Source organism: Coleofasciculus sp. D1-CHI-01 (assembly GCF_040218875.1).
Taxonomy (GTDB): domain Bacteria; phylum Cyanobacteriota; class Cyanobacteriia; order Cyanobacteriales; family Coleofasciculaceae; genus Coleofasciculus.
The window spans coordinates 1-102778 of record NZ_JAVJQP010000053.1; the positions used below are offsets into that span (position 1 = coordinate 1).

Here is a 102778-nt window from a genome sequence, read left to right on the forward strand (position 1 = left end):
GATCGCGTTAACTAACCAGAATGGCACTTTGATATTAACCCAAGACGACTATACCCTTTGTCTGCTCAAAGCCGACTGCTGCATTGCCATGGCAGGAACCGCAACCGAACAATTTGTCGGATTAGGAAAACCTGCGATCGCCCTCTCAGCTCAAGGTAATATTACCCTGGGCAATCTTGACGCTCGTGGGGTCTTCTTGCCGAATTAGATAACCACCAGCCAACTGAACATTTTTAACGGTTCACAAATTGGAACAGCAACAGTCAATCAAGGAGCCGGGGGCAATATAACCGTAAACGCCTCAGACACCATCAGAATCGCTGGCACTTCCGCCGACGGTCAGGTACCCAGTGGTCTATTTACCGCCGCCCTTCCCGACTCAACTGGAGTAGCTGGAAATTTAGCGATCGCGACTCAAACATTATCCCTGGAAAACGGATCACAAATCTCTGCCCGAAGTAAAGGAGAAGGTAACGCCGGTCAAATTACTCTGACGATTACCGACAGACTCATCGCCACTGACAGCAGTATCCTCACCGCCACAGAGCAATCTGCTGGCGGCGCCATTAATATCACCGCCGCTGATATCCGACTCTGGGGCGACAGCGACATCACCACCAGTGTCTCCAGTGGAGGTGACAACGGTGGGAAAATCATGATTACCGCTGACTCCATCCTGGCATTTGATGATAGCGATATCCTAGCCTTTGCCCGTGATGGCAGAGGTGGCGACATCACCTTAAATACTCCCATCTTCTTCGGCTTCCGCTATACCCCTGCCGCCAAAGGCACTGATCCAACTACCCTAGATCATAACCAGCGTGTCGATATCAATGCCGATGCCGCGATCGATGGCATAATTACCTTACCCAACCTCACCTTTATTGACAATAGCCTCATCGATTTACCCAACAATTTCATCGACACCGATAATCTAATTGCCAATAGCTGCATGGTTCAGGCTGATCAGCAAAATGGCACATTTACTATCACAGGTGCCGGAAACTTGCCCCCGCGTCCTGGTGATCCTACCATTTCCCCCTATCCCACCGGCACCGTGCGGATGATTCCCACAGAAAGTACAACTCGCCCCTGGCAAAAAGGCGATCCAATAGTGGAATCCACGGGGGTATATCGACTCCCTGATGGACGGTTGGTGATGAGTCGGGATTGTTCTTAAATGCTCCTATCAAAGCGCGATCGCATCAAACCTTTTCATTCAAATTAAGCCCACGCGATCGCAGGTTTGTAAATCACACAGACTAACACACAGAGGACAACACAAAGCGCGATCGCATCCCATTGATCAGGATAACAATATCACAAATACCGTAGGGGCGCAAGGCTTGCGCCCCTAGGCTTGCGCCCCCAGTCCGATCAAATCCGGTTAAACAACCGCACTAAAGATGACTGAAACCCTCATTCTGGCGCGATCACATTTGTGTGCAATCAACAGGTTAATTAACCAAGAAATATGCGCCTAACGCACGATGGCGGACTGACACAGCTAAAATTGTGGAATAGATTTGACGTTTAAACCGGGCGCACACCGTGCGCCCCTACAATTCTAATCTACCATTTTAGGTGTGCCACGACACGACAATTTTGCTTTAACATAAAATGACATAAGACATAAGACAAATGACGATCTCCACCTTTAACGTTACTTGTGCCTACCTACTTAAAGATGCTTTCCTCGCCTTTAGTTTTGACCCTGCCACCATCAATTCAACTCAGCGATGACCAATTTTTTGAACTGTGCCAAATCAACCATGATTTGCGATTAGAGCGCAACCTAAAAACCGGAGAAATTTGGATTATGACGCCAGCGGGTGGAGAAACAGGAAATCGCAATTTTTCCCTAATCGTTCAGCTTGGTTCATGGGTAAAACAGGATAAAACCGGGATTGGGTTTGACTCTAGCACCGGATTTCGGATTCTAGGAGCCACCAAAGATCCCATGTCACCGGATGCGGCTTGGGTGCGATTAGAACGCTGGAATGCGTTGACTCCGGAACAGCAGCAAAAATTTCCCCCAATTTGCCCGGATTTTGTGGTGGAATTACGCTCTCCCAGTGATACATTGAAATCCTTACAAAAAAAGATGGAGGAGTGGGTACGTTTGGGCGTGCAATTGGGTTGGCTGATTGACCGTACTGGTCGCCAAGTTTATATTTATCGTCAGGATGGTTCTCAGGACTGTTTAGAGAATCCGGAAACCCTATCCGGCGAGATGGTGCTTCCAGGTTTTGTATTAGACATGAGTGAAATTTGGTAGGAATTGATAAGGAGGGTTAGGGTGGGGTGACGCAAGGGGAGGGTTAAGATAAAAACCAAGACGATCGCATCAAACGTTTTCATTCAAATCAAGCCAACGCGATCGCATCCCATTGATGAGCATGACAATATCACAAATCCCGTAGGGGCGCACGGCGTGCGCCCCATTTAACCTACATCTAAGCAGATTACTTATCTTTCTTTTGCTTTTTGGAATGTTGTCGCTTGAGCAAACCTCCAAATCCTAAAGCGGTGGCTGAACCAAGGATAGTTAAGGGTTCAGGTACAGGTTCTGGGTTTACAATACTTTGTGTGGCATTAAAGTTATCAAAGGCAAAACCGCCACCTCCCCCACGGTTAACACCAGAAATCCGAATGTAACCGATATCACTGTCTAAATCGCTGAAGGAAAAGTTATAGGGCAAAGCATCGAAAGTATCAGGACCTTCATCACCAGGGACAGGAGGTGTGTTAATGGAACTAATGACTGTCCCTGTAGAATCAAGCGCTGCGATCGAGAATATTTCGCCCAGATCAAGATCCCAGAGTTGACCTGATGCGCTTGACGTTAAGTTGACACCAATGATAGGGAAGACGCGATCGCAGGATGGTGCAATGGTCTAGAATCGAAGCATGATCCGGATTGAGCGGCTCTAGTAGAGTAGAAATTTATTTCCAATCTCTTAAGGTCAGCGACATTTCTCTTAAGTCAGTGCCACTTAATTTTTCTGTCAAATCAGTAACTATAGAAATTCTTATAACCCTGGTGATACGACCTGGAAACGTTTTAAGATCCTTGGGGATGGACAATTGAGCCTTTCTCGTTTTCAATTAGAAAACGGAGAACAGCTAGAGAACTCCCAATTGCATCAATGGCGTATAAACTCATAAGGAGTTAAGTCTCACCGATGGCAGTCAACCTGTATCAGTGACAATGAGTGGTAGTTCAGTTTTGAATGTGAGGTAAGAGCGATGAGTGATGGTATGGCATTCCTAACAGGGGCTGCCTTTGCGGGAGTAGCAGTTCTGTTTATGATGAAAGGCGGAGACAGTCTTGGCATTACCAATGCCCCTCCCTCTCAAACGGCTCAACTTCCACAGAGCAATCCTTATAATCCCTATGATCCTGCTTATGGGCAGAACCCGCAAATGCCAGTTCAGACGACACCGGGTTTTGCAGGTAATGATTTTGAACAGCAACAGGTTACAGTAGAACGCTTGAAAGGCATGCTGGAACAGCAACGCGCCGAAACGGAACAGCTAAAAGCTCAAATGCAAAACCAGCAAGCGTTGATTGACAATCTTATGGGACAAAATAATCCCAATAATCCCAATAGTTTCATACCACCTCGGATTGAAGCAGCGCCCCCTGTAACTCCTGTTCAGCAGTCTGAGCAAGATACTTCGATTATTTCCGGCTTGGTTTGGGGATTGGGTGGTATGGCGGTAACGATTAGTGGTGGTGTTGTCGTTGTGGGATTATTAGCAGTGCTGTCGCGACAACAACAACCACGTCCACCTCGGACAACTTACGTTGTGCCCCATCCCTACAATGCGCTTCCTTATGCCCCCTCAGCTAGGCGGCGCACTGAAGTAATACCGCCTCCTGTTGATGATAGACAAGTGGATTATGTGGAATATGAGCGTTAGTACAAAAAGGCAGAAGGCTCCAGGGCAAAATACTGTAAGGTTTGTAGCAAATTCGTATTGCCTAAACTGAGCTTCTGGATGGGAAGGCTCACATCCCGGATGCTGTTAAACCATGTCCTCTTTCCGAAGTGAAGGCTCCGGCTCCTTGTCAAGGAAGAATCCCCACGTCTTTAGACTGGGGAGTGCTAACTTGTTACCCTAAAAATAGGAATTCTCCCATCCACCCAAGCCCACGGCATCAAGCGTGCAGATAACAAATGTTTCAACAACCCTAACCTAGCTATCGCTTGAGGTTAGGGATTGCCAGAGACAAGACTGGCAACGCAAGCGTTGAATAGACCACGCTCGCCGTTAACTGATACGCACTTCCGAATACTTCCCCAGTTCGGATCAACTGCAAGCCTACTTGTTTAGGCGCTTTAAGAGAGGACATTTTGTTAACGGTGGTCGAGGGGACGTACAACTTACACGAGAGGCTTATATCCATGATTCGTGTACCCGTTTTATCGCCAGACGGTAAACCATTAATGCCAGCTAAAGCTAGCCGCGTTCGGCGGTGGCTAAAAGCTGGTAAAGCTAAAGTCATCCATAACGACTTAGGCATCTTTCAAGTCCAGTTAGTTAACCCGCCGTCGGGGGAGGAAACCCAAGATATTGTGGCTGGAATTGATCCGGGAAAGCTATTCACGGGGATTGCGATTCAATCAGCCAAAGCTACTCTGTTTTTAGCCCACCTAAATTTGCCTTTTAAAAACGTGACCAAGCGGATGAAAGGGCGGGCAATGATGCGACGGGGGCGGCGGGGGCGGCGGATTAACCGGAAGATTCCCTATAACCAACGCAACCACCGCCAATGCCGGTTCGACAACCGCAAAGGTCACAAGATACCCCCTAGTATCCGGGCTAATAAACAATTAGCTTTGCGGGTAATCCAGGAGTTAAGACAAATCTACCCATTCACCGATGTGGTAGTGGAAGTGATTAAAGCCAGAGGCGACAAAGGGTTTAGTCCTGCAATGGTTGGTCAATACTGGCAGATTGAGCAGTTAGAACAAGCGGGATATACCGTCCATACCCAACAGGGATGGCACACCTCGACTTTGCGGCAATACCTTGGCTTACCTAAGTCCAAGAATAAAGCATCCGAATCCCCCGCCGCCCATGCTGTTGATGGTATCTGCCTCGCCGCCTCTCGGTTTATGCGATATCGCCAGATTAAGGGGAGAAGTGGCACCTTCTTAGGCGCAATAGAAGTAACACTGTGTCAGTTTGCGGTGATTCGTCGCCCTCCAACTTGTCGCCGTCAGTTACACCTAATGATCCCTAGCAAGGGAGGGAAACGGCGTGGCTACGGCGGCACAGTTACCCGCCACGGGTTGAGGAAGGGCGATTATGTCAAAGTAGAGACGCGCCATGGCGCGTCTGTACAAGCCGGTATCAGATGGTACGGTTATGTTTCCGGTGACACTAAAACCCAAGTCTCAGTTAGTAACGCTAACTGGAAACGGTTAGGACAGTTCACTGCATCCAAAGTCCAATTGTTGCAGCGAAATACCGGACTGGTATCAACAGTTGGATTGTCAAACCTCACCGCGTTGAACGGTTCGGTTTGACCTCTATCCCTCCCCGACCTGCTTTGCTGAGGTCGGGGTCTCACGAGGTTTACGATGAGTATTAAAGACAAACCGAACTCGCCACACGGTCGCCAGATTGGTCTTATTCTATTAATTCTGGCGAGTGTATCCTTACTGGGGTACTTGTTTGTACCCAAATCCTCTCGGTTTACCATAGTACCTTATAGCGAATTTCTCGACCAACTGGACGACGGCAAAGTCACACGGGTTTCGGTGGGGGAAGAACAAGTAATTTTTCAGCTTAAGCCCACTCAAGATCCCCTGAAGGCGACTCAAGACTTGCTGCAAGCCACTCAAGATCCTCTCCAAGCCACTCAAGACTTGCTGGAAACGCCAGAACCGCCCCTCGACACAGAAGTAGAACCGGATCTGGATACACCCGACAATCCGTTAAATTCAACATCTGACGATCCGCTCAACCCAACCGATGAACTGCTCAACGAGGATGAGCAACAAGGACAAATCTATGCCACACTCAGGGTTTATGATCCAGACTTGGTGAACACGCTTCAGGAACAGGACATTGAATTTTTTGCTGCGCCTCCTCCCAAAAATGGTTGGTTACTGAGTCTGTTAAGTTGGGTGGTTCCACCGCTAATCCTCGTCGCCGCCTTTCAGTTTTTCCTGCGCCGCAATGATAGAGACGCTGAAGGTGCGCTTTCGTTTAGTAAAAGTAAGGCAAAGGTTTATGTAGAAGGAGAATCGGCTAAAATTACCTTTGCTAATGTTGCGGGGGCGGAGGAAGCCAAGACAGAATTAGTGGAAATTGTCGAATTCCTGCAAAACCCTGATCGCTTTACCGAAATTGGCGCAAGAATTCCTAAAGGGGTACTGCTGGTGGGACCTCCGGGAACGGGAAAAACCCTCTTGGCAAAAGCCGTGGCGGGGGAAGCTGGGGTTCCTTTCTTTAGTATTTCCGCTTCGGAGTTTGTGGAACTATTTGTAGGTACGGGTGCTGCGCGGGTGCGGGATTTGTTTGATCAGGCAAAAAAGAAAGCGCCCTGTATTATTTTTATTGATGAATTGGATGCGATCGGCAAATCTCGGAGTAGTGGGAATTTCCATAGTGGCGGGAATGATGAACGGGAACAGACGCTGAACCAATTGCTCACCGAGATGGATGGATTTGCGGCTGGAGATGCGACGGTGATTGTCCTAGCGGCGACGAACCGCCCCGAAAGCTTAGATCGCGCCTTGTTACGTCCGGGACGCTTTGACCGTCAGGTATTGGTTGACCGTCCTGATTTAGCTGGACGTAAAGAAATTTTAAGCATTTATGCCCAGAAAGTCAAATTGGGCGAGGATGTGGATCTGCACGCGATCGCAACTCGGACTCCTGGGTTTGCTGGGGCGGATTTAGCTAATCTAGTCAATGAAGCCGCCTTATTAGCCGCCCGCAAGCGACAGGATACCATTGCTCAAGCCGACTTTGCCGAAGCCATTGAACGAGTCGTGGCGGGGTTGGAGAAGAAAAGCCGGGTTCTCAGCGATGTTGAGAAAAAGATTGTCGCTTATCACGAAGTTGGTCATGCTTTAGTGGGTGCGTTAATGCCAGGGAGTGGTAAAGTCGCGAAAATCTCCATTGTGCCACGGGGAATGTCTGCGTTGGGATACACGCTACAACTCCCCACAGAAGACCGTTTTTTGATGAATGAAGTGGAACTCCGGGGTGATATTTCCACACTTTTGGGGGGACGCGCCGCTGAAGAAATTGTCTTTGGCAATATCACCACAGGGGCGGCGAATGATTTGCAACGCGCCACCGAGTTAGCCGAACGCATGGTCACGACTTATGGCATGAGTAAAGTGTTGGGTCCTTTGGCGTATAATCAGGCTCAAGGTAATAGTTTCTTGGGCAATAGTGGCGGGAATATACGCCGGAGTGTGAGTGATGAAACGGCAAAAGAAATTGATGTGGAAGTGCGAGAAATTGTGGAAACCTCTCATCATAAAGCCTTAGCGATTCTCAATCAAAATCGCGATTTACTCGAAGAAATTGCACAACAGATATTAGCAACGGAGGTGATTGAAGGGGAAAATTTACAAAATCTGCTGCAACAAGTGCGCCCAGTGGATAATTTTGTCGCCTTGGAGGATAATCGTGTAGCTTCATAGAAGAGATGAGGGAGATGAGGGAGATGGGGGAGATGGGGGAGATGGGGAAGATGGGGAAGATGAGGGAGATGGGGAAGATGGGGAAGATGGGGGAGATGGGGAAGATGGGTAAGATGGGTAAGATGGGAGAGATGGGGAAGATTGAATGATTATATCGTTATTTTTCGTCCTAATGTCACTAAACCCACCCCTCTAAATTATGTATTGCCTATTACCGAATTCCCTGTTCCCTGTTCCCTATTCCCTGTTCCCTCTTGTTTGACAAATGACGAAATCCCTCCATATTCTCAATCGTCTCAGTTTTGGTTCTCGCCCTGGTGATATTGAACAAATCCAATCGATGGGGATTGAGGCTTATATTCAATCTCAACTTTCGCCAGACTCCATTCCCGAATCGCCGCAAATAACTCGCCAGCTTAATCAATGGCGTACTCTCAAACTGACTCCAATTCAGTTACTAAGACAGTATAAACCTCGCCGCCAAAAACATCGTTCAGAGGAGGAACGTCAGAAAGCTCGCCAAAAAGCTAAACAACCCTTACAGCAAGCAATACAGGCGCGATTACTGCGTGCGATCGCCAGTCCTCGGCAATTGCAAGAAGTAATGGTAAACTTTTGGTTTAATCACTTTAATGTTTTTGCCAGAAAAGGAGATGTTAAATTCTGGATCGGTGCCTATGAACAGCAAGCCATTCGACCTTATACCCTGGGTCGTTTTCGGGATTTGCTAGCCGCAACGGTTCATCATCCGGCAATGTTGGTTTATTTAGATAACTGGCGCAATACTGCTCCCAATAGTCCAGGTGCAAAGGGTAGATTTCGCGGTATTAATGAAAATTATGCCCGTGAATTGATGGAACTTCATACCTTGGGTGTTGATGGCGGTTATAGTCAGGATGATGTAATTGCTTTAGCTTATATGTTAACCGGATGGGGTTTGGATCTGGATGATAATAAGGGGGATAGCAATGGTTTTTATTTCGATAGAAACCGCCATGACTATAGTGATAAACTATTTCTAGGTCAACGGATTAAAGGCAGTGGCGTAGCGGAAGTGGAACAGGCGATCGATAGTTTAGCAAGCCATCCAGCAACTGCCCGTTATATTAGTTATAAACTTGCCCAATACTTTGTAACCGATGAGCCGCCTTCCGGTTTAGTGAAGCGACTGGCTAAGGAATTTTTGCAGACAGAGGGGGATATTCGGGCTGTCTTAGATACCCTTTTTCAACGTCCTGAGTTTTGGCAGGCAAATGAGTATGGTCGTAAATTTAAGACTCCCTATCATTATATTATTTCGGCTGTCCGGGCGACGGGTACAAAAGAGCCAAATTTAAAGCGAATTTCAGGTATGTTAAATCAACTGAGTATGCCACTTTATAACTGTTCCACTCCTGAGGGCTATAAAAATACTCAAGACGCTTGGTTGAGTCCCGATGCGATGCTGCGGCGGGTTAGTTTGGCAACGGCGATAGCCCAGAGACGTTTGGGTGATAATCAATCAGTGGATGCGAGTCAACTGTTTAATACATTAGGGGATAGTATTTCGGCTCAAACTAAACAGGAGATTGCGAATAGTCCCGAAAAATTGCGGGCAGCTTTAATTTTAGGAAGTCCCGATATGATGTATCGATAATGACTCAATTAAACGAAGTAACTCTCAAGGAAAAAATATGGGTAATAAGTCACGTCGAAAAAGAAAGTTCAAGGAAACTAGAGACGGTCTAGAGGACGTTAAATCTATTCCTGAGGATGTAGTAGGCGAGATCCTAGTAGAAGCGGCTCGTTTACAGGCTGAAGCGAATAAAAGTTACTCCTTAGCGGATCTAAAACAAATTGGTTCAGAGGCAGGAATTCCGCCACATCTTGTTGAGACAGCGGTTAGAAATATAGAAGAAAAACAGGGGCGTAGACAGCACAAAAAGCCAAAATTAAAAAAGTTTATAAAAAAACACATTAAAAAAGGGATATCTGCGGGCATTCCCCTCGTAATTCCGGCAATTGCTGTGTCTAGCCTTTTTATATTGCGAGCGCCGTTGCAGCAAGTTGTATCGGGGTTTATCTCTGGTTTGGAGTCTGACTCAAAGCCGTTACCAGCAGAAAATGAATTTGAGTACATCCCTTAAATCTATTTCTAGATTAGCTCAACCTATACTGCTAATTGACGGGTTATTTTATAAGTCATAATTTAATGAATGATCATTCTCTAAAATTACTGCTCATTTCTAGTCCCGTGGGTCCCTTGGGTCCGGGATTGACGGGCGGTGTTGAATTAACGTTGCGTAATGTGGCTAGCGATTTAGTCAGACGCGGACATCAGGTCACCATTGTAGCAACACAAGGGTCCACGGGTTGGGGTATGCCTCTGGTGGAAATTAGCGGAACGGTGCAAACTAGCGCTCAAACACAATCACGAGATACACCGATTATTATTCCCCCAGCTTCGGTTTTGGCAGGATTTTGGGATTATGCACGACAAGTACAATTCGACTATGATTTAATTGTCAATTTTGCCTATGATTGGCTGCCCTTTTATGTAACGCCGTTTTTTTCTCGTCCCATTGCCCATTGGGTGACGATGAGTTCTATCTCCGATGCGATGGATGAGATTATTGAGAAAGTGGTGATGGCGTTTCCGGGCACAGTGGGCGTCTATTCCCAATCCCAGGCGGCTACATTTAGATTTGGCGATCGCTGTCGGTGTTTGGGTAGTGGTATTGATTTATCATGCTATAATTTTTGTCCAGAACCAGAACCGTGGATCGGATGGATGGGGCGAATTGCCCCAGAAAAGGGGTTAGAGGATGCAGTGGCGGCGTCTCATAAGACGGGGATTCCCCTGAAAATTATGGGAGTGCTGCAAAATCAGGACTATTGGCAACAGATTTTGCGGGATTACCCGGAAGCGCCGATTGATTATTTAGGGTTTTTCTCGACGAGTGAGTTGCAGGAACAGTTACGGCGATGTCGGGGATTATTAATGACGCCGCGTTGGGTAGAAGCCTTTGGCAATGTGGCGATAGAAGCCCTCGCCTGTGGCGTGCCTGTGATTGCTTACCGTCGCGGTGGACCGGCGGAAATTGTCGAGGAGGGGAAAACGGGGTTTTTGGTAGAACCGGATTCCGTGGCGGGATTGGTTGAGGCGATTAACGGATTAGATAGGATTAACCGCTATACCTGTCGTCAACAAGCCGAAGCCAAATACTCGACCCAGGCGATGTGCGATCGCGTGGAGCAGTGGTTGTACACTATTTTGATGGAATGGGAAAAGAAAATTTGACCCGTAGGGGTTTGGTTACCAAACCCCAGGAATTTAATTACCAAACCCCTACTCACTTGCAGGATATCAATCTTCCACCTTCATCGCCTTCGCCAATTCCGCCGCGACTAAAGGTCGAGAAAACTGCGGCGGAGGTAACTCACCTTTACGCAACAGTTCCCTTACCTTGGTTCCCGATAAGTGAATGCGTTGATCTGGAGTGCTCGGACTTGTCTTGGCTGTTGCCATTGTCTCCGTCACTTCGCAGTAAAAGGCGTGTTCAAATTTCAGGGGTATAATCCCTAATTCATCCGGCTCAAACTCATCAAAGATATGCTGAGCATCGTAGGTGCCATAATAGTCACCCACACCTGCATGATCCCGTCCCACAATAAAGTGAGTACAACCGTAATTCTTACGCACGATCGCGTGGAAAATTGCTTCCCTTGGACCCGCATAGCGCATAGCGGCTGGGTTAATCGCTAAAATCACCTGGTTTTTGGGGAAATAGTTATCCATCATAATTTCATAGCAACTCATCCGCACATCGGCGGGGATATCATCGCTTTTGGTTGCACCAACTAAGGGATGCAGGAATAAACCATCAACAATTTCCAAGGCACACTTAATGATATATTCATGCGCCCGGTGGATGGGATTTCGGGTTTGGAAACCCACCACCGTTTTCCATCCCCGTTCTTTAAACAACGTCCGAGATTGAGCCGGATCAATTTGATACTTAGGAAACAGAGGATGGGGATACCGTTGCAATAACCAAACTGGACCGGCTAGATTCACGTCTCCTTGGTTATAAACCACCTTGACACCGGGGTGCTTCTCCTCATCGGTGCGGTAAACATTCATCGCTTCCCGCTTTTTGTCATAGTGATATTTTTGCGTGAGTTCTAAAACGCCAACAAAGCGCCCATTTTGGTCATCCAGACGCACTAAGTCGCCTTCCTTTAACGATTCAGCAACGTCCTCATCAACGGATAGAGTAACTGGGATAGACCAAGGTAAACCATTCGCCAGACGCATATTATCCACGACTGACTCATAATCCCCTTGCTCCATAAACCCGGTCAAGGGACTAAATCCACCGATCGCGATTAAGTCTAGATCAGATGCTGCCCAGGCATCAAGTTGCACCCTGGGTAGGGAATCCGCTTTCTCTAAAAATTCAGATCGCTGTTGTTCTGAGGCAATACGATTGATAAGTTGACCCCCATGAGGGGCGATTCCATCCGAATGCTTACTCAATGTCTTTTCCTTTATTGCTTGACATCCTCCCCCGGCTAAAAGCGCGGGGGATTCCTCACCACGCCACCCCTAAAAGAATGGTCGCTGAATGGGGGTGACAGCTCTACGCACACAGCCTGAAAACAGGTCTTACACGCGCTCCCTGTCCGTTTTAAGTCTCGGAATGCCCTCCCGCGACTACACGTATCGTTTAGAGCAAAAACACAAATACTGTTTTTGTTTGCCTCCAGGTCGGATCGTCCGTTGCCCTTCAGTCTTTCCCTATTGCTGGCTCAGTCCCGGTTTCAACTCCTATCCTGTGGAGTGTATATCGCTGCAAGCTTAGGCGGGGATTTCAACCGCTTACTATGATAGCACAAAAAGCCGTCCTAGAAGGTGTTCCTGAGCCTGTCGAAGGACGGGGAGCCTGGACCCAAGTTTCCGGTCAAAATCACCAAAGAGAGTTTAAATTCAGGGTAAATCCCGGCAAAACCCCTTCTCCGGAGAGAGTAGCCGGAGCCTCTAAAACTTCAACATCCTGCTGGGAACGATAAATTTCCACTCGTCTCATTCCCGGCGCAATTAACCAACCCAAACGAGCGCCATTCTCGATACAGCGCTTTGCGCTCTCCATAAAGTACAGTAGATCAAAGTCCCCTGATACACCTGATCAATCATCACATCAACATCCGTAGCGGCTTTAGGATTTTCTTGAGTAACCCAGTGAATCGTCGCTAGCATTTCTAATCCATAAGGCGTTTCAAAACCTTGAATTAAATTACCCACTCGCTGGAGACAATCATTCGCCTCCGGGTCTTGTGCTAAAAAAGTATGGGCAGCTTCTCTCCCCCTAGGCAATACCTGAAGTTGAGCATTATTACTGCGATCGCCATAACCCCGAATAAAATGCCCTTCAATCCGTTGCAAAACATGATTCAGATTATCTGCGTAGAAACCATAGTGATGTTTAACATACCGCAATTTCAAGGGTTCACCCGCTACTTGTAAGAAATAGGCAAGTTTCTGGATTTCCAGTTTCGTGAGTTGATAACCCGGAATGCCATAGAGTTCCAGTAAGCGAATCAATAAAGCCCGGGCGCGAGTCATTTTAGGTATCGATGTAGCTACTGGCATTGTATCGGCTATTGGTGTGCCTTGCGGCTCAAAGATAACCACCTGCACGTCTGGCAATTCAGCCAAGGCTGATTCAATCAGTGGCTTAACATTGTGCCAATCTAATCCGCCATTCCCACATCCAAGAGGCGGAATTGCAATAGAATGAATATTTAACCGTTTAATCTCAGCCACTAATGCTTTCAGCCCAGCTTGAATATCCTCTAGTTTTGATTGTCCTTTCCAATGACGTTTAGTGGGAAAATTAATAATATATCGGGGAAACAATTGATCGGTTGCTACAATAAACATTCGTCCCGGCTTTAATTGTTGGGAATTACAAGCCTTTTTGTAAGCATGGAAGTTTTCGGGAAATGCTTGTTTAAATTGCAAGGCAATTCCTTTACCCATGACACCGACACAGTTGACGGTGTTGACGAGGGCTTCGGTGTTCTCTTCGAGTAGGTTGCCTTGCTTCAACTCAATCACGTTTCTGAATGGATGACTTGAATCTGAGTTATACGATTATTTTAACGTTAATAGTACCAATCACGGTAAAGATTAACGGGAGGCTTATGGTTGAATTTTTGTAATTGTTGTCTTACCTGTACTTTGATTGTAGAATTGAACACGCCAATCTTTTCAATGAGCCGCCACGGACAGCATCGATGTATCAAAAACTCAGCTTGTCGTCTGCGTTTTCTGTCTCCATCGTCTGGCGTATCTGCCCAGTAGTTCTGTTTCATAATCTGCCAATCAATCCGATTTAAATAAGCCAGATTATCATAAAAGTTTGAGTACGCCATAATCCCATGACCATCGGTAAATACAAACCCTGGTATGTTTGTCGCGATCGCCTCGACAGAGGAAACCAAATAGAGTACACTACCTTGTCCTTGAGTATAACCCGGTACATTCCCTCTGTGAATCGTGTAGAGCATCGGCGGGGGGGCAAAGTAAAATGGCACATAATCATGCAAAACGCCACCAGCGCCACAGGGAACCGTAGTAGTTGCGCGGCGATCTTGGATAGTTTGATAAGCAATATTGATGTAATTTATGCTATCTTGGCGCAGCCGATTATAAGCGAATAATCCAGCCCGTTCCAATATAGACGTTAAATTTTTGATGTCTGTAATATGATAAATAGGGATTGGCACTGGTGTTTTTAAGCGATATCTAAATCAGGGCACGATGGTATCGTGCCCCTACCCTATCAATTGCCCTGTACGGGTGCGGCATTGCCCTGTCCTTTTCGGATATCGGGCTTTCGTTCAATAATTCCACCGCCTAACAGCATTTCCCCCTCATACAAGACAGCGGCTTGTCCGGGAGTAATGCTAAACTGCGGCTGATCAAAAATCAGTTTCATCCGATTCCCGTCTAGGGGAATAACCGTCACATCTACGGGATGACTGCGATAACGCACTTGCACAGACGCCTGAATTGGAGTCGTTGGCGGATGAATCGATATCCAATTGACTCGCCCCACGGTACAATCAGGTTGAGTTGCACTGGCGCGATCGCCTACAATGACACGATTCGCCCCTGCATCAATCGCCACAACGTATAACGGTTCAGGTGCAGCAATGCCGAGTCCTTTGCGTTGTCCAATCGTGTAATGGTGAATTCCTTGATGCTGACCTAAGACTTTACCATTAGTATCAACAATATCTCCCGTGGTTTGGGAAATATACTGATCCAGAAACGTCCGCATTGAACCATGGGACTCAACCAAACACAAGTCCTGACTTTCTGGCTTCTGTGCCGTCTTGAGTTGATAGTCAGCCGCAAGCTGTCGCGTTTGCGTTTTCTGGAGTTCGCCTAAAGGAAATATCGAGGCGGCGAGTAAGTCTTGGCTTAAGTCGTACAGGAAATAAGACTGGTCTTTATTCGAGTCTACCGCCCGTAGCAATTGATAGCGATCGCTCTTAGCATCATAGCGAATCCGCGCATAGTGACCTGTGGCAATTTTATCAATGCCTAACGTCTCCCGTGCATAAGCCAACATGGGACCAAATTTAACGGTTTTGTTGCACTGGGAACAAGGTAAGGGCGTGATACCCGATTCATACCCCGAAACCAGATAATCGACAATATTTGCCTGAAAAACCTCACGACTATCCACAATATGATGAGGAATGCCCAGTTGCTCACAAATAAACGCTGCATCGACCATTCCCTCAGAACAACATTGACCCTTGCCTTTCATTAACCACAGGGTCAGACCAACGACTTCATAGCCTTGATGATGTAGGGTAGCGGCGGCAACTGAACTATCAACTCCACCGGATAGACCGACGACGACTTTATTCATGACATGAATGGACAACTAATCCTTTTGAAACATCAATTGTTGATCTAGGCTAACATCCCCACCTGCTAAGTAGTCGGACTTTCATTCAAGTTGACGGTTGAGATGAGGGAACAGTAAGGATTGAGCGGCTAGTTAACATTTCTTAGTACAGCGGACAGAATTTATGTCCAGGTACTTATTTGGTTTGGGGGGGAAACCTCATTCAGCTTTCACTGTTGTCGGTTGGGTTGACCTAGGAAAGCCAACAAAATTAAACCGGGTTGTGTTGTTTGTCTGTCATACCTGTAGTTCACGGCAATACGAATATTCCCCTTTTACCATGGTTATCCTTGTTGCGTTGGATCTCGTACCTCGACCCAACCTACTTGCTACCCGTTTAGCCTTCTACTGATTACTTTTTAATAACCCAATCTTAACCTTGTTTTATTTGCTTAACTTAATGTAAATCTATTGAGTAAAAATGTATAATTTAAATCCGAACTATTTGCAAATCGGTGTTAAAATTTTAATTTTAACAGTTGCTAGAGAGAAGAGAGAACCCTTATGGATTCATCTATGTATTCTATACAACAGTCATCTACGCAACTTGAGGCATCTTACCCAGAGATAAAACAATTGAGTGTAAATGCGACGCTGCAAGAATTACCTCTCTATAATTTTCAATTTGAAGCGTCTCAACCTGGAGAGGAAGTGGCTCATATCTTCCAACAAAACCCTGTATTACCAGGAGTTATTTTAATTGAACAGGGGAGATTTATGGGTATACTTTCGCGGCGACGGTTTCTGGAACAGATGAGCAGTCCCTATGGACTGGAACTCTTTTTGCGGCGACCACTCAAATCGTTATATCGTTTTGCCCAGACCGAGGTGTTAGTTTTAACCGGAGATACCCAAATTGTTACAGCAGCACGCCATTGTTTAGAACGTCCCCCCGCCTTACTCTATGAGCCAATCGCTGTGGAGTTAACCACCCAAACCTACCGCCTATTGGACGCCTATCAATTATTAGTGGCTCAGTTGTATATTCACGAACTAGCCACCCGGTTACTCAAGCAGCTTTATCAGGAATTAGAAGTCGCTAACCTGCAATTAGAGGAACTCGCCAAGTCTGATGGTTTAACTGGGGTTGCCAATCGTCGGCGATTTGATGACTATTTACAAACATGCTGGAAACAACATTGTGTGGGAAACTCTTGGCTGTCGCTAATTATGTGTGATGTTGATTGTTTTAAATACTACAATGACACTTACGGTCATCAGGCGGGTGATGACTGTTTACGAGAAGTTGCATCGGCTATCCAACGTCAAGTTAAGCGTCCCGCAGATTTAGTGGCGCGTTATGGTGGTGAAGAATTTGTGGTCATTTTACCCCTGACTCCTCTCGATGGTGCAATTCAGGTGGCTCAAGCGATTGCAGAAGCGGTGCGGACTTTAAACATTCCCCATGCAACCTCTTTTGTGAGTCACTGCGTTACCTTGAGTCTTGGTGTCGCCAGTACCATTCCTAATCCACGACAATCACCAACAACCTTGACCGCAGCCGCCGATGCTGCATTATATCAAGCTAAAGCCGCCGGACGCGATCGCGTGATTGTTTATACCCGTTAGCATTAATGTTGATGGATAACTTCAACCGTCTCTCTTTTATATTTATATCAGGGATTCTCTACTTAAATTGGATTAATTCCCCGTGTTCACTTGATCTTTATTAAAGTTTAATCGTTTCTTAAAACGATATTAACGTTTCAGGGCATCTTCATTTTCTAGAATATTTTGTACAAACCAACTATTAAATCATTTTACAAACCATAAGACAAATAGTTGATTGTGGGTTTATATAAAAAATAGAGGTTTAATTTTATAGGTTTATGGTTTCTCTCCAAGACTTTTACCCCGAATTATGCGTCTTGCCTCAATTCGAGACCGCGAATCTGACGTTGGATTCTACCATCCGAGAACTCAATCTCTATCACTTTCAGGTGGAATCGGTTCAACCCGGTAGAGACGTGGCTCAATCGTTCCAATTAAATCCTCTATTACCCGGAGTTATTCTAACTCAACATAGAAAACTTGTCGGGATGATTTCCCGAAGGCAGTTTTTAGAACAAATGAGCAGTCCTTATGGATTAGAACTGTTCTTAAAACGTCCCCTGCACTCCTTATACCGCTTCGTCAGTGGAGATATTTTAATCCTGAGAGGAGATACAAAAATAGTTGATGCGGCTCGTCGTTCACTTCAGCGTCTCCCCAAATTTGTTTACGAACCTATTATTGTAGAACTAGAGTCAGGAACCTACCGCTTGCTAGACGTGCATCAATTACTCGTGGCTCAGTCGCAAATTCAGGAACTCACTACCCAGCTTTTGCATGATCAAACTCAAGCTCAAATGATTCAAACAGAAAAAATGGCAAGTTTGGGACAAATGGTAGCGGGGATTGCTCATGAAATTAAGAATCCAGTCGCGTGTATTACCGGTAATTTTGAATTCTTAGATGATTATTGTGACAAGTTAATTGAATTATTGACAGCCTACGCCGCAGAAGTTCCACAGCCATCAGAAGATTTAAGTCAACTCAAAGAAAATTATGAACTCGATTTTATCTTAGAGGATTTACCGAAAATCCTGAAAAGTATGCAATTAGGCTCAGAACGATTAACCAAAATTGTTGGTAGTCTGCAAAACTTCTCACACATGGATGAGTCGAGACATCAGCCTGCGGATATTCATGAGTGCATTGAGAGTACATTAATTATTTTGAATAATCGCCTCAAAAAAGGAATTAAATTAATGAGGAATTATGCGGAATTGCCATTAATCAACTGTTCATCCGGTCAGCTTAGTCAGGTTTTCATGAATCTAATCAGCAATGCCATTGACGCCCTGAATGAAAAGATAGAACAAGCCGGAAATGGGTCTGGCTCATGGCAGCCTCAGATTGAGATTAGCACTCGCCTAGTAGCAAAAGAGGAAAGAGATTGGGTTTTGGTACAGATTCGGGATAATGGTACAGGAATAGCACCCAATATTCAACAGCGAATATTTGAGACATTCTTTACGACTAAGCCAGTCGGAAAAGGGACAGGATTAGGGTTAGCGATTACTCATCAAATTGTCACTGAGAAACATGATGGGAAGTTGTTAATGCATTCACAGTTAGGAAAAGGGACAACCTTTGAAATTTTATTGCCATTAGAGTAATCAGTCTCTAGTAAGAAGACATACATCCTGTAGGGGCGACCCGCTTGCATAAATGAACAACGGTGTCCATTCAATTTCATCGGGTCGCCCTTTACTCAACCCTGGTACGTGAGAAGTTAAGGCTGGTGGGCAATGCCCACCCTACGGTATATCAAAGAATCAACAGCTTACTGGGTATCCTCAGACTGTTCTAACTCTTGTTTTAACTGTTGATATTGACGAGTCAGATTTTCCAGTTGTTGCTCAAGTTGCTGTAGTTTCTGCCAATAATCGAGAGAACGTATATTTAAACGACCCAAAGAATCCGTTGTATCTCTACGATTAATTTCATCGGCTAAAACGGCATCATTCCAGGTGACTCGTTTCACTTCATCGAATGTGGTGACTCCTTGTTTGACGAGATTTAAGCTATAGTTATATAAGGTCTTCATCCCTTGTTTGATGGCAACATCTTTGATGGAATGTTCTGGAACTCCTTCCCGAATTAAACGTTGTATCTGTTCACTATTTCGCAAGACCTCATAAACACCCACTCTCCCTTTGTAGCCAAATCCATGACATTTGGGACAGAGTGTCCCATTCCATCTCGCCTCACGAATCTCTTCAGGTTGCAAAGTATTTGCCTTATAGAAAGTACATTGCTCCTGACTTAATGCAGATAGACCAAATCGCTCTAATTCAGATGAGTTTGGTTGATAGGGGATACGACAATCAGAACAGACTCGCCGCAGCAATCGCTGGGCAATGACTCCTAGGAGTGCCTCAGAGAGTATCCAAGAATTTACCCCAAGCTCCTTTAAGTTCATTATTGCACTAACCGTATCTTTTGTATATAATTCAGTGATAATTAAATGTCCTTGCATCACTGCATTGGTCGCCATAATTGCCGTTTTTTTATCTTGAATTTTACCAATAAGAATGACATCAGCATCTTGACTGATTATAGACTCCAAGTTACTCACAACATCAAGATGAAAGTTGTGCTGAACTTGAACCTGAGTAATGCCAGGTAACGAATACTGAATTGGATCTTCAATTGTCAAAATATTCATGTCCGGCTGATTCTGTTCTGCTAAGAGCGAAAATGAAGTCGTTGTTTTCCCTGAATTTGTAGGTCCAGTGACCAGAATCAGTCCAAAGGGACAACTTTTCATATCTCTAACAATCTTTAGGGTATCTGTATCGGTAATGAGAATATCTAAGCCAATCTTGGTACTGGAATCATCTACTATGTTTAGAACTATTCTTTCTCCATAACGGCTGGGTAGAATGCTAACTCTAAAATCAACGTTGCAACCGTGAAACATACGCCGAATTATACCCTGTTGAGGTATTCGCCGTTCAGTAATGTCAAGATATGCCATAATTTTGAAGCGAGCAGAAATTGCATTTTTGATTGTCTTGGGGAGAGGTTCAAACGCTTGGTGTAGGACTCCATCTTTCCGGAAGCGTACCCTTAAGTACTCTTGTTGAGGTTCGATATGGATATGAGAGACTCCATCTTGCAAGGCTTTAGCCAAAATTCTATTGACGAGATTAATAACGGGATCGCCACCGCTTTCATTCAATGGTTCAGATAAATCTGTCTCAGTTTCTTCGGGTGCATCAGAGACTGTATCTAGATCATCAAGATCTCGGCTTATATCAGTCTGTTTTGCTGCTTCTTCTTTCTTCTCTTGTGCCAACTTTTGATCGCGATATTGATTCAGTAGATGCTGATAGTCTTCCTGGGTAATCACCATCCGTCGTAATTTAATTCCTTGAGGGCGCAGAATCCGGTTCAAATCATCTTGAGCGTCTAAATTATCAGGATCAACCATAGCGACAAGTAGGGATGATGGTTGAGTCTCCGTTTGCGATAGAGGAAGTACGCGATAGCGACTACAGATGTCGATAGAAATTACAGTCTTAATGAGCTGACTGATTTCATGATGAGGAATAGTCATCCGTTCAATATCAAAAGCCGGAACGCCATATAAAATTTTTAATTCAAATAACTGGTAATTTTTGTACTGGCGGTATAATTCAGGGGGTAACAGATACCCTAACGTGGATTCAAGGATATCGAATAGGGATCTTCCTGACTTTCGACTTTCCCTCAAGGCGGTTCGCATTTGCTCCAGATTCACATAACCCGCTTGAATCAATTTTTTAGCAAAGGGAGGCAAGGGTAAAAAGAAGTGGGTAACTTGATTCCGTAAATGGGGGGGGATTTGAGACTCGGTGAGGGATTCGAGAATCTCAATCAGGATAACGGCGCGTTGGTGGGGCGATTGAGTTGTGCGTCGTGAGCCTTTAACGGTAGACTGTTGTTGGACAGATTCGCTCCATTGCAAAAAGAGCGCGATCGCCTCCTCCATCTGTTGAGGGTTAACATACCTCGCCTTAATCAAAATTTTCGCTAGCGCCGAGAAATAAATCGGTACAGACATGACAGTTGTTGCGATTGATGGTCATTTCAGTCGATGCACCAGATTTGCTGCAACTATAGCAAATATTGTCATTGGTCATTGGTCATTGGTCATTCGTCAATTTGCGAGAATTGAACGGTTAGGTCAGGGCGGGTTTAGTTATATCAGGATGACAACGAAATGTTAGTAGTAAAACCCGCCCCTACACAATTTTCCCATCTTCCCCATCTCCCCCATCTTCCCCATCTCCCAGACGTTCCACCGGAAAGTCTCTACAATCTCCCCCATCTTCCCTATCTCCCCCATCTCCCCCATCTTCCTTATCTCCCCCATCTCCCTGTCAGCCTCAACGATCAAATTAAATGCGTGACAGCTTACGCTTGTGTGGGATCATAGACTATGATGTCCCCTTATCTTGTGGAAAAGTTGATCGATGAAACAGTTAATCCAGGGTCTGCATGAGTTCCAGACCAATTACTTTACAGCGCACCGGGAGTTATTTGAGTTACTCTCTCAAGGACAACATCCGCGAGTTCTGTTTATTACTTGCTCCGATTCTCGGATTGATCCCAATCTGATTACCCAAACTGAGCCGGGTGAAATGTTTATCATCCGTAATGCGGGGAATATTATTCCTCCCTATGGAGCGACGAATGGCGGAGAAGGTGCAGCCGTTGAGTATGCTATTCATGCATTAGGTATTGAAGATGTGATTGTTTGTGGTCATTCCCACTGCGGCGCGATGAAAGGATTGCTGAAACTCAGCAAATTGGAAGAGGATATGCCAATGGTTTACGAATGGCTCAAACACGCGGAAGCAACGCGGCGGATTATTAAGGAACATTATCAAAGCTACGAAGGGGCAGACCTGCTAAATGTTTCTATTCAAGAGAATGTTCTTAACCAATTGGAAAATTTACGCACGTATCCGGTGATTCAATCTCGACTCAAAGCTGGGAAATTACAACTCCATGCTTGGGTGTATGAAATTGAATCGGGAGAAGTTATGGAATATAACCCGGTTCAAGGTCAGTTCATACCACCAAGAACCCAATTTGCTAGAGCCACTTGGATTACGCCAGAACAGCAAGAGCGTATCTTTAAAGGCTCTTATAATGCTCATTAGGTGTAATTCGTCCTTTATCAGTGGAATAGATTTTACCATTGAATCGGGCGCAAAGCTTTGCGCCCCTACAGTTGCTGGGTATGAGCCTAATTGATTGATCAAATTAGGTGTGCCATACTACTACAAATGCGTGATTTTAGTCCGATGAATCAATCAACGCTTTAATGACGCCGATTTTAGCTTGGGAGACTTTTGACCCTAAGGTGGGATTAGTCGAACCAATAAAATATTCTCCAGTTGGCAGATAATGTAATGCCAATTCGGGATAGGTAATAATTTCCCAATCTTTATAGATTTCGGTCTTTTCATGATTATGGCTGGGTCGATTGCTTTCGTAACACCAGCCTGCTGCAAGTAATTTTTCGATTAGGGTTGACATGGAAAATCAGCTAATTAATTCTCGGATAGAAATTTCGGGAAACTGTCATGCATTTACATTAGGTATCGATGAATGGTAATGACTTAGGGTTGGTGGGCAATGCCCACCCTACGGTAGGGTTTAAATGCTTAACAGTTCCGACTCGCTTTTGGTAGATTTCCCTGTATCAGTCTCTACCCTAGCATTCGTCATTTGTCTTATGTCATTCGTCATACTCGCTTTCATCGAGAAGCAAGCTACGTCATTCGTCATTTTTTTGCACCTGATACCAAGTCGCAGTCATACGCCATGTCTGATCCTTTGAATCCAAGGATCAAGTCGGGGCGGGTTTAGTTGCATCTGGGTGCAATCGACAAGATAGTAGTGAAACCCGCCCCTACACAATCAAAACTATATGCCGTGAAAAGTCAGCATCACCCCCTTGCACCTCCTAGACAACGGGCAGAAACTTTAAGAAACTTTACAATTGGGAGAGATGACACTATAGTCGGACTGCCATGCACCTAACCTACTTCGGCGCCAATAGCTGGCTACTCAAACTTGGGCAAAAACACATCCTGATTGATCCCTGGCTTGTGGATTCCCTAATCTTTGGCAATATGCCCTGGTTGTTCAAAGGCGACAAACCTCCAGCCTTGGATGCGCTTCCTGATCAGATAGACTTGATTCTGCTATCTCAGGGACTCGATGATCACGCCCACAAACCTACCTTGGAAAAGCTGGACAAGACGATTCCCGTCGTGGGTTCAGAGAATGCAGCCACGGTGGTGAAAGAGTTGGGCTATACTCAGGTGACGCCGTTAGCCTTTGGTCAAACCTTCACCCTCGCTGACCAAATTGAAATCCGCGCCTTACCAGGGGCACCGATTGGTCCTTTTTTGCAGGAAAACGCCTATCTGGTCAAACAGTTAGAGAGTGGCACAAGTCTCTATTATGAACCTCATGGGTATCCACCCGATCAGTTAAAAGAGTATGCTCCCATCGATGTGGTGATTAGTCCCGTGGTGACGTTGGAATTACCTGTGCTGGGACCGATTATCCAAGGTCATCGTACCGCACTGCAACTGGCACAATGGGTGCAACCCCAAGTGTTTCTACCCACAGCCGCCGGAGGTGGAGTTGAATATGAGGGAGTACTAGATTCCCTGTTGAATCAGGTTGGTAGTCTGGAGGAGTTGCGATCGCAACTGGCACAGCACAACCTATCCACTCAGGTGATTGACCCTCAGCCAAAAGAAGCGCTGGAACTTAACCTGACACCTCAAATGGCTTAGTATTCTGCACATTACTGTCCTGGGTTATTGGTTCAATTTAAGCAACTCCCAAGGACAAAGGACAAACGATCAAACCTATTCCCTAAGGAGATAAATCATGTTGGAACTGTATCAATTTGAAATGTCGCAGTTTTCGGAAAAAGTGCGGCTGATTCTAGATTACAAAGGGCTAGCCTATCGCAAAATTGAAGTCACTCCCGGAATCGGACAGCTAGACTTGTATCGCCTATCGGGTCAACGGCAAGTCCCGGTTCTCAAAGATGGGGATACCGTCATTGCTGATTCTACTGCGATCGCGATGTACTTAGATCGCAAGTATCCCGACAAGCCCCTAATTCCCACCGATCCCCACCAACGCGCCCAATGCTTGCTGATGGAAGAATGGGCAGATGAATCCATTGGTGTCAAAAGTCGTAAAGTCTTTTATGGGGCATTAAGTCACAATCCCAGCTATCGCACATCAGTCTTACCCAAAGATACGCCAGATTTCTTCAAAACCGTTCTGGGCGGTGTTCCCGCAGAAGTGTTTGAGGTTTTGGGGATTGGTTTCGGTTGCAGTGCAGACGCTCTCAAAGACGCCAGAGATAGCCTGAAGCAAGACTTAGAAGCCCTCAGCTTAATTTTGTCCGATCGCCCGTATCTGGTCACAGACAGTCCCTGCTTAGCAGATTTTGCCGTGGCTGGGGTTAGTTTACTGCTGAAATTTCCCGAAGGTTCCTATCTGGATTTGTCTGACTCCCTGAAAGGGAAAGGGATTCCTGGTTTAGCCGATAGTAGCGTGTATCAAACCTTCTTCGACTGGCGCGATCGCCTCTATGGTGAGTATCGCACGCCATTGACCACAACGGGAACCAGCGATTCGCCACCAACCTCTATTGAGATTGAATAAACATCAGTGATTTAAGGGCATGGCACTACCATGCCCTTACTCAATCGATACTAACCGAACCAAAATCAAACAGCTACCGGAGTAGCTTTCAACTCAAAAATCTTCTCAATCGCATCTTCAACCACCTTATCGGGTGTAGATGCTCCAGACGTTACACCGACAACAATTTCACCCTCTGGGAGCCAATTTTCTGTCACCGTCATATCTTGATGCAGTACCTTGTGATCAATCCGATTCCCCGGACCAATTCGCTCAGCGCTGTCGATATGATAAGAGGGAATTTTCCGTTCAATGGCAATTTGTTGCAGTTGCGTGGTATTGGATGAATTAAAACCACCAATCACAACCATTAAATCTAACGTTTCTTCAACCAACTCTAACATCGCATCCTGCCGCTCTTGAGTGGCATCGCAGATGGTGTTAAAACTCTGGAAATGCTGATTTAGCTGAACTGGACCATACTTTTTCATCATCGTGCGCTCAAACAGCTTACCAATTTGCTCAGTTTCGCTTTTGAGCATGGTGGTTTGGTTGGCTATGCCAACATGCTCCAAATCCCGCTCTGGGTCAAATCCTGCGGACGTGGCGCGGCTGAATTTTGCCAAAAACTCGTCCCGATTCCCACCGTTGAGGATATAGTTGGCGACGTACTCGGCTTCTTGTAGATTCAGCACTACCAGGTATTTCCCAGCAAAAGAACTGGTGGCGATGGTTTCTTCGTGCTTATACTTGCCGTGAATGATGGAGGTGTATTCTTTCTTCTTATGCTTCTCCACCGTATGCCACACTTTAGACACCCAAGGACAGGTGGTATCGACAATCTTACAGTTTTTATCATTGAGCAGTTGCATTTCCTGAACGCTGGCACCAAAGGCGGGTAAAATTACCACATCACCCGCACCAACGATGGAAAAGTCTTTTGTCCCATCCTCAACGGGAACAAAGTTGACGTTCATATTCTGTAGGCGTTGGTTGACGGAGGGATTGTGAATAATTTCATTTGTCATCCAGATGCGCTCGGTGGGAAAATGTTGGCGAGTTTCATACGCCATAGCCACAGCACGTTCCACACCCCAGCAAAAGCCAAATGCCTCTGCCAGGTGAATGGTCACATTTCCCCGTTTGAGTCGATAGTTATTATCGCGGATTTCTTGAATCAAGCTGCTTTGATATTCAGATTGAAGCTGAGTCGCCACCTCCGCATCGTGACCAAATCCCTTACGGTGATAGTTTTCTGAACTATGGAGTGAACGTTTGAAGGCTTGTGTATCCATGAAACTTGTCTAGCAGATGAGTGTATACAATTGTTAATTCATTATGATCTTAAGACGAATCCGGTTGGGTCGGGAAATAGGGAATAGAGAATAGGGAATAGGGAATAGGGAATAGGTTACAATCCGCCATCAATAACCAGTTGATCCGTGACTTGTAGGGCATAGTGCCAAATTACATAGCCTTGAGGATTCAGGTGCAAGCCGTCGGTACTCAATTCCATTTTCAGATTGCCTTCGGTATCGGCGAATAGGGGATAGAGATCCAGGTAAATGGCATCTTCCGACTCCGCGATCGCTTTCAATCGCTGATTAATCTCTAAAATACGACTGTTGGGGATTTCCAGGAGGCGATCGCGCCCTTCCCAGGTGGCGTTTTCCCCGCTATGGGGCAAAATCGATTGGACGATAATTTTGGCTTCAGGATGCGTGCGCCGCAGGTAACGAATAATTAGCCGTTGGTTAGCTAAAATCGTCTCATCTGTGATCCCTCGAATGATGTCATTGATGCCAATCATCAAAAAGATGATATCCGGCTGGGTTTGATCCAACACATCCAAGCGATTTAGCAATCCGGCTGTCGTTTCGCCAGAAATTCCCTGATTCAGCCAGGTTCGTTGCGTCGGTAGCATTTCATTGGGAAACCAGAGACTGATGGAATCTCCCAGGAGGATGGCTAAATCCTCTGGCTTCTGATCCACCATCACCTCAGCTTCTTGTTCCAGCAGCGCCACCCATTGCTGGTAATTGAACTGGTGGCGGGGTCCGAGTTCGGGGACAAGGGTAGGGGTTGCTTCTGCTTCTGGAGCCGCATCAGTCGCTAGAGACTGGCTAACCGCAGAAGGGATAGCTCCTTGGTATTGGCGCAGCAATACCCCCGCGATCGCTAGCACCAGTAAGCCATTGACAGCGAGGGAGAAAACCGCCCAAATTGGAAAGCTTTTCGAGGTTGTGGACACTTGTCTAGATTCAGCATCGGCTCTCTCATCAGATTGTAGTCCTATTCCACTTTTGCCGATCATAAAAACCATGACAAAGGGGCAATTCATGAATTGCCCCTACAGGATGTTATTGGCAATTAACTAGCTTCCGTCTAACCAGAAGCGCTCCCGTTAAACTTCTGAGCCGCGAGGAATGTCAGCTGTACTCCCACTGACGCTACCAAACGAGCTACTGGTCAACACGTCTGATTCCTTAACAAATCCACTGTAGGCTTCCATACCATGTTCACTAATATCCAAGCCATGGATTTCTTCTTCGGCTTTTACTCGTAGTCCCAAAGTCGCTTTCAGGGCTAGCCAAACAATGGAGCTAAATGCAACGGTGAAACCGCCTACACAGAGGATACCCAGGAGTTGAACACCCAGTTGACCGAGTCCTCCCCCATAAATCAAGCCGAGTCGTTGACCCGCATCATTTTCAGCGAAGGTGAAGATACCAACAGCAATGGTGCCCCAGATCCCGTTAACTAAGTGGACAGAGATCGCACCCACGGGGTCATCAATATGGATATTGTCAAAGAAGGAAACCGCAAAAACCACGATAATGCCCCCAATCAGACCAATTATGACGGCTGACAGATAGGAAACGGCATTACAGGGAGCTGTAATCGCAACTAAACCTGCTAAGATGCCATTGATAATCATCGAAAGGTCAGGTTTTCCATCTTTTAACCAAGAGGTAATGGTGGCGGCAATACCGCCAGCAGCAGCGGCGAGGTTTGTGGTTACTGCAATATACGGCACACTTGCATTAGCCGCGAGTTCTGATCCGGGGTTAAAACCAAACCAGCCGATCCACAGAATTAAGCATCCCAGTGTGGCAATACTCATATTATGACCGGGAATCGCATTGATTTGACCGTCTCTATACTTTCCTTCACGGGGTCCGAGAAAGGCAGCTCCCATCAATGCTGCCCAACCACCAACCGAGTGAACCACGGTTGAGCCAGCAAAGTCGGAAAAGCCCATTCCTCCTAGCCAACCACCACCCCAGACCCAGTGTCCGGTAATGGGATAGGAGATTCCCGTCAACAAAAGACTGAAAACGAGAAAGTCAATAAACCTAATCCGTTCAGCAACCGCACCCGAAACAATGGTGGCAGCAGTTCCGGCGAAGGCAGCTTGGAACAGGAAAAACACGGAGATCGGTAAGCCGGTAGGAAATGGATCGAGTCCATAAGTACCCGGATCGGTGCTAGTTAAGAAAAATCCACCTAAACCAATAAATCCAGTTCCTGCACCGAACATGAAGGAAAACCCAATTGCCCAAAATGCAATGGTTGCTAGGGCAAAGACAATCAGGTTTTTGGAGAGAATGTTAACCGCATTTTTCTGACGACAGAATCCGGTTTCTAGCATACCGAATCCGGCATTCATGAAGATCACCAGAATCGCAGCAATCAAAACCCAGATCGCGTTTAACGTTCCCTGAAGTTGGGCAACAGCATCGGCGTCAACCGCCTCAGTTTGAGCAACGGCTGCCGTATTCCAAACCACGACAATAATCGCCGTTAGCGGAATACAGGCTAGCCAATAAGGAGAAAAAGATTTGGCTATGGTTTTTAAGGGGTCAAAATAGGGAGAATCCCAGAAGGATTGGGAATATCCTGGTAAATCAACTTGTCTAGTTTTTGGGGGAGACTTTTTTCGGTCGGAAGTTTTCTCAAACGTTCGTCTAGACATCATTTCGCTCTCTTTCCTGTATTTCTGGTGGAACACATCCTAACATTGAGCTAAGAAGCGGTAAATAAAGTCATTGGAAGTATGACGTAGAAGAGGGGGTAAGTATCTGAGTATGACAGAACTCCTCGCCTATTTTCTTTGGTTTACTGCCAGCTTTTAAATAGTGCTGCCTGATTAAGGAATCGGGAGTTTTGGAAGTTGGCGTGTCTACGTTAGACAAAACCCTACAAATAAGTTGCCAGATAGTCAAGAGCCTCAATTCTTCTCAATAACTGGGTTCATTATCTTTAGGAAATTCTCAAATCTTCAATTTTCTGGCTGGATATTTCTGTAACAAAATATACGGTTTTGGGCGTGATTCCTTAAAATATATTGCGGTAGTTCCCTAGCTAAGAGCTTTTGTCATCAAGACTTGGGTCAACCCGTCACCGGTTTGGCAGCCTGAGTTGACGGTTTTTTACGCGAGAGCGAACCGCCGTTTTGATTTTGCCTAAGCCTATTGATTTGGCAATGATTAAGATTTAAATAAGCCTAAGAATTTAGGTCTCTCAAATAACGTCTTAATTACTTAATAAAAATTTATTTGGTGTTAAGTTAGGGCGGGTTTTGCACAAACGTTACCATCCATAGCCAAAAGCAAATTCCTAAACCCGCCCCTACAAACCAGATTCCTTTGAGCCTAACGTTGCGTCAAAACCAGGTTCCTCGAAGGTTGTGAAGGGTCAAAACTTAATCTATGACATTTGTGATAAATATTGCTGATATCCCAACTTTTCTAGCGCCGCTTGCTTATCCATGACGGATTGGGTTAAAGTCTGGCGGTACTGCTGCACTCGTTCGAGTAACTCAGGTTGTTGGGATGCCAAAATCTGTATGGCTAACAACCCGGCATTTTTAGCATTGCCAATGGCTACGGTAGCGACAGGGATTCCACCTGGCATCTGTACAATCGAGTAGAGGGAATCTACCCCTTGTAAATGGCGAGTGGAAACAGGAACGCCGATGACGGGTAATGGTGTCAGAGACGCCACCATACCGGGTAAATGAGCCGCCCCTCCCGCCCCAGCGATAATCACCTTGAGTCCACGCTGATGAGCAGTTTGGGCGTAGTCTACCATACGTTGGGGAGTTCGGTGCGCGGAAACGATCGCGACTTCACAGGAAACATCGAACTCTTCACAAATTGCGATCGCACCCTGCATCGTGGGCAAGTCGGAATCGCTGCCCATGATAATACCAATTTGTCTTATGTCATTTGTCATTTGTCATTTGTCCTTTTTGCCTGTTCCCTGTTCCCTATTCCCTGAATTAAAATGACGCAGGATTAAGTAAAGAACATGATTATTATTAATTCACGAGTGCCAGGTTATCAAGGGTTGCAACAGATCAGAGTTGATCCTGAGGGAAAAATTTCCGCGATCGCACCGATGACTGATCAGATTCCAAAGGCTGATACACTCGATGTTACAGGCGATTGGATGTCCTTACCTGGGGTCGATTTACAAATTAATGGGGCGTTGGGTTTGGCGTTTCCAGATTTGACTCTGGGGGATAGCCAGAAATTACAGGATATTTGCCAATTTTTGGGGAATCAGGGAGTTGATGGCTTTTTACCCACGTTGGTGACAACCTCGATTGAGAAAATTCAACAATCCCTGGCGGTAATTGCTGATTTTGTTGAGATGTTTTCCCCGGAGGCGGGAATGGCGCAAATCTTGGGGGTGCATTTGGAGGGACCTTTTTTACATCCTCAGAAGCGAGGAGCGCATCCACAGGAGTATCTGACACCACTGACCCTAGAAAATGTCAAGCAAGTTTTAGGGGATTATGGCAAACTGGTTAAAGTAATGACGCTAGCGCCGGAGTTAGATAAGACAGGTGAGGCGATTAGTTATTTGCGTTCTTTAGGAATTACCGTAAGTTTAGGTCATTCTCAAGCAACGGCGGCTGAGGCGGAGGAAGCCTTTGCCTTAGGTGCATCGATGGTGACTCATGCCTTTAATGCGATGCCGGGATTACACCATCGGCAACCCGGATTATTGGGTGCAGCTATCACTCATCCTCAAGTACGCTGTGGAGTGATTGCCGATGGACAACATGTTTGTCCGACAATGTTACAGATTCTGCTGCAAGCGAGTCGGTATGAAGCGGGATTATTTCTGGTAAGTGATGCGTTAGCGCCGTTAGGATTAGGGGATGGGATTTATCCCTGGGATCAGCGTCAGATTGAAGTGAAACAGGGTACGGCACGATTAGCGGATGGCACATTGGCGGGAACTACGTTACCGCTATTGGTGGGAGTACAGAATTTGGTAGAGTGGGGACTGTGTGAAATCGAGAGTGCGATCGCCCTAGCAACGGAGTCCCCTCGAAACGCGATCGGTTTACCTGGGATTGCAGTGGGACAACCTGCCAATTTGTTGCGATGGCATTGGCATGAGGAGACATCAAAATTGAATTGGCAGCGTTTACAATTCAATGAGTGATTTGTCATTAGTCCTTGGTCATTCGTCCTTTGTTAAGTAAGGGATAACTCATAATTTATCCTTCATAATTCATAGTTGAGATGTCTCACCTTATTAACTGGTTGATCAGGATGGGCAGGATTGGGGATCAATCGCTGATTTTGACAATCTACCAATAAATCTAACTTCTCCAATACAGTTTGACCAATTAGCACCTCATCACCTAAAACTAACGCATCCTCCAACGTATCACGTCCTTGCCAATCAATGAGAACTCCAACTACGCCTACAGCTTCTGTTCGTCCATCAGCATAACCTGCTACTCGTTGAGCGCGAATGGTTAAACCAAGACACTGCACAACATGAATAGGAAGCACTGAACAGACTGCACCTGTATCAATCACGGCTTCTGTTTCGTATACACGAACCTGATCAGCCGTTAGTTGTCCTCGCCGTACTAATTCGTCATCCGTTGGATTGGTTAGTTTGACTTTTGCTTTAACTTCTCCCATGACTTTACCTGGCACGTTCTCTCACAATACATGAACTATCCAAACATTCTATTTCCATTTTATGAGAACATTACGTTAATCAAACATCTCATCATTTTCTGTAAGTTCTCTGCCTTTTGCCCTCTGGCTGATGTTTCTTGAGAAAGACATGATGGCAGTAACACCCCTAGCTCATGGTAAAGTATTTAATCGTCCGAACTCCTCCATCCAACCTGACTCTATGAACACCGTTGATGATAAAACCGTAGTTAAAGACTATTTCAACGCCACTGGATTTGACCGTTGGCGGCGGATTTACGGCGAGGGCGAGGTCAACAAAGTCCAACTGGATATCCGTAATGGACACCAGCAAACCGTCGATACTGTCCTAGGCTGGCTCAAGGCTGATGGCAATTTAGCCGAGTTATCCATCTGTGACGCTGGCTGCGGTGTGGGAAGTCTCAGCATTCCCCTAGCTGAAGCAGGTGCGAAAGTCTTTGCCAGTGATATATCAGAAAAAATGGTCGGTGAAGCCAAAGAAAAAGCAGGCGCTAGCTTGGCGAATTCTGACAATCTTAGCTTTGCCGTACAGGATTTGGAAGACTTGAGCGGGAGCTATCACACGGTTATTTGTCTGGATGTGCTGATTCATTATCCCCAAGATAAAGCTGATCAGATGATCTCCCATCTTGCTTCTCTAGCCGAGTCACGCTTAATTCTTAGCTTTGCTCCCAAAAACATTGTATACAGTCTGCTCAAAAAAATTGGCGAATTGTTTCCCGGTCCTTCTAAAACCACTCGTGCGTACCTACACCGCAAAGCCGATATTATCAAAATATTAGAGCGTAACGGCTTTTCCATTCAACGCACGGGAATGACCAGTACCCAGTTTTATTTTTCTTACCTGTTAGAAGCAACCAGAAATTCCGATTAAGTTTAAGTTATTGTGCCTTTTCCAGGTATGTATAGCAATCGCTGACATCGGTGAGGACACATCAGAATTTAGTAGAGACGTAGCCTGCTACTTCTCTACCCCTCCGGCTCCCCTCTCCCAAGCTTGGGAGAGGGGCTGGGGGTGAGGGCTGATTTTCAAGTAAACAAATCAGGATATTGCTCCTTAGCCCACATCGGTAAACCGGCGGCTGGATTTTCAAGCTGACGGTTCAGTAGCTCGATAATATTGGGCATTTTACTTAACAAATCAAACACCACAATATTGCAATCTAATCCCTTAGAATCGGTGAATCCTCTGACATTTTTATCCAGTTCCAGATAGAACTTGGGATTCAATTCACTACCAAACCCGATAATCACAATTTTTAGTTCATCCTGACTCTTTAGTTTAGCACTGGTTGTCTGAATCAAGTTCAAAAACTTATCTCGGTCATCAAACTGACCATCTGTATAAATGATAATAAATGCTTCCCGATTCGCCTCACGATTCGCAAACCATTGATTAATCACTTGCTCAAGTGTTGGCGTTATAAACGTACTACTATCGGGTTGATTTTCATCAAAGACACTAGGAACCTGAGCCGTATCTTCAATGTAGATTATTTTGTCACAAGGGCGATTAGGACTAAAAAAGGTTAAGGCAATTTCCTCACAAACTTTGTCCTCATCCAGACTGGTTTCATTGAGAATACGATAGACGTGTCCTTCAATAACTTCCGGTAGAACTTTCCAGCGAATATTATTATTAAATTCTGGATCTCGTCTCACCATTGACCCACTTTGGTCGATGAGCATGAAAACATCTCGGTTAAAAAGTTTTTTACTTGGCATAGAGTCCCCTTTTTGAATAACACCCTGAGTTTGGGTTTCAATAATCGTTGCTTGATGCAAAATGGGTGGAGCGCTCGGCGTCGTAGCCCTTGTTTTTTTGGGGCATATTACCGAGAGACCCGATACCAATAGTTTAATGGTTTTTGCCACCCAGTTATAAATAGACATCTGAAGTCTCTACAGTTCGCAGGTTGATCACTATTGATTTAATTAAGAATTCTTAAGTGTATTATAACTATCACATATAGTTTATCTGTACTATTAAGCAGATAGTACTGTAGGTTGGGTTTCGACTTCGCTCAACCCAACAAAACTTAGGACTCGCATCCCTGACTACAAACCCAATCTAATGCATAAAATCAGGTATACCACACCCTAATGATGTGGTATACGCAACTAAATAGGGATTGGAGATCAGCATCTCGAATCCCTAGAAGTTTCTTAGCTCTATTCTAATCGTGGAGTTAACGAATAATTTGTTCCGGTGCTAAAGGCTTAGGTTAGCACCTGTTTAGCCAATTTAGGCATCGGATTTTTTGTTGCGCTTGCGTAATCCGAAAGCACTTGCCATCGCTAGAGTACCTAAGCCCAAGACAGTTCCAGGTTCAGGTACATCTTTAATCAACTGGAAGTCAACGCCGTCACCTGTGCCTGCCTGGTCTTGACCCAACTTTAAGGTAATTTCGCTAACATCTTTCCAGCTTTGGAAATAAAGGTTTCCATCCTCTCCGAGGGGAACGGGATTTTCGCCGGAGATCAACATTCCATCCGTTAAAGCTGTAGCGAAGAAATTAGGAACGCCAGTTGTGGCAGAAGTCTCAGTATCGAAATACTTAATGGTTAGTTTTGGGATGATCTTGGTGAACGTAAATTTGTAAGTACCAACTTCTAGTTGCCCTTCTTCTTCTCCAACAGAACCATCAGCTTTGGTTTCGGAGGGACGGAACCACCCTCCTGATGGGGTTGTACCAAGATCTTTTGCCAATAGGTCTGCTATACCCAGATCACCACCATCATAAACTGTTTCCTCTCCTAGGATATCAATAAATAAGCGGCTTTTTGTCCCACTAGTATCATCTACTAAGCTCTCTATACTTTCTATCCAAGGAAGAAAACTAGGATCTATACATTTGCTAGCATCAAGGCAACCGCTTTCACTGCCTGTAACACCTACATTAATTTCCGTTTCCAGATCTTGTGGAGGCAGCAACTCAATGGCAGAAGCTGAAGGAGCCATAAGCCCTACCGTGACTGTAGAGGCGGCAAGTAGCGAGGCGACTGTAGCGGAATGGCGGAAAAGAGTTGAGAGAGATTTCATGATGTTGTTTCCTGATATAAGTAGATTGACCTAGTTCCTAGCGATATCTTAAACAGACCTAGTTGGTTGTTCGTTGCTTATTCACTAATAGAATAATAACCCTATCTGAGCCGTTGTCTATAAAGTTTCGATAAATTTAGTGTGAAGCTAGAGTAAAGATTTGGTGGAGAATGCCTTAAACACACTCAACTCATACTAAGTTGCAGTCTACAGTCTAATGTAGAATCCGTTATGCAGCGCTGAGCGCTGAATTATACAACGCAACTTGATATCAGTCAGTATTCAGTATAGAGATATACTATCGCGATTATCTTGCAAAACTTTACAGTTTTTTACAAAATGAAGTTTATCTGACACAAAACTTGGCATTAATTAATAATAATAGGATTTTGATGTTTCACTACTATCGTTTTTTACCTTACCCAGATGCAATTAAATCTACCCCGACTAGGTATCTTTTTGGCTAGAGAGTAATTTCACTAGAGAGGCTAACCAATAGGAGAGAACCGATATCAATACCATAAGCCAGATTAGGGGATTCTTGGAGCGGATTCCTTCCTGGAATTTAGGGGGTAAAAACCCGGATTGAGGAGATAAATCTTGCCAATTCTCGCCCTCTATCAGTAGCGATAGACTGCGCCACACACCAGCCTCTTGCAGCGCTTCTGGCTTTTTAATCCCAGTGACGACTAGGAGAATACCGGAAGTTGGCGGTAAATGACAGGTGCGTAGTTCTTTAGCTAACTCATGTCTCAGCTTAGCGATATTTCGTCCAATTTTTGGGGTGAGAGTCGGCGGTTGATTGGACAGTTGCTGGGGATTTCGGATCACGGTAACCAATCGCTGCATCTCCGGTAATGATACCTGAAAGCCATAGTTACCGCCTAAGCATACTGCTTGATTCAGTTGTTCCACAAGGGGGTGATAGTCTTCGTCAATTAATGCAGCTGCGGCTAAACTTCGCAGCAGGGGTTCGTCCGCCGTTGCACCCACCCAAGCCATGGCGATGCGGATTTGGCGGTCTAGAAAATCGACTCGTCCTTTGGGTTCAAGCCCTGTCAGTAGCAGCAGCAACTGGTTATCCATTAATCGTTCTAACACAACCGTTGGTGTTTCGCGATCGATTAAACTGGGTACCGTTAATCCGATGGGTGGTAATTTGGGTTGAATTGACCCATCGTTACCAACCTGTAACCAACGGTAATCATAATCTTGTTCAAAGCCGCGACTCTGGATATAGATATCCATCAGTTAATTCCTATTTGTAAAATAGTTTTGATTTATATAGTCAAATGACGAATGTTACAGTGTTAATAACGATTTACCTTGTAGGACAGCAAATCCTCCGTTTGTTTTGCATCCTTGAGCAAATTGCTCTACCGCTTGCTTGAGTTGAGCATCGGGGTTGAACAATTCCCGCACGACGTTAAACATTGACCAATTCCGATTTTGAATATAGACTTTTAACAAAAATCGCAATAAATACCGCAGCAACTGTTCGCTATCTTGGGGACTATATTTGGCATCAAAACTCGTCTTGCGAAAATAAAAACGGGGTTGATTCATATTTTCTACCTCAATTTTCAAGAACACCACACAGCCAACAGTTTGCACCGGAGTCGTGACTACGGCAATTTTATCAGCTCGTCTTGGCTCTTGAAAAAATTCTAGTAATGGGGCATATTTTTCTTGAATTTGTTTGATCAGATTGTTGGCAGATACTTCATCTTGCATATAGGTTTCACACTTTACAGGAGCTAAAATTACTAACTTGGGTTCGTCCAACTTTTGGTAGGCTGTTTTAAACAATGTCATAATTTCATCAGGCTTATTTCTCACCTCATGCCATCTACCATTTAGTTCCATCAGCGCTGGCGTATCAATTGCCACGATAACTGCGGCACATTCCCGCAACATCTTCTGCACAAATCGCCGTCCCGCCACATCACTGGGTAAAATATAGCCGCCGGGATAATCTCTAAACTGAAGCCGCAGGTCATCTTTTTTGTCATTTAAGCCTAAATCAAAACGGTAAGAGGGTAAGGATTCGGGTCCAGCGACGGCTAGGGTGCCGCGAATTCCTTTGGTGCGTTCATCGGCTTTAAATTCGTAGGTTAAACTTTTGAGTTGGGCGAGATACCGTTCTAGAATTGCTGCTGTTTCGATATCGGGTTTTAAGTGTAGATTGGCTTGACGACTGGTTGCTTCAAATTGTTCATACATTGAGGTTAATAATGTGGTTTTACCGACACCACTGGCACCTAGCATGGTTATATTGAGTTCTTTAGGCATCTTTCTCCATCCTTTGGGTAGAGACGCGCCATAACACGTCTGTAGGGGCGGGTTTAGGGATTACTATTGATTCTTGTCTTAATTTTTATACAAAACCCGCCCTTAATTTTAATATAATTCTCGAACAACTCTGTGTATCTCATGTAGGATGTAGGGGCAGTCGCCAGACTCCAGTTCTTCTGAAAGCGGATTGCTTTTTTTTAATCGTCACCTGGAAGCGCTAAAGCGCTGACTACGAACGGCGCTAAAGCGCTGACTACGAACGGCGCTAAAGCGCTGACTACGAGCGAAATCAATTCAAAAACTGAAGTTGTTTGAGGGAGTTAGCGGCTATTACCTGATCAACTAACGATAGCCACTGCTGACGATCATCGCCTTCTTGATTATCGCCAAATTCCTTCGACCAAACCTGAGCTTTTTCTTGGAATAGAAAGATTTGCCATTCATTCTTGACATCTTTGGCTCGCAAAACCTGATCGACAAACTCTTCAACTTCGGCAAATGCCGCTTGACCCGGTTCACCGTAGAAATCTTCTAAGGCGTGTTGACATTTAAACACGGCTTCTTCTTGTAAGGTTTCCAAATAGGTTAAGATTTCCTTTGCCCTAATATCTCGCGACTCTATGGCATTTGATGCCGACAAACGGAGATTGCTTTTATCGGGATTGAGATTATCTAAATGAGGACGAATCCGATAATGAAAGTTGGCTTTATAGGACATTTCAAAATTCGATAGGGTTTGGAAAGCGTGCTTGAGCCGGACTAAATTATCAGGAATAAGTTCTGCCATGGCTTTAAGAAACTCTGAGCCTCTGGCTGGGGTGAGTTCTCCGAAATTTCCTTGATTTACCAGTACCTCTGTAACTTGGGATTTTGCCTGTTCCACATACTCTTTTAGTCCCATGTCCATGGCGTGAAAATGTCGAGTGAGATGATTGCGGATTTCATGGAGATATTTGGCATAAGTGGTTTGCCAATCCCCTTCTTCAAACCGTCGGGCAATGATTTCGTTTATGGGTTCCTCGGTGGGGATACCTGTATCGCTTTTGCAGGTTTGGATAATGGATTCAACCTGTTGTTTAAAGATATCTTTTTCATCGCGATCCTTGGCTATATCGAGCTGATCTAATAATTCTTCTAGTCCCCGCGTTAGATTTGTCCAGAGTTTATTGAATAATCGCAAGAATTTGCCTTGTTCATTGATATCATCAACAATTAAGCCACCTGACCAAACAAGACGGGCTTTCTCTAGTTCCGCATTCATCAAGATTTGCAGTTCTTTAAGTTTTTTCTGGTAAACGCGGGCATGTTGCTCATCTAAGTAGGTGATGTTATTTGCCAGATAGTTGAGAACTAAGTCAAGAATGGCATTGGTTTCATCTGGATTAGAACAATCGGCAATTTTGCAGCGGATGACATCAATATGTTTATCATGAATACTGGTTTGATGTTTCTGACAGGCTTCTAGGTTGTCATCGGTTCCGGTGACGTGGTTAAGAATCATAAATGAACGATTCTCTAGATTGTTTAAGGCTTCGGCTGCGGTGTTGTATAAGTCTGTATCCCGTTTTTCCCAGCCGTAACGGAGTCTATCGGGACGGCGAATAAAAATTACTAAATCCACCTCTTGTCCGATGGTTTCTAGGATGAGTTTTTCATCGCCTAAGCGAGTATCTCCTAAACCCGGTACATCGACTAAAGCGATTTTACCGACATCGGAATTTTTGAAGGGACAGAAGATTTTAACTTCGCGAACGGCTAAATGGTCAAATGTAATTAATTCACCTTGGGGAAAGCGGCGTTGGGCGACATATTCATGAATCCGTTCTTTGGGAATGGGAGGGAGTTTTCGGGGTGCGCCAGACAGGAGTAAGTGTCTGTACATGGGTAAGTGTTTATGATAATCTTCTTTGAGATGCTCATACATAGATTTTTTGGTCGCATCTGTTCCCGAAAATTCTGGTAAGGTTCCGGCAAATTCATCTATGGTTTTGGGAGAATTGCCTAAGTCTAATTCCTGGTAGTAGGGCTGAATGACTTCTTGTAAAAATGTCTGTTCAGAATGAACTTTTACTTCAGCGTACGGTTCTCCTGGTTGATGATAAATGGTGCTGCGAACAGCAGTACAAGCACCGCCTCGGAGGGCGGGAATTTCATCATCAGTGAGTCCACTGATACTCTGGAGGAAGGTACTTTTCCCTTGACCCATGAGTCCAACGACGCCAATATTTAAGGTAGGGCGGGAGAAGCGATCGCGAAGTTGATGCAGTTGCTCCAGTTGCGTGCTAATCTGTAAGCGCAATGGGGAAAAGTCGATTTGGCTGAGGCGATCGCACACTTCGGGTTGGTCTAGTTTATCCTTTAAGATATGACGCCGTTGATCTAAGGAGCGGAGCAAGTCAGTCAGATTTCTCAGATGTTCCTCGACATCAGCGATGCTCTGAACCAAGGGTTGGCGTTGTTCTATAATTTTGGCTAGGGTTTCGGCGCGATTGGACATGATAGGTTAGCGGGAATAGGGAATCAGGAATAGAAAACTGGGTTTATTAATTATTAGTTGACGTTCTGAATGCCAATAGTTTGGGATAAGCTGTCATGCATTTAAATTGGGTATTAGTAGCGAGCAAGATGCTTGCACTACAAGGCTTTCGCCGTTATTGATATTAAGGTTTAAATGCCGAACAGCTTAAAACTGCGTGAACAGGTTAAATGCTCAAACCTGTAAAAATGGCATTGCCCAAGGGTATGGTTTTAATTGTATCGAATTTGGAGAGTTTGCCCAAAAGATGATGAGGTAAATGTATGGTTTTTTGGGGCGTAAGCCTTGGGCGCAGGAGATAGTGGGGTAACGTTACGGTTTTTTGGGCGTCAGCTTTGGGTGTACGAGATAGTGGGGTAACGTTACAGTTGTTTGGGCGTCAGCTTTGGGCGCACGTCGGTGCGCCCCTACGTTCCTACCACGCCAGGGATTGACTGTATCATGAAGTGTTATAGTTTACAATACCAATAGAGACAACATACTAATCCCTATAATTCCTCCATAAACAGCTACCCCATTTGAGTCTCTCGAATGGTTTTATGAGCAATTGCTGAGCATCAGCAAAATTATATGAAGTAGACATAGACTATCAAACTAACTGCACCGTTGGACTTGTAGGATACTGATTGAATCTGTTCAGAGTCTACAGGAGTTGCTACTCCTATTAAGATTTTCCAATAGGACTGTTAATGATACTTTGGTTCCTGCCACGCCAGGGACTGACTGATCATGAGGCGTTATACCACTATAGAGGATTGTGCGATCGCGTGGCTGAACAAGTTGCTACTATGGCTAGTAGTAAGCTGTCATGCATTTCAATTGAGTATTAGTAGCGAGCAAGATGCTCGCACTACATACAAGGAAATGAGGTTCCTCTATTTTAAGTAGACCAACAAGCTTTACAAGACAGCTTAGAAGTCCTCATTGCCCATTTAAACTCCGCTAAACTTGCTCGTATAATCTACCTTTTAGTTGATTTTGTCACCCCCTTAGATTTATCTTAATAAAGATACCGTTGATACAGGCGGCATTTATGCTATCTCAAAATGAATTTGAGGAAATAATAAGCGATTTAACTAAACGAATAGAAGGAGATATCTCATGGAATGATGATGAGGATCATTATCCTGCTGTAGAGTTTCGTGCAGAGGTAGTTTCGGATGCTGGTTATCCGATTTCTATCAAAGGAAGCTATAACGCATTGGCTCAGAAGCTTAGCTATGTTATCATACATCGAGCTGCTGGTAGAATTTATGGCTTAGATTTGGGGCAAGACCACAAAAATCCCAATGGCGAACAAGTAGGAGACAAACACAAGCATCGCTGGGACGAACGTTGTCGAGATAAAAAAGCCTATGTTCCACCCGACATAACGGCTCTTATCACTGAGCCAGTCACAGTATGGCAGCAGTTTTGTTTAGAGTCAAGTATCACCCATAATGGAATTATGCAAGAACCATTACCGTTACAGTTGGATCTGTTCCTCTGATGTCTACCGTTTGCCAAGAAATAGCTAAAACCATCGGAAAAACCATCGGAGAGCTGTTTACCTGCTCTACCGTCAACGGCTTTATCCGTATCCGCACCCCCTATCTCTACCCAGACGGTGACGTAATTGATCTATTTTTAAAAGAGAAAGACGGACAGTATGTACTAACAGATTTGGGTGAAACTCTACGCTGGTTGCACATGCAAACCAGATCTCCTAAGCGTTCCGAGAAGCAAGAAACCCTTATTCAAGATACCCTCTTAACTCATGGAATCGAGCGATCCCGGGGAATGCTTATACTTCGGATACAAAAAGAAGAAAATTTAGCTTCGGCAATCACACGTTTATCTCAAGCAGCGTTTAGAATTTCTGATATTTGGTTTACCTTTAAAACAAGAGCATTTAAGCCAATTATTGAGGATATTGTAGAATTATTAAAAGAAACACAAATACCTTTTGAACAAGACAAAAAAATTACGGGCAGCTCTGGTCGTTCTCGAAAATTAGATTTTTACACCCAACATCCTCGACATAATTCGTTAATAAATGTTCTTAGTATAGGAAGTAAGACAGTCGCGAATAACAGAGTTGATAATGTTTTTAGTGCTTGGTCTGACCTCAGCTACTTAAAACAATCAGAAAGCAATTCACGCTTTATCTCATTATTTGATGATAGATTGGATGTATGGAATTCAGGAAATATTCGCCTTTTAGAAAAAGTATCTGATATTGCATATTGGTCGAGGCGAGAAGAATTTAAAGAAATGCTAGTCAGCTAACAGTACATTATTAATTATGCCTAGCCATTTTAAGCTGTCATGCATTTAAATTGGGTATTAGTAGCGAGCAAGATGCAAAGCCTGCGGCATGGCTTCGCTAAACGCACTACAAGGCTTTCGCCGTTATTGATATTAAGGTTTAAATGCCGAACAGCTTATTCAAAAAAGACTCTAAATTGTTGATCAATTCTTCAGGAAACATGGCAAGTAATCTATAAGGGCACGGCAATGCCTTGCCCCTACACCAATGGTACTGGACTAACACAGCTAAAATTGTGGAATAGATGTGACGTTTAAACTGGGCGCAAGCCTTGCGCCCCTACAATGCTAATCCACCAATTAAGGTGTGCCACGCCAGTACGCCGTGGGCTGCTGCGAATGGGTGATGTGGGACAGATAGCGGTGGGTTCCCCTAGCTGTTGAGCCGTAAACGGTGAGGGGGTTTAACCCAATTCATTTATAAAATAGGGAGATTGTCGCTATTCTATCGCCACCTATGCCCCTTTGCATTAACCCCACTTGCCCAAAACCTGACACCTCCGAGAATGAGAATCAGCGCTTCTGTCAAAGCTGCGGCTCCGAGTTGCTGCTGAATGGGCGTTATCGGGTGATGCGCCTGATTAGTGATAAAAGCGGTTTTGGTAATATCTATGACGTCTACGAAGGAAGTACGCCGAAAATCCTGAAAGTTCTCAAGGATCATCTGAACCAAGACGCCAAGGCGGTGGAACTGTTTGAACAAGAGGCGGTGGTGTTAGGGCGACTGAGCCATCCCGGTATTCCCCAAGTTGATAGCTCATTCCTCTATCAAACTCGCAATGGGTTAGGCTTGCACTGCTTGGTGATGGAAAAGATAGAGGGACCCACCTTAGAGCAGTGGTTAGAACAACAGCACAATCGACCCATTTCGGAAGCGCAAGCGATCGCGTGGTTAAAACAGCTTGCGATTATTCTACAGCTTATTCATGATCAGCAGTACCTGCATCGGGATATTAAACCCTCTAATATTATGCTCCGCCCTGATGGGCAGTTGGTGTTAATTGATTTTGGTACAGCCAGGGAAGTCACCCGCACCTATCTAGCTAAAGTTGGCGCGGGCGGCGGGATTACAGCGATTATTTCATCCGGGTATACCGCCCCCGAACAAATGAATGGAGAAGCGGTAAGACAATCGGATTTCTTTGCCTTGGGACGTACTTTCGTCTTTTTGTTAACCGGACATCATCCCAGCCAGTTGTATGATGCTCAAACGGATACACTAAACTGGCGGAATCACACCACTGGAATTTCCCCAAACCTATTGCAATTTATCGATGAGTTGATGGCGCGACAGGTTCGCGATCGCCCGCCAACTGCCCAAGCTATTTTACAACGCCTGGACGCCTTGGAGCATCAACCCGCCACATTGACCGAAACCCTGAAAGTGGGAGTTGCTCCCCTCCCTCAATCCGAACCTGCCCCAGAACGCCACTCTGGGCGCTGGCAAGTGGTGATTTTAGTGTTAGCGATACTGGTTATTTTAGGGATTGGAATTATCGGTTCAGGCGGGTTAAATTCTCAATGGGTTTGGATATTTACCCCAGCGCAAGCGCCGCAACGAAAGGGAGATGTGGATTATTTTCCTTATGTTGAGGGAGCCGATAGTGAAGGGAGAACCGCTGAATTTAGTGTGGCTGTACTGTCGCGGGAATATAAATGGAAACTGGGGAGTACGTTTCAAGTTAACTATAATCAGCAGATTATCCCTATTGATGCGTTACGGTCTAATTTAGAGGACGAAGGGATACAGAGCCTGATGGAAAATCCCAGTGAAATTATTTCCGTGGGAACCGCTTCCTGTGAGGGAACTCCCGTGGGAGAAGAACAGCGAGCCTTTCAACGAGCGGAGCAAATCCAACTGTTAGCCAAAAAGTTATTTCGGGATGTAGCCTCAGTCGAAAATTATCGCCTATTAAATCTGGGTCAATTTAACGGAGACAATTGTCAGCCGGATCAAGATGCCACGTCTTACCAACGGAGTATGATTATTATTGGCGTGAAGAATAAAACCCCTGGTGTAATTGTCGATGAAGCTTTGCGATCGCGCTTGGAAAAGACACCCTTTGGGGATTTTCGCCTAGAGGATTACTCTCTGGGTTCGCCTGAGCGGTTTCAAACCATATCCAGTCAGCTAGAGAACCCGGAAACGCCGGAAACGCCAGAGACGCCAGAAATACCAGAAACGCCAGAGATACCAGAAACGCCAGAGATACCAGAGGGGTGAGGGAGCAGGGGGAGCTGGGGGAGCTGGGGGAGCTGGGGGAGCTACAGTACATTTTCACGCTATCGCGGTGCAAGGGTTTGGATGGGTTAAACCTTATGTGCTTGAAGATAAACCAAGGTCAATGCAACTCAAGACATTGATAGCTAAGGGTTTTGGAGTTGTGCAGCAAGCCCTAGTTAGTGCCCAATGCCCAAAATAGTACACAAAAAAATAGTAGAGACGTTACATGTAACGCCTCTACCTTTAATATTTTAATACCCCCAAGGGAATTCGAATCCCTGTCGCCTCCGTGAAAGGGAGGTGTCCTAGGCCTCTAGACGATGGGGGCTTGTTTCTCAGACCTTAATAAATATAACGAACATTTTTGAGCTTGTCAACTCCTGAGCCAAAAAATTAATTGGGAAAATTTATCTACAGCAGATTTCAGGTTGATGAGGTACAGTCTCTAGGCAAGATCCCCGACTTCTTGGAGAAGTCGGGGATCTGTATGTGTACCTCACTTACTTGAAAAGCGCTGTAACTGTGGGGGTTTGGGGGAGCAACGCACCATAATTTTTAATTTGTTGTGGGAGGATGTCACTTCTCCAACTGAGTGACCAGATGAATCAACTCTGGTAAAATGAGCTTCTCCATGGCGAGGGTGACCGCTCCCGTAGAACCAGGAAGAGAGAAAACTAGCTTACGGCGATACACTCCAGCGACAGCCCGTGACGCGATCGCGCGTGAGTCAATCTCTTGGTAACTGAGCCAACGAAAGACCTCACCAAATCCGGGTAAAGTCTTCTCTAATAAACTCGCTAAGGCATCATAGGTGGTATCTCGCGCCGCAATCCCTGTACCCCCGTTAACCACGACAGCCTGAATATCCGAACGCTGGGCGAGGGCTTGCAGATACGTCTGAATCTGGTTCGGTTCATCCTTGAGAATTTCGTAAGCAACAACCGCATGACCTGCATCACGCAGCAATTGCTGGATGCACGAACCACTGCGATCAGAGTTCTGCGATCGCGTATCACTGACTGTCACCACAGCAGTCGCGATCGATCTTGAGCCTGTATTAGGATGAGGCTGATGAGTCATATCATGTCCTCTATTTCCTCTATTTCCTCTATTTCCTCTCCCTTGCCCTCTCCTACAAGGAGAGGGAAGCGGAATATATTTCTTCTTAGAGGGGCTTTCAGACTTCCCCTTCCGTGCCATTTACCTTAAGCTGTAGGAGAATCAAGATTTACTGAATCCTAAACCATTCTCCTCAGCATAGCGCTCCATGAAACGCATAAAGCGCTCCCATTCTTCTGTCGATTTCATGATCACAATTGCTTCTAATGCCGTCGGTTGTCCATTGACAAATTTGCCTTTAACGTCTCGGCTGACCAGTTCTCCTTCTTTATCCATCAGGTATATACCTGTTATTTCTTCACCATAGTTGCCATTGAGCGCCTTGGGATTATCAAAATAAAATGTTGCCGTACCATTGCTGCCATCACGAGAGCGAGTCAGGCGCACATCAGGTACAACTTCTTCGTCAATGCCTTTAATAAATTGAATTTTAGCCATGAGCCGTTCAATCAAAATTTAAGAAGGTTATCACCAATTGAATGATCAGCCGTGCTTGCCATTTGCACAACGACTGGAGTTGGAAATTTCCTCAAGGTGTGAATCCAGTTCTACGTCCAACCCCGAGGAACTGCTGCGTCTTGAGCTTCCAGACACTGATCACCGATTGTTTAATCTCCGCCCATCTAGTCCTACCTGAGAACAGCAAGCGATTTTGGCGTTTAGATTTCATAGTGATTTTAGCAAAAACTTTACAATTAACAAAAAAATACCGTTTTCCTGCCATAACGACCGAGGTAATGGCAAAATTGATAGAGCAGATCATCAAAAAATTATCAATCGTTCCCTCATCGGCGTTAGCGTAGCTCGGTAAATCCTGGCTCACCTTACCCCCCTTAGAGGAGAAGGTTTTTCAGGTTCCTGCCAAAAATCTGCACCGTTTCACGGCGAATCCTCCAGCGCTTGACCCGAAAGCAGGTACAAGCCTGGGACTATCGCCACCTTTGCTCTTCCAAATCCTTAACCAATATCAATGGGCAAAAAGCGCGTTCTCTCTGGAGTTCAACCAACTGGAAATCTTCACCTGGGTAACTATCTCGGAGCAATCCGTAATTGGGTAGAAGCCCAGAGTCAGTATGAAAATTTCTTTTGCGTCGTCGATTTACACGCGATTACGGTTCCCCATAATCCAGCAACTCTAGCCGCCGATACCTACACGATCGCGGCGCTATATCTAGCCTGTGGCGTGGATTTGAACGATTCAACGATCTTTGTTCAATCTCACATCCCCGCTCACTGTGAACTCACCTGGCTGTTTAACTGCGTCACGCCTATAAATTGGCTGGAACGGATGATTCAGTTTAAAGAAAAGGCGGTGAAGCAGGGCGAAAATGTTAGTACGGGTTTACTGGATTACCCGGTGCTGATGGCAGCCGATATTTTGCTGTATGATGCGGACTTAGTCCCCGTGGGAGAAGATCAAAAGCAACATATCGAACTGACTCGTGATATAGTGATTCGGATTAATGACCAGTATGGCAGCAAGAAAAAGCCTGTGCTGAAACTGCCCGAACCCTTAATCCGCAAAGAAGGAGCGCGGGTGATGAGTCTCACCGATGGCACGAAGAAAATGTCCAAATCTGACCCCTCGGAAATGAGTCGGATTAATCTGCTGGATTCTCCAGAGGAGATTCAAAAGAAAATTAAGCGCTGTAAAACTGATCCGATTAAGGGGCTAGAATTTGATAATCCAGAACGTCCAGAGTGTCATAACTTACTCACCCTTTATACCCTACTGTCGGGGAAAACCCAGGAAGCTGTCGCCGCCGAATGTCAGGATATGGGGTGGGGACAGTTCAAAACGGTGTTGAGTGAATCCACGATTGAAGCCCTCAAACCAATTCAGCAAAATTATCAAGCGGTTATGGACGATAAAGGCTATCTAGAGTCAGTCTTACGTCAAGGGCGTGAGAAAGCAGAAGCGATCGCTCTCTCAACCCTCTCCCGAGTCAAGGCAGCTATGGGGTATTCTACACCTCTGTAGAGACGTGCCATGGCGCGTCTGGGAGATGGGGAGCAGGGGGAGCAGGGGGAGCAGGGGGAGCAGGGGAAGATGGGGGAACGGATTACCAATGACATAAGACAAATGACGAATGACGAATGACGAATGACGAATGACATAAGACGAATGACAAATGACAAACCTTACTCAACCCTCATTCCGAGACGCCGTTAAATCAGGGGAATTCTTAATTACGGCAGAGGTTAGCCCCCCCAAAGGAGGTGACGCTAGCCAGATGATTAACTTGGCAAAACCACTGAAGAATCGTGTCCATGCGGTTAATCTTACCGATGGATCTAGGGCAGTGTTGCGGATGTCTTCTTTAGCCGCCGCCGCTATTTTAGTCCAACATGGGATAGAACCGATCTGTCAGATCGCTTGCCGCGATCGCAATCGATTGGGGTTACAGGCGGATCTGATGGGGGCGCAGGCTTTGGGCATTCGTAACATTCTTGCCCTCACGGGTGATCCGGTAAAAGTCGGGGATCATCCTGACGCCAAGCCCGTTTTTGATCTAGAATCAGTACGTTTGCTCCAGCTAATCAGTAAACTCAATAACGGTTTCGATGCTAATGATAAGCCCTTGTCCGATGGAAAAACAGAGTTATTTGCTGGAGCCGCCGTTGACCCTCAGTTAAAAAGTTGGTCTGGATTACAACGTCGGTTTGAGCGTAAACTAGAAGCGGGTGCCCAGTTTTTCCAGAGTCAACTGATTGCTGATTTCCAGCGGCTGGAAAAGTTTATGGATAAGATTGCGGCGAATACCGATAAGCCGATTTTAGCGGGGATATTTTTGATTAAATCGGCGAAAAATGCACAATTTCTGAATAAATACGTTCCTGGTGTCAACATTCCCCAATCTATTATTGATCGACTGGCAGAAGCCGCCGATCCACTGCAAGAAGGGATGAAAATTGCCGCTGAACAAATCCAACTCGCGAGACAATTGTGTCAGGGTGTGCATATTATGGTGATTAAGCGAGAAGATTTGATTCCCCAGATTCTGGATTTAGCGGAAATCCCACCCCTGAATCGGTAAAATGAATTTCATAGACCGACATGTTTTCGGTTGCGATCGCAATGTTCCAGATGTGCCATGGCACGTCTGGGAGTAGGGAAAGAGACAGTGGTTAAGAGTAGGTCTTTCAGCATTTGTCAGGAGATAGTGGCTGATAGAGTGAGCAATGGCTCACCTTCCCGGCAATGTCCTGATTGACCGACTGGGAATGAGGATAAATCAGGTGTACTAAAACGTCAAAAATCATGTTTTGAACATTAAGTATTTTGACGTTGAATTTTTGGGTTTATATTCAGGCTCCGATATGAATGTAGGGAGCTTGATTTGAGGACAAAGAAGAACGGATGAATAAGACGGTAGAAACGGAAATTTGTAATGTTACAGTGTATGATAACCAGGCGTTAGTTACGCGCCGAGGCGTTGTGCAGCTAACAGGTGAGGAACGGGAACTGGTGATTGCTAATTTGCCCGTAACCCTGCTGAGTGAGTCCGTTCAGGTGTCGAGTACGGGTCATGCAAGGGGGCGATTATTGGAGGTACGGACGGAAAAAACCAGCACTCGTGAAGCGACTCATCCCAAAGTTAGCCAACTGTCTGAAGAAATTGGTCAGTTAGAAGATCAAAGACGTCAGGGACAAGATATGCTGACGTTGCTGAATTTACAGCGGAATTTTATCAAAAATTTAGGCAATCAGTATCTGGAACGCTTGACAAAATCCCAAAATCCTGAACCGTTGAACTTGACTCAAATCGGGGAATTGCTGGATTTTGTCGGAGAACGGTGGCAGAATTTATCGGGTGCGATCGCGCAACAGGATCAGGATCAGAAACAGGTCAACTCTCAGTTACAAGCGGTGCGAGGGCAGTTTCAGCAGCTCTCTACTCCCCAGATTCATGACAGCTTTAGTATCATTATCACCCTTGAACCAGCAGGGGCGGGTGAATTGGCGCTAGAAGTTTCTTATAGAGTTAAGGGGGCAAGTTGGCAACCCGTCTATGATGTCCATTGGCAAGATAGCCAGCAAACCGCCCGACTCAGTTACCTGGCTCAAATTACCCAAACCACGGGTGAGGATTGGTTAGGTGTAGCGCTTACCCTTTCCACCGCTCAACCGGGGGTAGGGCGACAAATTCCGCCAATTACACCCTGGTATATTGATCTGCAACAGCCTAGCGCTTTGGCAAATCGGACAACAACCAACCCAAAGGAGCATAACGCACCCCGCCCCCCAATGGTGAATATGCCATTTGCAGGAATAGCGCCAGAACCTGAACCGACGATAGATGAAGAGTTAGAGCGGTTGAGAGCCCAAAAGGAACTGGAGGAAAGTCCGGGACAAAAGGGTATTGTTACCTTTACCCTGGACAGTAAAGCAACGATTCCCAGTGATGGGGTGAGCCATAAGGTTGCCATTTTCCACAGAGATGATTATCCCTGTCGGGCTGAGTATGTGGCGATGTCGCGCCAACTTAATTTTGCTTACCTGAAAGCAACGGTGATGAATCCCTTGAATGGCGTTACTTTATTACCGGGACAGATAACTATCTTTCGCGATAATACGTTTATTGGTACTAGCGAAATTCAGAATATTGCCCCGGGTCAAGAGTTTCAAATCGATTTAGGTGTGGACGATGGGCTGAAAATTGAGCGGTATCTGGTGGAACGACAGATAGATAAGAAGCTGATTGGGAATCAGCAGCGGGAAGTGGCGACGTATGGGTATCGGTTAACGGTGGCAAATTTACGGGAGCAAGAGGCACAGGTTAAGGTGATGGAACAACTCCCGGTAAGTTGTCATTCCCAACTCAAAGTTCGGCTGACTGATGCTAATCCTTCAGTGGAAATCGGTGAATTGGGTGTGTTGGAATGGTGGCTGACTTTGCCTTCCCTTTCTTGTCAGGAGTTGTCCTATCAGTTTACGGTGGAGTATTTGCCGGAATTTAGGGTGATCGGATTGGATGTTTAGCAATGTTTGTCAGTCACTTAATCACTACATGGCCCTCTAAGGATTAATTAGACGTGTGAATTTTGGGATAGTTTGGGAATATCAAGAAAGTTAACCAGACAGTGGTTTAAACCACTGGCTAAAAGTTCAAGTCGTCTAACGACGACTGGATAAGCTGTCATGCATATAAATTAGGTATAGGTAGTGAGCAAGATGCAAAGCCTGCGGCATGGCTTCGCTAAACACACTACCAGGATGAGAGCCATTCTAGACATTCAGGTTTGAATGCCGAACAGCTTAAGACTTCTAGTCCATTTTAATGGACTTAAGCTATTAGCCCGGAGTTTGAACTCCGGGCTTTTGCTGACGCCAGACTTCATCGACAACATCCCCGGATGAACTCATTAATTGGATATGCAAGGGCATTTGACCAGTTGTTCAACCCGTTCTTTCCCTCGCGGTTTATCTCCTTGAATCAAACTGTAAAGATAAGTGCCAATGGCTTGTGCCAATCCAACAGGTACAGCATTGCCAATTTGTTTATACTTAGACGTTATTGACCCACAAAAAATCCAGTCGTCAGGAAAGGTTTGAATTCTAGCACACTCCCGCACAGTCAAGGGACGCAGTTCTACGTGGATAATCCGCTTCCCTTTGGTTAATTGGTCGGTGACGAATAGCAGCAGAAAGTAACCCTTTTACATTCTCCATTACGAAAAATCGGGGTTGAATGTCTCGAACAACACGGACAAACTCCATAAATAAACTGCCACAAGGGTCTAAGACTGAAGCCCTTTTTCCGGCTGTACTAAAAGGCTGACAAGGTGCGCCACCCACCACCAAGTCTACCTCATTCGGGCGTAACGCTCTCCCCTTTCCTAAAACTCTACCCCCTTCTAAAAGTAAATCTTGGGTACTGATTATTAGTAGGGGTTTTAACCGATTTTTTGTCTATTGGCAACAATAGCGTGATACGTTCCTTCTTCAGCAGGCTTCCCCCGCGTTTATTGGTGTGGTATCGTAATCTACATCAATCCGATACTCCGGTAAGAAAAGGGCTTGATACTTCGGCGAGTCTCGCCTGAAGGTTTCTGAGAAGTTTTGCCAAAAGCTCATTAATCACTTCCTTGCCAATCTCAAGATAATGAAGTTTGAATGTCTTTCCAGAAAGCGCGAAGAGGAACACCAGATGTAGTTCCTGCCTCAAGCGAACGACCCACACGTCCTATACCCAGGTTTCCCCGATGAATAGCCACTAATTGCCAATCCCGATTAAAAATTGGCGCACCAGATGAACCCTCATCGGTACTGATGTTGTGGTCGATGTAATCGTCTCCCACTTGCACAATCTGACCCAAGCCAGAAATTACAACATGCTGTCTCCGTGGATAGTGAATCAGACGAATTTCCTGACTACTATCTAGTATGGCATTGATGCAGTTAGTTATCCGTTGTCTCGGCTCACCTTTGACTTTGAGCAAAGCGTAATCGAGTTGATTAGAGCGTATCGCCGTATCCAGATTGAGTTCAAAGACATCTGAGTCTAAGGAGTAGCTCCCGAATGTGTAGTTAAAACGTACCCAGGCTTCTTGCACCTGACTTTTGCTAAAAATGTGGTTACAGGTGAGCAGCAGATTCTTGCCGATTAGAACACCAGTACCAATGCCTTGTCCTTTGGGGGACTCAATTCTGCCAACTGCATTACGAGCTGCTAAAGCCTTAAAATTTTCCTGCCCCTGCTTAACTAATCGGGTGAATAAAGCAACATCTTGATCAGCTAGTCCATAGAGCGGAGCGAGTTCGCATAGGTACTTGAGTAGACTCACCATCGGGTGATAATCCAAGCGCCGATTAGAGATGGGATAAATTTTAAACGCTGCGACTAACGCTGGAGCAAATTTAGTGGGTGTTGCACCCAGTTTTAGATTGCTTAGAAGAGCAATATCGACACCAGCGCTCTCCAAAACCTCTTGGCGTTCACTGGCATCGTTAACCTTAAGAGCAAATTGGTTTAGCGCCAACATTAAAGGTGTAACATCTTTCTGCTCCAAAAATAATTCAGGATTCATAATACTTTCATCTGTCCAGCTTTAAGTTGAGTCGGAAAATTGAGATAAGTCTTCAACAGAAGGATATCAACAAACTGAAGTGGGGGTGATTCCGGAAAATTGGAAAGTTGGTTCAATGGCTAATGAGCGTTACTCAGAAATAGGAGCAACCCCATGACTAATACTCAGCAGGAAGTTATTAAAAAAGGATATAAAGCCTTAATCGATTCCTTGGGAGTCGTTGATGCTATCCGATTTATTCAATACTTTAGCCCAGGTCAAAGCGATTATACCCAAGAACGCCATCAGTGGCAAGACAACACGCCATTAGACGAGATTTTGCTCTCCATGAAACAGCATCAAGACAGCGGTATCAATCAATACGATGAAATTATTGAGTAGTGTCCTTATCCAGTTATAAAACATTCCCAGGTTCTGCCTGGAAACGAGGGAGGCAAAGCCTGGGAACGAGGGAGACGAGGGAGGGTGTCTCTAGGCGTGACCAAAAATCGCGACTGAACTGGTAATTCCTGTTCCCCGATATTCTGTCTCCCGGCTATCGATGAGGGGTGGAATGCTCGGATAAGGGACGTTTTCGCTTTGAGTTTGAAAATCTCTAGTCTCCATGGTTTTCTCCTACTGGTTATAGGGCACAGTCGATCTTCAAAATGCCATCATTACTATTGACAATCCGACGCTTGATCCGCTCGTTTAACTGAGGCGCGATCGCTTGGGCATCGGCTGGGTCAATAAGCTGAAGAAATAAACGCTGGGCATCAATGCTGGAGATAATCCCTTTTCTGGCTCGATACTCCTGACCCCCTGCAACCCGAACAGCTTCGGCTCGTCCATTGTTGCCCATGAGAATCTGCTCAACATGCTGATCGCATAAGATAGTGCCTCCATGATGGTTCACCACCTTAATTAAGGCTTGGACTAAGGCACCCGTACCCCCACGCGGTCTGGCGGTACCAGGGTCATGGCGGAGTGCCATCATGATCGCCCCAATCGCGATCGTTTTCTCAGCCGGAGAAGCCCCCAGTTCCCTAAAATATCAATGATCGATTTAGGAGGTGCATTGAATATAGGAGTAATGGCTTGAATCAGGCGATGCCAAAAGTCCATATACTCTCGATACTTCTGGGCATCACGCTGGCTATAGCGAGCGATTTCGGCACAAGTCTTTTCAACAGAACGATGAGCTAAGAAATACTTGCCATCAGGATGAGGACAGAAAATAGTGGGATCGCAGTATAGATACTCAAGTCCAAACTTGGTTAACTCGAGTTCTTCAACAACTGGTCCTAGGTGAATAAATTCGTGATCGATCGCACATAGGTTAAAGTAGAAGCCCGGAACTTCTTCTGGCATGGCTTCCTCCGTTGTAGCAGCGCCACCTACGACAGATCGCTTTTCTAGTAGCAAAACGCTGTAACCAGACTTGAGCAAATAACCTGCACAGACTAAACCATTATGACCCGCACCGATGATGATGACATCATAAGTTTCCATAAGGTAGAGATATTTATATTTTCCAGATCGTAAGGAACTTGCATGGTTTGTTGAATCTACCCTAAGGAGTAAGTTACTTAAACAAAGGGTACTGACGCAAGGGTGAGATATAGGTTAAATGTAGGTTCGACTTGATTGTGCTGATCTACGTTGATTAGTTTTTTGAAGCTAAGACTGGCTTCCCAGTAGATACAACCTGTTCAATGATATCAGCCGCTCGATTCACTCCAAGAGGGTACTCAGATTCACCAATTGCCCAAAAATCCAGTCCTGCTGCCACAGTTTTGGGCTGAGCATCGAGTATTCCAAATAGGGTAACACGATGACCACGCTTGTTTAGCTCGTATCCTAACGTGGTCATCGGGTTGAGGTGACCTGCTGAAGCAGGACAGATGATGCCAAAGTGGGTCATATCAGTTTGAGATTGTAAATGGGATGATCTCCAGAGCGATCGCGCCAATGTGTTAGCCTCCACAGTACTCTATTAATAGCGATCGCAATAATTATAGGGGTTATGAATGAAACTGTTTGTGCCAGGTCGCCTTTGTCTGTTTGGTGAACACAGCGATTGGGCGGGAGGCTACCGCCGCCTGAATCCTCAGCTTGAAAAAGGCTACACCCTTATCACAGGAACCAACCAGGGACTCTATGCCAACGTCAAGCCCCACCCTACTCATTTTATTCTTCATGCTTCCCTGAGTGATGGCACTCGTCCAGAACCCATTCAGTTACCCATGGAACGCCCAGTGCTCCTGGCTGAAGCCCAAAAGGGAGGGTTTTGCAGTTATGCGGCTGGCGTCGCTTATCATTTTCTTACCTATTTCCAAGTAGGTGGCGTAGAAATCGATAACTATTGCACTGATTTACCCATACAAAAAGGGTTATCATCCAGTGCCGCTATTTGCGTTTTAGTCGCACGCGCCTTTAATCATTTATATGACCTGAAAATGAATCGGCGAGGCGAAATGGAATATGCTTATCTAGGTGAGACAACTACACCTTCTCGCTGCGGACGTATGGATCAAGCCTGCGCTTATGGGAATCAACCAATTGCCATTATTTTTGATGGCGCATCGGCGGATATTATCGAGCTAAATGTTCCAAAAGATTTGTTTTTTGTCATTGTTGATCTGGGCGCGAGTAAAAATACCCAAGAAATCCTCAGTCGGCTGAATCAGTGTTATCCCTTTGGTACTGATAACGTACAGAAGAATGTACAGCACTATCTCGGCACTATTAGTTATCAAATTACTCAAGAAGCCGTTGAAGTACTGCAAACAGGAGATGCTCTCAAGCTGGGTCAGTTGATGACAAAGGCTCAAGCTGAATTTGATCGCTATCTCATCCCCGCTTGTTCCCAACAATTGACGGCTCCCGTTTTGCACCAACTGCTCAATTATGAGCCGATTCAACCTTATATTTTAGGGGGGAAGGGTGTAGGTTCTCAAGGCGATGGTACTGCCCAATTTATTGTAAAAAATAAGACTAATCAACAAAAAGTTATCCGAATTATTCAGCAAGACTTTCCCCAAATGCATCCCTTGACGCTAACTATTCATGCTAATTCCGAGTAGTCTTGACCCAACACTAGGCTAGTTGGGCATGGCGCGTGAGTTTTGAGTGTATAGGGGTAAGTTTATGTTCTTTCGGGCAGCTATTGATGATAACGTTACCTCAAACCAATTCTTTCCGAATGTAGGGGCGGGTTTCACTACTATCGTTTACTTTGCACCCAGATGTCACTAAACCCGCCCCGACTAAGTTTTGAATTTTGACCTTTTTAAAATCAAGGCTTTGAGGACGATTTAAGGTTCATTTAGTGCAAGCAATAAGCCTTGATAGGTAAAAAACTGACACAATAGCGAGCAAGATGCAAAGCCTGCGGCATGGCTTCGCTTAACGCACTACAACAACCTCTCGCTGTTCCCTGTTTCCTGTTCTCTCCCCTCACCCCAATACTGATTCAGCAACCCTTAACTAAAGTTCACCCTCGTCGTTATTAGATTCCAGAAATCCTTGTTCAATGAGAAACTCTTTCGCTACCTCACCCGGTTCCCTTTGTTTCCCAGTTACCTGGTAATTGAGACGTTGCATTGTCTCATCTGTAATTGTTGCCGAAAGCTTGTTGAGTATCGTTTCAATTTCTGGGTTTTCTTCTAGGACTTCCTGACGCACGACGGGCGCAACTTGATAAGGAGGAAAGAAATTTTTGTCATCTTCAAGTCTGACTAAATTGAGAGCGCTGACTTCTCCATCTGTAGCAAATCCTACAGCAATATCAGCTTGATCTTGAGCCAAGGCTTGATACCTCAATGCGGCATTCACCGGTTTATACTCTGCTAGTTTAAAATCACCGTACACTTCCTTGAGCCCTGATAATCCATCAGGACGTCCTTGGAACTCATAGGTGCCAACCATCTTCAGTTCATTAGCTTGAGGCACTATATCGGAAATCGTTTCAATTCCATACTGTTGGGCATCCTCTGGCGTCATAAACAGCGCATACGTATTATTCAGGGGTGCGGGTTCGAGCCATTCTAAATTAAACTGTTCCGCATACTCCTGGGAAACGATTTTATAGACTTGTTGGGAATCGCTATTCCGGGGACGCTTTAAAATTGTGATCAATCCAGTCCCGGTATATTCTGGATATAAATCAATTTCTCCCGATTTGAGACTCTCATGAGTCACCTGACTCCCTCCTAAGTTAAGTTTGCGTTCTACGGGAAAACCATTCTCTTCTAATACCAGCGCATACATTTCTCCTAATATAAATTGTTCAGCAAAATCTTTTGAGCCAACTCGAATCGCTCCTGATTCTGCACTATCACCACCGCAACTGCTGAGGGTTGCGATCGCGAAAAGAGTTAGTAATGGTAGAATTACCAATTGACGGATTTTTTGCATTATGCAGCTTTTCTGGGTTTCCTTCCAAGGGTTTAGCCAACACAATTCTAGCTGTAGAGACGCGCCATGGCGCGTCTCTACAATACAATGAGGAACAATGAGGATTCAATTACTGAATCTCTCAGGACGTCTGCCCAGACAGTAATGCTTTCGTCGAAGACTCACCTGCTTTTTTCAACTGTCGGGTGAGTTGAAGATTCAGCAAGACTAACGCGAGAGATTGACCCACCAGAGCCAGTAATACGGATGTTCCCGCCGCATATTGGATGCTAGCCCAAGGAAACGCCGAAAATAGCCATACCAGGGGTTGTACGGATGGGGACATGGACAACACTTCCAGCATAATCGGCGGTAAGATAATCAGTCCACCAACCATGGTTGCTGCCCAAACCGCCCGCTTGGGTGTTTTCAGCAACAGCATAAGCTGTCCGATGGAAGCATAAAACACGATGAGACCGACGGTTACCAATAACCCCAAAATCGCGGGTGTCTTGTATTCACTGGGCGACCACAGCAGAATCCATGGCAGTAAAATAGCAGACGCGATCGCTAAATTCAAGAAAATCGCCACAGGCGCTGGACTGGTTCTGCCCCAGATTAAGTCTGCCATAATTCCAGCCTTGCGGGACGAGCGTTTGGCATGGCGGTAACGCGCCCAATCTTGCATCGTTTGACGATGGGGACTCAACGCTGCAATTAACCCTAAAAATAGGATCAAGTTAAACACCAGCAGGATTTCTAGATTCTCAAACAATCCTTCAGCATAACTTTTCCATTCATGTACCTGAGGATTTAGGGCAAATCCGAGAATCATCACTTCAAAGCAAGCCGTTAACCGATAACTTTGTCGCTTACTCAGTAAGGTAGCCGTGGGATTGTGAAAATTCCGATTTAATCCCTGCCAAATCCAGTAACTCCATAAACCCGCATTGAGAATAGCAAATCCCGCCATCATCCAGATTGTCTTTCCGAGGGGGAGATAAAACCAACCCAAGTCCCAAAAATCACCGTTGGGATGCGTATTAACGACATCTAGAGAACTCGAATCAATCAGGTACGGTAACAAAATTGCCGGATTAAATAAGGTCAGCCAATCCGTGGGGTAATGGTTCATACCCCCGTCAATAACGCTGGTGCTAATCGATAGAAATAGGAGAATTGCGCCACCCCCCAACCACGCTTGAAAACCGCCCAACCAATTACCGACTAAGCCAAAAAGTAACGCCCCACTGAAAAAGAATAGGCAACTAGCACCTAGAACCGTGTAGAAGGCTAAAATCTGACTCAAACCCATGTCACCTGCCCAACCCGCCACTAGATGCAAGGGCAAGGCTAGGGCGGCGACTAGGTAAAGTAACAGGGGAACTCCCAATAATTTGCCGCCTAAAATACTCAGCGTTGAACCCGGAGTCAGCCGTAAAAAATTCAGAGTACGCCGACGTTCTTCCTGAGACAAATCACTAATCAGCATATAGATGCCCACGACTAACAGGGCAAAAATACCGATTAGGCTGAGTCCCAAAAAGACATCCTGCCACCAGAGTGACCAATTGATCACAAACCCACCTACACCATCGAATAGACAGGCGGGAATCGTGGAGTATTCCTCAGTTGACCCTGTACAATAACGGTTGTAAAGCCTCATGCTATCCTTAACCACGGGTAATTTACCCGCGAAAGCCATCAGCAGCAGTAACTGTCCCAGGAAAGACATGGCGACGGCAATTAAAATATTGCGTGATTTAAGCCGTCCTTTGATTTCCCGAAACAACTGGGGATTCCATTCGCCGAGTTGGTTAACTAAATTCAGTGCCATCGTAATCTCAGTCTCCGTAGGTAAAAGCTTATAGTGTTCTAACTCGATAAGTTTTGTGCGTCCTCCAGTTCGTTCCCGATGAGCGAATACTCAAAAACTCATCACTACAATTCGTTCTTCTCCTCCTCACCAATCACCTCTTCCCCAATCCCCATTTTCCCGACAAAATTCAAAAATTGAAACATTGATTCCGGTCAGGGGGGTCAATTAGCCGTTATCATAAGAGACTGCCTGGTCAGTCATAAGGTTCAGGTGTCCACGTTTTGAAATTGTCCCCAAGATTACACGATAAGTTATGGCACAGCAGCACTACCGCATTACCCTTTTGCCCGGTGATGGCATTGGTCCAGAAATTATGGCAGTCGCGGTAGATGTGTTAAAGGTGATTGGCGCACAGTTCGACCTTAGCTTTGAGTTCACTGAAGCCTTAATCGGAGGGGCGGCAATTGATGCTACTGGGGAACCCCTACCGACTGACACCCTGGAAAAATGTCGCCATAGCGACGCTGTTTTACTGGCTGCCATCGGCGGTTATCAATGGGATAACCTGCCGCGCCATCAACGCCCGGAAACGGGTTTGTTGGGATTACGAGCAGGATTAGGGTTATTTGCCAATTTGCGACCTGCCACCATATTACCCCAACTCATTGATGCCTCAACCTTGAAACGGGAGGTGGTTGACGGGGTGGATATTATGGTGGTGCGAGAATTGACAGGCGGGGTTTATTTCGGTCAGCCCAAGGGTATCTTTACCACTGAAACGGGGGAAAAGCGCGGTGTAAATACGATGGCGTATACCGAAGCCGAAATTGACCGCATTGGACGAGTGGCATTTGAAACCGCTCGCAAACGCCAAGGTAAACTCTGTTCGGTTGATAAAGCCAATGTTCTCGAGGTATCTCAATTATGGCGCGATCGCATCACCCAATTAGCGACTGAGTATCCGGATGTGGAGTTATCTCATTTGTATGTTGACAATGCTGCCATGCAGTTAGTCAGGGCACCTAAGCAGTTCGATACGATTGTCACGGGCAATTTATTCGGAGACGTGCTTTCTGATGCGGCGGCGATGCTCACCGGGAGTATTGGCATGTTACCTTCAGCCAGTTTAGGGGAAAAAGGACCCGGCGTTTTTGAACCCGTTCACGGTTCCGCCCCGGATATTGCTGGGCAAAATAAGGCAAATCCCTTGGCTCAAGTGTTGAGTGCGGCGATGATGCTACGCTATGGGTTAAATCAGGCAACGGCGGCTGACCAAATTGAGCAAGCCGTTTTTCAAGTTTTAGAGAAAGGGAACCGTACAGGGGATATTATGTCAGCAGGAATGACGCTTGTCGGTTGCCAGGAAATGGGAAATGCTTTGATTGAGATTCTCAAAGAGCCATAAGTTAAGTCAAACAGGAGGATGACCTAGTACAGCTACTCTGATGCAAAGAAACGTCCGGCAAGAATCATGTTGGTGAATTAAACAGTAGGGTTAGGCGGGTGGTATATACATCACAACAATGGCAAGGAGAGTATCAAGAAACTCAGACGGGGCTACCGATGTTGTTAGACCCGGGTCTCCTTAGAGCCGCTCGGCAGATATACCATAATTATTATGAAGTCCATCCCCACCTAACCCAACGTCCCATGGGTGTGGCGATTGACCGATTTACTTATCGTGGCAAGTTGATTTTTCGGGCGAAACCGATTCTTTTACCTCAAGAGTCTTTTGTACCACTGAGTCAGCTTGAGGCGGAGATTTATTAGGGATTGGTCATTTGTCCTTTGAGCAGAAAAGACGTTTAGCAACTTTTGGAACTCAATACAGAACAGCAACCCTTAAGGTTAAAGTAAGTTGGAATATGGATCAATAGAAACGGTAATCAAGCCTGATGAGTTGGGAACAGGTAAAACGGGCGACAGTTGCGATCGCGGCGGCTGAGGATGGTATTAATGGTGCTTGACACTGCCGAAACGGTATGACCTGTTTTCCAACCTAAAACGATCATACCGTGAGAAATGTGAAGCCTCGCGTCTTAAGACCGAGGCGTAACATCAGCTCAGAATCCACTCTCTTTTAAGGAGTGGAGATGTCAACCGACAATGGCAGTTGCTAGGAACATGACTCCCACCGAGCAAATTGCCAAGCCGACAACCCGCAGGATAGCCAATGCATTCTCACTCCATCGCTTGAGGATAAGTTGACTTGCCATCATCGCGCCGAAAGCAATAATCCCCTGAATGAGCGTAAATCCGAGCAGATATGCCGCTATCGGATTCATCTCGGCACCAATAATGGCTTCTCCATAAGCATAACCATGAAACAATCCCGCGATCGCAGCCAGTCCAGTTAACACTTTATAATCTAGACGGTATTGCCCTATCAGCATTGCCCCAAACAGAACCACCGAAGCGGCAATTGCCAGTTCAGTCATCGGCAAGTTAATCGCTAACAGGTGAATCCCTGTACCTACCATTGCTGTTAACAAAAAGGCAACGGGAATAAAACCACCCCGAACAAGATTCGCGGCTAATAAACCCACAGCCACAACAAACGCCAAATGGTCAAATCCGATAACTGGGTGCGCGAATCCAGAGAGCAACCCTTCCCAGACATTGGCAGGGGTTCTACCCCCAACCGGGTGGTGAGCGGCGGCACGTTCAGCCGCCCCTAAGACACCAATCCAGACCAACAGAGCAATCTGAACCCAGTCAAATCCTGGTTTTTTTAGAGTAGAGCGTTTTAACGGATAGTGCCGCATAGTAGACTGTTTAAACTTCAATCGTTCACACCTCATCAATGACATATTTGGGAAAGGCGGATTTATTATAGCGGTTCTCAGTGTCGGGGCGGGTTTAGTTTCATCTGGGGTGTCGCAACACTCAACACTCAAAACTAAGTCAGGGCGGGTTTTGCACAAACGTTATAGCAATCGCCATAGCGGTTAGGACGCATCTTATGGTAGAGACGTTGCATGCAACGTCTCTACTTCCTCATTCCTGATTTGCCATCACAAAATTAGAAAAACTGAGTTGATTCACCTGATGCCATTGGTAAATCTGTTCGCGAAAGCCCTTCCACTGCTCATAAACCTCTTTAAACGTGCTATCTTGGGCAGCATTTTCTTCATATATTTCAAAGGATGCCTTCTGAGCGGCCTGCATAATCTCTTGAGAATAGGGCACCAGCTTCACCCCAGCCTCCAGCAGTTTTCCTAGGGCTTGTTGATTTAAGGCATCATACCGTGCCAGCATATTTAAGTTGGAGTCCATGGCTGCCGTTTTGAAGACTTCCTGATACTCTTTGGGCAATTTATCCCACTCTGTCTTATTCACTTGCACTTCTAAAGTTGCTCCTGGCTCCCACCAACCGGGATAGTAGTAGAGTTGAGCCGCTTGATGCAAGCCGAGTTTCTCGTCATCATAAGGACCCACCCATTCAGCCGCGTCAATTGCCCCCCGTTCTAGTGCTAGGTAAATCTCGCCACCGGGTAACACTTGGGCATTAACCCCTAACCGGGACATCACGTCACCCCCTAACCCAGGAATTCGCATGGTCAAACCCTGGAGTTCCGCCACCGAGTTAACTTCTCGCTTAAACCAGCCGCCCATCTGAGTCCCCGTATTCCCAGCCGGAAAGTTAATCACGCCGAAGTCACTATAAAGCTTGTGCATCGCCTCTAAACCACCGCCATGGTATAACCAGGCATTCTGTTGTTGGGCGTCTAAACCAAAGGGAACAGTTGTGCCAAATGCCAAGGCGGGATTTTTGCCGATGTAATAATAGCTAGCGGTGTGACCACATTGCACCGTGCCAGTTTGTACCGCATCTAGCACCTGCAATCCGGGTACAATTTCACCAGCAGCAAAGGGTTTAATCGTGAAACGTCCATTGGTCATTTCACTCACCCGCTGGCTCATGGTTTCTACGCCGCCAAAAATAGTATCCAACGATTGGGGCCAACTCGTTGCCATGCGCCATCGAATTCTGGGTTGGCTAACGCTTTGCGCCCCTGAATTAGTGGCGGTTGGGCGACACCCCACTAAGGCGGCGGTGCCTGTTGCACCAATGACAGCATTCCCGACAAATTTTCTACGTTTCATGAGTTTGCCCGTTGCACCAAATTGATTACGGATTCCCAAAGCCTCTGCCTGGGATTTTGGTAATCTGGAATACTTTCTCTCTGTAAGCCCTGATTCTATCAGAGTGAGTCTCGTTTGAATAAATAAAAAATAACCGGCACCATGTAGAGACAGACGCGCCACGGCACATCTCCAGTCAACTGTAGGAGTGAGTTTAGCTACTGTAGGGGCGGGTTTAGCCACTAAAGCTTGCTTATCACTGATAACTGAAAAACAAAACCCGCCCTGGCTTGTGACTTTAAGCCATACTCGACCCAGTTTCGTAACCCATACAAATTTCTATAATTTATGCTGTTATATTTTATACAACTGAGCAATCATTTCTTCCGAAACATTTGTAGCTGAACTATCAAATAAAATTTTTCCCATTTTTAATCCAATAATTCGCTGATAATACTTTAGGGCAAAATCAACCGAATGTAGGCTAGTAACCAAAGTCTTACCACCCTGTTCACTCATTTGACATAGCAACTCTATTACCTCTCGACTCAACTCCGGATCAAGACTAGAAATCGGTTCATCGGCTAAAATAACTAAGGGATTTTGCACCAGAACTCGCGCTAATGCCACTCGCTGCTGTTGTCCACCAGAGAGTTGATCAGTGCGGGTATAAAGTTTATCCGGAATTCCCACTTGAGTTAACGCCTGATGCGCTGTTTCTACCTCTAACGGAAATAGCAGTGATAAAGCGGCTTTAAACAATGACCACCGTCCTAAATGTCCAGCATTAACATTGTGAATCACTCGCAAATTATCCACTAAATGAAACTGTTGATAGATTGTACCAATTTGCCGTTGCACTTTGCGTAATCTCCGAGTTGAAATTTGGGAAAGATTGTACCCTAATGCCCAAATTTCTCCTTGGGTGGGTTGCAGTGTCCCATTCAACAAACGCAATAGGGTGCTTTTTCCCGCCCCACTTGACCCAACTAACGCCACCCGTTCGCCAGGGTAAAGCGTGAGATTAATCTCGGTTAGGGCGGTCAATCGACCAAATTGCTGAGTTACACCTTTTAGCTGAAAAATTGGCGACGAATCGCTCATTTTATTTTGCCAATTTGACGACCGACTTTTTCAATTTGAGCGTAATTGGAATTTTCTGTGGAAATAAATTTATCAGCACCAAATAAGTCTAAAATTTCTTGGTGTTCGGGATTATTCGGGTCAAGCTTGAGTAAAGCAGCTTGCACTTTCTGGGAAAAATCTTCACCATAGCGTAACTTGGCATCGGGATGAATCACCCAATGATAATCATAATAGGTTGGCGTTTCCCAAATCACATCCACTTTATTTAAATCTACGTCTCCGGCTTCCACGCGGCTTTTCCAAACTTGAGAATTTAATGCCCCCGCCTGATAACTCCCGGCTTCAACCAGTTGAATTGTGGTATCATGGGAACCTGAAAAACCGACCTCTCCCTGGAAATCCTCTGGTGTCACCCCGGCTTGTTCCAAAAAATACTGAGGCATTAACCGCCCTGAAGTGGAGGATTCACTGCCAAAGGTAAAGGTTGATCCTTTTAATTTGGATAATTCTTGGATATCCTGAATCGGTTGTAGTCCACTATTTTTATTAGCAATAAATACACTGGTAAATTCAGCATCAATATCCCGTTGGGCGATCGCCTCTGCACCTTCAACCTGCGATCGCGCCTGTACCCCGGTTAAGCCGCCAAACCAAACCAGATCCAGATCCCCCACTCGAAACGCTGTCACCGCCGCCGCATAGTCGGTTACAGGTTTATATTCGACGGGTACACCTAACTCCGTTTCCAGGTAATTCGCTAACTTGTCATACAGCCGTTGCAATTTTTCCGGATCTTGATCAGGAATCGCCCCAGCGATTAAGGGTTCAACCGTTGTCTCATTCCCCGTTTCAGAAGCTGGGGAACAAGCAACTAAGGGAGATAGCAGGAACAGCAGTATCCCCGATACTAAAACGTTTTTTAGCGATGCCATTTGCTGAATCTATAAAATTTTTACCCAAAAAAATTGTAACAGCAGGAGTGTCGGGGTAGGGTGTACGGTGTGCGATCGCGCTTTCAATGCTGGTAGATTGGGTTTGTAGTAAGGGAACCTTAGCCCTTAATTGTATGGGTTTCTTTTGCATAATGCTAATCCATCTTGCTTCGGTGGGGCGTAACCCAGCTAAAATGGTGGAATAGATTTTACCGTTAAATCGGGCGCACCCCCCTTTTAGATCCCCCTTCCGTCCCCCTTTTAGATCCCCCTTCCGTCCCCCTTTTAGATCCCCCTTCCGTCCCCCTTTTAGATCCCCCTTCCGTCCCCCTTTTGATCCCCCTTCCGTCCCCCTTTTAGATCCCCCTTCCGTCCCCCTTCAAAAGGGGGAGACCCAAGGATGCTTCGCTTTTTGTTCCATGGGGGAGACCCAAGGATGCTTCGCTTTTTGTTCCATGGGGGAGACCCAAGGATGCTTCGCTTTTTGTTCCATGGGGGGAACCATAAATTAATCAAAGTCCCCCTTTTGAAGGGGGATTTAGGGGGATCTAAACTTTGGGCGCTAGTCATACAAAGTCTTAAGTTGACACCAATGCACGTCAGTGCGCCCCTACCAACTTGACATGCACCCCCGCAATTAAATGATGCTTTCTTGTCATCAGATACCTGGTTAACTGCGCTGCTGACAATCCTTTTCATATAAGGTTTTCAAGAAAAACGGAATATGATATTGAACATCACTACTTTTTTCAGCATAAAATCGCCCTATTTCCAAAGAAAGTTGATCTCGATACATTTGACCTCGATTCTCTTCACTTGAGCGATTCCAATCATCAGGCGGATGGATTTGATTCCAGTATTCCTTTACTTGTTTAATCGTCAATAGGGCAAAAGTCAACTCCTGCTTCCGTTGCTCATCTGGGGCATTTTTCAATTCATTTATCCAGGAATCTCGCAACTCATTCACTCCCTGGTAATCTAATCCAGAACAGTAGCGAAGACGCTGCGATACTCGTTGTAAGTTATCTCGCAACCCAGCATCATTACTGATTCCATCTGCCATATCAATATAAATCGTTTTCAGCAAAGCCGGATTATCTTTATAAATTGGAGTAGCGGAAAAGTTATCAAATACAGGTTGGAGTTCCGGGAACAGAAAGTAGGACTCTTTATAGATAAACCCTGTCACCCAGATCCGATGATTGATTGCATTTTTAGGATTAACCTTGGCTTGTTCATACAAGTCCTGAAAAATCGCCTCTGTATCTGAAAAGGGATAATTATCAATGGTTTTAAGTTGCAAATCTAAATCAACAATCGCAAACAGCTTTTCTGGACTTAAATAGGAGTTAGCGCTATCTTTAGCGTGTAACTTTAATAACGTGAAGTAAGTATTAAGTACATCTGTGCGATCGCCACAATTAAAAAATTCAGGTCGATAGTTCCGCCACCACTTAGGAACACAGGCATTATAAAAGTTAGCGTCTGGCATTTGTGCCATTCTTCGATAAGATTGAGGTGATGGTCTACCCTTCAGATCCCAGACACCCCCTTTACCTTCACAGAGAACAACTATTTTATTCTTAATTCTGCGAGAACTAAGAATTATTTCACAGTGGCGTTGTAACTGTTCTGGACTAAAACTCATGTCTAGTTTTCAGGGTCTTGCTTGATAAGTTTAGGTTCTAATTCTTTCACATGGGCAGGAGTTAAGGCTTGGCAGAGTTCGTAGGAGTGGGTTGCCAGAATATATTGATTGTTCGGTGCCCATTCTTGTAAGTCTCGAATGATTTGATATTGCCAATCGGGATGGAAAGCGATTTCTATTTCATCCATCAATACAATGGCATCTTCTATCTTATGATGTTTGAGCCACATATAAATGCTTAACCGTTTCAACTCTCCATGGCTAAGGTCTTCGGGGGAGAGTTCGATAGTCTCCCCATTCCTATCTAGTGTGAAGTTCACTCCATTAAGGTCTTTATCTATGTTTATTTTTTTATTGAACAACATCTGATTTAACTTATTTTTTAGGTTATGATAATGATTGCCATAATCCCCCGTTTCTATAGCTTCTGTGATATCTCGCTCAAAAGCATTTTTAAAAGCTTGTATCAGAATGTCTACAGCTAGAAAATCATAAGTAAATAAATTCATGAGTTGAGATTTAGCAGCTTGAATTTGCAAATAATAATTCTTAGATTCAATCGCTTTGCTTTTAAATAATAAACTTCGCTTTTCTTGTTCCATAAAAAGAAACACTTGAGTTGAAGGGGCGGCAAGAAATATTTTCTGTGACAAATGGCGTAAAATTGATTCAATCTCATTAATTTTATCGTCCATATCATCAACATTTAATCCCTTATAATTCATATTGCAAAGCAAAACATTTTCATGGACTATATCGTTTTTATTAGATTTATAGTTAACTATAAGTAGCAACCGCTCCTTCTTTATGTATTCTTGTATTTGTGATGAAGCAGACTCAAGCTTTTGAATCAAACCACCATATTGGTTTAGTTTTATTCTACATGCATTTATGATGTAGGTTATTGGTATTCTTGGAATCTTTTCAATGCTGCTTACCATTTTTTGAGGGAAAACTTTACTGTTTTTTAAACTATTTAATATTACTTGAATCTCTCTAGGTAATTTAACTTCTTGATTGTCCAGAACATCGTTATCGTCGTTTGGATAAATTGTCATTTTAATATTTTCAAGTTTTGCAATTTCTGTTTCAACAACGGAAATTTTAGAATTTAAATCTTCTAAATCTTCTGGAACAGAAAAACTTAACCATGAATTGTAAATAGATTCTGGCTTATCATTTAATGACAAGCAACTTTTAATGTCAGAGTCTTGGCACACAAAAAACTCGATGGTTACAACTTTGTCCTTATCCCAAATATCAATGATAGCCAAAGTCCTCTTAGGAGAACCTTCACGAATATTGAATCCATCTAGCAAATTTTGCAAAAAAGGTTTCTTTTCTGGATCAGTCGAACAGTGAAGGAGAGTAAAAATTAATTGCAGTAGTGTACTCTTGCCGCCACCATTTAGACTGCCTAATGGAAAAATTCGGGGTACAAAATCATTTTCAAAGGTAATGTCAACATCCTTTAAAACCCGAAAATCAGGAACTCGAATTCGTTGCAGGTGCATAAAACACTCCTAATATTGACTTGATATCCCCGTTGGCTTCACAAGTGTTATTTTACTTTACCTACGCAAGATGAATGGAAACCGTAGGGGCGCACCGACGTGCGCCCGATTCAACCGATTTCAGTAGTGGCGTGGCACATCTTAGCAAGATGGATTAGCCTGATGCCCATGAAAGAAATTAGGGGCTGAAGCCCCTACTACGAACCCAACTAATCCTAAATTTTAGCTGGTGGGCAATGCCCACCCTACGGTGTATCACGGGTTTTAGAATAATGTGTTGGATTTCGCGATCGCTCCTGACCTACTTGAGCGTTTTGGGCTATCCTAGACTGGCTCCCCAGTAGTCTGCCGCGAGTTCAGGAGACGGCGCTAGTCCGCAGGTTGACGCGGACATGATAGAAGTCCAGAAAAATCCAGAGGCTACAATGACTACCATGTAATGATCTTAGTGGTCATTCCTCTATTGCCCACCGTCCGCCTTCTTCACTCACGTCGCCCACTTCTGGATTCATGAAGCCCTTAAATTGCTCTCACGGTCACGAAAATCCCCCGAATAGTCGCTTTTGTCTCCACTGTGGTGAGAAACTGGAGCAAGCAGAAAATGGCAACAGGGAGTCAGGAGTAGCTTTGGCGGGACGCTATCGGATTGTGCGGGAATTGGGACATGGGGGATTTGGACGCACCTATTTATCCCAAGACTTGAATCGCTTTGGTGAAGCTTGTGTATTAAAGGAATTCGCCCCGCAAGTGCAAGGGACGTTTGCCCTCCAGAAAGCCTCAGAACTGTTTGAACGGGAAGCTGGGGTTCTCTATAAGCTGAAACATCCCCAAATCCCTGAATTTAGAGAACTGCTGCGGGTGAAGAAGCAGGGAGAAGGACGCCTATTTTTAATTCAGGACTATATTGCTGGACAAACCTGTCGGGCTATCTTGGAGGCACGCCGGAATCAGGGATTAGGGTTTAACGAAACCGAAATTCTCAAATTATTACGCCAAATCTTACCAGTTTTGGACTATATCCACTCCCTCGGCGTAATTCATCGAGATATTTCTCCGGAGAATATGATCATTCGTCAACAGGATGGATTGCCTGTACTGATTGACTTTGGTGGAGTTAAGCAAATCGCGGCTACGGTAGCCTCTCAGGTGATGGCATCATCCCCCGCTACAGCCACGCGCTTGGGTAAAGTGGGTTATGCCCCCCACGAACAAATGCAAGGGGGGATTGTTTCTGCCAGTAGCGATTTGTACGCTTTAGGGGCAACTGTCTTAGTGTTACTCACCGGGAAAGAACCCTCTGAATTCATCGATCCCCACACCTTAACCTGGGATCGTAGTCGGCACTTTAGTGCCACTCCCCTTAGCCCCACCCTTAGCCATGTCCTCGAACAACTACTGCAACCCCACCCCCGTAATCGCCCCCAAAGCGCGAACCAAGTCTTACAGATGCTGAATTCTCAGTCCCCCCCAAAGGCATACTCTCCACCGCCGCCACCATCACCGCAGACTCAAGCAACTGTAGCGGTTGCACCAGCTCAGGTTGCACCGCCGCCACCCTCCCCCCCTACCCCTGTGGCTCCCAGGTCTGCGCCCAGTGGCAATAATAACGCCGCTTTAGGCTGGTTGGGGAAATTGCTCCTAGTATTAGGGTTAATTCTGGCAGCCGGTGGCTTTGGCTGGTGGGCGGGTAATCTCTGGATTGACAGCCAACTGCAATCTAATCAACCCGATGCTACGCCGACAGTAGAGGACTTTGAGAACCCAGTGATTTCACCAGAGGATGATGACGAACCTGAACCCTCCTCCGACTTTTCGCTAGAAGAACGACAACGCAAGCAAGCCTTGCGACAGCGACGGATGAATCTGGGTATCGATTATGACTTTTATGTCGGTTTAGTCGATGAAGCATTTTGGAATGAGTATCCCAGACAACGGGGAATTCCATTAAGTACCGATCCAGAAGATGCTAGGCTCCGAGAAGCCTGGGATAGAATCGCAGCAAATGTACTTACCCAGATTGAACAGCTTGATCTGAGTCGTCAAGCCAAGCGAGACTTAGGCAGTTATGATGAGAGCGATCGCGATCGCTGGAAAAGTCAAGTCAATCGTCTACGTGTGAGTAGTCGGGCGTTATATGACATCGCCGATGCCAAATTTTTCCGCGTCTTCCCCAAACAAGAAGGCGAAACGGGATCGGAATTTCTGGATCAACCTATAGGTCAAATCTGGCAAGCCACGGTTGCGGATAGCGTCAAAGTGTTGCAATCCAGAGAGGCGTTAGAACGGATTGTGTTTAAACGGGGTGATACTGGCACACAAATGAGTGGAACCCTGCAACCTGGAGAAGGCAAAGCCTTTACCGCAGAGTTAGCAGCCGATCAGTTTATGGATGTGGATCTCTCCAGTGACGCCGACGCCTTATTATCAATCTATAGTCCTACAGGCAATACAATCTTCCTGGAAGATTCACGCCAGCACAGCTTTTCTGGGGAATTACCAGAATCGGGGTTCTATGAGTTTGTTGTGGTATCTGATGCGGATGAACCGATTGATTATCAGCTTTATCTCACGGTAGAAAATCCCCCCGAATCGGACATCTCAGTTGATAAAGGTATAGCGGAATAAAAGGATTGACTTAAACTGGGCGGGTAGCGTTACCCTACCCGATTAACAGGAGAAAGAGCCAGCGAGAGAACCATTCTCTTGCTCCCCCTGCTTCAAGCGCTTTTGGCACTTAATACTGGAGTTTAGACTACGACCAATTAACCCAGCCTTCACCTGAAGCTGAGAAAGAAGAAAAAGCACTGAAAAATAACCAATAGTTATTTGTGGGTAAGTTCTGCCCTCTTAGCTTGCGCCTCTCTGAGGTAACACAAGTGTGGCAAGTCAAGCGACCACTCTACTACTATCGCAACCACCCTAACAGCCTCTCTCACGACAAACAAATTGAACAAATGCTTCTGTCACACAAGGCAATTTCTCAGGCACTAGAACGCCGTGGATTATCTGATCGTTTTCAAGTTAATCTACAAATCGTTGGCAAGTTTTCTTTGCAAGAGAAGATGTAAAATTTTTATACACTCTAAAATTGTCAATAGCCATGAATATGAAACATTACCACCACTTTCAGACCACAATTGCAGCCAGCACTAGCTTAGCTTTAGGCTTCTTATTAACTGAAGCTAATCCAGTTCAGGCTAGCATAATTACTTATGAATTTACCGTTGATATTACATCGGGAGATCTAATTAGGCAGAGTTTTACTGGCTCTTTTAGTTATGACAATGAATCGACACCAGTCGGTTTTGGTTATGGTTCTGAGGAATTCTTTCTAACAGAATTTGAGTTTTATTTTGATGGATTGGAATATACTTTAGACGATGTAGCCTGTCAGTATACTGATTTATGTATTCAAGGAACAACACCTCCTTTTTGGGTGGGTGGTATTTTTCCTCAATGGGGAAAAGACAGTTTGGCATTGAGAACAAAAGATGCATTTGGTTTTGAATTTGGACCATCAATTTTCTTAGCAAGTCAATCCGAATTTGAATATCGAAACATTGGTAGTGGTGTAGGGGTTTTTGAAGGCGATGTAACCTACAGTTTAGTTTCTGAGTCTACTTCGGTTCCCGATCCTACTTCCACTCTCGGACTCTTAGCTCTAGGTACTCTAGGCACTGGTTCATCTCTCCTTCGCAGGAGAAAGCAGAAGACTTTCCACGAGGGAAAGTGAGCAACAGTGGGTGTGCCAATCATCTGAATCAAATAGCACAATCCAACCTGTACGGATTTGGCAAACTATAATTGCAAAATCATTGTAGTGCGAGCATCTTGCTCGCTACTAATACCCAATTTATAGCGCTACGCTAGGCGTGTATTTACACATTAGACATGGAGGCTTTATCAGGAGTGCCTTGGAACATTTGTACTGTAACTACGCGAGAGCGTACTGCTATAAATGCATGACAGCTTATAGAACCCCGACTTCTTGAAGAAGTCGGGGTTCTGCTAGAGTCTACACCTTAAACTTCTGGGTAATCCGCTTCATCGCCTCTTCCACATTCACCCGACTATTAAACGCCGAAATTCGGAAATAGCCTTCACCCGCAGCGCCAAATCCAGAACCTGGTGTTCCGACAACATAACAGGTTTGCAGTAACTTATCGAAGAAATCCCAACTGGATAAACCATTGGGTGTCTTCACCCAAATATAAGGTGCATGAACTCCGCCATACACACTTAATCCCGCTTCCGTTAACTTCTGACGAATGATTTTTGCGTTTTCCAAATAAAAGCTAACTAACGCCTTCACCTGGGCTTTTCCTGCTTCTGAGTAAACCGCTTCCGCCCCCCGTTGGACAACATAGGAGACACCATTAAACTTGGTAGACTGGCGGCGGTTCCACAGCTTCCAAAGTTCCACATCTGAACCATCCGATGCTTTTGCGGTTAAGGTTTTGGGAACCACCGTCAACGCACAACGAGTTCCGGTAAATCCCGCATTCTTAGAAAAGGAACGAAACTCGATCGCACAATCTCGCGCTCCCTCAATTTCATAGATAGAATGGGGTAAACTCTCGTCGGTGATAAACGCTTCGTAAGCCGCATCAAAGAAAATAATTGACCCATTCGCTTTGGCATAATCTACCCACGCTTTCAAGTTTTCCTTAGTCGTGGTAGCGCCTGTGGGATTATTCGGGAAACACAGATAAATCAAATCCAGCTTCTGAGAGGGAATCTCTGCGGTAAAATTATTCTCGGCGCTAATCGGCAAATAGACTAATCCCTCAAATTCACCCTTCTCATTCACCTCTCCAGTATGTCCCGCCATCACATTCGTGTCCACGTAGACGGGATAAACGGGGTCAGTTACAGCAATTTTGTTATTTTTGCCAAAAATATCCAGAATATTGCCCGTATCGCACTTAGAACCGTCGGAGATAAAGATTTCCGATGCATCCACCTGACATCCCCGCGCCTGGAAATCCTGGGCGGCTATTTTCTCCCGCAGCCAGGGATACCCCTGTTCGGGTCCATAGCCTCGGAAAGACTCCCGATTCCCCATATCCTCTACCGCCTGAATCATCGCTGTGCGACAGGCTTCGGGTAAGGGTTCGGTAACATCGCCAATTCCCAGTTTAATGATATCGGCATCCGGGTTCGCTTCAGCAAAGGTATTCACCCGGCGGGCAATTTCGGGAAACAGGTAGCCTGCTTTGAGTTTCAGGTAGTTATCGTTGATGGTTGCCATAATCAATTGTGACGAACGCCGTAAACCAGCTTACTGCTAACTGTAGCGGAAAAGGCAACAGGCAACAGGCAACGGGGAATACAGAGTTAACAACGATAACTTGGTGGGTGACGGCGGATATCTAATTTAAGGATTTGTTTTCTCTATTAAGTACCGCCTAACCCACCCTACAGGTTTGGGATTATTAGGGTCTATAGGACGGCACATTTTCCCATGATGAAATAATACCTAAAACGACAGGAAAAGTCAAGCCTAAATGGACACCTATAAAATCTCAAATCTATCGATAAGCTATCTGAGCCCCTGGCTTCCTTCCCGGCTTGATTCCGTCTTTGAATTATCGTTAGTTCATCTGTTAACAACGATAACTTGGTGGGTGACGGCGGATATCTAATTTAAGGATTTGTTTTCTCTATTAAGTACCGCCTAACCCACCCGACAGGTTTGGGATTATTAGGGTCTATAGGACGGCACATTTTCCCATGATGAAATAATACCTGAAACGACAGGAAAAGTCAAGTGCTAACGAACATCTATAACATCTAAAATTTATCGATAAGCTATCTGAATATTTGGCTGCCTGCTTGATTCCGTCTGATTCTGTCCAGATGTGAAAACCTGACGATTTTGAACTAAAATAAACGCGGCTACGGCAATTAAAAAATAACCAAAGGCTTTCTGTAATTGTTGAGCTTTGACATACTGTGCCAAATATGACCCAACTATAATTCCCACACTCGCCGCCACAATAAATGAACCCATTAACCCCCAATCTAGGGGAACCTGTCCAAAATATCCCAGAAATCCAGCCACCGAGTTACAGGCAATAATTAATAATGACGTTCCCACCGCTTCCTTCATCGGCGTATTTCCTAATAATACCAACGCTGGAACGATCGCGAATCCACCGCCAACCCCGACTAAACCCGTCAATACGCCCACACCTAACCCTTCCGTTAGCATCCATACCCAACAATATTTACACAGGGGTTGAGGATAATACTGCAAGTTGTTATCGGGTTTCGTCGGTTTACTACTTTTGCGGATCATAAATCCCGCCGCAATGATCATCATTACCGCAAAGAGAAGAATCTGGAATGTTCCGCTGACAAAAAAAGCTAACTTTGCCCCCAAAAACGCGCCTACCATCGTCGCCGCGCCGAACATAAACGCCTTTTTGAAATTCAGATTCCCTCGTCGCCAGTGAGGAATAACTCCAATCAAGCTAACGGTTCCCACGATAACCAATGTCATCGCGATCGCGCTTTTCGCTTCCACCCCCATCACATACACTAAAATGGGCAAAGCTAGCACCGAACCGCCACCCCCCATTAACCCTAAACTAATACCAATTCCGGCGGCAAGAATTAGCCCAATTATCCAAGTAGTCATTTGTCTTATGTCCTTGGTCATTTTTAATTATTCAACACCCTGTAGGGTGGGCATTGCCCACCCACCTTAAATCAGTGACCTATCATATTTAAACCCGTTGGTTGTAAGGAAGTTTTGCCAATAACATACCCATGGCACAGGTTCCACTCACCCCTGCAAAGACTAATCCTGCACCAACAAAACCACTTAAAATCAAAAACCAAGGCGAGACAAACGCACCTAATACGGTTCCCGTAAACACTAATGTACCTGCTACAATTTGCACTTGTCGGAATAAACTAATTGGCGCATTTTTATTGACTTGAGTCTGATATCCGGCGGATGTCCAGGTTGGTAATCCGCCTTGAAGATGATTCACCGATTCAAATCCAGAGTCAAAGAGTTTTTGGGCGGCTTGTTTCGAGCGATTCCCGCTTTGGCAGTACAATACAACCTGTTGATTGGTTTCTGGTTTAACATCGGCGGGATTCAGGTTAGACAGTGGCATTAATTTTGCCCCAGGAATATGTTCACTGGCATATTCGCCCGGTTCCCGCACGTCAATCAACATTACTTGTTGACGATCCAGCCATTGTTTTAAGGTTTGGGCGTCTATTTCTTGGAGGTTATTGGCATTAGCTAAAACCATGAGTTTTTCTCCTTATCTATGTGCAGAACTTGTCTAACTGAATGTATTGGTGTAGATGGTTACAGGAATCCCTGTTCCTTTATGATTTAACCGCTACTTTGCCACAGCGTTCATTCGCGGGAACCGCTTCCATAATCTTCTTCGGATCAGGAAGGTTTAAGTTATTCATCAATTCAATAAAGCTGGCGCGATCGCGATTCGCTAATCGGGGATTCCATTGCTGTTCTTCGCCAATGGTGGATACGGTATGTCCGTGATAATCATGTCCGGGATACACCCGCGTCTCATCGGGCAGGTTAAATAACTTTTGAGTTATGGAATGAAATAGTGTGCTGGCATCACCGCCTTGGAAATCAGTTCTACCGCATCCCCGAATTAACAGTGAATCCCCGGTGAGGACGCGATCGCGATTCACTAAATAGGCGTTATGGCTATCGGTATGACCCGGTGTGGCGATCGCCTGAATCTCAACTGACCCCACCATTAACACCTCACCATCCGCCAGAAAGCGGTCAGCACAAGTCGCCGAGGCATTTTCAGGAACCACACCCTGACAGTGCGTCAATTCCCGCAATCGCGCTGTTCCGGTAACGTGATCGGCGTGAATATGCGTTTCTAGACAATACTGCAAGGTTAATCCCAACTCATCGAGGAGTTTGCGATCGCGATCCACCTGTTCTTTGACCGGATCGACCAAAATGGCTGCTTTTGCGGTTAAATCAGCGATGAGATAGGTATAGGTGCTGGTTTCACTGTCAAATAGTTGACGAAATAACATCAGCTCATCTCCCTTGGGCTGTTTTGCATTGTTTATTCACTAAATTACTATTTAGTTATATTTAAGCTATCTCACACTAGACACACCTGTCAAGAGGGGAGATGGGGGTAGTAGAGACGTTCCGGTGGAACGTCTGGGAGATGGGGGACAATTTGTAGGGGCGGGTTTAGGGACTAAAATCGGCTACTCAGAACTAACTGAAAAACAAAACCCGCCCTCTTCTTGTGCAAGAATGCCACCAGCCTACTACAAAAAAATGGGTTCGTAGTAGGCACGAAGTTATCGGTTAGGTTCAAAATTTTGGCAGGGCGGGTTTTGTATTCAATGTAGTGATTTTCCCGTTACTTGAGTTCCTAAACCCGCCCCTACATTTGGATTGGCTGCTAGGTAATACTAACCTATTGCACCTAATGAATAACGAAACCCGCCCCTACATTTAGATTTGCCTGTCAATTGTGATTAACTGACAGGAGCAATCTGACGCTCAAACTCCTCTCGATTGGCAAAACTTTTAAACACGCGATTCATTTTTGTTAGTTCAAAAATCATCTTAACTTGGTCACAAAGCGAGCAGATAAACAGTTGACCGCCAGCCGCCTGAACTGTTTTTAGCGTGGCAACTAAAGCCCCTAACCCTGTACTGTTCATAAATGTAACATCCTGAAAGTCAACTAAGACAATATCTGCTCCACTTTCGACAACATCATTGACTTCACGTCGGAGTTGATTGACGCTTACGCCATCTAAGATACCAGCAGGTTGAACAATTTTAATGGTTGTACTCATTTGCATGACTCCTTGGTTGTGAATAAATTTACTTTGACCTTTGTCATTTGTCATTTAGACAGGGCGGGTTTAGTGACATTAGGGTGCGTAAAAAACGATAGTAGTGAAACCCGCCCCTACAATTCGCCCATCTGCCAATAACTGATCACTGATAACTGATCACTGATAACTGATCACTGATAACTGATAACCTAGTTACGGCTAGCTTTGGGTTGCCAGACAGCGGCTCGAATAATTACCCATAACAGGGACAAACTGTAAACTGCCCAAAGCCCGTTAATTAGATAAAGTCCAGGATTCTCTAATTCTCCAATGGCTAATCGATACAGACACCATAGTATTCCCATAATTGTGAGTATAACTATCGTTAACTGTGGCAAAACTAACCGAAGATACATTCCAGATTGACGCTGCTTAGGCGTGACTTGGAATTTAATCGGGCGTCCCGTGAAGACACTCCAAACCGCTTGGATAAACAGAGGAAATAACGCGATCGCGTATTGCTCAGAACGCCACAGTTCCCGGGCGGGAATCCCCCAGCTTGCGGCGATAAAGGTTAAACGGTTGAGAATAAAGGCGGGAATAAAGTGGATGGCAAACTCATCTCCATAAGCTTGCACAGGAATAATTCCGGTGAAGAAATAAATAATGGGACAGATGAGAAAGACAACCGTAGCAAAGCCAGAAAAATAGCTGTACATGGTTTGAAAATAGTGTAACTGTTGCCAAAAGGTTAACCCCGGTTTACTGAAGGGATTTTCTCGCACCAGAACCTGTAGAGTTCCCTGCGCCCAACGTAGCTTTTGTTTGAGGGTAGAACTTAAGTCATCGGGGGCTAATCCTGTCGCTAATTCTTCATGGTGATAGGCAGATTTCCACCCTGCTGCATGGAGGCGCATGGCGGTATTCATGTCTTCGGTAATGCTGTTACTGGAAACACCACCCACTAAGTCAAATTCGGCTAACCGTTTTTGATCCACGGCGAATTCATCGGCAAAGTTTTGCAAGCCGACACTAATTAATGCCTCGCGCCTTAATACGGCATTGGTTCCAGTATAAAACGCCGAATTCATGCCATCTTTCGCCTGTTGAATTAGTCCGTAGAATAAGTGGGCTTGATGTCCAAAGGGATCACCGGGAGGGATATTATAGAAGGCTTGGGGGGTTTGGACAAAGGCGATTTGATTGCTTTCGTATTTTCCGGTATTGAAATTGTAGGTGTAAAAGTAGGGCAGAACTCGTTGTAATAATTGCGGTTTGGGAATGTGATCCGCATCGAGGGTAAGAATAAAGTCGCCTGAGGTTTCGCCGGAAAAAATCGCGTAGTTGATATTACCCGCTTTGGCATGGTGAGGTTTGCCTTTGGGTTTGGGACGCGCGATGTAGCGACAGCGAACTAAGTTGCTGAGTTCTAATTCTTTGTGGTAAATCGCTTTTTCTACGGTTCTAATTTCAGCAGCTAAATTACTGCTCAAGTTGTGGGATGTGGGATGTAAGACGCGCAGCCAATTCCGCAGGCTTTTGAGATGACTGGTGACGGGATAGGAAGGACAATCATTTTCAACCTCGGACAGGGGAGAATAGGATTTAATCATGAGCAAGCAGTTGCGATTATCTAAGGTGCGCGTATAACTCAAATAATCGGCAACTTGATGCATAATGTTGACGCCACGCCCCCGTTCTGCGGTTTCATCGACTGGATTAGAATTATTGAGTACATGTCCCTCTAAATCAAAGGCGGTTCCCTGATCCCAAATCCGTATTTCTATCGATTGTGTGAAAATAGATAGTTCCAGTTTAATTGGCGTTTCTGGCGGCAGATTTTTATGGGCATGGGAAATGGCGTTATCAAATCCTTCAGCGAGTACGGTTTGACATTCTAACCAGACGGAGTTAGGAATTCTGGGTTGGCGTAATTGCTCGAACCAGGATAAAACTTGAGATAACGCATTAAAGTCGGTATTGACGGTAAGTTGGAAGGAGTCTAAAAATTGCTCGGTATTAGAAATTTCTCGGGCTAAATTTTTCAGTTGCTGGCGGCGATTGTCTAACTGCGATCGCTCGCCATTAATCCGCTCGGCTTCTTGTTGCAACATTGGCGATTGTAAGTCCTCTAACCCGAGTTTTTCGGTCATGGTTCGCAAGTCTGGGGAATTGCCATCATCGAGAACGTAAACCGATAGTTTGGTCAGGGGATAATTGAGGGCTAAAGCAGCGCGTGTCGTGTTTTCGACTAATTCCGGGGGTTCATTATAGCAGGTAATAAATATATCCACGGTGGGAAATTCAGCCGGGGGTAAGGGTGGGCTGAGTTGCCACAATGAGCGGACGTTGTGAACGATGGGTCGCCATAATCCTAGCAGAAACATGACACCGCCCACGTAACAGTAAATTTCGGCGAGAAGTAGGGGAATGGATAGCCACAGCGCATTGTAATTAATCGAATGAGTAATTCGCCAGTGGAGATACCAAGCACCAAAAATTAAGTTGATTTCGGCTAAATAGCGAAATAGTAATGTTCGTTCTTTGAGGCGGGAGCGAATGTTGCCAAAAAAAACAGAGGAGTTTTCTAGAAGTGAAATAGAGGTGGTCATTGTGAGTAGAATTTAAACAGGGCTGGGACAGCTTGTCGAGACGTAGCATGGCACGTCTGGGGAGAGTGAAGATTAGGTATTTAAAACGCTAATGGGCGTTCTCCCCGTGCTTTGTAAAGCAAACTTTCTAGAATAATGGCATTGGTATTAACATTAAAGACAGCATTGTCTCCAAGCTGAGAATTTTCATAACGCCCAGCCAGGAAACCGCGATCGCGATCCGCTAAATTCTCAACGGTTGCTCTTAATGTCTGGGTATAGGGGTGATTCGGCAGTAAAGCATTCCAAGCGAAGGCGGCTTTGGTACTCAAAAATCGTAAGTGAGGATAGGGCTTTTCCTGACTATCGACGATGTTCCAGGGTTCACCATTGGCGTAAACACTGTAGTATAAAAAGTGGGGTTTGCGGTCGAGGGAATCTTCATTCACCGCCGTTAAAATGCCTGTGCGTGCAAACCGTTGTGCCTGAACGTGGAGTAAATTTTGGACTTGCTGTTTGGCGGAGTCGGGTAATCCTAATTCTAGTCCCCAGAGAAGATAGGGATCACTGGTAAGATAGTTACTGGCGTTGGAATTGGCGAAATTGCGCTGGTCAATCTCTAGGGAAATCCCATCGATTTCAAGGGTTTGAATGGGGGGATGTTGCAGGGCATTTTTAGCTTCAATTCCCCATAATTGTAAGCTGTGGGCAGCATATTGCTCATACCCCAATCGTCCTTCTTGGAACAAACGGATCGGTTGATTGGCTGTGGGACTATTGCCGTAAAGCCACCCCTCTTTTTCTAATTGGGAAATCTGCCACGGTTCAATTATTTGGTTGATGCGATCGCGGTATTCTGGGTAGTGCGATCGCCAGATATGTAATGAGAGTAAAAATCGGCAAATATCTAAGGCTGACCAACCATTTTTCCCTTGCATTTGGGCAGTCTGGGTGTTATAAATTTTATCCGGTAATCCGGTGGTGGGCATGGGCAGGGTTTCTAGGGTTTGCAACATCCGATCAATCATGGTATTAAATCGGTGTTGAGGAATTAGTCCTAATTGATAAGCAGCATGGATACCCAGGATTGAACTCCCCATATCCCAAAACGTTGCCCAGGGATAGTTCTCTACCGGATTAATGAAACCCGTTTGCGGATTCCAGTTTTGCTCAAAATACTGCCACGCTTGCTGGGCGGCGATTTGATCGGCTGGAGTTAAACGGGGTGCAGCCAGGTTAGCCAAGATGTCAGTCGCGGCTTGTGGGGGTATGGGTTTTACGGGAGTGGAACGCCAGTAGGTTCCCACCGTTCCCTTGATGAATTGGGCGGTTTGCTGGACAGTCGTCGGCAATCCTTGACCGGAATCCCCCGCTTCTATGGCTTGCCACCAGGGAGAATTCAGGGCGGTTTCGGGGCGAATCAGGGGTTGCTGATCGGTGGCGGTGTAGAGTAGGGATTGCAGGATCAGACTGTTGGTACTGCCACTCAATCCCTTGGCAGTTTCCCCAGTTTTTTCATAAAATCCCTCATAATAGCCAGATTGGGAATTATAGCGATCGCGGATTGCTTCCCATAGCTGATGAGTATAGTCATTGTCCGGGAATAGGGCATGAAAGCCAAAGCCAACGGCTGTACTCACGGTGCGATTGTCGGGAACCGAGTTTCCCTGATCATCCAGAGTTGCCCAGGGTTTGCCCTTGCCAATAATCGTGCTATTGACAATATAGGGTGGTTGATCCAGTAGGGTAGTCGCCGCCCCTGTGACTGTACCGGTGCGACGATAGCGTTGGGCTTGGGCTTGCAGGAGGGGTTGTACTAACGCCCGCATGGAGGGATCAAAGCCAAATTCTAAGCCGTAGAGGAGGAAAGGATTGCTAACAGTGGAGGATTCTGGGCTGGCTAAGGGTACGGGAACACCCTCAACCCGGGTTGTGGGATAGTTCTTGCGACTCTGAGACGGGGTAACGTTGAACCCCCAGAGTTGAAATGCCCGCGTAGCATAGTCTACATAACCGAGGCGGGTTTCGGGCGTGACATGGGTTCGCAGTCGTCCATTGTTGTCCTGTGTCACCCTGGCACTATAGAGTATCCCATCCCGGATGACTGGAGAATAAGACCAATCTAAGACCAGATGATCCACAACATCAGTGTATTCTGGATGACAGGTTTTCAATGTATACAACGCCGCCAATAGTCGCCCCAAATCCAGCGCCGACCAACCCGTACCTTCAGCCGTGGGATTGCTGCTACCCTTGACACTGGGGTTACCGCCGTAGTCGATGGGTTGTAACGACTGAGTATCATAGCCTCGATGGGGTAATTGTCCGGCAAATAGGGGTAACTGCTGCAATGCGGCTAACAGATGACGAGTGCGATCGCTAAATTCTTCCGGTGAGATAATATCTAGGGTACGGGCGGCGTGGAGGGCTGCCAGATAATCCCCTAATCCCCATACCGTAGCCCCATTGAGATCCCCGCGATCGTTCACCAAGCCTGTATTCTGTTGATAGGTTGCCTGGAAATACTGCCACGCCTTCTCCCCGTAACCTCGTTGGGCATCGGTTAGGGGAATTGCCAGGGGGGGACAAGTTGAGGACTGCGGTTTTCCGACTGGGGGGAGGGGTTGAATCGCCACCGTAGGCGGGGTGGAGGTGGAATTAGTTCTAGGGGAAACAACGGCTTCCCTTCCCGGTTGTCCGGTGGAAACGCTGACACCATTGCTGCCAATTAAGGGTTGATTACCCCTGGCTTTATAGTAGAGAATCTCTAAAATTAAGCCGTTAGTATTCCCGGTTAAGGCGGTATTCGGTGCTTGAGTTTCCTCATACAATCCCGCATAAAACCCGCCACCATCGGGACTGCGTAAGTCTTTCACCGCCTCAAACAGCGTTTTGGCGTAATCATTATCGGGATAGAGATAGTGCCAACCGAAGGCGGCTTTAGTGCTGATGCTGCGTAACGCTGAGTGAGACTCGTTGCGATCGGTAATTGTTGCCCAGGGAACGCCATTGGCATAAACGGTATTGTAGAGAAAATAGGGCGCTTGATCAATATTATCCTCTGTCACCGCCGTGAGTTGTCCGGTTTGTTCATAGCGACGTTTCTGAACCTCTAACACCCTAGCCGCATAATCGGCAATATCTCCCTGGAAGCCAAATTCAATCCCATCTAAAATATAGGACTCACTCACCACATAGTTATTGGCATTGGTGGTTTGGTAATCGCGAGTATCCACAGGAATTTGCACCCCATTAATCTCGACCAACTTAAACGGTTCAAAGGAGACAGCCTTCGCCACGTTAAAGCCCCAAAGTTCATACCCTCTCGCCGCATATTCTTCATAACCCAGACGCCCTTCTTGCACCAATAGAGTTTGATTATCCGGTAAAACGGTAGCCCCATAAAGCTGTCCATCTTTGAGCGATCGCTTAATATCCCATGTCTGAAGAATTTTAGACAACCAATCTTCATACTGAGGATGACAGGTGCGAATTACATCAAATGCGGCTAATACGCGACCAATATCCAACGCCGACCACCCAATTCCTCGTTCGATGGGAGTATTGGCATAATCAACAAGTTCTCCGGTTGCGGTGTTATAAACCTTGTTGGGTAAGCTATCTTCAAATAACCTTAACGTTTCCAAACCCGTTAAAAACTGATTCAGGCGATAGTCAAACTCTTCCTGGTCAATTAAATTTAACCAGCGGGCTGAATTCAGTGCCATTAAATAATTTCCCATATCCCAGAGTGTTCCGGAGGGATAATCATTGCTAGAGTTGGTGAATCCTGTTTTGGGCTGATAATTGTTGAGAAAATACTGCCAAGCTGTCTGGGCATAGAGTTGTTCTTCTGCTGTTAGCGGGACGGTAATTTCCGCACAGGTAGTAGGTGCGGGGGTTGGCATTTGAGCGAATGCTGTTTGGGGAAATTGAATAAACAGTGAGGGAGAAATTACTCCGATGAGAAATAAAGCAATTAGTTTTAAGGCAATTGGGCGAGAAAGTTTTGGCAGCATAAGGATCAATGTTTACGCTAGAACACGTTCAAGTAACGTCATTCGTTATTTGTCATTTGTCATTGGTCAAGTCGGGGCGGGTGTAGGGTGCGTTAGCGTAGCGTAACGCACCATTGCCGCTAGTTCCTTCACATTCAAAACTCGGTCAGGGCGGGTTTGGTTACATTAATAGTTTGAACCGTCACGTTATCGGTAAAACCCGCCCCTACAAACCTATTCTTTCACCCCTGCCCATTGGATGAGTGGTTCGCCAACTTTTTTGTAGAGAAACAGTTCCAGAATCACACCATTATTATTTGCCGTCAGGGATTTATTCGGTTCATCTAACGACTCATAAAACCCGTTGTACCATCCCTTATCCGCCTTGAGATTATATTGGACAAACTCAAACAACTTATTGGTGTAATCCGTATTATAAAGAACGTGCCAACCCAGCGCCGCTTTCGTGCTGATAAAGCGCAAATTATCATGATTCTCGCGAGTATCAGTAATCGTTGCCCAGGCTTCCCCATTCGCAAACAAAGTGCCATAGACAAAATAAGGCGGACGATCCAAATTATCTTCAGTTATCGCTGTTAATTGATTCGTGGCGTTGTACCGGGCTGCTTGTGCCGCGAGAAGTCGATCCGCGTAAGCTTTCGGCAGCGCTTTAAACCCGGTTTCAATTCCATCTAAAATATAGGGTTCGCTGAGGACATAGTTATTCGCTTCCGAGGTTTCATAATCCCGTTTGTCATAAGGAACCCCTTGACCATAAAGATCGACAAATGCCACATTTTCAGTAAAATATAATGCCTTTTTAACATTCAACTCCCACAACTTTAAACCGTAAGCTGCATAATTTTCATAGCCCAAGCGCCCTTCCTGATTATATTGCTCTTTACCCTTAACAACGCTAGTGCCATACATCTGATTATTGTCCGTCAACCGCTCAACCTGCCAATGATCCCAAACCGCTTCCGTTTCTGATTTAAACTCTGGATATTTCGCGCCGACAATCTTTAGCCATAACGCCAATCGTCCCAAATCAATGGCTGACCAACCGATTTCCTCTTTCTTATCCAGTTGACCATAGTCAACAGGCATTAATGTCTTAGCATTATAAACTTTATTCGGCAATTCATCCTTATAAAGCGGCATCGTTGCCAGTGTTTTCAACAGACGACTCATCTTAGTTTTAAATTCAGACTCTGGGATAATCTCCAGTTCATTAGCACTGACTAATGCGGCAATTGCTGCCCCTTGATCCCACATCGTTACTGAGGCAAATCCATCAACAGAATTGACTAATCCGGTTTGATCATTCCAGTTGTATTCAAAATACTCCCAGGCTTGTTCAGCCATTGCCATTTCTTCTGGGGTCAATGTACCTGCACCAGGGGGAATAATTGAACGTTCTGCCGCTTTGAGTTCGGCAGATGTAACAGGAGTACCGGGCAATTTTACCGATTCAGCATCAAGTTTCGCCAACTTAGGATTTTCCTTCGTCTTAGGGGTAATGACTTGAGAAATCGAGACTTCTGGTGATGGAATAGACGCCATATCCGGCTGATTCGACAGGGTTTCCAAACTCGCGATCGCGGCGATGGCTGTAGCAATTCCTCCAGCACAAACCAAAAGCGATAATTTTTTGGGCGGTGGTTCAAAATTAATACTCATAATGCTCCTTGATAACCCGTTTTTATTTATTGATAGAAAATTCAGCAATAACTAGGTCGGCAAAAATACACAAAACCAAATCAAATCTTGTCAATACTCCTTAAGCTTTTACAAATGACCAATGACAAATGACCAATGACTTAAAAAGAAATCCGCACCTGTCCGCTAAAGGCATCATTGTTATAGTCACTATCCCCAGTCGCTCGATTCTGAACATTGGTATAGCGATAACCGAAATCTGCCTCTACATTGGGCGAAATCTTAGCTGTACAACGGGCTTCATACCCATTAGCATTATCAAATTCTCCATCTAATCGCTGGCGTCCTAATGTTGCCGCTAACCGACAACTCAGAAAATCAAAAACATCCCCTTCCCAACCAATCTCGGCATTATAAACTAAGAAATCAGGCGGCGAAAAATAGCCACTTTGCCTCTCTAAATCCTCTTGATAACTCCAGGTAAACAGATTAGCCGCCAGATAAAACTGACCCATTTTCTGCTCTAGCCGACTAAAGGATTGCCACTCTTGATTCCCATCGTTATAAAGCCCCAATCGTAGAAAGGTAAAAAAGCTCGTATCTGGGGCAATCTGCCAGTATACATTGGGACCAAATCGCCAAGCCGTGATTTGATTATCCAGAGTTTCAGCATTAAACTTATAGGGCGCTTGTTCGACAATAAAGGCAGGAAAAATTCCCGATTCTAACTCTCCCGTCGGACTCACCTTAACCGCAATAGGCGCTTCCACCCTAGCGCTCAAATTCAGCGCCGTTGGCAAACGGTCAAACAGATCAACTCCTCCAGCCACCTCCACTGTAACTTGATCTATTTTCCCCTCCCAACCCACTTGAATGGGGATATTGGTCACAGAATCAACATCAGGATGCTCAAAGGAATTAAATCCTGTTTTTAATCGGATAATATTGCCATTGCGTAAACGGAATTGAGCCGTTTCTTCAATAAATAAATTACGTTGATCAAAGTTATCTTGATCATAGCGAAAATCAGTCGTTAAACCTTCTAAAATAATCGACTCACTAGAAGATGAAGCTGAACTCGGTTGGGGTGGCAACTCTGGAGATTCAGGCGGCAATCTTAACCCCGGATTAAAGTTTTCTGGTGCAGCTATCAACAGAGGGAATTGATCAGAATAATCATCTAGTTCAGCCCAAGACGCTTCAGTCAAAGGACGATCTGTTTGAGCGGATGTTACTGTCGATGACGCTACAGAACTATTCAAAGTTCTCCCTGGCAAAGACGGCGACAGGGTTGGTTGTAACGGCACGTTCTCTTTTTTCCCCGACTTAGACATAACCGACGTTTCCGTTATCGTCTTATCCAATTCAGCCAAATTATCCGAAAATGGCATAGAATCTACCTGATTAAAAGTAGCTTGACTGATTGCCTGTAACCTACCAACACTCAATATCCACAACCCGACAGTCCAGATAAAAATCCTTCGGTAATGCCAGCGTATCCTACTTACAGTTGGCAGGAATTGCACAAAGTCTAAACCATAATTGAAACCGTTTACGCTCATGACTAACTCCTGAACAATAAACATCTTAGTCAGTCATGACTGTCCCTTACATCCGGGAAAACTATGAATATTTGATCAAGGAAAGGCAGTCTAATCCGTAAATTTACTGAGTAGAAACCTGAGTCGGGGCGGGTTTAGTCACATCTGGGTGCAACCAAAAAGATAGTCGTGAAACCCGCCCCTACAGACTCACATGGCGCTACATACCGTGAAAAGTACCCACCTAAAAACATTTTTTGAATTTTGTCAATACGTGAATTCTAGGAGAAAGTTTTTGTGACTTAAAACAAATTACCGTAATTCTTCGCTGGTGTCTGCGGCAGTGTCAAGTCCACAATTAACGGAATGATACTGACGTAGAGTGGGAAACCACTGGTACATCAGCATTACTGATAATTAAGTTGATTAATATATAAACCGATCGCATGAGTCACTCAATTCACTCAAATTCTGCCTTGATTCTTATCGTTGATGATGACCGATTTACGCGGATCATGCTGCGTCACATCATCGAAAAAGAGGGTTACAGAGTCGAAGAAGTAGAGAATGGAGAACAATGCCTTGCGACTTACGCCCAGCTACAACCGGATATGGTACTGCTTGATGCAATGATGCCACAGATGGATGGTTTTACCTGTTGCCGCAAACTGCAAGCCTTGATGGGTAGCGATCGCACTCCTATTCTAATGATTACGGGATTGAATGACCAAACCTCCGTGGATCGGGCGTTTGAAGCGGGTGCGGTGGATTATGTGACTAAACCGATTCACGCCCCCGTGTTACGGCGACGAGTGCGTCGTCTGCTGGAAGCGAGTTGGGCGGAGAAGGCGTTACGCAAAAGCGAGAAGCAATATCGTTCCGTGGTGGAAAATCTCAAAGAAGTGATCTTCCAAATGAATGCTGAACGACAATTAACCTTTCTTAATCCTGCTTGGACAGAAATTACAGGATTTTCTATACCCGAAAGTCTTGGTAAGCGCTTTGTAGACTTCATTCACCCTGATGATCGTCACGATCATGACGCACAATTCCACTATCTACTCCAATCCTATTCAGTTAACGCCTTACAGGTGGGTAAAGATAAAGCCGCAGAACAAGATCTCACCCCTCAAACGCCAGATTGCTGTTACCAAGTTCGCTATTTATCAAAAAATGGGACGGTCGCCTATATTGAAGTGTATGCCCGCCTACTCTTAAATGAAAATGGGACTCTCAGAGGAATTTCCGGCACACTCAATGATATCACTGAACGCAAGCAAGCCGAGGAAGAATTGCAGCGTCAAAATCAGATTTTGCAACAGGAATTAAATCAAGCCGCCGACTACGTGCGATCGCTCTTACCCCGCCCCATTACGGAATCGGTTGTCACGATTGAACAGCAGTTTGTTCCCTCGTTGCAGTTAGGGGGTGATGCCTTTGATTATTATTGGCTAGATTCGGAACATTTAGTCATGTACCTGTTAGATGTCGCCGGACATGGGGTGAAGTCCGCCCTGCTATCGGTATCAGTGTTGAATATTCTGCGATCGCAGTCTCTAGCCAACACCAACTTTTACCAACCCAGCGCGGTTCTCACGGCACTGAATACCATCTTTCAGATGGGTGACACCGGAGATGACTATTTCACCATTTGGTATGGCGTTTACAACCGGACTAATCGCACCTTAGTTTATGCTTGTGCTGGACATCCTCCCGCTCTTTTACTGGCTGATACTTCAACTCCCATACAACGGTTGGAAGCGATGAGTATTCCCATTGGTATGCTTCCAGAAGCCGATTTTGATGAAGATTTATGCGAAATTCAACCCGACAGCACACTCTATTTATTTAGTGACGGAGTTTATGAAATTCATCAAGCCAATGGCGAAATTTGGGGGCTTAATGCATTCTCTGAAGTTCTAGAAATTAGCAGTTTATCCGCCAATAACACTCTAACACAAGTTTTTAAACATATCCAATCCCTTGGCTGTAATGGTGTCCTTTCTGATGACTTTTCCTTGTTGAAAATTAGATTGTCTTAATTTTTTAGGGAGCTAGACGTACCTGGATATAAATCATGAGTGTTTTATTCAGAAATATTTAGACGTTTTAAACCCTGACTGTTGCCTCTCCCCACCACAAGATTATGACCAATGAAAACAAACACCAAGCAGACATCCTAAATCTTAGCGCCTTCCGTCCTCAGCCCGCCGTCTTTTGCTTGCTCATCCTCAGTCTGCTCCTACCTTTAATAAGTTGTGCCAGAACGGAAACAGAAATCGCTGAATCTCCGCCAACGTCCTCCGTCGAAACCACCGCCGTGCAACAGGTCACCGGAGAACCTGTCAGAGTGGGAATTCTTGCTATTGATAGTGCTGTATCTGTTAACGAACGGTATAGTCCTTTATTGAACTATCTCTCTAAAGTTACGAATCGTCCTTTTGAATTAATACCCTTAACTCAGGAAAGTCAATTTACGGAAGTAGCAGAGGGAAATCTGGATTTTACCCTGAATAATCCCCTCGCTGCTGTCCAACTTCGTCGGCTCTACAATACCGAATTTATCACCACCCATGTTCGCCCCCAAACGGGTGCAGAATTTAGTGGCTTAATTATCGTCAAACGAGATAGTGACATTCAAACCCTGGAAGACTTACGAGGAAAGACAGCCGCCTGTGTGGATTTTGAGACTGCGGCAGCGGGTTGTGTTTTTCAAATCTATCACCTGCAGCAAAACGGGATTGATTCATTTACAGATTTTAGGAGCTTTGTCGAAAATAAATCCCAGGATAACATTGTATTAGCGGTTTTCAACGGCACAATTGATGTAGGCTTTATTCGGACTGGGCAATTGGAAAGAATGGTCAACAAAGGATTAATAAACAGTACCGATGTGGTCAGAATTATTAACCCAACCAACGACAATTTCTACTACAAACATACCACAGCACTCTACCCAGAGTGGTCTTGGGCTGCGCTCCAGGATACTGACCCGCAACTCGTGGATAAGGTTAAGAATGCACTGCTGAACATTCCCGCCAATCATCCTGCCCTAACAGCTGCCCGATTAGAGAAATTTACGCCAGCCGCTGACTATTCTGAACTTGATCGCCTAATTGAAACCTTAAAGCTCAAAAGCTGGAACGCCAAGCCTTAGTTCAACTGGAACTCTAATAGAAACGCTGACGATGACTCTCAAACAAAAAACATTAGGCAAGTGGAATCAAAGCATTACTCTCCGCTATCTGGGAATTGCCAGTAGTGTCTTAGTTGTCAGCCAATTACTCTTTGGCGTTTTGCAGATCAATAAACGATTGACTATTCAGTTAACCAATCTTGAGCAACGAGCCGAAGATCAGGCTGAATTTTTAAGCGCTGTCAGTCCAGAAGCGGTTCTCGATTGGGACTTTTTGACTCTAGAACAGTTGATGAAACCAAAGGGGATTTTCTGGCAACGATGAGTCACGAAATCCGCACGCCGATGAATGGGGTGATTGGCATGACTGGCTTACTTTTAGATACCCAACTTACTCCCCAGCAGCAGGAATTCACCGAAACTATTCGCAATTGCGGTGATGCATTGCTGGTCATTATTAATGATATCCTAGACTTTTCTAAGATTGAATCGGGCAAGCTGGATTTAGAAGAACAACCCTTTGATTTGCGAACTTGTATTGAAGAAGCCCTCGACTTACTCGCTCCCAAAGCTGCCCAGAAAAAATTGGAATTGGCTTATCTGATTGAACCCGGAACGCCAGACCGAATTGTCGGGGATGTTACCCGCTTACGGCAAATCTTGGTCAACTTGTTGGGAAATGCGATTAAATTTACCCAGGAAGGGGAAGTAACGGTTGAAGTCCATGCCAAAGAATTTGGGACTGAAGCGTTCCCGATGTCTGCTGCGACTTGCCCAAACTATGAGATTCAGTTTGCGATTAAGGATACAGGAATTGGCATTCCTCGCGATCGCCTTCCCCTGCTATTTCAGCATGTTTGGCTCAATTAATTACGGTTTTCTTAACCGAAACTCCAGCATTAATCCAAGGGATGGAGACAGCCATTGTTCAGGGAAATGCAACCGGGCTAGAAGAATCAGCCCATACTCTCAAGTCCAGCAGTGCGTCTCTAGGGGCAATAACGTTTTCGGAATACTGCGAAAAGTTAGAAAGAATGGGAGAAAATGAGCAATTAACCACCGCTTCCGAGGTTGTGTCGCGGCTGAAGCGGTTGTATGAAGGGGTAAAAGTAGCATTAAGGGATATCATGTTTGGTTAAAGGCAGGGTGTGGGGTGTAGCGTCGGGGCGGGTTTAGGGACAATTGTCGGGGCGGGTTTAGGGACAATTGTAGGGGCGGGTTTAGGGACTAAATTTAGATATCCACCGATAACGGAACAACAAAACCCGCCCTCTCCACCGATAACGGAACAACAAAACCCGCCCTCTCCACCGATAACGGAACAACAAAACCCGCCCTTTCTCACCGATAAATGAAAAACAAAACCCGCCCTTTCTCACCAATAAATGAAAAACAAAACCCGCCCTAATCTCAACCGCTAAATTTGACCTTATCCCGGCAACCATTCGTCTCAGGGCGGTGATAAAAATTGGACAGCCGAGTTCGATAAAACCAAGTCAACTAACTGGTCAATTAAACGGTCTTGTTCGATTGACAAAATTGACTTTCCTTGCATAACCTCTTGAAAAAGTACCAAGGAAGACATAGAACTCAAAAAAATATAAGCAGTCAACTCCGGATCACGAATGTGCCAGTCTGGATGGGACTCAAAATACTGCTTCAGACTATGACGTTCTTCCCCAATAATCCGGCGGATAAACAATTGTGCTAAGTGCGGAAAATGACCCGATTCGGCAATCAACAAACGTAGAAACGCCGCGTACTCTGGATTACTCAGTTTCGAGAGAAATGCCTCTCCTAGTCTCCGTAACCCTGTTCCTGGCTCATCCGACAGGTCAGAATTAAACTCAGGCTGAAACTGCTTACAGATAAACTGTTCCATCAATTCGATAAACAATCCTTCTTTGGATTGAAAATGATTGTAAATGGTATGCTTCGATACGTCTGCTTCAGCGGCGATCTGATCCATACTTGTTTCCCTATAGCCATGCTGGATAAAAAGTTGCATAGCGGCTTGGGCAATTTGCTCGCGTTTAGATGATTTCATACATAATTTTGGAATGGTTTATTTGCTCCTCAGTTGTATTTCGCAGTCCAAACGTCTCTCTCCTGCTTAAAGGAAGGAGAGAGTACGTTAGTCATTCAGGACGGAGTAATGTTGCAACTGATAATCGAGGATGTAACCTGTCTTCATCCCCGATTTCCAATCCTCTTTAAGCGCAGTAACAGATGGACAGGGTAAAGGAGCAGGACGGAAAGGAAGCAAGTTTTCCATTTACCCTGTGCAAAAAAAAATTAACGGTTACTACTAAACGGGCAACCTGGTATGAGAGACTGGAATCATGACACCCTTTACTAATATAGTATGCGAAAATTCGATGTTGTCGTAGTCGGTGCAGGTCCAGCCGGGGGACATTGTGCAAGGTGGTTAGCGAAATCCGGTTATCAGGTTTTGTTGGTCGAGCAGCATGAAACCTTTGAGAAAAATAATTTTTCCAGTGCGGCTACGCCATTAGAAACCTTAGAAAAATTTGACTTACCGGAGGATGTTGTCGGTAGTTTTTGGCATAATTTGGTGATTGTCACCACCAATTTAACCCGAAATTGGGATGCTCCGCAAACCTTAGGCGCTGTCTTAAATTTCGCCAAGTTGAAACAATTTCTGGCTGATGAAGTTAAATCTTGTGGCGGCGACGTTTGGCTGGGATGTCGATATATCAGATATGCCCAAAAACAGGGCGAGACGTTGGTTGAACTGAAGCCGCGAGGGAGTGAAGCCATTACTGTCACTACCCAGGTGCTAGTGGATGCTACAGGACCCGCTAGAGCGGTAATGTATCCTAAGGAAAGTGAGAAACCTGCGTTTTTTAAGCCCTCTGGGATTGAATATTTAATTGAAGTCTCAGATAATGATTATGATAAGTATGCCCAGTCTCTCTGGTTTTTCTTAGGACATAAATGGATGCCAAAAGGCTATTCTTGGATATTTCCCATGGAGAAGCCTCGGTTAAAGGTAGGCGCAGCATCGTATCGATTGGATCATAAAATTATTAAGCAGACGGAATCGATTCGATATTATATTGATTTACTGATTCACGAGCATATACGAGCCAAAGACTATAGGATAATCGATACTCATGGGTCAACGCTACACTATTCCAGTGGACTGAGGGATATTTATTATCGCGATAATATTATTGCCATTGGGGATGCCGTATCCATGGTAAACCTTTTGGGCGGTGAAGGGATTCGCCATGCCATGCATTGCGCCGAAATCGCGGGCAAGCATATTCAGCAGTATTTAAAGGGTCAATCAGCCAGTTTTCTGGAGTATCAACAAGAAATTTATCAGAAATTCTACCGAACTTGGAATTTATCTGAAAAAATTTGCAAGAAACGTTATTTAATCGAAAGCGACGAAAAAATTGATGAAGGGGTATCTTATCTGACGCCTCTAGACACTCAAGAGATGATGGATATTGTGTTTTACTATAAATTTAATAAACTGTCCAAGAGTTTAATCGTTTACCTGATCCGAAAAATTCGCTCCTGGTGGAAAGCAAAATATGTAATGAATTATAAACATGACTTATGAGGCAGAGTTACTGAAGGGATGTATCTAAATTTATAGCACTACGAGGTACGGAAAGGACATCAGTTAGTCCAAAAGGGAACAGGGAACAGGGAACAGTAAAGAATGTCCTAACCTGTCTTAGTACCGCTATACAAAAGACGAATGATGAATGACAAAGGACAAAGGACAAAGGACAAATAACCAAAGCAAGTTAAACTATATGCAGTCTTTCACATTAGCCCTTAAGTAACCATGCCCAGCAATCCGGTGTATCCCATCGTTTGGCGCGACGATCGCGTACTCCTAATTGACCAAACCCGTTTACCCCACAACTATACAGTTGTTGAAATTAAGTGCTGTGAGGATATGGCACGGGCAATTAGAACTATGATTGTCCGAGGTGCGCCAGCGATTGGTGTGGCGGCGGCTTACGGGATGTACTTAGGGGCGCGAGACATTAAAACCCACGATCGCGAAACGTTTGTTACTGAACTTGAAGAGGTAGCCAAACTCCTGCGCCAGACTCGCCCGACAGCAGTGAATCTATTTTGGGCGATCGCCCGGATGTTGAAAACTGCCCATGAAACCATTGGTTCGGTAGATCAGTTAAAAACGGCACTGTTAGTAACCGCCCAAGCGATTCAGGTTGAAGATTTAGAGATCTGTAAAGCGATCGGGGATAATGGGTTGGCGGCTATGCCTGGGACTCCAGAAAAATTATGTATTCTTACCTATTGTAATGCGGGTTCCCTCGCCACAGCCGGCTATGGTACAGCCTTGGGCGTGGTGCGTTCAACCTGGCGCGAGAAGCGTTTAGCCAGAATTTATGCGTGTGAAACTCGTCCCCGGTTACAAGGGGCAAAACTGACGGCGTGGGAATGTGTGCAAGAGGGAATCCCGGTAACGTTAATTACCGATAATATGGCAGCCCATTGTATGCATCAGGGATTAATTGATGCGGTGATGGTGGGTGCAGATAGAATTGCTGCCAATGGAGATACGGCGAATAAAATTGGCACCTATAGTGTGGCATTACTCGCCAAAGCCCATAATATTCCTTTCTTTGTCGCCGCCCCCCTATCTACAGTTGACTTTGACTTACCCACAGGCGATTTAATTCCGATTGAAGAACGCCATCCCTCAGAAATTTATCAAATTGGTGAGACGGTGACATGTCCTACAGGGGTGGAATTTTATAATCCAGGGTTTGATGTCACGCCAGCCGAGTTAATTTCAGCCATTATTACCGAAAAAGGGGCGATGCGCCCAGAAGAGTTGCAGCAATTTCGCGTGAAGCAGTTGGCTTGATCGTTGGGTTAACCGGGACTGAATGAAAATGGTGCAAGGTTATCAAGCGTACTGATAACCTTGCACCATTGGTTATAAATCATAAATCCCAAATAACCTTGAGGTGGGCAAGATCAACAAACGATAACACGACTCGTTTTAAGCATTATAAATCTTGCCTACCTTCCCTAAAATTACCTTGTTTGCCAGAAAAAGCCATGAACGTCTCCCTTTTAGACAAGCAACCTCAACCACCATTAACCGAAAAATTGGTGACTTTGCATGATATTACCTGGGAACAGTTCAAAGCGATCGAAACCCAATTACAGAATAATCAAGGTGTCAGGCTGACTTACTTATCCGGGGTAATGGAAATTATGTCTCCGATTGGGGCATTTCATGAAAATATTAAAAGCACTCTTAGCTTGCTGTTAGAAGCTTACATGAGAGAAAAGGGCATCCGATTTTACAGGCGTGGCGGATTTACGCTGGAATCGCCTGGATATGCCTCCGGTACACCTGATGAATCTTATTGCGTTGGTAGTAATAAGGAAACGCCTGATATTGTGATCGAAATTATCGTGACCAGTGGAACTATCGATAGACGGGATTTGTATAAAGCCAGACGAGTGTCTGAAGTCTGGTTCTGGAAATCCGATCAGATGAGGATATTCTCTCTGGGCGCATCTCTAGAGTACGAAGAGGTGAATCGTAGTTCCTTTTTCCCCGATTTGGATAAGGCGCTGTTGTTACGCTACATTGCGTATCCCGATCAGTACGATGCCGTAAACGAATTTATTCAAGCCATCCGCATCCGTTAAAGTGGCAACATACGAAAAACCTCAGCGCTTTCTGTGAAAGGCTGAGGACAAGTATCAGGGTGTATGCTTTTCTCCTTCAGGCAGAGTTGTTTGGTTGATGACTGCATCTGGAGTCTTGCTACTTATTATATTGACTCATAAGCTAGACGATCTTCTAGATCAGTTCTGACGCACTTTGCTCTTGATCTAAAACTGATCTTGACAAAATAGCTATTTGTTATTCGTCATACTCGCTTCGCGAGAAGCAAGCTACGTCATTCGTCCTACTTGATCCCTTGAGAACCACGCTACGTCCTTTGTCTCAAATCTAAACGACCAGAGGGCGGGTTTTGTTGATAAGTTATCGGTATACCCGTCAATTAAACGGCTAAACCCGCCCCTACACCCCTCCTACTGGCGTGGCACAGCTAAAATTGTGGGATAGATTGATGGTTAAATCGGGCGCACGGGGCGTGCGCCCCTACAATTCTAATCAACCAAATAAGGTGTGCCACGCCACTACCCTCAATTACACTGAAAAACGTTAGTAAAGTCTTCCAGGGTGGGAGCAAAATTAACGGTTCCTGTATTATTCTGAGTGAGAGTATCTAGATTCACGACCTCGAATGTGCCATTATTGCGCTGAAGCTGAAACGCTGTCGTGCTGGTAGTCTCAGTTAGGGCGAGGCAGAATGTGCGATCGCTATTGAGTACAGCATTAAATCCTGGAATAGCATTTTTATCCAAAATTGTCAACTCTACATCGGCAAGAGTTTCAGCATTGCCATTCGTTTGCAAAAAGATACCCTGACTAGCATTATCCGTAACCATGGTATTGTTAATCCGATAATCTTGTACCGAGACAGCATTTCCCTGGACAAAAATGCCTTGACCTCCATCCGTTCCACTGGTGGGAGTTGTACCGCTAATTGTACTGGTTTCAACCTCAAACTCCTGGCGGCTATTATTATTCGCCGATACAAAAATTCCCTGACCTGTGCTATTACTAATCTGCACATTACTAATCTGAAACCGTTGCTGAGATTGGAGTTCGGGATTCTTCTCATCCCCATTCGCCCCAACAAAAATACCTTGACCCTGACTATCACTGATTTGGAGATTATCAATCGTGAAGTCTTGTTGGGCAATGCTATTGGCTTGGACAAAAACCCCTTGACCGCCACTGTTTAAAGTATTCAAAGTTGTGCCATTAATCGTACTATCTTTAATCTCAAAATTTTGAGTGCTATTGTTATTAGCGCTCATGAAAATTCCCTGACCTATACTCTGGCTAATCTGGGCGTCTGTGATGGCAAACTCTTGCTGTGATTGTACACTGAGGTCATTTTCATCTCCATTCGTTGCCACAAAAATACCCTGTCCAGCATTGTTGGTTATCGTGGTACTATCAATCTGAAACTCTTGGACTGCCATACGATTACCTTGCACAAAAATCCCTTGTCCACCTTCGCCTTGAGCGTCGAGTTCAATATTACGAATCGTGCTGCTGTCGATATTAAAGACTTGTTCGCTGTTATTGTTGGCGGCAATAAAAATTCCCTGACCTACAGTATCACTCACGTCCGTGCTATTCACTTGGAACTCCTGTCTCGATTGGGCAGTTAAGTCCTTTTCATCACCATTGGTAGCAATTAAAATGCCTTGTCCAGCGCTATTTGTGACTGTGGTATCGTTGAGGGTGAAATCTTGAACAGCGACGCGATTCCCCTGAATAAAGACACCTTGACCGCCATCCCCATTACTGCCGAGGCGAGTCTGGTTAATGCTACTGGCATCAATATCAAAGGTTTGCTCACTGTTATTATTAGCGGCGATAAAAATTCCTTGTCCTGTACTCTCGCTAACGGTGGCGTTACTGAGGTTAAAATCTTGGATAGATTGCTGCGTCAGGTCATTTTCGTTACCATTGGCGGCGATAAAGATGCCTTGACCTGCACTTTCAGTAACCGTTAAGGTCTCCAGAGTCAAAGTTTGCTGGGCGCTGGCATTGGCTTGCAGGAAAAGACCTTGACCACCATCCCCATTTTCATCCAAGACGGTGTTACTAATACTTGTATTTAAAACGTCAAAGACTTGACGACTATTATTATTCCCAGCCAGATAAAATCCTTGACCGACACTATTAGTAATTTGATTATTGGTTGCGGTTAATTGCTGTTGCACCTCACCAGAGGCTTGAATAAAAACACCTTGACCACCACTGTCACTGATTTGATTACTATCTAGGGTGAGTTCTTGTTGAGTGGTTCCCGATGCTTGAATAAAAACGCCCTGCTGACCACTATTTGTGATAACATTACGAGCGATCGCACTGGTTCCAGTTACATCGATGAGACTAATCCCTTGTCCTGTGGCGTTGGTGATGCGGTTATCTTGAATCGTCACATTCTCAATAGCCGCGCCTTGGATACCATTTCCCGTGGCATTCGCGATCGCAAAGCCGGTCAGGGTCGTATTATTGGCTAGGGTTACTGTTCCTGTAATCGTGGGAAACTCACCGCTTCCCGATAAGGGTAACTGAAGCGTACCTAGTTGCTGAGTATCAATGTATTGGGGTAATGCTGCTGAGAGTACCGTTACTCCATCAGCAAACTGAAACCCTTCTGTCTCAGATGTCGTACCCACTTGCACATAAACAATATCATCAGCTTGTGCCACACTCAATGCATCTTGCACTGTCCCAAACGGTGTTTCAAACGTACCATTTCCGGTACTCCTCCCCAACGTGACCTGTTGAAACTGCCAAGGTTGACCCGTTTGGGGATTTATCGCCGCAACTTGCTCATTTTCGGTTTGTTCATCAACAACAATGGTGGCGATACGTCCCACCGATTCCCCCATACGCGCAAAAGCGCTACCTGATTCAACCCCACGGGGACGAGTTCCAGGAAAGGTTGCGCCTAAACTGAGGAGAATCCGAGTATCAAAAATTTGGTCAGTTTGCACCGATAAACCCAGATTCAGATAATCAGTGGGACGCGCCTCCAATCGCCCTCGAATCCCAATCGCACCATCAGTTCCCTCCCCACCATAGTAATAAAACCCTGCATATCCCCGTAAATCTCCCGCCCCTAATCGCAATAACCTTCCCCCCGCTTCAATATCAAATCCAGCCATTGCTGCTTCAAAGCGCTGGCGATGATTGAGAAGTAAATTATTCTCCTGAAATCCGCCCAGGGAGAACGACTCATCCACCTCTGGGCGGCGTTCACCAACTGGCAAATACGCATTCACCCGCAAATCCCAATCGTCTCCTAGTCGTTCAAACCCTGCACCAATTTGGTGAAACAAGCTGTTTCCGGTATCGCGGGTATCGTAGGAAAGATAGCCTCCGAGAATCCGGTTTTGCGTGGAATTGTAAAATCGTTGTCCCAGAAGAATCGTTCCGCCCATCGTGGAGTCGGTGAACAGGTGTAATTGCCCTTCCAGAAATGTCACGGTACTTCCGGGATTCTGAGTAATCGGAACAAAGCCTTCCAGACTAAAAAATGGGTCTTGATAGCCGGCTCCTTCGCTGGTAAACTGACCGCCTATACGGGGTAAGACTCTCAAATCTGTGGCAGTTCCTTCAGTCAGTGAACGGGGCGTATCGGTTTCCGACTCAAGGGTTTGGGCAATGACAGGCGAAGTTAACCCTCCAGAAACAAGTAATCCAACACAGAGGGCTTGAGCTGAGATTTTCATTAATCAGAGGGTGAGTACAATCGTCACCCCCTCTTACAGTTATCGCTTTCGGGAATCCGGCAAAGGGGATTATGGGTTGAAGTTTTGTTAAGTTATGTCGCCAAAAAAAAAATCCCCTTTCGGGGACTTTTCCAAGGGTGGGAAAAAGATTTCATCTATATTTTTATTATCTACCCAAGTGGCAGGAGTTGTGTGTAGCCACGATAAAGTTTATATGAAAAATCGATGAAGTTTCTGTAAAGTTGGGTCTGGTCGTTGGTCATGGCTTCTTTGTCCGTTGTTATTGATCCCGATACTCTATCCCTTTTTACTTATCAAAATGGTACCACCCAATAATGAAAAATCCCGTTCTCGACCCACTGAGAACGGGATAAGGAGTGAGATACACTAATTGCAACTTGGGAGTAAGCGATGTATATCGTCTTACCTAGTAGCTTAACCGTTCTACAGAGGCTTTTGGGATAAGCGTTGATGAAGAATGGCTCGATTTATGTGAAAATTCCGTGAATATGACCAGTAAGTGGGTGGACACAATTAAAGTTAACAGTTGAGATTAGGGAACAGGGAACGGGGAACACGGAACAGTAAGGGTTTGAGGGTGATTTACTTGCACTTGCTAAGTTATCTTCCTTGAACCAGCGGTTGATCAGACTGAAAAGCTATCCTTTGGCAAACGGGGATGTTTTCTACATCCGTTCGAGTACCGAAATACCGAGTAACGACAATCCCAGTTTCAATGTTTGAGCTGTTAAGTCACACAATATTAATCGTGATAGTCTCACGGATTCCTCCGCTTTAAGCACAGGACATTGGTCATAAAATTGACTGAATTTCTCGCTCAGTTCATACAAATACTGACAAAGACGATTAGGCAATAACTCTTGCTCAACTTCTTTAATTACCTCGTTTACTTGTAGTAGATGTTTAGCTAGTGTTGCTTCTTGGTCTTCTTTTAATGAGACTTGAGTAGATGTTCTTAACTGCTCAAAATCAATGCCACCTTTGCGACCAATACTTTGAATCCGGGCATAAGCATACAGCAGATACGGTGCTGTATTTCCTTTGAGCGATAGCATCTTATCGAAGCTAAACACATAGTTGCTGGTGCGATTTTGACTGAGGTCAGCATATTTGACCGCCGCCATACCAACCACTTGAGCCACATGTTCAATGAACTCCTCGGTTTCCTGGCGTTCCTCCTCTTGGATGCGAGTTTCCAGATCAGCACGCGCCCGCGCGATCGCTTCATCTAATAAATCCCGCAATCGTACTGTCTCTCCCGACCGAGTTTTTAGCTTTTTCCCGTCTTCCCCTAGTACCAATCCAAAGGGAACATGCACGATTTCAACAGTCTCCGGTAACCAACCTGCTCGTTGTGCAACCTGAAATACTTGGGCAAAATGATTCGCTTGTCCAGCATCAGTAACATAAATAATCCGATTTGCCCCATCTTGCTCAATCCGGTAGCGTAGTGCCGCTAAGTCAGTTGTAGCATAGTTATAACCCCCATCCGACTTTTGCACAATTAAGGGTAAAGGTTCACCTTTTTTATTCGTAAATCCTTCTAAAAAAACGCATTTAGCGCCTTGGTTTTCCACTAATAAGCCTGATTGTTCTAAATCTTTGACGACATCGGGAAGTAAGGGGTTATAGAATGATTCACCCCGTTCGGTGATATGCACATCCAGTAAATCATAAATGACCTGAAATTCCCGCCGGGATTGCTCACACAGCAACTGCCAAGCTCGTTTGGTATCTTCAGCCCCAGCTTGCAGTTTCACAACTTCCTGTCGTGCGGCTTCTTGGAAGGCTTCATCGGTATCGAACCGTTTTTTAGCTTGTCGATAAAAGCTAACTAAATCTCCTAAATCAACCGCCTCAGCCGTGGTTAATGCCTCTGGGCAAACTTCCCGAAGATAGGTAATTAACATGCCAAATTGAGTTCCCCAATCTCCGACATGATTGAAGCGCAGGACATGATGATCTCGAAATTCCAAAACACGGGCAATGCAGTCACCAATAATAGTGGAGCGCAGATGACCGACATGCATTTCTTTAGCAATGTTTGGACTGGAAAAATCCACAACAACGCGCTGGGGCTGTTTGGCGGGTTCTACACCTAAGCGAGGGTGGGTGAGATTCCTATTCAGCTTGGCTTCTAAATAGGCGGATTTGAGGGTGAAATTAATAAAACCGGGTCCTGCGACTGTGGGAGGATGGCAGATATCAGCAACATCGAGATGGTTAATCAGCATCTGTGCGATCGCTCGTGGAGGTTGACCTAGCGGTTTTGCCAGAGAGAGTGCCGCATTCGATTGATAATCACCAAATTTTGGGTTACTGGCAGGAACTAACATTGGATCTGTACCCGCCATCGTTTCACCAAAGGCAGCAATCAATGCTTGCTCACATTTGGCTTTTAGTTGTTCCAAGGTTGAAGTCATTGCGCTAGGTAAAGAGTTGAAACGATAAGAGGTTGCCAAGAATTAGGGAGACATGGCTTACTCAAAACATTAGGAAATGAACTTTAAGTAGGTTGGTGGAAATAAAATTAACTAGATTAAGTCATATAAACAAGCCTCAAACCCTTACTGTTCCCTGTGAGACACCGAGCGTGTTACCGAGCGGAGTCGAGGTAAGTCGAGGTGTTCCCTGTTCCCCAATCTCAACCGTTAACTTTAATTGTGTCCACCCACTTAAATGTGATTCTCGTGCAGTAAGTTCATACTTAAATCCAGCCAAGTGGAACGAGTTATGGGGGCACTCGTGGAAATATAGTCTACACCGGTTTGGGCTACAGCACGAATGGTGTCCAGGGTGATATTCCCAGAGGCTTCAATTTTCAGTCGGTCATTTTTGCCGCGAATCTTATGTACCGCCTGTCGCATCCTCTCTAAGGGCATATTGTCCAGCATGATAATGTCAGCCCCCTGATCTAAGGCTTCTGTCACTTGCTCTAGGGTTTCGGTTTCGACTTCAATCCTTAGGGGGTAGGGCATTTGTTCCCGGATACGAGCGATCGCGTCTTTGATGCTACCTGCTGCCACTATATGATTGTCTTTAATCATCACGGCATCATCTAAGCCAAAACGATGATTAATGGCACCGCCGACTTGGGTGGCATATTTTTCTAGCAGTCTTAGCCCAGGGGTCGTTTTACGGGTATCGACGAGTTGAGTGGGAAAATGGATGAGTTGATCGACATATTCGCGGGTAAGGGTAGAAATCCCGCTTAAGTGCATCGCCAGGTTGAGAGCCACTCGTTCTCCCATCAATAGAGTATCTAGAGCGCCATGTAAACGAGCAACTACCTGTCCAGGATGACAGTATTCCCCCTCAGCCACAGCCGCCACAAAACTGGTTTGATCGCTTAAGAGTTGGAAGAGCCGTTTCGCGATCGGCAATCCAGCAATCACTCCCTCTGCTTTAGCCGTCCATTCGGCTTGGACAATTTTGTTCGGGGCTTCCCACAAGCCTTGAGTAGTGCGATCGCCTCGACCGATATCTTCTAACAACCAGTTCTGGAGGATCGGATCTAGCAGGATCAATGGCGGTAAAGCTCTCATCTGACAAACAGGGGTAATTTTCTCAAGCTGGTCGGGTTAGCTCTAGATTTAACATAGCTCAGATCGCCCTCTGGGAAAGGGTTTTTGACTTCTCCAAAAAAAAATCCCTCAAAAGGTTGACAACTCCAGAAATAGCCACTACATTGGTAAATGCGCTTGAAACGGAGTTCACTCCCAACCCAAGCGTCCGAACCAAGACAAATCAATAGTTTGAAAGCCAAGAATACAAAAC

At 45.3% G+C, this 102778-nt stretch carries 82 protein-coding genes, 1 tRNA gene and 6 pseudogenes; 39 read left to right on the forward strand and 50 right to left on the reverse strand.

Annotated elements, in window-relative coordinates:
• A pseudogene (locus tag RIB93_RS10065) lies at positions 1 to 208 on the forward strand (hypothetical protein); the annotation flags it as partial.
• 272 nt (positions 209 to 480) lie between these two features.
• On the opposite strand, the gene RIB93_RS10070 reads toward RIB93_RS10065, so the two are convergent.
• Positions 481 to 657 (reverse strand): hypothetical protein, encoded by a 177-nt coding sequence (locus RIB93_RS10070; RefSeq protein ID WP_446372653.1) that lies wholly within the window; start codon positions 655 to 657, stop codon positions 481 to 483.
• Between RIB93_RS10070 and RIB93_RS10075 the strand changes: the two genes are divergently transcribed.
• Both RIB93_RS10075 and RIB93_RS10080 read left to right on the forward strand, forming a co-directional pair.
• Complete coding sequence (locus RIB93_RS10075; RefSeq protein WP_446372654.1) at positions 656 to 1180, forward strand: hypothetical protein; 525 nt, start codon at positions 656 to 658, stop codon at positions 1178 to 1180. The genes RIB93_RS10070 and RIB93_RS10075 overlap by 2 nt on opposite strands.
• Positions 1181 to 1687: 507 nt before the next feature.
• Positions 1688 to 2278 (forward strand): Uma2 family endonuclease, encoded by a 591-nt coding sequence (locus RIB93_RS10080; RefSeq protein WP_446372729.1) that lies wholly within the window; start codon positions 1688 to 1690, stop codon positions 2276 to 2278.
• 187 nt (positions 2279 to 2465) lie between these two features.
• Here the strand turns inward: RIB93_RS10080 and RIB93_RS10085 are convergent, their stop codons facing one another.
• Positions 2466 to 2702 carry a PEP-CTERM sorting domain-containing protein gene (locus RIB93_RS10085; RefSeq protein ID WP_446372655.1) on the reverse strand — a complete coding sequence of 79 codons (237 nt, stop codon included), beginning with the start codon at positions 2700 to 2702 and terminating at the stop codon, positions 2466 to 2468.
• A 547-nt stretch (positions 2703 to 3249) separates the two neighbouring features.
• Here RIB93_RS10085 and RIB93_RS10090 point away from each other — a divergent pair.
• The 7 genes from RIB93_RS10090 to RIB93_RS10120 all read left to right on the forward strand — a co-directional run bounded on the left by RIB93_RS10090 (position 3250) and on the right by RIB93_RS10120 (position 10956).
• A complete protein-coding gene (locus RIB93_RS10090) occupies positions 3250 to 3927 on the forward strand; it encodes a hypothetical protein (RefSeq protein WP_446372656.1) in 678 nt (225 codons plus the stop codon).
• Between the two features lie 485 nt (positions 3928 to 4412).
• Complete coding sequence (locus RIB93_RS10095) at positions 4413 to 5540, forward strand: RRXRR domain-containing protein (protein WP_446372657.1); 1128 nt, start codon at positions 4413 to 4415, stop codon at positions 5538 to 5540.
• Between the two features lie 54 nt (positions 5541 to 5594).
• On the forward strand, positions 5595 to 7676 hold the full coding sequence (gene ftsH / locus RIB93_RS10100) for an ATP-dependent zinc metalloprotease FtsH (RefSeq protein WP_446372658.1): 2082 nt from the start codon (positions 5595 to 5597) through the stop codon (positions 7674 to 7676).
• A gap of 14 nt (positions 7677 to 7690) precedes the next feature.
• Positions 7691 to 7825: a hypothetical protein gene (locus RIB93_RS10105; protein WP_446372659.1), complete on the forward strand. Its 135-nt coding sequence runs from the start codon at positions 7691 to 7693 to the stop codon at positions 7823 to 7825.
• Between the two features lie 116 nt (positions 7826 to 7941).
• Positions 7942 to 9312: a DUF1800 domain-containing protein gene (locus tag RIB93_RS10110; protein WP_446372660.1), complete on the forward strand. Its 1371-nt coding sequence runs from the start codon at positions 7942 to 7944 to the stop codon at positions 9310 to 9312.
• Between the two features lie 37 nt (positions 9313 to 9349).
• Complete coding sequence (locus RIB93_RS10115; protein WP_446372661.1) at positions 9350 to 9802, forward strand: hypothetical protein; 453 nt, start codon at positions 9350 to 9352, stop codon at positions 9800 to 9802.
• A 65-nt stretch (positions 9803 to 9867) separates the two neighbouring features.
• On the forward strand, positions 9868 to 10956 hold the full coding sequence (locus tag RIB93_RS10120) for a glycosyltransferase family 4 protein (protein WP_446372662.1): 1089 nt from the start codon (positions 9868 to 9870) through the stop codon (positions 10954 to 10956).
• Positions 10957 to 11022: 66 nt separating this feature from the next.
• Here the strand turns inward: RIB93_RS10120 and sat are convergent, their stop codons facing one another.
• The 5 genes and pseudogenes from sat to mnmA all read right to left on the reverse strand — a co-directional run bounded on the left by sat (position 11023) and on the right by mnmA (position 15604).
• Positions 11023 to 12195 (reverse strand): sulfate adenylyltransferase, encoded by a 1173-nt coding sequence (sat, locus tag RIB93_RS10125; RefSeq protein WP_446372663.1) that lies wholly within the window; start codon positions 12193 to 12195, stop codon positions 11023 to 11025.
• A 430-nt stretch (positions 12196 to 12625) separates the two neighbouring features.
• Positions 12626 to 12787 (reverse strand): annotated as a pseudogene (locus RIB93_RS10130) (Uma2 family endonuclease); the annotation flags it as partial.
• Positions 12757 to 13776, reverse strand: coding sequence for a type II toxin-antitoxin system antitoxin DNA ADP-ribosyl glycohydrolase DarG (darG, locus tag RIB93_RS10135; RefSeq protein WP_446372664.1), 1020 nt, complete (start codon positions 13774 to 13776; stop codon positions 12757 to 12759). The pseudogene RIB93_RS10130 and the gene darG, both read right to left, overlap by 31 nt.
• A gap of 47 nt (positions 13777 to 13823) precedes the next feature.
• Complete coding sequence (gene darT / locus RIB93_RS10140) at positions 13824 to 14447, reverse strand: type II toxin-antitoxin system toxin DNA ADP-ribosyl transferase DarT (RefSeq protein WP_446372665.1); 624 nt, start codon at positions 14445 to 14447, stop codon at positions 13824 to 13826.
• A 56-nt stretch (positions 14448 to 14503) separates the two neighbouring features.
• Positions 14504 to 15604 (reverse strand): tRNA 2-thiouridine(34) synthase MnmA, encoded by a 1101-nt coding sequence (gene mnmA, locus RIB93_RS10145; protein WP_446372666.1) that lies wholly within the window; start codon positions 15602 to 15604, stop codon positions 14504 to 14506.
• 543 nt (positions 15605 to 16147) lie between these two features.
• Here mnmA and RIB93_RS10150 point away from each other — a divergent pair.
• Positions 16148 to 17212 (forward strand): diguanylate cyclase domain-containing protein, encoded by a 1065-nt coding sequence (locus RIB93_RS10150; protein ID WP_446372667.1) that lies wholly within the window; start codon positions 16148 to 16150, stop codon positions 17210 to 17212.
• 260 nt (positions 17213 to 17472) lie between these two features.
• Positions 17473 to 18804 carry an ATP-binding protein gene (locus RIB93_RS10155; protein WP_446372668.1) on the forward strand — a complete coding sequence of 444 codons (1332 nt, stop codon included), beginning with the start codon at positions 17473 to 17475 and terminating at the stop codon, positions 18802 to 18804.
• Between the two features lie 167 nt (positions 18805 to 18971).
• Here RIB93_RS10155 and RIB93_RS10160 read toward each other — a convergent pair whose 3' ends face one another.
• Positions 18972 to 21236 (reverse strand): GspE/PulE family protein, encoded by a 2265-nt coding sequence (locus RIB93_RS10160; RefSeq protein ID WP_446372669.1) that lies wholly within the window; start codon positions 21234 to 21236, stop codon positions 18972 to 18974.
• A 162-nt stretch (positions 21237 to 21398) separates the two neighbouring features.
• Positions 21399 to 21572, reverse strand: coding sequence for a hypothetical protein (locus RIB93_RS10165; RefSeq protein WP_446372670.1), 174 nt, complete (start codon positions 21570 to 21572; stop codon positions 21399 to 21401).
• Positions 21573 to 21648: 76 nt separating this feature from the next.
• Here RIB93_RS10165 and RIB93_RS10170 point away from each other — a divergent pair, with 76 nt between their 5' ends.
• Positions 21649 to 22341 (forward strand): carbonic anhydrase, encoded by a 693-nt coding sequence (locus RIB93_RS10170; protein WP_446372671.1) that lies wholly within the window; start codon positions 21649 to 21651, stop codon positions 22339 to 22341.
• A 136-nt stretch (positions 22342 to 22477) separates the two neighbouring features.
• Here RIB93_RS10170 and RIB93_RS10175 read toward each other — a convergent pair whose 3' ends face one another.
• Complete coding sequence (locus RIB93_RS10175; RefSeq protein ID WP_446342397.1) at positions 22478 to 22720, reverse strand: hypothetical protein; 243 nt, start codon at positions 22718 to 22720, stop codon at positions 22478 to 22480.
• Positions 22721 to 23217: 497 nt separating this feature from the next.
• Here RIB93_RS10175 and RIB93_RS10180 point away from each other — a divergent pair, with 497 nt between their 5' ends.
• Together RIB93_RS10180 and RIB93_RS10185 are read left to right on the forward strand one after the other, a co-directional pair.
• Positions 23218 to 23994: an MBL fold metallo-hydrolase gene (locus RIB93_RS10180; protein ID WP_446372672.1), complete on the forward strand. Its 777-nt coding sequence runs from the start codon at positions 23218 to 23220 to the stop codon at positions 23992 to 23994.
• A gap of 97 nt (positions 23995 to 24091) precedes the next feature.
• Entirely contained in the window at positions 24092 to 24883 is a 792-nt protein-coding gene (locus RIB93_RS10185; protein WP_446372673.1) for a glutathione S-transferase family protein, read from the forward strand.
• Between the two features lie 65 nt (positions 24884 to 24948).
• On the opposite strand, the gene RIB93_RS10190 is transcribed toward RIB93_RS10185, so the two are convergent.
• The 4 genes from RIB93_RS10190 to purE all read right to left on the reverse strand — a co-directional run bounded on the left by RIB93_RS10190 (position 24949) and on the right by purE (position 30100).
• On the reverse strand, positions 24949 to 26157 hold the full coding sequence (locus RIB93_RS10190; RefSeq protein ID WP_446372674.1) for a 4-hydroxy-3-methylbut-2-enyl diphosphate reductase: 1209 nt from the start codon (positions 26155 to 26157) through the stop codon (positions 24949 to 24951).
• Positions 26158 to 26273: 116 nt separating this feature from the next.
• Positions 26274 to 27113 carry a GDSL-type esterase/lipase family protein gene (locus tag RIB93_RS10195; RefSeq protein WP_446372730.1) on the reverse strand — a complete coding sequence of 280 codons (840 nt, stop codon included), beginning with the start codon at positions 27111 to 27113 and terminating at the stop codon, positions 26274 to 26276.
• Between the two features lie 153 nt (positions 27114 to 27266).
• The gene (locus RIB93_RS10200; protein ID WP_446372675.1) at positions 27267 to 28841 is read right to left on the reverse strand and encodes an ammonium transporter; all 1575 of its coding nucleotides are present in this window, start codon (positions 28839 to 28841) and stop codon (positions 27267 to 27269) included.
• Positions 28842 to 29572: 731 nt separating this feature from the next.
• On the reverse strand, positions 29573 to 30100 hold the full coding sequence (purE, locus tag RIB93_RS10205) for a 5-(carboxyamino)imidazole ribonucleotide mutase (RefSeq protein WP_446372676.1): 528 nt from the start codon (positions 30098 to 30100) through the stop codon (positions 29573 to 29575).
• A gap of 75 nt (positions 30101 to 30175) precedes the next feature.
• Here purE and nagA point away from each other — a divergent pair, with 75 nt between their 5' ends.
• Positions 30176 to 31324, forward strand: coding sequence for an N-acetylglucosamine-6-phosphate deacetylase (gene nagA / locus RIB93_RS10210; RefSeq protein ID WP_446372677.1), 1149 nt, complete (start codon positions 30176 to 30178; stop codon positions 31322 to 31324).
• 62 nt (positions 31325 to 31386) lie between these two features.
• Here nagA and RIB93_RS10215 read toward each other — a convergent pair whose 3' ends face one another.
• Positions 31387 to 31815: a clan AA aspartic protease gene (locus RIB93_RS10215; RefSeq protein ID WP_446372678.1), complete on the reverse strand. Its 429-nt coding sequence runs from the start codon at positions 31813 to 31815 to the stop codon at positions 31387 to 31389.
• A 220-nt stretch (positions 31816 to 32035) separates the two neighbouring features.
• On the opposite strand from RIB93_RS10215, the gene bchM reads away from it, so the two are divergent.
• Positions 32036 to 32728: a magnesium protoporphyrin IX methyltransferase gene (gene bchM / locus RIB93_RS10220; RefSeq protein WP_446372731.1), complete on the forward strand. Its 693-nt coding sequence runs from the start codon at positions 32036 to 32038 to the stop codon at positions 32726 to 32728.
• Between the two features lie 155 nt (positions 32729 to 32883).
• On the opposite strand, the gene RIB93_RS10225 is transcribed toward bchM, so the two are convergent.
• The 5 genes from RIB93_RS10225 to RIB93_RS10245 form a co-directional block, all read right to left on the reverse strand.
• The gene (locus tag RIB93_RS10225; RefSeq protein ID WP_446372679.1) at positions 32884 to 33747 is read right to left on the reverse strand and encodes a VWA domain-containing protein; all 864 of its coding nucleotides are present in this window, start codon (positions 33745 to 33747) and stop codon (positions 32884 to 32886) included.
• A gap of 352 nt (positions 33748 to 34099) precedes the next feature.
• Positions 34100 to 34897: an LEVG family PEP-CTERM protein gene (locus tag RIB93_RS10230; protein ID WP_446372680.1), complete on the reverse strand. Its 798-nt coding sequence runs from the start codon at positions 34895 to 34897 to the stop codon at positions 34100 to 34102.
• A gap of 447 nt (positions 34898 to 35344) precedes the next feature.
• Positions 35345 to 36145, reverse strand: a complete 801-nt coding sequence (locus tag RIB93_RS10235; RefSeq protein WP_446372681.1) for a hypothetical protein — start codon at positions 36143 to 36145, stop codon at positions 35345 to 35347.
• A 54-nt stretch (positions 36146 to 36199) separates the two neighbouring features.
• Positions 36200 to 37189, reverse strand: a complete 990-nt coding sequence (locus RIB93_RS10240; protein ID WP_446372682.1) for a hypothetical protein — start codon at positions 37187 to 37189, stop codon at positions 36200 to 36202.
• A 292-nt stretch (positions 37190 to 37481) separates the two neighbouring features.
• Positions 37482 to 39689 (reverse strand): dynamin family protein, encoded by a 2208-nt coding sequence (locus RIB93_RS10245; protein WP_446372683.1) that lies wholly within the window; start codon positions 39687 to 39689, stop codon positions 37482 to 37484.
• A gap of 1072 nt (positions 39690 to 40761) precedes the next feature.
• Here RIB93_RS10245 and RIB93_RS10250 point away from each other — a divergent pair.
• The 3 genes from RIB93_RS10250 to RIB93_RS10260 all read left to right on the forward strand — a co-directional run bounded on the left by RIB93_RS10250 (position 40762) and on the right by RIB93_RS10260 (position 44259).
• The gene (locus RIB93_RS10250; protein WP_446372684.1) at positions 40762 to 41217 is read left to right on the forward strand and encodes a DUF6978 family protein; all 456 of its coding nucleotides are present in this window, start codon (positions 40762 to 40764) and stop codon (positions 41215 to 41217) included.
• The gene (locus RIB93_RS10255) at positions 41217 to 41996 is read left to right on the forward strand and encodes a DUF1828 domain-containing protein (protein ID WP_446372685.1); all 780 of its coding nucleotides are present in this window, start codon (positions 41217 to 41219) and stop codon (positions 41994 to 41996) included. Before RIB93_RS10250 ends, RIB93_RS10255 begins: the two co-directional genes overlap by 1 nt.
• A gap of 496 nt (positions 41997 to 42492) precedes the next feature.
• Positions 42493 to 44259, forward strand: a complete 1767-nt coding sequence (locus RIB93_RS10260) for a protein kinase domain-containing protein (protein WP_446372686.1) — start codon at positions 42493 to 42495, stop codon at positions 44257 to 44259.
• A gap of 255 nt (positions 44260 to 44514) precedes the next feature.
• Here RIB93_RS10260 and RIB93_RS10265 read toward each other — a convergent pair.
• From RIB93_RS10265 to psb28, 3 genes are all read right to left on the reverse strand, one after another.
• Positions 44515 to 44587: transfer RNA gene (locus RIB93_RS10265), tRNA-Glu, on the reverse strand.
• Between the two features lie 248 nt (positions 44588 to 44835).
• Positions 44836 to 45339 carry a MogA/MoaB family molybdenum cofactor biosynthesis protein gene (locus RIB93_RS10270; protein WP_446372687.1) on the reverse strand — a complete coding sequence of 168 codons (504 nt, stop codon included), beginning with the start codon at positions 45337 to 45339 and terminating at the stop codon, positions 44836 to 44838.
• A 141-nt stretch (positions 45340 to 45480) separates the two neighbouring features.
• The gene (psb28, locus tag RIB93_RS10275) at positions 45481 to 45816 is read right to left on the reverse strand and encodes a photosystem II reaction center protein Psb28 (protein WP_446372688.1); all 336 of its coding nucleotides are present in this window, start codon (positions 45814 to 45816) and stop codon (positions 45481 to 45483) included.
• 532 nt (positions 45817 to 46348) lie between these two features.
• On the opposite strand from psb28, the gene trpS reads away from it, so the two are divergent.
• The 3 genes from trpS to RIB93_RS10290 all read left to right on the forward strand — a co-directional run bounded on the left by trpS (position 46349) and on the right by RIB93_RS10290 (position 50362).
• Complete coding sequence (gene trpS, locus RIB93_RS10280) at positions 46349 to 47359, forward strand: tryptophan--tRNA ligase (RefSeq protein WP_446372689.1); 1011 nt, start codon at positions 46349 to 46351, stop codon at positions 47357 to 47359.
• A 151-nt stretch (positions 47360 to 47510) separates the two neighbouring features.
• Positions 47511 to 48416, forward strand: a complete 906-nt coding sequence (locus RIB93_RS10285) for a methylenetetrahydrofolate reductase (protein WP_446372690.1) — start codon at positions 47511 to 47513, stop codon at positions 48414 to 48416.
• Between the two features lie 323 nt (positions 48417 to 48739).
• Entirely contained in the window at positions 48740 to 50362 is a 1623-nt protein-coding gene (locus tag RIB93_RS10290) for a mucoidy inhibitor MuiA family protein (protein ID WP_446372691.1), read from the forward strand.
• A 383-nt stretch (positions 50363 to 50745) separates the two neighbouring features.
• Here RIB93_RS10290 and RIB93_RS10295 read toward each other — a convergent pair.
• From RIB93_RS10295 to RIB93_RS10305, 3 genes and pseudogenes are all read right to left on the reverse strand, one after another.
• A pseudogene (locus tag RIB93_RS10295) lies at positions 50746 to 51262 on the reverse strand (DNA cytosine methyltransferase); the annotation flags it as partial.
• A 63-nt stretch (positions 51263 to 51325) separates the two neighbouring features.
• Entirely contained in the window at positions 51326 to 51457 is a 132-nt protein-coding gene (locus tag RIB93_RS10300) for a hypothetical protein (protein ID WP_446372692.1), read from the reverse strand.
• 20 nt (positions 51458 to 51477) lie between these two features.
• Positions 51478 to 52410: a trypsin-like peptidase domain-containing protein gene (locus tag RIB93_RS10305; RefSeq protein ID WP_446372693.1), complete on the reverse strand. Its 933-nt coding sequence runs from the start codon at positions 52408 to 52410 to the stop codon at positions 51478 to 51480.
• Positions 52411 to 52563: 153 nt separating this feature from the next.
• On the opposite strand from RIB93_RS10305, the gene RIB93_RS10310 reads away from it, so the two are divergent.
• The gene (locus RIB93_RS10310; RefSeq protein ID WP_446372694.1) at positions 52564 to 52791 is read left to right on the forward strand and encodes a hypothetical protein; all 228 of its coding nucleotides are present in this window, start codon (positions 52564 to 52566) and stop codon (positions 52789 to 52791) included.
• A gap of 90 nt (positions 52792 to 52881) precedes the next feature.
• Here RIB93_RS10310 and RIB93_RS10315 read toward each other — a convergent pair whose 3' ends face one another.
• From RIB93_RS10315 to RIB93_RS10325, 3 genes and pseudogenes are all read right to left on the reverse strand, one after another.
• The gene (locus tag RIB93_RS10315; protein WP_446372695.1) at positions 52882 to 53016 is read right to left on the reverse strand and encodes a hypothetical protein; all 135 of its coding nucleotides are present in this window, start codon (positions 53014 to 53016) and stop codon (positions 52882 to 52884) included.
• Positions 53017 to 53035: 19 nt separating this feature from the next.
• Positions 53036 to 53901 (reverse strand): annotated as a pseudogene (locus RIB93_RS10320) (phytoene desaturase family protein); the annotation flags it as partial.
• Positions 53902 to 54124: 223 nt separating this feature from the next.
• A pseudogene (locus RIB93_RS10325) lies at positions 54125 to 54313 on the reverse strand (glycosyl transferase family 1); the annotation flags it as partial.
• A 106-nt stretch (positions 54314 to 54419) separates the two neighbouring features.
• Here RIB93_RS10325 and RIB93_RS10330 point away from each other — a divergent pair.
• Positions 54420 to 55475, forward strand: coding sequence for a mevalonate kinase family protein (locus RIB93_RS10330; RefSeq protein WP_446372696.1), 1056 nt, complete (start codon positions 54420 to 54422; stop codon positions 55473 to 55475).
• A gap of 403 nt (positions 55476 to 55878) precedes the next feature.
• Here RIB93_RS10330 and RIB93_RS10335 read toward each other — a convergent pair whose 3' ends face one another.
• Together RIB93_RS10335 and RIB93_RS10340 are read right to left on the reverse strand one after the other, a co-directional pair.
• Complete coding sequence (locus RIB93_RS10335; protein ID WP_446372697.1) at positions 55879 to 56808, reverse strand: glycine betaine ABC transporter substrate-binding protein; 930 nt, start codon at positions 56806 to 56808, stop codon at positions 55879 to 55881.
• Between the two features lie 121 nt (positions 56809 to 56929).
• Entirely contained in the window at positions 56930 to 58624 is a 1695-nt protein-coding gene (locus RIB93_RS10340) for an ABC transporter permease (protein ID WP_446372698.1), read from the reverse strand.
• Between the two features lie 295 nt (positions 58625 to 58919).
• On the opposite strand from RIB93_RS10340, the gene leuB reads away from it, so the two are divergent.
• Together leuB and RIB93_RS10350 are read left to right on the forward strand one after the other, a co-directional pair.
• Positions 58920 to 60011: a 3-isopropylmalate dehydrogenase gene (gene leuB, locus RIB93_RS10345; RefSeq protein ID WP_446372699.1), complete on the forward strand. Its 1092-nt coding sequence runs from the start codon at positions 58920 to 58922 to the stop codon at positions 60009 to 60011.
• Positions 60012 to 60109: 98 nt separating this feature from the next.
• Positions 60110 to 60376 carry a hypothetical protein gene (locus RIB93_RS10350; protein ID WP_446372700.1) on the forward strand — a complete coding sequence of 89 codons (267 nt, stop codon included), beginning with the start codon at positions 60110 to 60112 and terminating at the stop codon, positions 60374 to 60376.
• A gap of 326 nt (positions 60377 to 60702) precedes the next feature.
• Here RIB93_RS10350 and RIB93_RS10355 read toward each other — a convergent pair whose 3' ends face one another.
• From RIB93_RS10355 to RIB93_RS10380, 6 genes are all read right to left on the reverse strand, one after another.
• Entirely contained in the window at positions 60703 to 61371 is a 669-nt protein-coding gene (locus tag RIB93_RS10355) for a HupE/UreJ family protein (protein ID WP_446372701.1), read from the reverse strand.
• A 232-nt stretch (positions 61372 to 61603) separates the two neighbouring features.
• Positions 61604 to 62713 (reverse strand): TRAP transporter substrate-binding protein, encoded by a 1110-nt coding sequence (locus tag RIB93_RS10360; RefSeq protein ID WP_446372732.1) that lies wholly within the window; start codon positions 62711 to 62713, stop codon positions 61604 to 61606.
• A 333-nt stretch (positions 62714 to 63046) separates the two neighbouring features.
• The gene (locus RIB93_RS10365; protein WP_446372702.1) at positions 63047 to 63796 is read right to left on the reverse strand and encodes a phosphonate ABC transporter ATP-binding protein; all 750 of its coding nucleotides are present in this window, start codon (positions 63794 to 63796) and stop codon (positions 63047 to 63049) included.
• Positions 63793 to 64710 carry a putative selenate ABC transporter substrate-binding protein gene (locus tag RIB93_RS10370; RefSeq protein WP_446372703.1) on the reverse strand — a complete coding sequence of 306 codons (918 nt, stop codon included), beginning with the start codon at positions 64708 to 64710 and terminating at the stop codon, positions 63793 to 63795. The genes RIB93_RS10365 and RIB93_RS10370 overlap by 4 nt, the downstream gene beginning before the upstream one ends.
• 670 nt (positions 64711 to 65380) lie before the next feature.
• Positions 65381 to 66358, reverse strand: coding sequence for a hypothetical protein (locus RIB93_RS10375; protein ID WP_446372704.1), 978 nt, complete (start codon positions 66356 to 66358; stop codon positions 65381 to 65383).
• 2 nt (positions 66359 to 66360) lie between these two features.
• The gene (locus RIB93_RS10380; RefSeq protein WP_446372705.1) at positions 66361 to 67872 is read right to left on the reverse strand and encodes an AAA family ATPase; all 1512 of its coding nucleotides are present in this window, start codon (positions 67870 to 67872) and stop codon (positions 66361 to 66363) included.
• 510 nt (positions 67873 to 68382) lie between these two features.
• Here RIB93_RS10380 and RIB93_RS10385 point away from each other — a divergent pair.
• Positions 68383 to 70497, forward strand: a complete 2115-nt coding sequence (locus tag RIB93_RS10385) for a protein kinase domain-containing protein (protein ID WP_446372706.1) — start codon at positions 68383 to 68385, stop codon at positions 70495 to 70497.
• A gap of 475 nt (positions 70498 to 70972) precedes the next feature.
• Positions 70973 to 71605, forward strand: coding sequence for a PEP-CTERM sorting domain-containing protein (locus RIB93_RS10390; protein ID WP_446372707.1), 633 nt, complete (start codon positions 70973 to 70975; stop codon positions 71603 to 71605).
• A gap of 282 nt (positions 71606 to 71887) precedes the next feature.
• On the opposite strand, the gene RIB93_RS10395 is transcribed toward RIB93_RS10390, so the two are convergent.
• From RIB93_RS10395 to RIB93_RS10410, 4 genes are all read right to left on the reverse strand, one after another.
• Positions 71888 to 73123 (reverse strand): LL-diaminopimelate aminotransferase, encoded by a 1236-nt coding sequence (locus RIB93_RS10395; protein WP_446372708.1) that lies wholly within the window; start codon positions 73121 to 73123, stop codon positions 71888 to 71890.
• 549 nt (positions 73124 to 73672) lie between these two features.
• Positions 73673 to 74515, reverse strand: a complete 843-nt coding sequence (locus tag RIB93_RS10400; RefSeq protein WP_446372709.1) for a sulfite exporter TauE/SafE family protein — start codon at positions 74513 to 74515, stop codon at positions 73673 to 73675.
• 88 nt (positions 74516 to 74603) lie between these two features.
• Positions 74604 to 75143 (reverse strand): rhodanese-like domain-containing protein, encoded by a 540-nt coding sequence (locus RIB93_RS10405; RefSeq protein WP_446372710.1) that lies wholly within the window; start codon positions 75141 to 75143, stop codon positions 74604 to 74606.
• A 79-nt stretch (positions 75144 to 75222) separates the two neighbouring features.
• Positions 75223 to 75921 (reverse strand): MBL fold metallo-hydrolase, encoded by a 699-nt coding sequence (locus RIB93_RS10410; RefSeq protein WP_446372711.1) that lies wholly within the window; start codon positions 75919 to 75921, stop codon positions 75223 to 75225.
• Between the two features lie 124 nt (positions 75922 to 76045).
• Here RIB93_RS10410 and RIB93_RS10415 point away from each other — a divergent pair, with 124 nt between their 5' ends.
• Positions 76046 to 76189 carry a hypothetical protein gene (locus RIB93_RS10415; protein ID WP_446372712.1) on the forward strand — a complete coding sequence of 48 codons (144 nt, stop codon included), beginning with the start codon at positions 76046 to 76048 and terminating at the stop codon, positions 76187 to 76189.
• 191 nt (positions 76190 to 76380) lie between these two features.
• On the opposite strand, the gene RIB93_RS10420 is transcribed toward RIB93_RS10415, so the two are convergent.
• The 5 genes from RIB93_RS10420 to RIB93_RS10440 form a co-directional block, all read right to left on the reverse strand.
• Positions 76381 to 76707 (reverse strand): STAS domain-containing protein, encoded by a 327-nt coding sequence (locus RIB93_RS10420; RefSeq protein WP_446372733.1) that lies wholly within the window; start codon positions 76705 to 76707, stop codon positions 76381 to 76383.
• Between the two features lie 191 nt (positions 76708 to 76898).
• Positions 76899 to 79301 (reverse strand): glycosyltransferase family 2 protein, encoded by a 2403-nt coding sequence (locus RIB93_RS10425; RefSeq protein ID WP_446372713.1) that lies wholly within the window; start codon positions 79299 to 79301, stop codon positions 76899 to 76901.
• Positions 79302 to 79381: 80 nt separating this feature from the next.
• A complete protein-coding gene (locus RIB93_RS10430) occupies positions 79382 to 83299 on the reverse strand; it encodes a DUF3131 domain-containing protein (protein ID WP_446372714.1) in 3918 nt (1305 codons plus the stop codon).
• A gap of 213 nt (positions 83300 to 83512) precedes the next feature.
• Complete coding sequence (locus RIB93_RS10435; RefSeq protein WP_446372715.1) at positions 83513 to 84958, reverse strand: DUF3131 domain-containing protein; 1446 nt, start codon at positions 84956 to 84958, stop codon at positions 83513 to 83515.
• A 140-nt stretch (positions 84959 to 85098) separates the two neighbouring features.
• Positions 85099 to 86328, reverse strand: a complete 1230-nt coding sequence (locus RIB93_RS10440) for a hypothetical protein (protein WP_446372716.1) — start codon at positions 86326 to 86328, stop codon at positions 85099 to 85101.
• 596 nt (positions 86329 to 86924) lie between these two features.
• On the opposite strand from RIB93_RS10440, the gene RIB93_RS10445 reads away from it, so the two are divergent.
• From RIB93_RS10445 to RIB93_RS10470, 6 genes and pseudogenes are all read left to right on the forward strand, one after another.
• On the forward strand, positions 86925 to 88520 hold the full coding sequence (locus tag RIB93_RS10445) for a SpoIIE family protein phosphatase (protein ID WP_446372717.1): 1596 nt from the start codon (positions 86925 to 86927) through the stop codon (positions 88518 to 88520).
• 104 nt (positions 88521 to 88624) lie between these two features.
• The gene (locus tag RIB93_RS10450; RefSeq protein ID WP_446372718.1) at positions 88625 to 89635 is read left to right on the forward strand and encodes a phosphate/phosphite/phosphonate ABC transporter substrate-binding protein; all 1011 of its coding nucleotides are present in this window, start codon (positions 88625 to 88627) and stop codon (positions 89633 to 89635) included.
• 31 nt (positions 89636 to 89666) lie between these two features.
• Positions 89667 to 89939, forward strand: coding sequence for a hypothetical protein (locus tag RIB93_RS10455; RefSeq protein ID WP_446372719.1), 273 nt, complete (start codon positions 89667 to 89669; stop codon positions 89937 to 89939).
• Positions 89915 to 90466: pseudogene (locus RIB93_RS10460) on the forward strand (histidine kinase dimerization/phospho-acceptor domain-containing protein); the annotation flags it as partial. The gene RIB93_RS10455 and the pseudogene RIB93_RS10460, both read left to right, overlap by 25 nt.
• 5 nt (positions 90467 to 90471) lie before the next feature.
• On the forward strand, positions 90472 to 90753 hold the full coding sequence (locus RIB93_RS10465; protein ID WP_446372720.1) for an Hpt domain-containing protein: 282 nt from the start codon (positions 90472 to 90474) through the stop codon (positions 90751 to 90753).
• A gap of 9 nt (positions 90754 to 90762) precedes the next feature.
• Complete coding sequence (locus RIB93_RS10470; protein ID WP_446372721.1) at positions 90763 to 90969, forward strand: hypothetical protein; 207 nt, start codon at positions 90763 to 90765, stop codon at positions 90967 to 90969.
• Positions 90970 to 91064: 95 nt separating this feature from the next.
• On the opposite strand, the gene RIB93_RS10475 is transcribed toward RIB93_RS10470, so the two are convergent.
• Positions 91065 to 91661, reverse strand: a complete 597-nt coding sequence (locus RIB93_RS10475) for a TetR/AcrR family transcriptional regulator (RefSeq protein WP_446372722.1) — start codon at positions 91659 to 91661, stop codon at positions 91065 to 91067.
• Between the two features lie 318 nt (positions 91662 to 91979).
• Between RIB93_RS10475 and RIB93_RS10480 the strand changes: the two genes are divergently transcribed.
• The 3 genes from RIB93_RS10480 (at position 91980) to RIB93_RS10490 (ending at position 95296) form a co-directional block, all read left to right on the forward strand.
• Positions 91980 to 93209: an NAD(P)/FAD-dependent oxidoreductase gene (locus RIB93_RS10480; RefSeq protein ID WP_446372723.1), complete on the forward strand. Its 1230-nt coding sequence runs from the start codon at positions 91980 to 91982 to the stop codon at positions 93207 to 93209.
• 231 nt (positions 93210 to 93440) lie between these two features.
• Positions 93441 to 94496: an S-methyl-5-thioribose-1-phosphate isomerase gene (gene mtnA, locus RIB93_RS10485; RefSeq protein ID WP_446372724.1), complete on the forward strand. Its 1056-nt coding sequence runs from the start codon at positions 93441 to 93443 to the stop codon at positions 94494 to 94496.
• Between the two features lie 197 nt (positions 94497 to 94693).
• Positions 94694 to 95296, forward strand: a complete 603-nt coding sequence (locus RIB93_RS10490) for a Uma2 family endonuclease (RefSeq protein WP_446372725.1) — start codon at positions 94694 to 94696, stop codon at positions 95294 to 95296.
• 504 nt (positions 95297 to 95800) lie between these two features.
• Here RIB93_RS10490 and RIB93_RS10495 read toward each other — a convergent pair.
• The 3 genes from RIB93_RS10495 to nadC all read right to left on the reverse strand — a co-directional run bounded on the left by RIB93_RS10495 (position 95801) and on the right by nadC (position 102546).
• On the reverse strand, positions 95801 to 98980 hold the full coding sequence (locus tag RIB93_RS10495) for a right-handed parallel beta-helix repeat-containing protein (RefSeq protein WP_446372726.1): 3180 nt from the start codon (positions 98978 to 98980) through the stop codon (positions 95801 to 95803).
• A gap of 686 nt (positions 98981 to 99666) precedes the next feature.
• Complete coding sequence (gene argS / locus RIB93_RS10500; protein ID WP_446372727.1) at positions 99667 to 101424, reverse strand: arginine--tRNA ligase; 1758 nt, start codon at positions 101422 to 101424, stop codon at positions 99667 to 99669.
• 252 nt (positions 101425 to 101676) lie between these two features.
• Positions 101677 to 102546 (reverse strand): carboxylating nicotinate-nucleotide diphosphorylase, encoded by an 870-nt coding sequence (gene nadC, locus RIB93_RS10505; RefSeq protein ID WP_446372728.1) that lies wholly within the window; start codon positions 102544 to 102546, stop codon positions 101677 to 101679.
• Between the last annotated feature and the right edge of the window lie 232 nt (positions 102547 to 102778).

What these genes read in the sequence shown, in the direction of transcription:
- RIB93_RS10075 (WP_446372654.1), top strand. Translation starts at nt 656, where the DNA reads ATGATTACCGCTGACTCCATCCTGGCATTTGATGATAGCGATATCCTA.
- RIB93_RS10070 (WP_446372653.1), bottom strand. Translation starts at nt 657, where the DNA reads ATGATTTTCCCACCGTTGTCACCTCCACTGGAGACACTGGTGGTGATG.
- RIB93_RS10080 (WP_446372729.1), top strand. Translation starts at nt 1,688, where the DNA reads ATGCTTTCCTCGCCTTTAGTTTTGACCCTGCCACCATCAATTCAACTC.
- RIB93_RS10090 (WP_446372656.1), top strand. Translation starts at nt 3,250, where the DNA reads ATGAGTGATGGTATGGCATTCCTAACAGGGGCTGCCTTTGCGGGAGTA.
- RIB93_RS10095 (WP_446372657.1), top strand. Translation starts at nt 4,413, where the DNA reads ATGATTCGTGTACCCGTTTTATCGCCAGACGGTAAACCATTAATGCCA.
- ftsH (WP_446372658.1), top strand. Translation starts at nt 5,595, where the DNA reads ATGAGTATTAAAGACAAACCGAACTCGCCACACGGTCGCCAGATTGGT.
- RIB93_RS10105 (WP_446372659.1), top strand. Translation starts at nt 7,691, where the DNA reads ATGAGGGAGATGGGGGAGATGGGGGAGATGGGGAAGATGGGGAAGATG.
- RIB93_RS10110 (WP_446372660.1), top strand. Translation starts at nt 7,942, where the DNA reads ATGACGAAATCCCTCCATATTCTCAATCGTCTCAGTTTTGGTTCTCGC.
- RIB93_RS10115 (WP_446372661.1), top strand. Translation starts at nt 9,350, where the DNA reads ATGGGTAATAAGTCACGTCGAAAAAGAAAGTTCAAGGAAACTAGAGAC.
- RIB93_RS10120 (WP_446372662.1), top strand. Translation starts at nt 9,868, where the DNA reads ATGAATGATCATTCTCTAAAATTACTGCTCATTTCTAGTCCCGTGGGT.
- mnmA (WP_446372666.1), bottom strand. Translation starts at nt 15,604, where the DNA reads ATGAATAAAGTCGTCGTCGGTCTATCCGGTGGAGTTGATAGTTCAGTT.
- RIB93_RS10150 (WP_446372667.1), top strand. Translation starts at nt 16,148, where the DNA reads ATGGATTCATCTATGTATTCTATACAACAGTCATCTACGCAACTTGAG.
- RIB93_RS10155 (WP_446372668.1), top strand. Translation starts at nt 17,473, where the DNA reads ATGGTTTCTCTCCAAGACTTTTACCCCGAATTATGCGTCTTGCCTCAA.
- RIB93_RS10160 (WP_446372669.1), bottom strand. Translation starts at nt 21,236, where the DNA reads ATGTCTGTACCGATTTATTTCTCGGCGCTAGCGAAAATTTTGATTAAG.
- RIB93_RS10170 (WP_446372671.1), top strand. Translation starts at nt 21,649, where the DNA reads ATGAAACAGTTAATCCAGGGTCTGCATGAGTTCCAGACCAATTACTTT.
- RIB93_RS10175 (WP_446342397.1), bottom strand. Translation starts at nt 22,720, where the DNA reads ATGTCAACCCTAATCGAAAAATTACTTGCAGCAGGCTGGTGTTACGAA.
- RIB93_RS10180 (WP_446372672.1), top strand. Translation starts at nt 23,218, where the DNA reads ATGCACCTAACCTACTTCGGCGCCAATAGCTGGCTACTCAAACTTGGG.
- RIB93_RS10185 (WP_446372673.1), top strand. Translation starts at nt 24,092, where the DNA reads ATGTTGGAACTGTATCAATTTGAAATGTCGCAGTTTTCGGAAAAAGTG.
- RIB93_RS10190 (WP_446372674.1), bottom strand. Translation starts at nt 26,157, where the DNA reads ATGGATACACAAGCCTTCAAACGTTCACTCCATAGTTCAGAAAACTAT.
- RIB93_RS10200 (WP_446372675.1), bottom strand. Translation starts at nt 28,841, where the DNA reads ATGATGTCTAGACGAACGTTTGAGAAAACTTCCGACCGAAAAAAGTCT.
- purE (WP_446372676.1), bottom strand. Translation starts at nt 30,100, where the DNA reads ATGACAAATGACATAAGACAAATTGGTATTATCATGGGCAGCGATTCC.
- nagA (WP_446372677.1), top strand. Translation starts at nt 30,176, where the DNA reads ATGATTATTATTAATTCACGAGTGCCAGGTTATCAAGGGTTGCAACAG.
- RIB93_RS10215 (WP_446372678.1), bottom strand. Translation starts at nt 31,815, where the DNA reads ATGGGAGAAGTTAAAGCAAAAGTCAAACTAACCAATCCAACGGATGAC.
- bchM (WP_446372731.1), top strand. Translation starts at nt 32,036, where the DNA reads ATGAACACCGTTGATGATAAAACCGTAGTTAAAGACTATTTCAACGCC.
- RIB93_RS10225 (WP_446372679.1), bottom strand. Translation starts at nt 33,747, where the DNA reads ATGTCTATTTATAACTGGGTGGCAAAAACCATTAAACTATTGGTATCG.
- RIB93_RS10230 (WP_446372680.1), bottom strand. Translation starts at nt 34,897, where the DNA reads ATGAAATCTCTCTCAACTCTTTTCCGCCATTCCGCTACAGTCGCCTCG.
- RIB93_RS10235 (WP_446372681.1), bottom strand. Translation starts at nt 36,145, where the DNA reads ATGGATATCTATATCCAGAGTCGCGGCTTTGAACAAGATTATGATTAC.
- RIB93_RS10240 (WP_446372682.1), bottom strand. Translation starts at nt 37,189, where the DNA reads ATGCCTAAAGAACTCAATATAACCATGCTAGGTGCCAGTGGTGTCGGT.
- RIB93_RS10245 (WP_446372683.1), bottom strand. Translation starts at nt 39,689, where the DNA reads ATGTCCAATCGCGCCGAAACCCTAGCCAAAATTATAGAACAACGCCAA.
- RIB93_RS10250 (WP_446372684.1), top strand. Translation starts at nt 40,762, where the DNA reads ATGCTATCTCAAAATGAATTTGAGGAAATAATAAGCGATTTAACTAAA.
- RIB93_RS10255 (WP_446372685.1), top strand. Translation starts at nt 41,217, where the DNA reads ATGTCTACCGTTTGCCAAGAAATAGCTAAAACCATCGGAAAAACCATC.
- RIB93_RS10260 (WP_446372686.1), top strand. Translation starts at nt 42,493, where the DNA reads ATGCCCCTTTGCATTAACCCCACTTGCCCAAAACCTGACACCTCCGAG.
- RIB93_RS10270 (WP_446372687.1), bottom strand. Translation starts at nt 45,339, where the DNA reads ATGACTCATCAGCCTCATCCTAATACAGGCTCAAGATCGATCGCGACT.
- psb28 (WP_446372688.1), bottom strand. Translation starts at nt 45,816, where the DNA reads ATGGCTAAAATTCAATTTATTAAAGGCATTGACGAAGAAGTTGTACCT.
- trpS (WP_446372689.1), top strand. Translation starts at nt 46,349, where the DNA reads ATGGGCAAAAAGCGCGTTCTCTCTGGAGTTCAACCAACTGGAAATCTT.
- RIB93_RS10285 (WP_446372690.1), top strand. Translation starts at nt 47,511, where the DNA reads ATGACAAACCTTACTCAACCCTCATTCCGAGACGCCGTTAAATCAGGG.
- RIB93_RS10290 (WP_446372691.1), top strand. Translation starts at nt 48,740, where the DNA reads ATGAATAAGACGGTAGAAACGGAAATTTGTAATGTTACAGTGTATGAT.
- RIB93_RS10300 (WP_446372692.1), bottom strand. Translation starts at nt 51,457, where the DNA reads ATGAGCTTTTGGCAAAACTTCTCAGAAACCTTCAGGCGAGACTCGCCG.
- RIB93_RS10305 (WP_446372693.1), bottom strand. Translation starts at nt 52,410, where the DNA reads ATGAATCCTGAATTATTTTTGGAGCAGAAAGATGTTACACCTTTAATG.
- RIB93_RS10310 (WP_446372694.1), top strand. Translation starts at nt 52,564, where the DNA reads ATGACTAATACTCAGCAGGAAGTTATTAAAAAAGGATATAAAGCCTTA.
- RIB93_RS10315 (WP_446372695.1), bottom strand. Translation starts at nt 53,016, where the DNA reads ATGGAGACTAGAGATTTTCAAACTCAAAGCGAAAACGTCCCTTATCCG.
- RIB93_RS10330 (WP_446372696.1), top strand. Translation starts at nt 54,420, where the DNA reads ATGAAACTGTTTGTGCCAGGTCGCCTTTGTCTGTTTGGTGAACACAGC.
- RIB93_RS10335 (WP_446372697.1), bottom strand. Translation starts at nt 56,808, where the DNA reads ATGCAAAAAATCCGTCAATTGGTAATTCTACCATTACTAACTCTTTTC.
- RIB93_RS10340 (WP_446372698.1), bottom strand. Translation starts at nt 58,624, where the DNA reads ATGGCACTGAATTTAGTTAACCAACTCGGCGAATGGAATCCCCAGTTG.
- leuB (WP_446372699.1), top strand. Translation starts at nt 58,920, where the DNA reads ATGGCACAGCAGCACTACCGCATTACCCTTTTGCCCGGTGATGGCATT.
- RIB93_RS10355 (WP_446372701.1), bottom strand. Translation starts at nt 61,371, where the DNA reads ATGCGGCACTATCCGTTAAAACGCTCTACTCTAAAAAAACCAGGATTT.
- RIB93_RS10360 (WP_446372732.1), bottom strand. Translation starts at nt 62,713, where the DNA reads ATGAAACGTAGAAAATTTGTCGGGAATGCTGTCATTGGTGCAACAGGC.
- RIB93_RS10365 (WP_446372702.1), bottom strand. Translation starts at nt 63,796, where the DNA reads ATGAGCGATTCGTCGCCAATTTTTCAGCTAAAAGGTGTAACTCAGCAA.
- RIB93_RS10370 (WP_446372703.1), bottom strand. Translation starts at nt 64,710, where the DNA reads ATGGCATCGCTAAAAAACGTTTTAGTATCGGGGATACTGCTGTTCCTG.
- RIB93_RS10375 (WP_446372704.1), bottom strand. Translation starts at nt 66,358, where the DNA reads ATGAGTTTTAGTCCAGAACAGTTACAACGCCACTGTGAAATAATTCTT.
- RIB93_RS10380 (WP_446372705.1), bottom strand. Translation starts at nt 67,872, where the DNA reads ATGCACCTGCAACGAATTCGAGTTCCTGATTTTCGGGTTTTAAAGGAT.
- RIB93_RS10385 (WP_446372706.1), top strand. Translation starts at nt 68,383, where the DNA reads ATGAAGCCCTTAAATTGCTCTCACGGTCACGAAAATCCCCCGAATAGT.
- RIB93_RS10390 (WP_446372707.1), top strand. Translation starts at nt 70,973, where the DNA reads ATGAATATGAAACATTACCACCACTTTCAGACCACAATTGCAGCCAGC.
- RIB93_RS10395 (WP_446372708.1), bottom strand. Translation starts at nt 73,123, where the DNA reads ATGGCAACCATCAACGATAACTACCTGAAACTCAAAGCAGGCTACCTG.
- RIB93_RS10400 (WP_446372709.1), bottom strand. Translation starts at nt 74,515, where the DNA reads ATGACTACTTGGATAATTGGGCTAATTCTTGCCGCCGGAATTGGTATT.
- RIB93_RS10405 (WP_446372710.1), bottom strand. Translation starts at nt 75,143, where the DNA reads ATGGTTTTAGCTAATGCCAATAACCTCCAAGAAATAGACGCCCAAACC.
- RIB93_RS10410 (WP_446372711.1), bottom strand. Translation starts at nt 75,921, where the DNA reads ATGTTATTTCGTCAACTATTTGACAGTGAAACCAGCACCTATACCTAT.
- RIB93_RS10420 (WP_446372733.1), bottom strand. Translation starts at nt 76,707, where the DNA reads ATGAGTACAACCATTAAAATTGTTCAACCTGCTGGTATCTTAGATGGC.
- RIB93_RS10425 (WP_446372713.1), bottom strand. Translation starts at nt 79,301, where the DNA reads ATGACCACCTCTATTTCACTTCTAGAAAACTCCTCTGTTTTTTTTGGC.
- RIB93_RS10430 (WP_446372714.1), bottom strand. Translation starts at nt 83,299, where the DNA reads ATGCTGCCAAAACTTTCTCGCCCAATTGCCTTAAAACTAATTGCTTTA.
- RIB93_RS10435 (WP_446372715.1), bottom strand. Translation starts at nt 84,958, where the DNA reads ATGAGTATTAATTTTGAACCACCGCCCAAAAAATTATCGCTTTTGGTT.
- RIB93_RS10440 (WP_446372716.1), bottom strand. Translation starts at nt 86,328, where the DNA reads ATGCCATTTTCGGATAATTTGGCTGAATTGGATAAGACGATAACGGAA.
- RIB93_RS10445 (WP_446372717.1), top strand. Translation starts at nt 86,925, where the DNA reads ATGAGTCACTCAATTCACTCAAATTCTGCCTTGATTCTTATCGTTGAT.
- RIB93_RS10450 (WP_446372718.1), top strand. Translation starts at nt 88,625, where the DNA reads ATGACCAATGAAAACAAACACCAAGCAGACATCCTAAATCTTAGCGCC.
- RIB93_RS10455 (WP_446372719.1), top strand. Translation starts at nt 89,667, where the DNA reads ATGACTCTCAAACAAAAAACATTAGGCAAGTGGAATCAAAGCATTACT.
- RIB93_RS10475 (WP_446372722.1), bottom strand. Translation starts at nt 91,661, where the DNA reads ATGAAATCATCTAAACGCGAGCAAATTGCCCAAGCCGCTATGCAACTT.
- RIB93_RS10480 (WP_446372723.1), top strand. Translation starts at nt 91,980, where the DNA reads ATGCGAAAATTCGATGTTGTCGTAGTCGGTGCAGGTCCAGCCGGGGGA.
- mtnA (WP_446372724.1), top strand. Translation starts at nt 93,441, where the DNA reads ATGCCCAGCAATCCGGTGTATCCCATCGTTTGGCGCGACGATCGCGTA.
- RIB93_RS10490 (WP_446372725.1), top strand. Translation starts at nt 94,694, where the DNA reads ATGAACGTCTCCCTTTTAGACAAGCAACCTCAACCACCATTAACCGAA.
- RIB93_RS10495 (WP_446372726.1), bottom strand. Translation starts at nt 98,980, where the DNA reads ATGAAAATCTCAGCTCAAGCCCTCTGTGTTGGATTACTTGTTTCTGGA.
- argS (WP_446372727.1), bottom strand. Translation starts at nt 101,424, where the DNA reads ATGACTTCAACCTTGGAACAACTAAAAGCCAAATGTGAGCAAGCATTG.
- nadC (WP_446372728.1), bottom strand. Translation starts at nt 102,546, where the DNA reads ATGAGAGCTTTACCGCCATTGATCCTGCTAGATCCGATCCTCCAGAAC.